Origin of the sequence: Microbacterium sp. 11MF (assembly GCF_000383475.1) — a bacterium.
GTDB classification, from domain to species: domain Bacteria; phylum Actinomycetota; class Actinomycetes; order Actinomycetales; family Microbacteriaceae; genus Microbacterium; species Microbacterium aquilitoris.
In genome coordinates, this window is record NZ_KB911460.1 from 337,865 (window position 1) to 453,207 (window position 115,343).

Annotated in this window: 100 protein-coding genes (2 of these 100 running past the window's edge); 58 read left to right on the forward strand and 42 right to left on the reverse strand. The window is 71.0% G+C overall.

The features are described 5' to 3' along the window. Both H286_RS0108600 and H286_RS0108605 read left to right on the forward strand, forming a co-directional pair. A protein-coding gene (locus H286_RS0108600; protein ID WP_020097821.1) for a 3' terminal RNA ribose 2'-O-methyltransferase Hen1 crosses the window boundary here: on the forward strand, window positions 1–443 show its end. The gene continues 910 nt to the left of window position 1, outside the view; only the last 443 of its 1,353 coding nucleotides appear in the window; its start codon lies beyond the left edge, outside the window; it ends in the stop codon at window positions 441–443. Further along, window positions 440–2,959 carry a polynucleotide kinase-phosphatase gene (locus H286_RS0108605; RefSeq protein ID WP_020097822.1) on the forward strand — a complete coding sequence of 840 codons (2,520 nt, stop codon included), beginning with the start codon at window positions 440–442 and terminating at the stop codon, window positions 2,957–2,959. Before H286_RS0108600 ends, H286_RS0108605 begins: the two co-directional genes overlap by 4 nt. Window positions 2,960–3,048: 89 nt before the next feature. On the opposite strand, the gene H286_RS0108610 is transcribed toward H286_RS0108605, so the two are convergent. Next, window positions 3,049–4,155 (reverse strand): NAD(P)-dependent alcohol dehydrogenase, encoded by a 1,107-nt coding sequence (locus H286_RS0108610; protein ID WP_018185707.1) that lies wholly within the window; start codon window positions 4,153–4,155, stop codon window positions 3,049–3,051. 196 nt (window positions 4,156–4,351) lie between these two features. On the opposite strand from H286_RS0108610, the gene treS reads away from it, so the two are divergent. Further along, window positions 4,352–6,640: a maltose alpha-D-glucosyltransferase gene (gene treS, locus H286_RS0108615; RefSeq protein ID WP_020097823.1), complete on the forward strand. Its 2,289-nt coding sequence runs from the start codon at window positions 4,352–4,354 to the stop codon at window positions 6,638–6,640. A 55-nt stretch (window positions 6,641–6,695) separates the two neighbouring features. After that, window positions 6,696–6,965: a DUF3072 domain-containing protein gene (locus tag H286_RS0108620; protein WP_018185705.1), complete on the forward strand. Its 270-nt coding sequence runs from the start codon at window positions 6,696–6,698 to the stop codon at window positions 6,963–6,965. Between the two features lie 24 nt (window positions 6,966–6,989). Here the strand turns inward: H286_RS0108620 and H286_RS0108625 are convergent, their stop codons facing one another. The 8 genes from H286_RS0108625 to H286_RS0108660 form a co-directional block, all read right to left on the reverse strand. After that, the gene (locus tag H286_RS0108625; RefSeq protein WP_020097824.1) at window positions 6,990–8,234 is read right to left on the reverse strand and encodes a phosphotransferase; all 1,245 of its coding nucleotides are present in this window, start codon (window positions 8,232–8,234) and stop codon (window positions 6,990–6,992) included. Window positions 8,235–8,311: 77 nt separating this feature from the next. Then, window positions 8,312–9,748: a sensor histidine kinase gene (locus H286_RS0108630; RefSeq protein WP_020097825.1), complete on the reverse strand. Its 1,437-nt coding sequence runs from the start codon at window positions 9,746–9,748 to the stop codon at window positions 8,312–8,314. Then, window positions 9,745–10,473 carry a response regulator transcription factor gene (locus H286_RS0108635; protein WP_020097826.1) on the reverse strand — a complete coding sequence of 243 codons (729 nt, stop codon included), beginning with the start codon at window positions 10,471–10,473 and terminating at the stop codon, window positions 9,745–9,747. The genes H286_RS0108630 and H286_RS0108635 overlap by 4 nt, the downstream gene beginning before the upstream one ends. 74 nt (window positions 10,474–10,547) lie before the next feature. Then, window positions 10,548–12,332, reverse strand: a complete 1,785-nt coding sequence (locus H286_RS0108640; RefSeq protein ID WP_020097827.1) for a carbohydrate-binding domain-containing protein — start codon at window positions 12,330–12,332, stop codon at window positions 10,548–10,550. Further along, window positions 12,317–13,132, reverse strand: coding sequence for a polyphosphate polymerase domain-containing protein (locus tag H286_RS0108645; protein WP_018185700.1), 816 nt, complete (start codon window positions 13,130–13,132; stop codon window positions 12,317–12,319). The genes H286_RS0108640 and H286_RS0108645 overlap by 16 nt, the downstream gene beginning before the upstream one ends. Next, the gene (locus tag H286_RS0108650; protein WP_018185699.1) at window positions 13,129–13,710 is read right to left on the reverse strand and encodes a DUF4956 domain-containing protein; all 582 of its coding nucleotides are present in this window, start codon (window positions 13,708–13,710) and stop codon (window positions 13,129–13,131) included. The genes H286_RS0108645 and H286_RS0108650 overlap by 4 nt, the downstream gene beginning before the upstream one ends. Next, a complete protein-coding gene (locus H286_RS0108655; protein ID WP_020097828.1) occupies window positions 13,707–14,846 on the reverse strand; it encodes a bifunctional glycosyltransferase family 2/GtrA family protein in 1,140 nt (379 codons plus the stop codon). Before H286_RS0108655 ends, H286_RS0108650 begins: the two co-directional genes overlap by 4 nt. 4 nt (window positions 14,847–14,850) lie before the next feature. Beyond that, entirely contained in the window at window positions 14,851–15,801 is a 951-nt protein-coding gene (locus H286_RS0108660; protein WP_020097829.1) for a phosphodiester glycosidase family protein, read from the reverse strand. Window positions 15,802–15,896: 95 nt separating this feature from the next. Between H286_RS0108660 and H286_RS15225 the strand changes: the two genes are divergently transcribed. The 4 genes from H286_RS15225 to H286_RS0108680 are packed head-to-tail and all read left to right on the forward strand — an operon-like array spanning window position 15,897 to window position 17,655. Beyond that, on the forward strand, window positions 15,897–16,028 hold the full coding sequence (locus tag H286_RS15225) for a hypothetical protein (RefSeq protein ID WP_020097830.1): 132 nt from the start codon (window positions 15,897–15,899) through the stop codon (window positions 16,026–16,028). A 27-nt stretch (window positions 16,029–16,055) separates the two neighbouring features. Continuing rightward, on the forward strand, window positions 16,056–16,595 hold the full coding sequence (locus H286_RS0108670; RefSeq protein ID WP_020097831.1) for a hypothetical protein: 540 nt from the start codon (window positions 16,056–16,058) through the stop codon (window positions 16,593–16,595). A gap of 35 nt (window positions 16,596–16,630) precedes the next feature. Then, window positions 16,631–17,077 (forward strand): GNAT family N-acetyltransferase, encoded by a 447-nt coding sequence (locus tag H286_RS0108675; protein ID WP_020097832.1) that lies wholly within the window; start codon window positions 16,631–16,633, stop codon window positions 17,075–17,077. A gap of 32 nt (window positions 17,078–17,109) precedes the next feature. Beyond that, window positions 17,110–17,655, forward strand: a complete 546-nt coding sequence (locus tag H286_RS0108680) for a dihydrofolate reductase family protein (RefSeq protein ID WP_020097833.1) — start codon at window positions 17,110–17,112, stop codon at window positions 17,653–17,655. A 16-nt stretch (window positions 17,656–17,671) separates the two neighbouring features. On the opposite strand, the gene H286_RS0108685 is transcribed toward H286_RS0108680, so the two are convergent. Genes H286_RS0108685 through H286_RS0108700 form a run of 4 tightly spaced genes read right to left on the reverse strand, consistent with a single transcriptional unit; the run spans window position 17,672 to window position 21,730 of the window. Then, window positions 17,672–18,505 carry a glycosyltransferase family 2 protein gene (locus tag H286_RS0108685; protein ID WP_020097834.1) on the reverse strand — a complete coding sequence of 278 codons (834 nt, stop codon included), beginning with the start codon at window positions 18,503–18,505 and terminating at the stop codon, window positions 17,672–17,674. After that, window positions 18,502–19,491 (reverse strand): glycosyltransferase, encoded by a 990-nt coding sequence (locus H286_RS0108690; RefSeq protein ID WP_020097835.1) that lies wholly within the window; start codon window positions 19,489–19,491, stop codon window positions 18,502–18,504. The genes H286_RS0108685 and H286_RS0108690 overlap by 4 nt, the downstream gene beginning before the upstream one ends. Then, on the reverse strand, window positions 19,488–20,594 hold the full coding sequence (locus H286_RS0108695) for a glycosyltransferase (protein ID WP_020097836.1): 1,107 nt from the start codon (window positions 20,592–20,594) through the stop codon (window positions 19,488–19,490). Before H286_RS0108695 ends, H286_RS0108690 begins: the two co-directional genes overlap by 4 nt. Further along, window positions 20,591–21,730: a hypothetical protein gene (locus H286_RS0108700; RefSeq protein ID WP_020097837.1), complete on the reverse strand. Its 1,140-nt coding sequence runs from the start codon at window positions 21,728–21,730 to the stop codon at window positions 20,591–20,593. Before H286_RS0108700 ends, H286_RS0108695 begins: the two co-directional genes overlap by 4 nt. 127 nt (window positions 21,731–21,857) lie before the next feature. Between H286_RS0108700 and H286_RS0108705 the strand changes: the two genes are divergently transcribed. The 4 genes from H286_RS0108705 (at window position 21,858) to H286_RS0108720 (ending at window position 26,979) form a co-directional block, all read left to right on the forward strand. Further along, window positions 21,858–22,895: a hypothetical protein gene (locus tag H286_RS0108705; RefSeq protein WP_020097838.1), complete on the forward strand. Its 1,038-nt coding sequence runs from the start codon at window positions 21,858–21,860 to the stop codon at window positions 22,893–22,895. Next, window positions 22,880–24,148: a glycosyltransferase family 2 protein gene (locus H286_RS0108710; protein WP_020097839.1), complete on the forward strand. Its 1,269-nt coding sequence runs from the start codon at window positions 22,880–22,882 to the stop codon at window positions 24,146–24,148. Before H286_RS0108705 ends, H286_RS0108710 begins: the two co-directional genes overlap by 16 nt. Window positions 24,149–24,672: 524 nt before the next feature. Then, window positions 24,673–25,737, forward strand: a complete 1,065-nt coding sequence (locus H286_RS14545) for a Gfo/Idh/MocA family protein (RefSeq protein ID WP_020097840.1) — start codon at window positions 24,673–24,675, stop codon at window positions 25,735–25,737. Window positions 25,738–25,800: 63 nt separating this feature from the next. Continuing rightward, on the forward strand, window positions 25,801–26,979 hold the full coding sequence (locus H286_RS0108720) for a DegT/DnrJ/EryC1/StrS family aminotransferase (RefSeq protein ID WP_020097841.1): 1,179 nt from the start codon (window positions 25,801–25,803) through the stop codon (window positions 26,977–26,979). A 156-nt stretch (window positions 26,980–27,135) separates the two neighbouring features. Here the strand turns inward: H286_RS0108720 and H286_RS0108725 are convergent, their stop codons facing one another. Further along, window positions 27,136–27,885: a WecB/TagA/CpsF family glycosyltransferase gene (locus H286_RS0108725; RefSeq protein WP_231370923.1), complete on the reverse strand. Its 750-nt coding sequence runs from the start codon at window positions 27,883–27,885 to the stop codon at window positions 27,136–27,138. A gap of 743 nt (window positions 27,886–28,628) precedes the next feature. Here H286_RS0108725 and H286_RS0108730 point away from each other — a divergent pair. Then, entirely contained in the window at window positions 28,629–29,300 is a 672-nt protein-coding gene (locus H286_RS0108730; RefSeq protein WP_020097843.1) for an LPXTG cell wall anchor domain-containing protein, read from the forward strand. Beyond that, window positions 29,297–31,045, forward strand: coding sequence for a DUF4012 domain-containing protein (locus tag H286_RS0108735; protein ID WP_020097844.1), 1,749 nt, complete (start codon window positions 29,297–29,299; stop codon window positions 31,043–31,045). Before H286_RS0108730 ends, H286_RS0108735 begins: the two co-directional genes overlap by 4 nt. Window positions 31,046–31,275: 230 nt before the next feature. Here H286_RS0108735 and H286_RS0108740 read toward each other — a convergent pair whose 3' ends face one another. Beyond that, window positions 31,276–33,738 (reverse strand): helix-turn-helix transcriptional regulator, encoded by a 2,463-nt coding sequence (locus tag H286_RS0108740; protein ID WP_020097845.1) that lies wholly within the window; start codon window positions 33,736–33,738, stop codon window positions 31,276–31,278. A 352-nt stretch (window positions 33,739–34,090) separates the two neighbouring features. Here H286_RS0108740 and H286_RS0108745 point away from each other — a divergent pair, with 352 nt between their 5' ends. After that, window positions 34,091–34,393 carry a DUF1540 domain-containing protein gene (locus H286_RS0108745; protein ID WP_018185675.1) on the forward strand — a complete coding sequence of 101 codons (303 nt, stop codon included), beginning with the start codon at window positions 34,091–34,093 and terminating at the stop codon, window positions 34,391–34,393. 122 nt (window positions 34,394–34,515) lie between these two features. Continuing rightward, entirely contained in the window at window positions 34,516–35,337 is an 822-nt protein-coding gene (locus H286_RS14550) for a methyltransferase family protein (RefSeq protein ID WP_081630852.1), read from the forward strand. On the opposite strand, the gene H286_RS0108755 is transcribed toward H286_RS14550, so the two are convergent. Next, the gene (locus H286_RS0108755; protein ID WP_020097848.1) at window positions 35,298–36,101 is read right to left on the reverse strand and encodes a hypothetical protein; all 804 of its coding nucleotides are present in this window, start codon (window positions 36,099–36,101) and stop codon (window positions 35,298–35,300) included. The genes H286_RS14550 and H286_RS0108755 overlap by 40 nt on opposite strands. Then, entirely contained in the window at window positions 36,101–36,472 is a 372-nt protein-coding gene (locus H286_RS0108760) for a hypothetical protein (RefSeq protein ID WP_020097849.1), read from the reverse strand. Before H286_RS0108760 ends, H286_RS0108755 begins: the two co-directional genes overlap by 1 nt. 86 nt (window positions 36,473–36,558) lie before the next feature. On the opposite strand from H286_RS0108760, the gene H286_RS0108765 reads away from it, so the two are divergent. Together H286_RS0108765 and H286_RS0108770 are read left to right on the forward strand one after the other, a co-directional pair. Beyond that, a complete protein-coding gene (locus tag H286_RS0108765; protein WP_020097850.1) occupies window positions 36,559–37,098 on the forward strand; it encodes a YaeQ family protein in 540 nt (179 codons plus the stop codon). 88 nt (window positions 37,099–37,186) lie between these two features. Beyond that, a complete protein-coding gene (locus tag H286_RS0108770) occupies window positions 37,187–38,389 on the forward strand; it encodes a fatty acid desaturase family protein (protein ID WP_020097851.1) in 1,203 nt (400 codons plus the stop codon). 3 nt (window positions 38,390–38,392) lie between these two features. On the opposite strand, the gene H286_RS0108775 is transcribed toward H286_RS0108770, so the two are convergent. Continuing rightward, the gene (locus H286_RS0108775) at window positions 38,393–38,983 is read right to left on the reverse strand and encodes a nitroreductase family protein (protein WP_020097852.1); all 591 of its coding nucleotides are present in this window, start codon (window positions 38,981–38,983) and stop codon (window positions 38,393–38,395) included. Window positions 38,984–39,041: 58 nt separating this feature from the next. On the opposite strand from H286_RS0108775, the gene H286_RS0108780 reads away from it, so the two are divergent. The 8 genes from H286_RS0108780 to H286_RS0108815 all read left to right on the forward strand — a co-directional run bounded on the left by H286_RS0108780 (window position 39,042) and on the right by H286_RS0108815 (window position 46,074). Continuing rightward, window positions 39,042–39,437: a hypothetical protein gene (locus H286_RS0108780; RefSeq protein ID WP_018185666.1), complete on the forward strand. Its 396-nt coding sequence runs from the start codon at window positions 39,042–39,044 to the stop codon at window positions 39,435–39,437. Between the two features lie 90 nt (window positions 39,438–39,527). Next, window positions 39,528–41,090 carry a carboxyl transferase domain-containing protein gene (locus tag H286_RS0108785; RefSeq protein WP_028497454.1) on the forward strand — a complete coding sequence of 521 codons (1,563 nt, stop codon included), beginning with the start codon at window positions 39,528–39,530 and terminating at the stop codon, window positions 41,088–41,090. Continuing rightward, on the forward strand, window positions 41,090–43,054 hold the full coding sequence (locus H286_RS0108790; protein WP_020097854.1) for an acetyl/propionyl/methylcrotonyl-CoA carboxylase subunit alpha: 1,965 nt from the start codon (window positions 41,090–41,092) through the stop codon (window positions 43,052–43,054). Before H286_RS0108785 ends, H286_RS0108790 begins: the two co-directional genes overlap by 1 nt. Further along, entirely contained in the window at window positions 43,051–43,542 is a 492-nt protein-coding gene (locus H286_RS0108795; protein ID WP_020097855.1) for a MaoC family dehydratase, read from the forward strand. Before H286_RS0108790 ends, H286_RS0108795 begins: the two co-directional genes overlap by 4 nt. Next, window positions 43,539–44,330 carry an HpcH/HpaI aldolase/citrate lyase family protein gene (locus H286_RS0108800; RefSeq protein ID WP_020097856.1) on the forward strand — a complete coding sequence of 264 codons (792 nt, stop codon included), beginning with the start codon at window positions 43,539–43,541 and terminating at the stop codon, window positions 44,328–44,330. Before H286_RS0108795 ends, H286_RS0108800 begins: the two co-directional genes overlap by 4 nt. Then, a complete protein-coding gene (locus tag H286_RS0108805) occupies window positions 44,327–44,902 on the forward strand; it encodes a TetR/AcrR family transcriptional regulator (protein ID WP_020097857.1) in 576 nt (191 codons plus the stop codon). The genes H286_RS0108800 and H286_RS0108805 overlap by 4 nt, the downstream gene beginning before the upstream one ends. A gap of 27 nt (window positions 44,903–44,929) precedes the next feature. Continuing rightward, the gene (locus tag H286_RS0108810; protein WP_020097858.1) at window positions 44,930–45,625 is read left to right on the forward strand and encodes an SDR family oxidoreductase; all 696 of its coding nucleotides are present in this window, start codon (window positions 44,930–44,932) and stop codon (window positions 45,623–45,625) included. Window positions 45,626–45,627: 2 nt separating this feature from the next. Next, window positions 45,628–46,074, forward strand: coding sequence for a GNAT family N-acetyltransferase (locus tag H286_RS0108815; RefSeq protein ID WP_020097859.1), 447 nt, complete (start codon window positions 45,628–45,630; stop codon window positions 46,072–46,074). Between the two features lie 252 nt (window positions 46,075–46,326). On the opposite strand, the gene H286_RS0108820 is transcribed toward H286_RS0108815, so the two are convergent. Then, on the reverse strand, window positions 46,327–47,508 hold the full coding sequence (locus H286_RS0108820) for an ROK family protein (RefSeq protein WP_020665436.1): 1,182 nt from the start codon (window positions 47,506–47,508) through the stop codon (window positions 46,327–46,329). Window positions 47,509–47,595: 87 nt separating this feature from the next. On the opposite strand from H286_RS0108820, the gene xylA reads away from it, so the two are divergent. The 7 genes from xylA (at window position 47,596) to H286_RS0108855 (ending at window position 55,891) form a co-directional block, all read left to right on the forward strand. After that, the gene (gene xylA, locus H286_RS0108825; protein ID WP_020097861.1) at window positions 47,596–48,783 is read left to right on the forward strand and encodes a xylose isomerase; all 1,188 of its coding nucleotides are present in this window, start codon (window positions 47,596–47,598) and stop codon (window positions 48,781–48,783) included. A 1-nt stretch (window position 48,784) separates the two neighbouring features. Beyond that, window positions 48,785–50,185: a xylulokinase gene (locus tag H286_RS0108830; protein WP_028497455.1), complete on the forward strand. Its 1,401-nt coding sequence runs from the start codon at window positions 48,785–48,787 to the stop codon at window positions 50,183–50,185. Continuing rightward, window positions 50,182–50,880, forward strand: coding sequence for a ThuA domain-containing protein (locus tag H286_RS0108835; protein ID WP_020097863.1), 699 nt, complete (start codon window positions 50,182–50,184; stop codon window positions 50,878–50,880). The genes H286_RS0108830 and H286_RS0108835 overlap by 4 nt, the downstream gene beginning before the upstream one ends. Next, window positions 50,859–51,962: a Gfo/Idh/MocA family protein gene (locus H286_RS0108840; protein WP_020097864.1), complete on the forward strand. Its 1,104-nt coding sequence runs from the start codon at window positions 50,859–50,861 to the stop codon at window positions 51,960–51,962. The genes H286_RS0108835 and H286_RS0108840 overlap by 22 nt, the downstream gene beginning before the upstream one ends. A gap of 203 nt (window positions 51,963–52,165) precedes the next feature. Beyond that, complete coding sequence (locus H286_RS0108845) at window positions 52,166–53,149, forward strand: ABC transporter permease (RefSeq protein WP_020097865.1); 984 nt, start codon at window positions 52,166–52,168, stop codon at window positions 53,147–53,149. A gap of 17 nt (window positions 53,150–53,166) precedes the next feature. Beyond that, entirely contained in the window at window positions 53,167–54,102 is a 936-nt protein-coding gene (locus H286_RS0108850; protein WP_020097866.1) for a carbohydrate ABC transporter permease, read from the forward strand. Between the two features lie 37 nt (window positions 54,103–54,139). Beyond that, on the forward strand, window positions 54,140–55,891 hold the full coding sequence (locus H286_RS0108855) for an extracellular solute-binding protein (protein ID WP_020097867.1): 1,752 nt from the start codon (window positions 54,140–54,142) through the stop codon (window positions 55,889–55,891). Between the two features lie 58 nt (window positions 55,892–55,949). On the opposite strand, the gene H286_RS0108860 is transcribed toward H286_RS0108855, so the two are convergent. Both H286_RS0108860 and H286_RS0108865 read right to left on the reverse strand, forming a co-directional pair. Next, window positions 55,950–56,564 carry a YesL family protein gene (locus tag H286_RS0108860; protein WP_018185650.1) on the reverse strand — a complete coding sequence of 205 codons (615 nt, stop codon included), beginning with the start codon at window positions 56,562–56,564 and terminating at the stop codon, window positions 55,950–55,952. 2 nt (window positions 56,565–56,566) lie between these two features. Next, window positions 56,567–57,559: a LacI family DNA-binding transcriptional regulator gene (locus H286_RS0108865; protein WP_018185649.1), complete on the reverse strand. Its 993-nt coding sequence runs from the start codon at window positions 57,557–57,559 to the stop codon at window positions 56,567–56,569. Window positions 57,560–57,740: 181 nt separating this feature from the next. Between H286_RS0108865 and H286_RS0108870 the strand changes: the two genes are divergently transcribed. The 3 genes from H286_RS0108870 to H286_RS0108880 are packed head-to-tail and all read left to right on the forward strand — an operon-like array spanning window position 57,741 to window position 64,485. After that, window positions 57,741–59,750, forward strand: a complete 2,010-nt coding sequence (locus tag H286_RS0108870; protein ID WP_020097868.1) for a beta-galactosidase — start codon at window positions 57,741–57,743, stop codon at window positions 59,748–59,750. Next, entirely contained in the window at window positions 59,747–62,035 is a 2,289-nt protein-coding gene (gene yicI / locus H286_RS0108875; RefSeq protein WP_020097869.1) for an alpha-xylosidase, read from the forward strand. The genes H286_RS0108870 and yicI overlap by 4 nt, the downstream gene beginning before the upstream one ends. Continuing rightward, entirely contained in the window at window positions 62,032–64,485 is a 2,454-nt protein-coding gene (locus tag H286_RS0108880) for a glycoside hydrolase family 3 C-terminal domain-containing protein (RefSeq protein ID WP_020097870.1), read from the forward strand. The genes yicI and H286_RS0108880 overlap by 4 nt, the downstream gene beginning before the upstream one ends. Here the strand turns inward: H286_RS0108880 and H286_RS0108885 are convergent. The 4 genes from H286_RS0108885 to H286_RS0108900 are packed head-to-tail and all read right to left on the reverse strand — an operon-like array spanning window position 64,469 to window position 69,945. Continuing rightward, complete coding sequence (locus tag H286_RS0108885) at window positions 64,469–66,772, reverse strand: glycoside hydrolase family 3 N-terminal domain-containing protein (protein ID WP_020097871.1); 2,304 nt, start codon at window positions 66,770–66,772, stop codon at window positions 64,469–64,471. The two genes, H286_RS0108880 and H286_RS0108885, sit on opposite strands and share 17 nt — an antisense overlap. Window position 66,773: 1 nt before the next feature. Beyond that, window positions 66,774–67,649, reverse strand: a complete 876-nt coding sequence (locus H286_RS0108890; RefSeq protein WP_020097872.1) for a carbohydrate ABC transporter permease — start codon at window positions 67,647–67,649, stop codon at window positions 66,774–66,776. An 8-nt stretch (window positions 67,650–67,657) separates the two neighbouring features. Then, window positions 67,658–68,671: a carbohydrate ABC transporter permease gene (locus tag H286_RS0108895; protein ID WP_020097873.1), complete on the reverse strand. Its 1,014-nt coding sequence runs from the start codon at window positions 68,669–68,671 to the stop codon at window positions 67,658–67,660. Between the two features lie 2 nt (window positions 68,672–68,673). Beyond that, window positions 68,674–69,945, reverse strand: coding sequence for an extracellular solute-binding protein (locus H286_RS0108900; RefSeq protein ID WP_020097874.1), 1,272 nt, complete (start codon window positions 69,943–69,945; stop codon window positions 68,674–68,676). A 116-nt stretch (window positions 69,946–70,061) separates the two neighbouring features. On the opposite strand from H286_RS0108900, the gene H286_RS0108905 reads away from it, so the two are divergent. The 6 genes from H286_RS0108905 (at window position 70,062) to treZ (ending at window position 78,670) form a co-directional block, all read left to right on the forward strand. Continuing rightward, on the forward strand, window positions 70,062–71,123 hold the full coding sequence (locus H286_RS0108905) for a LacI family DNA-binding transcriptional regulator (protein WP_269208870.1): 1,062 nt from the start codon (window positions 70,062–70,064) through the stop codon (window positions 71,121–71,123). A 47-nt stretch (window positions 71,124–71,170) separates the two neighbouring features. After that, on the forward strand, window positions 71,171–71,854 hold the full coding sequence (locus H286_RS0108910) for a GTP pyrophosphokinase (protein WP_020097876.1): 684 nt from the start codon (window positions 71,171–71,173) through the stop codon (window positions 71,852–71,854). A gap of 2 nt (window positions 71,855–71,856) precedes the next feature. Beyond that, window positions 71,857–72,330: a hypothetical protein gene (locus H286_RS0108915; protein ID WP_020097877.1), complete on the forward strand. Its 474-nt coding sequence runs from the start codon at window positions 71,857–71,859 to the stop codon at window positions 72,328–72,330. 69 nt (window positions 72,331–72,399) lie between these two features. Beyond that, window positions 72,400–74,610 carry a glycogen debranching protein GlgX gene (glgX, locus tag H286_RS0108920; protein ID WP_020097878.1) on the forward strand — a complete coding sequence of 737 codons (2,211 nt, stop codon included), beginning with the start codon at window positions 72,400–72,402 and terminating at the stop codon, window positions 74,608–74,610. Then, the gene (gene treY / locus H286_RS0108925) at window positions 74,607–76,955 is read left to right on the forward strand and encodes a malto-oligosyltrehalose synthase (protein WP_020097879.1); all 2,349 of its coding nucleotides are present in this window, start codon (window positions 74,607–74,609) and stop codon (window positions 76,953–76,955) included. The genes glgX and treY overlap by 4 nt, the downstream gene beginning before the upstream one ends. Beyond that, a complete protein-coding gene (gene treZ, locus H286_RS0108930; protein WP_020097880.1) occupies window positions 76,952–78,670 on the forward strand; it encodes a malto-oligosyltrehalose trehalohydrolase in 1,719 nt (572 codons plus the stop codon). The genes treY and treZ overlap by 4 nt, the downstream gene beginning before the upstream one ends. Before the next feature lie 153 nt (window positions 78,671–78,823). Here treZ and H286_RS0108935 read toward each other — a convergent pair whose 3' ends face one another. After that, window positions 78,824–80,140 carry an HNH endonuclease signature motif containing protein gene (locus H286_RS0108935; protein WP_028497458.1) on the reverse strand — a complete coding sequence of 439 codons (1,317 nt, stop codon included), beginning with the start codon at window positions 80,138–80,140 and terminating at the stop codon, window positions 78,824–78,826. Window positions 80,141–80,339: 199 nt separating this feature from the next. On the opposite strand from H286_RS0108935, the gene H286_RS0108940 reads away from it, so the two are divergent. Next, window positions 80,340–81,158, forward strand: coding sequence for a hypothetical protein (locus tag H286_RS0108940; protein ID WP_020097882.1), 819 nt, complete (start codon window positions 80,340–80,342; stop codon window positions 81,156–81,158). A 4-nt stretch (window positions 81,159–81,162) separates the two neighbouring features. Here the strand turns inward: H286_RS0108940 and H286_RS0108945 are convergent, their stop codons facing one another. The 4 genes from H286_RS0108945 to H286_RS0108960 all read right to left on the reverse strand — a co-directional run bounded on the left by H286_RS0108945 (window position 81,163) and on the right by H286_RS0108960 (window position 83,725). Beyond that, on the reverse strand, window positions 81,163–81,888 hold the full coding sequence (locus H286_RS0108945; protein WP_020097883.1) for a glutamine amidotransferase-related protein: 726 nt from the start codon (window positions 81,886–81,888) through the stop codon (window positions 81,163–81,165). Window positions 81,889–81,930: 42 nt separating this feature from the next. Continuing rightward, complete coding sequence (locus H286_RS0108950) at window positions 81,931–82,665, reverse strand: LysR family substrate-binding domain-containing protein (protein ID WP_020097884.1); 735 nt, start codon at window positions 82,663–82,665, stop codon at window positions 81,931–81,933. A gap of 59 nt (window positions 82,666–82,724) precedes the next feature. Next, the gene (locus H286_RS0108955) at window positions 82,725–83,237 is read right to left on the reverse strand and encodes a thermonuclease family protein (protein ID WP_020097885.1); all 513 of its coding nucleotides are present in this window, start codon (window positions 83,235–83,237) and stop codon (window positions 82,725–82,727) included. Window positions 83,238–83,317: 80 nt separating this feature from the next. Then, on the reverse strand, window positions 83,318–83,725 hold the full coding sequence (locus H286_RS0108960; RefSeq protein WP_018185630.1) for a UDP-3-O-(3-hydroxymyristoyl)glucosamine N-acyltransferase: 408 nt from the start codon (window positions 83,723–83,725) through the stop codon (window positions 83,318–83,320). A gap of 114 nt (window positions 83,726–83,839) precedes the next feature. On the opposite strand from H286_RS0108960, the gene H286_RS0108965 reads away from it, so the two are divergent. Both H286_RS0108965 and H286_RS0108970 read left to right on the forward strand, forming a co-directional pair. Then, a complete protein-coding gene (locus tag H286_RS0108965; RefSeq protein WP_018185629.1) occupies window positions 83,840–84,487 on the forward strand; it encodes a YitT family protein in 648 nt (215 codons plus the stop codon). Further along, the gene (locus tag H286_RS0108970) at window positions 84,487–84,786 is read left to right on the forward strand and encodes a putative quinol monooxygenase (protein WP_231370926.1); all 300 of its coding nucleotides are present in this window, start codon (window positions 84,487–84,489) and stop codon (window positions 84,784–84,786) included. Before H286_RS0108965 ends, H286_RS0108970 begins: the two co-directional genes overlap by 1 nt. A gap of 12 nt (window positions 84,787–84,798) precedes the next feature. Here the strand turns inward: H286_RS0108970 and H286_RS0108975 are convergent, their stop codons facing one another. The 4 genes from H286_RS0108975 to H286_RS0108990 form a co-directional block, all read right to left on the reverse strand. Further along, complete coding sequence (locus H286_RS0108975) at window positions 84,799–85,572, reverse strand: DNA-formamidopyrimidine glycosylase family protein (protein WP_020097886.1); 774 nt, start codon at window positions 85,570–85,572, stop codon at window positions 84,799–84,801. Then, entirely contained in the window at window positions 85,565–90,274 is a 4,710-nt protein-coding gene (locus tag H286_RS0108980) for an ATP-dependent helicase (protein WP_020097887.1), read from the reverse strand. Before H286_RS0108980 ends, H286_RS0108975 begins: the two co-directional genes overlap by 8 nt. Window positions 90,275–90,333: 59 nt before the next feature. Next, window positions 90,334–92,010, reverse strand: coding sequence for an ABC-F family ATP-binding cassette domain-containing protein (locus H286_RS0108985; protein ID WP_020097888.1), 1,677 nt, complete (start codon window positions 92,008–92,010; stop codon window positions 90,334–90,336). A 285-nt stretch (window positions 92,011–92,295) separates the two neighbouring features. Next, the gene (locus H286_RS0108990) at window positions 92,296–92,955 is read right to left on the reverse strand and encodes an alpha/beta hydrolase (protein WP_020097889.1); all 660 of its coding nucleotides are present in this window, start codon (window positions 92,953–92,955) and stop codon (window positions 92,296–92,298) included. Window positions 92,956–93,039: 84 nt separating this feature from the next. Between H286_RS0108990 and H286_RS0108995 the strand changes: the two genes are divergently transcribed. Further along, window positions 93,040–93,666 (forward strand): NUDIX hydrolase family protein, encoded by a 627-nt coding sequence (locus tag H286_RS0108995; RefSeq protein WP_020097890.1) that lies wholly within the window; start codon window positions 93,040–93,042, stop codon window positions 93,664–93,666. 18 nt (window positions 93,667–93,684) lie between these two features. Here the strand turns inward: H286_RS0108995 and H286_RS0109000 are convergent, their stop codons facing one another. Further along, window positions 93,685–94,752, reverse strand: coding sequence for a threonine aldolase family protein (locus H286_RS0109000; RefSeq protein WP_020097891.1), 1,068 nt, complete (start codon window positions 94,750–94,752; stop codon window positions 93,685–93,687). Between the two features lie 65 nt (window positions 94,753–94,817). Here H286_RS0109000 and H286_RS0109005 point away from each other — a divergent pair, with 65 nt between their 5' ends. Next, window positions 94,818–96,239 carry an MFS transporter gene (locus H286_RS0109005; RefSeq protein WP_020097892.1) on the forward strand — a complete coding sequence of 474 codons (1,422 nt, stop codon included), beginning with the start codon at window positions 94,818–94,820 and terminating at the stop codon, window positions 96,237–96,239. A gap of 68 nt (window positions 96,240–96,307) precedes the next feature. Here H286_RS0109005 and H286_RS0109010 read toward each other — a convergent pair whose 3' ends face one another. After that, window positions 96,308–97,720: a DUF6421 family protein gene (locus tag H286_RS0109010; RefSeq protein ID WP_020097893.1), complete on the reverse strand. Its 1,413-nt coding sequence runs from the start codon at window positions 97,718–97,720 to the stop codon at window positions 96,308–96,310. A gap of 129 nt (window positions 97,721–97,849) precedes the next feature. On the opposite strand from H286_RS0109010, the gene H286_RS0109015 reads away from it, so the two are divergent. The 6 genes from H286_RS0109015 (at window position 97,850) to H286_RS0109040 (ending at window position 103,542) form a co-directional block, all read left to right on the forward strand. Beyond that, window positions 97,850–98,308 carry an Lrp/AsnC family transcriptional regulator gene (locus tag H286_RS0109015; protein WP_020097894.1) on the forward strand — a complete coding sequence of 153 codons (459 nt, stop codon included), beginning with the start codon at window positions 97,850–97,852 and terminating at the stop codon, window positions 98,306–98,308. Window positions 98,309–98,390: 82 nt separating this feature from the next. Further along, complete coding sequence (locus H286_RS0109020; RefSeq protein WP_020097895.1) at window positions 98,391–99,332, forward strand: diacylglycerol/lipid kinase family protein; 942 nt, start codon at window positions 98,391–98,393, stop codon at window positions 99,330–99,332. Between the two features lie 58 nt (window positions 99,333–99,390). Then, window positions 99,391–100,590 (forward strand): sensor histidine kinase, encoded by a 1,200-nt coding sequence (locus tag H286_RS0109025; RefSeq protein ID WP_020097896.1) that lies wholly within the window; start codon window positions 99,391–99,393, stop codon window positions 100,588–100,590. After that, window positions 100,587–101,228 (forward strand): response regulator, encoded by a 642-nt coding sequence (locus tag H286_RS0109030; protein WP_018185613.1) that lies wholly within the window; start codon window positions 100,587–100,589, stop codon window positions 101,226–101,228. Before H286_RS0109025 ends, H286_RS0109030 begins: the two co-directional genes overlap by 4 nt. 89 nt (window positions 101,229–101,317) lie before the next feature. Continuing rightward, entirely contained in the window at window positions 101,318–102,079 is a 762-nt protein-coding gene (locus H286_RS0109035) for an ABC transporter ATP-binding protein (RefSeq protein WP_020097897.1), read from the forward strand. After that, window positions 102,076–103,542: an ABC transporter permease gene (locus tag H286_RS0109040; protein WP_020097898.1), complete on the forward strand. Its 1,467-nt coding sequence runs from the start codon at window positions 102,076–102,078 to the stop codon at window positions 103,540–103,542. Before H286_RS0109035 ends, H286_RS0109040 begins: the two co-directional genes overlap by 4 nt. A gap of 54 nt (window positions 103,543–103,596) precedes the next feature. Here H286_RS0109040 and H286_RS0109045 read toward each other — a convergent pair whose 3' ends face one another. After that, window positions 103,597–104,103, reverse strand: coding sequence for a hypothetical protein (locus tag H286_RS0109045; protein ID WP_020097899.1), 507 nt, complete (start codon window positions 104,101–104,103; stop codon window positions 103,597–103,599). A gap of 91 nt (window positions 104,104–104,194) precedes the next feature. Here H286_RS0109045 and H286_RS0109050 point away from each other — a divergent pair, with 91 nt between their 5' ends. Both H286_RS0109050 and H286_RS0109055 read left to right on the forward strand, forming a co-directional pair. Continuing rightward, a complete protein-coding gene (locus H286_RS0109050; protein WP_020097900.1) occupies window positions 104,195–106,654 on the forward strand; it encodes a glycoside hydrolase family 3 protein in 2,460 nt (819 codons plus the stop codon). Beyond that, the gene (locus H286_RS0109055) at window positions 106,651–107,310 is read left to right on the forward strand and encodes a 2-phosphosulfolactate phosphatase (protein ID WP_020097901.1); all 660 of its coding nucleotides are present in this window, start codon (window positions 106,651–106,653) and stop codon (window positions 107,308–107,310) included. The genes H286_RS0109050 and H286_RS0109055 overlap by 4 nt, the downstream gene beginning before the upstream one ends. Here the strand turns inward: H286_RS0109055 and H286_RS0109060 are convergent. From H286_RS0109060 to H286_RS0109070, 3 genes are all read right to left on the reverse strand, one after another. Continuing rightward, on the reverse strand, window positions 107,297–107,785 hold the full coding sequence (locus H286_RS0109060) for a SprT-like domain-containing protein (RefSeq protein WP_018185607.1): 489 nt from the start codon (window positions 107,783–107,785) through the stop codon (window positions 107,297–107,299). The two genes, H286_RS0109055 and H286_RS0109060, sit on opposite strands and share 14 nt — an antisense overlap. 43 nt (window positions 107,786–107,828) lie before the next feature. Next, entirely contained in the window at window positions 107,829–108,356 is a 528-nt protein-coding gene (locus tag H286_RS0109065; RefSeq protein WP_018185606.1) for a hypothetical protein, read from the reverse strand. Window positions 108,357–108,444: 88 nt separating this feature from the next. Continuing rightward, a complete protein-coding gene (locus H286_RS0109070) occupies window positions 108,445–109,308 on the reverse strand; it encodes a spermidine synthase (RefSeq protein ID WP_020097902.1) in 864 nt (287 codons plus the stop codon). A 148-nt stretch (window positions 109,309–109,456) separates the two neighbouring features. Here H286_RS0109070 and H286_RS0109075 point away from each other — a divergent pair, with 148 nt between their 5' ends. The 3 genes from H286_RS0109075 (at window position 109,457) to H286_RS0109085 (ending at window position 113,173) form a co-directional block, all read left to right on the forward strand. Then, window positions 109,457–111,127 carry an ABC transporter substrate-binding protein gene (locus H286_RS0109075; protein ID WP_028497460.1) on the forward strand — a complete coding sequence of 557 codons (1,671 nt, stop codon included), beginning with the start codon at window positions 109,457–109,459 and terminating at the stop codon, window positions 111,125–111,127. A gap of 85 nt (window positions 111,128–111,212) precedes the next feature. Continuing rightward, window positions 111,213–112,217: an ABC transporter permease gene (locus tag H286_RS0109080; RefSeq protein WP_018185603.1), complete on the forward strand. Its 1,005-nt coding sequence runs from the start codon at window positions 111,213–111,215 to the stop codon at window positions 112,215–112,217. Continuing rightward, on the forward strand, window positions 112,214–113,173 hold the full coding sequence (locus H286_RS0109085) for an ABC transporter permease (RefSeq protein ID WP_020097904.1): 960 nt from the start codon (window positions 112,214–112,216) through the stop codon (window positions 113,171–113,173). The genes H286_RS0109080 and H286_RS0109085 overlap by 4 nt, the downstream gene beginning before the upstream one ends. Window positions 113,174–113,423: 250 nt before the next feature. Here H286_RS0109085 and H286_RS0109095 read toward each other — a convergent pair whose 3' ends face one another. Both H286_RS0109095 and galK read right to left on the reverse strand, forming a co-directional pair. After that, window positions 113,424–115,085 carry an ABC transporter ATP-binding protein gene (locus H286_RS0109095; RefSeq protein WP_020097906.1) on the reverse strand — a complete coding sequence of 554 codons (1,662 nt, stop codon included), beginning with the start codon at window positions 115,083–115,085 and terminating at the stop codon, window positions 113,424–113,426. Window positions 115,086–115,165: 80 nt separating this feature from the next. After that, a protein-coding gene (gene galK, locus H286_RS0109100; RefSeq protein ID WP_020097907.1) for a galactokinase crosses the window boundary here: on the reverse strand, window positions 115,166–115,343 show its 3' end. The gene runs 1,001 nt beyond the window's last position; only the last 178 of its 1,179 coding nucleotides appear in the window; the start codon falls outside the window, past its right edge; the stop codon is at window positions 115,166–115,168.

Here is a 115,343-nt window from a genome sequence, read left to right on the forward strand (position 1 = left end):
ACCAGGCCGCACGGATGCTGCGGCTCGCCGAGGCATCCGATGCCGAGCGAGAGCGCATCGAGCTGCTCCACGGCTCGGTCGTCTACCGCGACGAGCGGCTGCGCGGTTTCGACGCGATGGTGCTCATGGAGGTCGTCGAACACGTCGACCCGTCGCGGCTCGGCGCGCTCGAGGACGCCGTCTTCGCCTCGGCCGCACCCGACGCGGTCGTCGTCACGACGCCCAACGCGGACTACAACGTCCTCTACCCAGACCTGCCCGCGGGCGCGTTCCGTCACGACGACCACCGCTTCGAGTGGACGCGCGACGAGTTCCGCGACTGGACCGAGGGGGTCGCCGCCCGTCACGGCTACACCGTTTCGTACCGTCCCGTCGGTGAGGCGGATGCCGACCACGGCGCCCCCACGCAGCTCGCCCTGTTCCGGAAGGAGGTCGCGGCATGACGGTCCTCGACATCCCCGCCCTGTCGCTCGTCGTCCTTGTCGGGGCATCCGGATCGGGCAAGTCGACGTTCGCGCGGGAGCACTTCGGCGCTTACGAGACGCTCTCGAGCGACGCCTTCCGCGGACTGGTCGGCAACGACGAGTCCGACCAGTCGGTGACCGCCGCCGCCTTCGACGCGCTGCAGTACGTCGCCGGCAAGCGTCTCGACGCGGGCCTGCTCACCGTCGTCGATGCGACGAGCGTGCAGCCCGAGGCGAGGCGCAAGCTCGTCGAACTCGCGAAGGCGCACGACGTGCTGCCGGTCGCGATCGTCTTCGACGTGCCCGAGGCGGTCTCGGTCGAACGCAACGCGGCACGCACCGATCGCCACATCCCCGCGGGCGTCGTGAAGCGGCAGAACGACCAGCTGCGCCGTGGGCTCCGCCACCTCGGGCGCGAGGGCTTCCGCAAGGTGCACGTGCTCCGCACCCCCGCTGAGGTCGCGGACGCCACCATCGAACGCACGCGCCTTCTCACCGACCGCACGGACGAGCGCGGCCCGTTCGACGTCATCGGCGACGTGCACGGATGCCGCAGCGAGCTCGAGACGCTGCTCGGGCGCCTCGGCTACGAGCTCGTGCGCGACGAGCAGGGCCGGGCGGTCGACGCGCGGCATCCCGAGCGGCGTCGCGTCGTCTTCGTCGGCGACCTCGTCGACCGCGGGCCCGACGTCGTCGGCGTGCTGCGCCTTGCGATGGGGATGGTCGCGTCGGGGAGCGCGCTCGCCGTGCCGGGAAACCACGAAGCCAAGCTCGTCCGAGCGCTCCGCGGCGCGAAGGTCACCGTCTCGCACGGTCTCGAGGAGACGCTCGCCCAGCTGGCCGGCGAGAGCGCGGAGTTCCGTGAGCAGGTGGAGGCGTTCTGCTACGGCCTCGTGTCGCACCTGATCCTCGACGAGGGGCGGCTCGTCGTCGCGCACGCCGGCCTCAAGGAGCAGTACCACGGGCGCGCGTCCGGGCGGGTGCGCGCGTTCGCCCTGTACGGCGAGACGACCGGCGAGACCGACGAGTACGGGCTGCCCGTGCGCCACCCCTGGGCGCAGGATTACCGCGGTAAGGCCGTCGTCCTCTACGGGCACACGCCGGTGCCGACGGTGGAGTGGGTCAACAACACCGCGTGCCTCGACACCGGGTGCGTCTTCGGCGGGGCGCTCTCGGCGATGCGCTACCCCGAGCGCGAGGTCGTCTCGGTGCCGGCCAAGCAGGTCTGGTACGAGCCGATCCGTCCGCTCGCGCCCGCCGCCCCCGTGCGCGCCCCCGGTGTGCTCGACCTCGCCGACGTGCAGGGCAGGCTCATCGTCCAGACGAGCCTGCACGGCCGCGTCGGCATCCAGGAGGAGCAGTCCGCCGGAGGTCTCGAGACGATCAGCCGGTGGGCGACCGATCCGCGCTGGCTCATCCACCTGCCGCCGACGATGTCGCCGCCGAACACGTCGGCACGCGACGGCTACCTCGAGCACCCCGACGAGGCCTTCGCGACGTACCGGGCGAACGGCGTCACCGATCTCATCGCCGAGGAGAAGCACATGGGCTCGCGCGCCCTCGTGCTCGTTGCGCGCGATCCCGCGCGGTTCTCGGCGCCCGAGGGATGGCGCGGCGCGATCCACACCCGGACCGGTCGCCCGTTCTTCTCGCCCGACGTCGAAGCTGACATGCTCGCGCGTCTCGATGCGGCGATCGAGCGCGCCGGCCTCTGGGACGAGCTCGACTCGTCGTGGATCCTCCTCGACGCCGAGATCCTGCCCTGGTCGCTGAAGGCCGGTGACCTCATCCGCGACCTCTACGCCTCGGTGGCCGCGGCGGCGGAGACCGCGACGGATGCCGCCGGTGCCGTCCTCGCCCGGGCCGCGGCATCCGGGATCGATGTCAGCGCCCTCGCCTCGAGGAACCGGGCACGCGGCGAGGGTGCGCGCGGATTCCGTGCGGCCTACCGCCGGTACGTCGGTGACGAGTCCACCGCGCGCGTCGCGCCGTTCCAGGTGCTGGCCGCAGGGGATGCCACGTTCGAGACACGCGACCACGGGTGGCACCTCGGGGTGGCCGACCGGCTCGTCGAAGCCGCGCCCGACCTCGTGGCGTCGACGCGGCGACGACGGATCGATCTCGGGGACGAGGCATCCGTCACCGCGGCGGTCGCGTGGTGGGAGGAGCTGACCGGCGCGGGCGGGGAGGGCATGGTCGTGAAGCCGTTCGCCAACCTCACGCGCACCGAGAAGGGTCTCGTGCAGCCGGGCATCAAGGTGCGTGGCCGTGAATACCTGCGGATCATCTACGGGCCCGACTACACCGACCCCGCGAATCTCTCGCGCCTGCGCGACCGCAACGTCGGGCACAAGCGCTCGCTCGCCGCCCGCGAGTACGCGCTGGGGATCGAGTCGCTCCACCGCTTCACCGCCGGAGAGCCGCTCTGGCGCGTGCACGAGGCGGTGTTCGGCGTCCTCGCCCTGGAGTCCGACCCGATCGACCCCCGCTTGTAATCCCCGTAACGACGTCGAGACGTCCCAGATGGTCGCCTTTCAGTGAGGAGAGCGACCATCTGCGACGTCTCGACGCAGGCACACGGGTGTCAGGGCATCACGAGGACCGCCTTGACGGCCTTACCGGACTGCGTGTCGGCGATCGCCTGCTCGATGTCGGCGAACGCGTATTTGGTGATGAGCTCGTCGAACGGGAAGCGACCCGCGGCGTGGAGGGCGAGCATCTCGGGGATGAAGGTCTGCGGCACGGCGTCGCCCTCGATGGCGCCGATGTAGCTCTTGCCCGCGCCCGAGATCGAGCCGAGCGGGATCGTGACACCCGGCTTCGGAACGCCGACGAGGGCGATCTTCGCGCCGAAGGCGGTCGCGGCGGCGAGCATCTCGACGACGGCCGGTACCGCGGTCGTGTCGACGGCGTAGTCCGCGCCGATGCCGCCGGTGATCTCGTGGATGCGGGCGACCGCGTCCTCGTCCTTGCTGTTGACCGTGTGGGTCGCGCCGAGCTTCTCTGCGAAGGCGAGACGCTCGGGCAGGATGTCGACCGCGATGATCGTGGTCGCGCCGGCGACCTTCGCGCCCATGATGGCCGAGAGGCCCACGGCACCCGTCCCGCTGACGATGATCGAGGCGCCGGCGGGGACGTCGAGCGAGTTCAGGACCGTGCCCGCACCGGTCTGGACGCCGCAGCCGAGGGGGCCGGCGATCTCGACGTCGGCGTCCTCGGGCAGCTTGACGGCGTTGCGAGCCTCGACGATGAGGTGGCTCGCGAAGGACGACTGTCCGAAGAACGAGCCGTGGACGGCCGAGCCGTCGGCTGCGGTGATCGTCGACGATCCGTCCTCGCGCGCACCGGCGAAGTTGAGGGCCATGAAGTTGCGGCAGTAGGCCTCCTGGCCGCTCACGCACTTGGCGCAGTGGCCGCACGAGGCGAAGGAGACGGCCACCTTGTCGCCGACGGCGTAACCGGTGACGGCGTCGCCGACCTGCTCGACGATCCCGGCGCCCTCGTGGCCGAGGACGTAGGGGAAGGGAGCGGGGATGTCGCCGTGCTGGACCGCGAGGTCGGTGTGGCAGAGGCCGGTCGCGGCGACCTTGACGAGCATCTCGCTCGGGCGGATGTCGTCGAGGGTGACGTCCTCGAAGGTGAACGGAGCGTCCTGGTCGTGGAGGACGGCGGCGTGGGCGGTCGTGGTCATGGGTGATGGTCCTTTCGATACGCGCCCGTGCGGCGATGTGGCCGTAGGGATGTCCCCAGCCTATGCACGTGAATCCATCCCGGGGCCGCGGGTTGACGCGCATCCGATGGCGTGGCAATGCGGCATCCCATAACGCTTTGAGAATCTGGGCACCACCCCTTCCTGCCGGGCGTGCGGAGTTCGTAGCGTGGACTCCATGGCGCGTGACGACGATCGACCCGAAGATCTCTACACCGGACCCATCGACCTCGCTGCGCTCGCCGCAGCCGAGGACGGGGACCTCGAGATGCCCGAGATCAGCTACGACGAGCAGCGCTACCCGGCACGTCCGCGGCGTCTGCGCCCGCGCGACAATCTGCGAGGCAGCAGCGTGCGCCGCATCCGCACCGACCCGCGCACCGCGAACGGCACGAACCCGTCGTACGTCGAGTGGCTGGTGCGGCAGTCGATGCTGAAGGATGCCGACGTGCTCGCCCGTCAGCTGTCGGGGCAGCCGACGATGTGGCGGAACGCGTACGCGCGTCCCGATGCGCGTCGCGCCATCGCGACCAGCGACGTGTGGTTCACCGCGTACCCGATCTCGCTCATCACGCGGCCGGGGCAGTCGTTCCTCTCAGCCCTCGGCGACGAGGAGCTGTGGTCGGTGTTCGAGCGCATCGGCATCACCGCCGTCCACACCGGCCCCGTCAAGCGGGCCGGCGGCATCGAAGGGTGGGGCGAGACCCCCAGCGTCGACGGTCACTTCGACCGCATCAGCACCGCGATCGATTCGACCTTCGGCACGGAGGACGAGTTCCGCGCCCTGTGCGACGTCGCCGATTCGCACGGCGGCAGCATCATCGACGACATCGTGCCCGGCCACACCGGCAAGGGAGCGGACTTCCGCCTCGCCGAGATGGGCTTCAAGGACTACCCCGGGATCTACCACATGGTGGCGATCCCGCCCGAGGACTGGCACCTGCTGCCCGACGTCCCCGAGGGCTACGACAGTGTCAACCTCGACCCGGCGACCGAGCACACCCTCGCTGAGCACGGCTACATCATCGGCGCCCTGCAGCGCGTCATCTTCTACACGCCGGGCGTGAAGGAGACGAACTGGAGCGCGACGGCGCCCTCGATCGGTCCCGACGGCGTGACCCGCCGCTGGGTGTACCTGCACTACTTCAAGCAGGGCCAGCCCTCGATCAACTGGCTCGACCCGACGTTCGCGGGCATGCGCCTCGTCATCGGCGACGCGCTGCACTCGCTCGGTGAGCTCGGCACGAGCGCGCTGCGCCTCGACGCGAACGGCTTCCTCGGGGTGGAGAAGAGCGCCGAGGGCCTGCCGGCGTGGTCGGAGGGGCATCCGCTCTCGCACGCGGCCAACCACATCATCGCCGGGATGGTGCGCAAGGTCGGTGGGTTCACGTTCCAGGAGCTGAACCTCACGATGGAGGACATCCGCGACACCGGTGCCGTCGGCGCCGACCTGTCGTACGACTTCATCGGGCGCCCCGGCTACCACCACGCCCTCGCCACTGGACAGACCGAGTTCCTGCGTCTCGCGCTCACGTCGTCCCTCGCGCTCGGGGTCGCGCCGGTACAGCTCGTGCACGGTCTGCAGAACCACGACGAGCTCACCTACGAGCTCGTCCACTGGGCGACCCGGCACGCCGACGAGGAGTACGGCTTCCGCGGTGACACCATCACGGGTGCTGAGCTCGCCGAGGTCGTCCGCGCGGAGCTGACCGAGAAGCTGGTGGATGCCGGTGACTACAACCGCGTCTTCACGCAGAACGGCATCGCCTGCACGACGACCTCGCTCATCGCGGCGACCCGCGGCATCCCGACCCTCGACGACATCACCGACGCCGAGATCCCGACGATCCGCGACGCGCACCTGCTGCTGTGCGCCTACAACGCCTGGCAGCCGGGGGTGTTCGCCCTCTCGGGGTGGGACCTCGTCGGCATGCTGACGCTCCCCGGTGACGAGGTGGCCGACCTCATCCGCGTCGGCGACACGCGCTGGATCGAGCGCGGCGCGCACGACCTGCTCGACGTCGACCCCGCCGCCACGCGCTCGATCTCGGGCATGCCGCGCGGCCGCGCCCTGTACGGTCCGCTCCCCGCCCAGCTCGACGACCCCGAGTCGTTCGCCTCGAGGCTGTCGGCGATCCTCGACCTCCGCCGCGAGTACGGGATCGCGACGGCGTCGGCGGTCGACATCCCCGAGGTCGCCCATGCGGGCATGCTCGTGCTCGTCCACCGCCTCGACGAGGGGATGCCGGAGGTCGACGCGCCGCTCCAGGTCACCGTCCTGAACTTCTCGGCCGAGCCGATCGAGGGCACGGTGCGCTCCGAGCACCTCACTCCGCAGAGCGACGTCTTCGACGCCGCTCAGGGCGAGGTCGTCGGCCGCGTCGACGACCTGCAGAGCTTCTCGGTGTCGCTGCCGGCCTACGGTGCGCGATTCCTCGTCCTGCAGCCGCAGGCCGAGGAGGACTGATCGGGGCGAACGCAAGCCCCCGCGCGATGTCGGGTGCCGCGCGTACGGTCCTGGCATGACCGATCAGAGCAACGTCCCCGAGAACGATTCCGCACCCGACACCGATGCGCCCGAGATGCTGGGCGGCCCGAGCGGCGACACGGCGGTGAAGGACCCGGAGCAGTGGGTCACCGGCGATGAGCCGATGACGGGCGCGCAGCGCAGCTACCTCGACACCCTCGCGCGCGAGGCCGGCGAGGAGATCCCCGCGAACATCACGAAGGCCGAGGCGTCCGAGCACATCGACCGCCTGCAGCAGGCGACGGGTCGGGGCGCCTCGAACTGACCGCGCAGACGCCGCGCTCGCCGGTCAGGCGAGGGCGGCGTCGATGCCGGCGAGCGGCACCGGCAGCCAGTCCGGACGGTTCCGCGCCTCGTAGATCGACTCGTAGACCGCCTTGTCGAGGACGAGGGCTCGCAGCAGGGCAGGATCCAGGTCGATCGCACCGGGAGCCGTCGCGTAGGCGTCGAGGAAAGCCGCCCGGCATGCCGCCGCCCAGGCCGCGGCATCCGGTCCCGCTCCCACGGCGCCCGCGTAGTCGAACGAGCGCAGCATGCCGGCCACGTCGCGCGGCGGCAGGTCGGGGATCGCGCGCTCGGCCATCGGCCGGAGCGGCTCGCCCTCGAAGTCGACGATGCGCCAGCCGCCGTTCGGCACGGCGAGCACCTGACCGAGGTGCAGGTCGCCATGGATCCGCTGCAGCCGCGGCCACGGGCGCTCGAGGGCTTGCGCATACACGGCGTCGATCGCGGCGAGCCGATCGGCGACGGCGGGGACCTCCGCCGAGGCGATCGCCAGTCGGCGGCGCCACGCGCGCCCCACGGCCTCGGCCTGGTCGGGCGTGGCATCGGCGGATTCGAGCGCGTCGCCGAGGGCGCCGTGCACGCCGGCGACCGCGACCCCGAGGTCGCGCGCCGCGTCGGTGAAGTCGCGGCCTTCGCGGGCGGCATCGAGCGCGATCGCCCAGCCGTCGCGGACACCGGGCAGGAACTCCTGCGCGAACCCGAGCGTCCCCTGCGCGGTGCCGGACTCGCGGCCGACGTCGGGCCACTCGGCATCCGCACTGCCGTAGAACGTCGGCACGTACGGGGACCCCGCGTCGCTGAGGACGCGCTGGACGGTCACGTCGGGGTTCTCGCCGTGGTGGAGCGTCCGGAAGAGCTTGAGGATGATCGTCGGCGACCCGTCGACGTCGTAGACGATCGAGGTGTTCGACTGCTCGCCGGTCAGCACGCGCGACCCGGTGACACGGCTCGTGTCGACGCCCATCTCGGCCAGGAGGCCGACCGTAAACCCGGGATGACGCGTCGCATCGACCAGGGGACGTCCGTCCTCGGTCGTGGTGACGACCTCCTCGGCCTGTGCGTCGGTCGCGTCGGCGAGGGGGACGTTGTAGAGCGTCGGCAGGGCGCCGGCGTCGTCCATGAGCAGGTAACGCGTGGCACCACCGGGCGCCGGTTCCGAGTCGAGGATGCGGAACCGCGGGTCGTGGCTCTTGCCCGCGTACCAGCGTTGTCGCGCCACCCAGGCGCCGAGGTCGTCGTCGAATCGCACACGATCACTGTGACGTGCCGGTACTCGATCGCGGAAGGGGTGGACGGGGATTCGTGCGGACGGTAGGGGCGTGCGATTCAGTTCGCGGGCAGGCGCACGGTGAACGCGGTGCGGCCGGGCTCGCTCCGAACGTCGATCGCACCGTCGTGGGCGACCACGATCGCCTGCGCGATCGAGAGCCCGAGGCCGGTGCTCCCGGCATCCCGGTTGCGTGACACATCACCGCGGGCGAAACGTTCGAAGAGTCGGTCGCGGATCTCGGGGACGATGCCGGGGCCGTCGTCGACGACCTCGATGACGGCGACGTCGCCCTCTCGCCGGAGCGTGAGGGTGACGGTGGTCGCCGCGGGCGTGTGGGTGCGCGCATTCCGCATCAGGTTGGCGACCACCTGTCGCAGGCGGTTCTCGTCGCCGAGCACGTCGACCGCGTTGTCCTCCTGCAGGTCGAGCAGCCACGTGCGCGAGGGGTCGGACGCATGCGCGTCGCTCACGGCGTCGATCGCGAGCATCGTCAGGTCGACGGGCTCACGCCGCAGCTGCTGGCCTGCGTCGAGGCGCGCGAGGAGCAGCAGGTCCTCGACGAGGTCGGCCATGCGCGTGGACTCCGACGCGATCCGGTCGAAGGCGCGCTCCTGCGTGGGCGTCATCGGGGCGTTCTCACCGAGGGAGAGCTGCGCGTAGCCGCGGATGGACGCGAGGGGCGTGCGGAGCTCGTGGCTCGCGTCGGCGATGAAGCGCCGCAGCTGGTCCTCGCTGTGCTGTCGGGATGACAACGCCGACTCGATGTGCGCGAGGAGGACGTTGAGCGAATGTCCGACGCGGCCGACCTCGGTCGTGGGATCGGTGTCGGAGGCGTCCACCCGCTCGGGGATCTCCACCTCCCCGGTGGAGAGGGGGCGCGCGGCGACGCGGTCGGCGACGACGGCGACGCGCTCGAGCGGGCGGAGCGACCGCCGCACGAAGAACGACAGTCCCAGCAGGACGAGGGCGAGGGCGGTGCCGGCGACGCTCACGAGGATGACCGTGAGGGCCGAGGTCGTGGCCGTCACCTCTTCGACGGACATCCCGGCGATGACTTTCTGACCGTTCTGCTCGCGTGCGGCGAGGCGGAACTCGCCGAGCCCGCCGCCGACGTCCACGGTGACGGGCGTCCGCGCCGACAGATCCGCCTGTGTCACCGCGGCGAGCTGCTTGGCGTCGAGGGACCGTTCCTCTCCGTCGTCGCCGGTGTAGCTCGAGACGACCGTGCCGTCGTCGAACAGGACGAACAGTGAACCGACCCGCGGCGCAGGACCGTCGCCCCGGTCGCCGTTCGCCGGATTCGGCGCGGTCTGCATGCCGTTGCCGAGACGGGCCATCTGCAACGACTCGACGACCTGCGCATCGAGGCGCTCGTACACGAAGGTGCGGAGGGCCAGCGACGTCGCGAGGCCCGTCACGAGCAGGGCGATCGCGACGAGGGCGCCGGTGCCGACGACGAGCGTCCGGCGCAGCGTCCAACGGCGGGCGGTCATTCTGCGGACTTGATCGTGTAGCCGACGCCGCGCACCGTGTGGATGAGGGGTTCGCCGAGACTGTCGATCTTCTTGCGGAGGTACGAGATATAGATCTCGACGACGCTCGATGTCCCGCCGAAGTCGTAGCTCCACACTTGGTCGAGGATCTGCGAGCGGGACAGCACGCGGCGCTGGTTCTGCATGAGGTAGCGCAGCAGGTCGAACTCCTTCGCGGTCAGCTTGATCGGGATGCCGCCCCGCACGACCTCGTACGTCTCCTCATCCAGCGTGAGATCGCCCACGCGCAGTCGCGTCTCGGCCGCTGCGGCCGCCGCGACGTGTCGACGGGCCATCCCGCGCAGCCGTACGACAACCTCCTCGAGGTTGAACGGCTTGGTGAGGTAGTCGTCACCGCCGGCGCTGATGCCGGCGATGCGATTCTCGACGGCGTCCTTCGCGGTCAGGAACAGCACGGGAACGTCGTTGCCTGTACTCCGGAGGCGCCGGAGGACCTCCATACCGTCGATCCCCGGCATCATGATGTCGAGCACGACGAGGTCGGGGGCGAACTCCCGCACCAGGTTCAAGGCTTCCTGCCCGTTTGCCGCTGTGCGTGCGTCCCACCCCTCGTTCTGCAGCGCCATCCGCAGCAGATCGCTCAGGTTCGCTTCGTCGTCGACGACGAGCACGCGGACGGGGGAACCGTCTACGCGGGTGAGGGGCGCGGGACGGGAAGGGTTCATGGTGTCAGCTTTCCTGGTTCGGAGAGGGAATGCGACCGTGCGGCGTCCACGGGGACGCCGCACGGTCGAGGGCGTCAGGAGTTCTCGCCGCCGTCGGACGGGGCGCCGCTCCGGTCGCCGGGCTGACCCATCTCACCGGGTCCGCCCATGCCGCCGCCGCCCATGCCCCCGGCGATGGCTTCGCCGGCGGTCACCTCGACCGACTCTCCCGCCACCGTCACGGTGTAGGTGCCGGCGGCGGCGACCTCGGAGGACGAGAACACGACCGTCTCGAACTGCTTCGCGGCCGTCGCCGAGGCGATGACGGTGCCGTCGGCATCTGTGATCTCGATCTCATCTCCCGCAGACCCGCTGATCGTCGCGGCGATCCACGCCTGCGCCGCGTCGGCGTCGGGCGTCTCGGCCATGCCGGCACTGCCCACGGCGAGCAGGGTGCCCCCGCTGACAGAGAAGCCGCCGTTGCTGTCGAGCGCGCCGTTGCCCTGCATGGTCGGACCCCAGACGACGATGTCGCCCCCGGTCACGGTGACCGATCCGTTCGAGTCGATGCCGTCACCACCGGCATCCACCGTCAGAGTGCCGCCCGAGATCGTGATCGTCTCGCCCGTGTCGGACATACCGCCGCCCCCGCCGCCGGCCGTCGAGCCCGAGCCCGCGTCGCCGCTGCCGTTGAGGCCGTCGTCGGATGACGTCACCACCGTCTCGCCGCCACGGATGAGGATGTCGGTGGCCTCGAGTCCTTCGGTGGATTCGGCGATCGTGAGGCTGCCGGCGGCGACGTCCAGGGTGTTCGCGGCGTGCGCGCCGTCTTCCCCCGCGGCGACGGTCACGGTGCCGCCGGTGATGCCGATCGACCCGTCGGAGTGCAGCCCGTCATCGGTCGCGGTGACGTCGACGGTCCCGCCGCCGATCGCGACCACGACGCCGGCGCTGATCCCCTTGGAGCCGGCATCCGCCGGACCCTGGGCGCGGAGCGTGACCGTCCCGCCGGTGACGACCGCATCGGTCGCCGCCGAGATCCCGTCGTCGCCGCTGGTCGCGGAGACCGTGCCGTCCGAGATCCAGACGTACCCGCGGGTGGCGTCCTCGTCGTCGTCGCTCTTGAGCGCGTCGCCGCCGGCCGTGAGATCGAGCGTGCCCCCCGAGATCACGAGCGCGTCCTTTCCGCGGAGCGCGTCGTCGGCGGCATCCACCGTGATCGTCCCCGACGTGATCGCGAGGTCGTCTGTGCTCGCGATGCCGTCGTTGCCGTTCCCCGTCACGTCGAGCGATCCCGAGCCGGTGAGGGTGAGGTCCGCGTCGGCGTAGATCGCGGCGTTGGCTGCAGCGGCGTCGTCGTACGACGAGGCATCCGACATCGTGTTCTGTGACCCGTCGGCGAGGGAGATGACGACGTCGTCGGCGGTCGTGACGGAGATCGCTGCCCCCGCGGTGTTCGCGATGTCGACACCGTCGAGGATGAGCACGACCTGCGCGTCGTCGGGGGCGGCGACGACGACCGCCCCGTCGAGGTCTCCACTCAGGCGGTACACGCCGGCTGCGCCGATCGTGACCGTGCTGCCCGAGACCTCGACGCCGTCGCCGGAGGCCTCGGCGGTCGAGCCCGAGAGAGTGATCTCGACCGCGTCGTCGGCCGTCCAGTCGTCGTCGGCGACGACGGTCGCCTCGTCGTCCGCGGCGAGCACAGCGGTCGCGTCGAGATCGGAGTCGACCGTCACCTGGGCCGCCGTCGAGGTCGCGTCGCCGCTCGACGACGAGGTGTCGCTGCCCGTCGTCGTCAGACCGGTGACGGCGCATCCGGTCAGCAACAGGCCGGCGAGAGCGAGCGGAATGGTGGGAAGGATCAGGCGGCGGCGCATGGCAGCTCCTCGGTGTGGAAGGTGATGGTGGGGGATGAGGCGGCGAAAGGGCCGCGGAGGAGTCGACCCCAGCGGTTGCGGGGGAGGTCGGGGCTGAGCGCGGCGAGCCCCGTGGCGTACTTGCTGACGGAGACCGGACGGTGTCCGGCGCGCCACAGCAGGCGATCGACCGCGGATGCCGACGAGGGCGACTTCGTCTCGAGGATCGCGAGGCCGGGGAGCGTGAATCCGCTTCCGTCGGGGCGATCCCACCGGAGATCGGTGTCGATCGTGGCGCGGGACGACCCGTCGGGGGCGAGGAGCGTCGCACGGGCGTACCGCGTGGTCAGGGTGGCGCCGAGCTCGTCCACGCGACGGGTGTCGACGCCGATCGCCTCGAATGCCGCGGCGACGTCGTCCTGTGCGTCGGGAGTCAGGACCGCTCGGTGGGCGATGTCGTACTCCGACCGCTCCTTGACGGTTGTCCCCCGCGCACCGCGTGTCTTGATCTCGAGGAACGCGGCGTCCGTGTCGATGTAGGTGCGGGTCCGCAGCTTGAACCGCCGGCGCCGGGGACGGGCCGCCATGTGGAAGCTCAGCAGATCGGGGGTGTCGAAGTAGACCGACTCGTAGGCGAAGCGGCGCGCTCCGCCGATCTCGAGGATCCGGGTGCGATCGTCGACGCGGGCGAGGAGGTCCTCCAGGGCCGGCTGCGGGATCACGTACTTGCGGTCCACCCGGGCGAGCAGGGCCGCCTCGGCGACCATCTCGTCGAGCTCGACCGCCTCGAAACGGGTGAGCGCGTCGGCTGCCGCGGTCATCGTGCGACTCCCGCGGTGAGGCGGACGTCGGCGCTCGCCCGGAAGCGCACGTCGACGAGCGTGGTGTCGTTCACGAAGTCGAGTTCCTGCACGGTGAGCGAGGTGACCTCGCCGCCGACGCGCTCCGCGATCATCGTCCGGAGGGTGGTCTCATCGGACTCGGCGCGGTCGAGGCGGACGATCTGGTGCCGGCTGCGCGAGAGGATGCGCGGGTGGTCGGCTGCCCACAGGACCGCGAGGATCAGGGCGATGAGCGCCGTGACGGGACGGATGTCGGTGGTCGGCAGCCCCGCCATGAGACCCATCGCGAGCGCGGCGAAGTAGTACGCCACTTCGCGCTGCGAGATCTCGGACGACCGCAGCCGGATGATCGACAGCACGCCGAACAGTCCGAGGCCGAGGCCGAGCGCGACTTCCGCCGTCCCCAGCACGCTCGCGACGGCCATGACGCCGACGTTGACGCCCAGGAACGCGACCACGAGGTCGCGGCGCCGGTGGCGTCGGTAGTAGAGCCCGAGGCTGAGGACGAGGGCGGCGGCGATGTCGATCGCGATGAGCAGGATCGAGGGGATGGTCATGGGTTCCTCCGAGGACGTGTGGTGACGATCTCCATCCGAGTCGCCGCACCTTCACCGTTCATAAGAGGCGCATTCACCGCCGATTCGAGCGGTGCGGGCGCCGGAGTGCGGGAGAAGACGACGCGGCGCTGGATCAGGTAGCCGAGGGCGAACAGGGCGGCCTCGGTCGCGACCTTGGCGGGCACGAGTCCGAGCCCGAGCGCGGTGAGGCCGCTCATCCACGCGACGTTCGTGGCGAGGAGCACGGCTGCGAGCGCGGCATAACGACCGGCTTGTCGCAGCAGCGGTCCCCGCGCCTCGCCTCGGAACACCACCCGCCGGTTGACGGCGAAGTTCACGCTCGCGCTCACGACGCGGGCCGCGATGATCGAGGGCACGAGTGCGCCGGTCACGGCGTGGAAGACCAGCAGGAGGACGGCGTCGAGGGCGAACGAGGCCAACGACGATGCGGCGAACAGCACCAGCGGCATCCCGACCCTCAGGGTGTCGATGATCGGGCGGAAGTGACTCGACGCGTTGCCGGCGAGATAGACGGTCTCGATAGGGACCTCGAGGGTCCGCCAGCCGTCCCGACGACAGCGCAGGAGGATGTTCTGCTCGTACTCGAAACGGTCTCCCCGCTGCGCGCGCAGCCACGGGAGCATGACGGCGGGGATGCCGCGCAGCCCCGTCTGCGTGTCGGAGAGGCTCCAGCCGGCCGACGCCCGGAACGCGGCGCGCGCGGCCCAATTGCCGATCCGGCTGCGGAGGGGGTTGCCGGGGCGATCGACCTCGCGGCATCCGAGGACCATCGCGGGGTCGCCGCCGGCTTCGGCAGCGACGGTCGCCTGACCGACGCGGACGATGTCGCGCGCGGTGTGCTGGCCGTCCGCGTCGGCGGTGACGACCGCGTCGCCGGGGAAGGCCTGCGCGGCATGGCCCAGGCCCGTGCGCAGGGCCGCTCCCTTGCCGCGGTTGCGGACGTGGCCGAGCACGGTCGCGCCGAGGGACGCCGCCTCGGCGAAGACGGCGTCGTACGCCGGCCCGCTGCCGTCGTCGACGAGGATTACCGGGGTGCCGGGTGCGGCGGACGCGAGATCGCGGAGGAGGTCGAGCAGGGCATCGCCGGGCTCGTATGCGGGGATGAGGACGACCACCGGCTCACTCCCCGATGTAGAGGATGTCGCTGGTGCCGCGTTCGCCGCCGTTGGAGGGCTGGTTCACGACGTCGCCGTCGAAGTACATCGTCGACGAGCCGCCCCCGTCGAGGTTGTATGCGGTCTCGGCGCCCAGTCCGGTCATGATGTCGGCGAGCTCGGTCAGGGTGGCGCCGCGGCTGTATCCGTCGGCGCGGCCGTCGACGACGACGAAGACGAGGTGGTTGTCGTCGATGACGCCGACGGCGGTGCGCGGCTGTTCGCCCTGGATGGAGTGGTTGCCGACGTTGGTGTCGACCTCGACGTCCTCGATGCCGTCCACGGTCGCGCCGTCCTCGACGATCGCAGGACCGAAACTGAGGGTGTTCCAGACGCCGTCGGCCAGGAGCTCGTCCGCGCTCGTCGTGGTCTCGTCGTACACCCGGACGGTGCCGTCGGCGTAGAAGGCGAGCCCGGTCCGGGCGGGGGAGTCGCGGTAGACGACGCCGTTGCGGATGACGATCCCCGTGTCGCGGAACCCGTAGTAGTCGCCGTTGATCGCGAACACGGCGTCGTTGTCCTCGGCGATGCCGCTCGTGGTCTCGGTGATGTTCTCGCCGAACTGGTCCTTCGCGAAGGCGGACCGCAGGCGGGTGGCATCCGCGAGGACGACGTCGGCGACGTAGTACGTCAGGGTGTCATCGCCCGAGCCGGTCACGACCTGCGAGACGGTGACGCTCGTCTCGCCGTCGGAGTAGGTGTCGCCGTCGACGGTCCCGGCGGTGGACGCTGACCCGGTGGTCGGGGTCGCGGTCGAGTTCTCGGCCTCGTAGGCCGAGACGTCTGAGATCTCGACGTGTTCGATGAGGAAGCGGTCTGCGGCCCACGCCGTCGCGCCGCCGACGGCGAGCGCGAGGGCGAGGCCGCCGGAGAGGAGGGCGGTGCGGACTCGGCGGGGTCTGGTGATGTGCGGCATCCCTCAGGGATACGGATGCGGCATCGGGCGGACGTTGACCGATCCTGAGAACGGCATTAACGGTGGCGGCGCCGGCCGACTGCCATGATCGAGCCGTGGGGGAGACGATGGTCGCGGAGCGACTCGAGCCGGTGCCGGAGAAGAAGCGACGGGAACCGCGTCGTCGGGCCCTGCTGATCGCCGCGATCGCGGTCGGGGCGATCGCCGTGGTGGTCGCCGGGTGGTAGATCGCCGCATGGACGGCGCTCGGCGCGGTGCGGATCGTCTACGACGCCCGTCCGGTCGCCTGCGAGGGTGCCGAGGTGACGCTCGACCCGCCGGGGGCGTCGGACGAGTTCCTGAGCGACGGCGGTTTCGCGGGGGACGAGACGTTCTACTCGCCCGTCGTGGGGGTCGAGCCCGGGATGACCTGCGGGGTCCGGTTCTTCGTCGTCAACGACGGCTGGAGCGAGGTCGATGCCCGGGCCGTCGCGCTCCCGGGGATGCAGGAGGAGTTCGTCTCCCTCATCCGGCCGACGATGGTGAATCCGAACGGCCAGATGAGGCTCGCCGACACCGACGACGCGGCGGTCTTCGCGATCGAGGGCATGCCCGTGCCCGCCGGGGATCAGCAGTCCTTCACGGTCATCCTCGAGGCGAACGCTGAGGATGCCGCCGGCTACGAACAGTGCTCCGGTTTCATGCCGAGGCCGCCCCGGGTGACCGTCTCGGCGCTCGGCGTGGAGCGCACCGTCGCATCGCCCGAGGATTCCGGCATCTGGTACTCCGACGGCGCGCGCAGCGACTGCGACTGAGGCCGCCGCGAGAGACGTTCGCGTAGCGTGGAGCGGTGACCGTCGGCATCCAGCTGTCCCCGCTCGCCGAGATCCCGGCGACCACCCTCTACCGCATCCTCTGGTTGCGGGTGAGCGTGTTCGTCGTCGAGCAGGGGGCCGCCTACCCCGAGCTCGACGGCCGCGACATCGAACCCGGCGCGATGATCGCCTGGGCCGAGGAGAACGGCGAGGTCCTCGGAACGCTGCGCCTGCTCGACGAGGCGCGCCGGTGGCGGATCGGCCGCGTCGTCACGAGCGCAGCTGCCCGCGGACGCGGCGTCGGTGCCGACCTCATGCGGCGAGCGATCGACCACGCCCTCGCGCAGGATGCGTCCCGCCCCTTCGTCCTCGACGCGCAGGAGCACCTGGCCGAGTGGTACGGCCGGTTCGGTTTCGTGGTGAGCGGCCCGTCGTTCGTGGAGGACCGGATCGCCCACGTGCCGATGACGCGCACCCCGTAGGCAGGGCCGTCGGCCGGGCGTAGTCTCGCGCCGTGCGCCCCCTCCGCTTCTCGACGAACGTGACCCTGGACGGTTGCATCGACCACCGCGCCGGGAATCCCGACGCCCAGACCCACGCGCACGCCGCGCAGCAGATCGCGCGGGCCGACGCCCTCGTGCTGGGTCGGGTCGTCTACCGGATGATGGAGGAGGCCTGGCGGCCACCCGCGTCCGAGGGGAGACCGGACTGGATGCAACCGTTCGCCCGGACCATCGACGCAGCGAAGAAGTACGTGGTGTCGTCGACGCTGCCGGCCGTCGACTGGAACGCCGAGCTCCTGGCGGGCGACCTGCGCACCGAGGTCGGGCGTCTCAAAGCGATACCCGGGAAGGGGCTGTACACGGCGGGTGCGACGCTCGCGACGACCCTCGCCGGGTGGGGTCTCATCGACGAATACACCTTCGTCGTCCACCCTCGGATCGCCGGTCACGGTCCGCGCCTCTTCGAGGGCGTGGCGGAGCCCCTCGACCTGGAGCTGGTCGATCGTCTCGCCTTCGATTCGGGCGTGGTGGCGGAGACCTACGTGCCGCGCCGCTGACTCAGCCTGAGCCCCATCACCTGTCGACCGTCGCCCTAGGGGCCGAGGCTCCGGCATCCGCGCGGCGCCAGCCGGCGGCATCCCTCACCACCGCCCCGCCCCGCTCGAACGCCTCGAGCCAGCCGGTCATCGGCCACTCGCCCCACCGGCGGTGGAACAGGGCGCCGTTGCGGAGGATGTCGTCGACGTGCTGCCACGGCGGCGAGGTCGTCGGGTGGTACTGGTGGTACGCGTGCGCGCCGCCCGTCCAGACGAGCGGGATGCCGCGCGATCGCATCCGGAACGCGAAGTCGGTGTCCTCGCCCCCGTATCCCTCGTACTCTTCGTCGAACCCGCCGACCCGACGCCACGTGTCCGGCGTCAGCGCGAACGAGAGCGACCAGAACAGCGCGTACTCCTCGGGCACCGCCGCGCGTTCCGCGTCGTCCGCGGGCATCGGCCGTGCCGCATGGGGAGAGGTGAAGGCGACGAGGTCGGCGGGGTCGGATGCCGCGACCCCCTCGGCGAGGTAGGTCACCGGTCCGCACAGCACAGCGCCCGCGTGGCGCGCGGCGGCATCCCGGTATCGGCGCAGCAGGTCGGGACCGGGGATGCAGTCCGCGTCGAGGAAGACGAGCAGGTCGGCGTCGCCGGCGGCGAGCGCCCCCGCGTTCCGGCCAGCGGCCAGCCGCAGCCCGTCCCGGCCGGGCGGCACCCGGACGATCACCTCGGCGTCGAGCTCGGGCGGTGCGTCGTCGCCGATCCAGACGACGACACGGCGGGCGCCGGGCGCCCCTTCGAGCGCCCGCAGCTGTGCGCGCAGGTGGTCGACGCGTCCCGCGGAGCACAGGCTCACCACCGCGACGCTCATCGCCGGCCTCGCACCGTGTCGCTGATCGCGGCTGCGGCGCGCTGGGGTGCGCCGGCGACCTCCCAGCGCTCCCACTCCGGGCGCGCCGTCGAGGCCCGGTCGATCAGCTCCGGCCACTGCGCGATCGTCGGCCACTCGTCGGCGACCTGTGCCAGGCCCGCGCGGCGCAGCGCCCGACCGGTCTCGCGCTGCTCCTCGAACGGTCGCTCCTGGGGAACGACGATCGCCGGCGCGTGTGCCGCAGCGAGGTCGGCGACCGCGTTCTGACCGGCCCACGAGACGACGACCGCCGCCGAGACGAGGGCCTCCCACGGGTCCTCCGCCCAGGCGCCGCCCTCGCCGAGCACCCGCCACCGCCGGCCGGTCGCCTTCTCGGCATCCCGGATCGCCGCCGGTCCCACGGCCGACCCGCCCGACCCGGCCAACAGGACGACCTCGTCGGTGCGGGTTCCGCCGGCCCCCCGTGCGGCGAAGCGGCTGATCCCGCCGGTGTGCACGACCTTCTCGCCGAGCGCCTCGAGGTGCGGTGGCGACAGGATGCCGCGGGCCCACGGCGCGAGGACGGTGTCGGCGGCCGCGAATCCGAGCATGTGCGGCCGGTCGACGCGGTGACCCGGCTGCGTCACGACGACGGTGCGAAGGCCGAGCAGGCGGGCGAGGAGCGTCACTTCCACAGAGGTGTCCACGACCATGCAGTCCCATCGGCGCTCCGCCGCGGCGGCCGCGATGGTCGCGAGCCGGCCGCGGTGGCCGACGTGCCCGATCGGAGCCCAGTGCAACATCCCGCCGACGGTCGGGTCGACCGGCTCGCCGCCGTCGTCGTCGCGGTCGAGCACCGTCCAGGTCCAGCCGGAGGGCAGAGCGCGGGGAGCGGGGAGGCTGCTGACGCAGTCGACCTCGGCCGCCAGGTGGGGGGCGATCGCGAGCAGGCGCGTGACATGCCCGCGTCCGTGGTGATGGACGTACCAGCCGAGGCGGGGGATCACGCGGCGCTCTCCGTCTCGAGCAGTCGCGCGAAGCTCGCCTCGAGCGCGTCGATGCGGATGTCGAGCGAGAAGCGGCGCTCGGCGGTCTCGCGGACTACGGCGCGGAACGCGGCATCCTTCCCGCTTGGGAGCATCGCCGCGGCGCGTTCCGTCATCGCGTCGACGTCGTCGGCGGCGACCAGCTGCATGCCCATCGTCGCCGCGGCGATCTCGGGCACGCCGCCGACGGCGAACCCGACGACGGGCGTCCCGCACATGAGCGCCTCGGGGCCGACGAGCCCGAACGGTTCGGCCCACGCCGGCGTCGCGAGGGCGAGTCCGCTGCGGCCTACGAGGTCCGCCAGCGGCTCAGGGGCGAGCTCGCCCGCATAGTCGATACAGCCGCCCAGCCGGGGGAACACGACATCGCGGGCGTACTCCTCGTCGCCGATCCGGCCCGCGATCACGAGGCGCCGCCCGAGACGGCGGGCCACCTCGACGGCCACGTGCGGGGCCTTCTCGGGCACAATCCGCCCGAACCAGACGAGATCGTCCCCGCCGGGTCCGAGCGCCCACGCTCGGGGGTCGACGCCGTTCGGCAACAGCGTCGAGGGGACACCGGCGGCGTCCCACTGCACCTTCGTGTGCGTGCTGACCGAGAGGAACTGCGACCCGTCGCCCGCCGCGGCGACGTGCGCCTCGACGGCGTCGAGGTCGACGGGCGTGTGGAGGGTCGTCACCATCGGGATCCCGAGCTGCGCGGCCCGTTGCAGCGGAAGGGGGTCGAGGCAGTGGTTCGAGACGACGTCGTAGCGCTCCGGGTGCGCCGCGACCGCGTCGAGGGCGAGGCCGAGGGCCGGCAGGCTCACGCGGCGGTAGCTCGAGGGCCAGGTCGTATCGGTCGGTCGAGCGCCCTCGGGCCACACCACCGGCGGCAGGCGGAACTCGCGCGCGTCGGGCAGGAAGTCCGACCCCTCCGGCGCGATGAAGGTCACCTCGTGGCCGCGACGACGGAGAGCGTCGACCTCGGCCCAGACGGCGGATTCGAGGCCGCCGGCGTGCGGGCGACGGATCGGGAACCGCAGCGGGGCGATCACGACGATGCGGAGCGGGCGGGCGCTCACGCGGTACGGCCTTCGAGCGGGTGCGTGCCGTCGAGCAGGCGCCGGTAGAGCTCGGCGTGATGCTCGGCGATCGCGGCATCCATCACAGACCGCACTCCGCGTCGCTGCTCGACGAGCGCGTCGCGCGCGGGACTCGCGGGGCGCGACGCGGGCGCACTCCACAGCGTCCCGAGCGCGGTGGCGAGCTCGGCCGGATCCGTCCGTGAGAACGAGGCGACCGTACCGTCGTCGTGCTGCTCGGCGAAGAACCCCACCCGCGGGGCCGCGACCGGGACGCCCAGATCCCAGCACAGCTCGAGCCACCCCGAGTGCGTTCCGTGCCGGTACGGCAGGACGCACGCGTCGAGCCGCGCGAGCGCGGCGAAGAGCTCATCGTCCGCGAGGCGCTCGTGCTCGACGAGGTCGAGGGCATCGGATGCCGCGCACAGCTCGCGGACCTCGGCGGCGGCATCCGCGTCGCGCACCCGGTGGTGCAGGCGCACCTCGCCGCGGACGTCGTGGCCCGCATCGCGCAGTGCCCGGAGCGCTGCGCCCAGGACTCGGACGGTGCCCGGCCCGTCCACACCCGGACGCAAGTCCTTCAGGTGCACGCCGACGACGCGTCCCGAGCCGACGGCCGGTTCTATCGCGGCCGACCGGGGGAGCACCGACGGGTGCGGGATGACGGTGGCACGACGCCCCCAGCGCTCCCGCACCGTGCGGGCGGCGCCCACCGTCAGCGTCGTGACGGCGTCCGCGCCGACCATCAGCTCGTCGAGCTGAGCGAGATATGCGGAGCTGTCGCCGAGCTGGGGGTGCTCGAGGTCGTGGAGCGTGAAGACGACCGGCCAGCCGACGGCGTGGGCGGCGTCCAGGCATGCGGTGAGGTGCCCGGGTGGGAACGACTCCGTGCCGAAGTGGATGTGGAGGAGCGACGCCTCGTCCGCGTACGCGCCGATCCACGCCGGGTCGAGAGCCGCCGGTGGCCACCAGACGGCAGGATCCGTCCCCGGAGCGACGGGATCGGCGAGCACGGTGACCCGGGGATCGGCCGTCGCACGCTGCACGTACGGATGCCCCGCCGGAATCGACACGATCGTGATCGAGGCGGCAGACTCCGCATCCGTCGTCGTGCCGATGCGCATGGTCGTGTCCACAGATCTCCTTCTGACGCCGTCGCGCCGACCAGGGGTGTGGGTGCGTCTTGACGCCCCGACCGTACGCAACGAATCGTCCCAGGCGAGGGGGCTTGACCCCGTGCTCACCGCCGGATATCCATGCGAGGTGATCTCTGCTCCTCCGCTCCTGCTCGTCCTCGGTCCCGAAGGGCACGGCGTCACCCGTTACGGCCGGGATGTCGCCGACGCGGTCCTCGCCCGCGACGCCGGTGCGAGGGTGGTGCAGGTCGCAGACGTCGCGGCCGGCGATCGGGTGCTCGCCGAGGTGGATGCCGGTGCACCCGTCCACCTCCACGCGACGGATCGGCTCTTCGGCACCACGCCCGAGGACGCCGCCGAGGTCGTCGAGCGCTGGGCGCGGCTCAGCCGCCTATCGCTGACGCTGCACGACGTGCCGCAGCCCTCCGACGGCACCATGTTCGAGCGTCGCCGCACCGCATACGCCCGCATGATCGCCGCCGCGGAGCGGGTCGCCGTCAACAGTCGCCACGAGCAGCTGCTCATGGCGGAATTCCTTCCCGGCACTGCTCCGGCCCACGCCGTCGCCCTGGGTACGCGCACGGGTGTCGCGCGCGTTTCGTCGGTCGGCGCCGACCGCGACCTCCGCGTCCTCATCGCCGGCTTCGTCTACCCCGGCAAGGGGCACCGACCCGCGGTGGTCGCCGCCGCACGCGCCGCCGAGACGCTGAGGTCCCGCGGGGAGGACGTGGGCGAGGTCGCCGTCCGCGCGATCGGGGCCCCCTCGCGCGGCCACGAGGACGACGTCCTCCGGCTCCGCAATGAAGCGGCCCGCCTCGGCGTCGCATTCGAGGTGACCGGGTTCCTGGACGACGCCGCGTTCGGCCGCGAACTGGTCGCCCCCGGCATCCCCCTCGCCGCGCATGAACACGTGTCGGCGTCCCGATCGATGCTCGACTGGGTCGAGGCCGGTCGCCGCCCGCTCGTCGTCGACTCCCGCTACGCCGCCGAGATGGACGAGCTGCGTGCCGGGACCATCGCGCGCTACACCGCCGATGCGCTCGCGCCGCGGCTCGCCGACGCGTGGCTCGATCCGGCCTCCACCCGACTGGCTGCGGGAACGTCGCTCGCCCCGACGCTCGACGACGTCGCGACGTCCTACCTCGCCTGGTGGGCGAGCGCGTGACGCCGCGGGGGATCGCCCTCCCCGGCAACCGCTGGGACCTTCTGGACGGACGTCGACCGGATGCCGCGCCCACCGTCTCGGTCGTCGTGGCGCACTACGAGCAGCCCGAGCAGCTCGCACGCTGCCTCGCCGCTCTCGGCGGCCAGGACCACCCCCGCGACCGTCTCGAGGTGATCGTCGCCGACGACGGCTCCACCGAGCCGCCCCGGGTGCCCGAGGGCGTCCGGCTGGTGCGCCAGGCCGACGAGGGCTTCCGCCTTGCGGCCGCCCGGAACCTGGGGGCATCCCACGCGACCGGTGACGTCCTCGTCTTCCTCGACGCCGACACGGTCCCCGAACCCGGTTTCATCCGGGAGCTGACACGGATGCCGGGGCTCGCCCCAGACGTGGTCGTCGTCGGCAGGCGGCGCCACGCCGATCTCACCGGTGCCGCCGTCGTCGCCGACATCCGTCCCGTCGTCGCTGGGCGCGAGCTGCCCGAACCGGCGTGGCTGACCGACGCCTATCGGCGTTCGCGCAACCTGCTCGAGGCGGACGACCGCAGCTATCGGCACACGATCGGCGCCGTCCTCGCGTGCAGCCGCATCATCTTCGACGCGACCGGCGGCTTCGACGAATCCTTCCGCTCCTACGGCGGTGAGGACTGGGAGTGGACCTACCGGGCCTGGCTGAAGGGTGCGCTCCTGGCCCATGTCCCGCAGGCGGTCGCCTGGCACGACGGCCCGGATGCCGGGGCCCGAGACGAGCACGACCGCGCCCGCCGTAACGCCGAGGCCGTCCTCCTCGCCGATCTCATCCCCGTGCCCGGGTCGCGGCCGCACGGTCGGCCGACCGACCGCGTCGACGTCGCAGTGACGGCACCGCCCGGAGCGTCCGAGGGCGCCGCGTTCGTGAGCGTCGACTCGGTCCTCGCGGCCGTCCCGGGGTCGGAGTGGGTGGACGCCGCCGCCCTCGCCGAGGCCCGAGGGCGCCTGGACCGCGTGCGTGTGCACGTCGAGATCGTCCGGCCCGTGCGCGTCGATCGGATTCTCGGCGACCTCGTCGACAGCATCGCCCGAGACGGGCTGGGCGTCGTCACCGTTCGCGCCGACGACGGCACTGTGCTCCTCCGCATCCGATCGTCGCGTGCCGCCGCCCGGGAGGAGAGGTGGGGCCGGGATGACCTGTTCCCCCGCGCGTCGGAGCGCGTCGACGGGGTCCGGCTCCTGGTCGGCGAGCCCGACGTCGCCGCCTACCTCGGCGGGTGGGGCTGAGTCGCCGAGGTCCTTCCGCGTCGCGTGTCGACGGGGTCTTCGGCATCCGTGTGACGGATCGTGTTGTGCCCACGGCCCGGGTCTGGTTTCATATCGACGGGGACACCGGTCGTGCCCGCCTGGGGAGGCGTGCACACCGGCGACGAATGGGATCGTCGCCGGCGCCGGTCTAACGCACACATCTCTCGCTCGGGGTGTGCGCGACTGGGGAAGAGCATGGGGACAGTGGGGACAGTCGTCGCATCGGCGACGAGCCGTGCGCGCATCGATGCGCCGATCGGCCGCGCTATCGCGCGCGCCCTCGTTCCCATCCGATGGGCGGACGGCTCCGAAAAGCAGCTGTCGGCGGCCGGACCTGATGCGACGCGCGCGCCGGCGCACGACTCCGCAGTGAGTGCCCGACGGCGCGCTGCGACACGACATCGAGATGGCACCGGCGACGGCGCCGTCCGGGCGGCGGCGTGACGCGCCGCGGGACGCTCTTGGGGAGCGTGTACGACATGGGGAAATGTGGGGGGACACACGTGAGCAGAAGACTGAACATCGCCGTCATCGGCGCGGGGTACTGGGGGCCGCAGCTGGCGCGCAATCTGCGCGCGAGCCGGGAGTGGAACCTTGCGGCCATCTGCGACGTCGACATCGACCGCGCCCGCCGGGTGGCTGATGCGGTGGGAGGGGCGCCGGTCACGGCGGAGATCGAGTCGGTGCTCGCCGACCCGCTCATCGACGCGATCGCCATCGCGACGCCGGCCGCCGCGCACCATGCCATCGCCATGGCGGCTCTCGACGCCGGCAAGCACGTCATGGTCGAGAAGCCCCTGGCCGACACGCAGAAACGGGGCACCGAGATGGTGCGCCGGGCATCCGAGCGAGGTCTCGTCCTCATGGTCGACCACACGCAGTGCTACACGCCGGCGGTGATGAAGATGCGTGAGCTGATCGCCGGAGGTGAGCTCGGCGACATCCTGTTCGTCGACAGCGTCCGCATCAACTTCGGCCTCACGCAGCCCGACGTCGACGTGTTCTGGGACCTCGCGCCTCACGAACTGTCGATCATGGACTTCATCCTGCCGGACGGCCTGCAGGCGACATCGGTGGCGGCGCACGGCTCCGACCCGATGAACACCGGCAAATCGTGCATCGGCCATCTCACGATGCCGCTCGACGGGGGAGCGATGGCGCACGTCCACGTCAACTGGCTGAGCCCCACCCGCACGCGTCGCATGGTGATCGGCGGAACGCGCCACACCCTCGTGTGGGACGACCTCGACCCGCAGCAGCGCCTCAGCGTCTACGACCCGGGTGTCGATGTCTCGTCGATCTCTCGAGCCACCGCGCAGGATCGTCGCGCCGCGACCAGCTTCCGCATCGGAGGCATCCGCGCACAGGCCGTCGAGGAGCGCGAGGCCCTCGGGACGGTGGTCTCGGAGTTCGCCGCCGCCATCCGCGAGAAGCGAACGCCGCGCACGAGCGGCGCGGCGGGGCTGCGGGTGCTGTCGATCCTCGACGCGGCCGCCGGCAGCCTCGCAGCGTACGGCGTCCCGCAGCCTCTGCGGCATGCGCGCCGCTCGGCCGGAGTCGCCGCGTGACGACCTCCCCGGCGCCCGGCATCCCTCTCGCCGACCGGGCTCGGGGAATGAGTCCGGTGCGGGATGCGGCCGACCGTGGCTGAGTCCCAGATCGAGGTCCTGGTCCCCTGCCTCGGCCCGCAAGAGGCCGAGGCGGTGGCCCGCGTCGTCGCCGCAGGGTGGATCGCGGAGGGACGGGTGGTCGCCCGGTTCGAGGAGGAGTTCGCCCGCGTCATGCGGGCGCCCTACGCTGCGGCCGTCTCGAGCGGGAGCGCCGCGCTGCAGCTGGCGCTGGTCGTGGCCGGCGTGCGGCCCGGCGATGACGTGGTCGTCCCGTCGCTGGCGTTCATCGCCACGGTGAACGCCGTCCGGCACGTCGGAGCGACCCCCGTGTTCGCCGATGTCAACCCGTACACCGGCACTGTCACGGGGGCCACGGTCGACCGCGCGCTCACCCCGACGACGACGGCGGTGGTCGTCGTCGACCATGCGGGCGTACCCGTCGACCTGGACGACATCCGCTCCGTGACGGATCCCTTCGGAATCGTCGTGATCGAGGACGCCGCGTGCGCGGCGGGCTCGACGTACCGCGCGCAGCCGGTCGGCGCGACGGCAGAGCTCACGGCGTGGTCGTTCAGCGACCGATCCATCCTCACCACCGGCGAGGGCGGCATGCTCACGACCACGCACGCCCGGTGGGCCGCGCGGGCGAAGCGCCTCCGCGAACACGCCGCCGACGCGGCGTCCGGGGGCGACGGTCTGCTGCTGCCGCGGGCCGAGGAGTATGCGGAGGTGGGCTGGGACTGTCGGATGACCGATCTGCAGGCCGCCGTGGGCCTCGTACAGCTCGCCAGGCTGCCCGAGATCCTCCGCCGGCGGCGCGAGATCGCCGACCGTTACCGGCGGGAGCTCGCGGGCGTCGCCGGACTTCGCCTCGTCGCCGATCCTGCGTGGGGCGAAGGCAACGCGCATGACCTCTGGGTCGAGGTCGGAGGAGAGTACCCGCTCGACCGCGACCGGGTGATCGAGGCGCTCCGTGAGGCGGGGGTGTCCGCTCGACGCGGCACCCGGGCCGCGCACCGTCAGGCGCCGTACCGATCGCTGACTCCTCCGGAGGGCCTGCCCGGAACGGCTCGGCTGACCGACGGCACGCTCGTCCTCCCCGTCCATCACGCGCTCACGGATGCCGAGCAGGGCCGCATCATCGCGACCCTGGTCCAGGCTCAGCGTGCGGTCGTGACGGCGGCGGAGATCGGTCGCTGACCGGCGGCATCCTCCGCTGAGGAGTCGAGCCCCGGCGTCGCGTGATCGCGACCGGGGTGCCGGCTCACGCCCGAGTCGGACGTATCGTCATCGATCCATCAGGCGGGCACGGACGGACGGGGGGAGGTCCGGCCGTGCCCGCGTGCGGGTGACGGTTCATGCATCGTGGTGAGCCGAGGATCGGCGGTCGGCCAGAGAGGCCTGCGGTCCCTCGATGAGGTCCCGCGTCGCTGATCGCTTCGGCTCGAGCATGAGCCGCCACATCTTTTCGAGTCCGGCTCGCCCGACCCACCGGGGGGCGTGCGCGGCTCGACCTGTCAGAAAATCCATCACGGTGTCGGCAGCCAGGAGCACACGCGCACCCGTGGCCTGCCCGTAGGTGTCGATCCACTCTTCCTGGGTGGCCCTGTCGACGCAGACGATCACGAGATCCGTGTCGGTGTACCGGAGCTGTTCCGCGATCTCCGCGGACGCGTCCGGTGACGAGACCTGTTCCCGCGTCGGCGTCCAGTGGCCGATGAGTGCGACGCCGGGCCATTCGGCCATCACTCGTCGGTGGAGCGTCTCGCGCTCGTCCGCCGACCCGCCCACCACTGCGACGCGCCACCGCTCGGCGCTCGCCCGGTTCAGGACGTCACCGATCAGATCACCGCCGGCCAGCCGCGGCCACTCCGCGCCGGTCACGCGCTTGGCCCGCGCGGCGACGCGTCCGTCCTCGATCAGGGTCAGATGTCGGATGCCGCCGGCGTCCGGCGCCTCGTGGTGCGGGTGGCCGAGCGTCGCCGGGACGACCGCGAGCGGCGAGAGCCGACGGTCATGGATGGTGTCGGCGATCACGTCGCACGCGCCCTGCGCATCGGTGAGGTGGACGTCGGTGCCCGCGATGCGGACAGTCGGTGGCCCCATCGGCGAGGGCCGCGGAACGACCTGCGGGGCGGCGAGCGGGCCGCGCAGGCGAAGGGTGCGTATCGGCGACGTCACCGCGCGCACGGCCATCAGGCGGCCCGCCGCGTGCGCCGCGCCGACACGCGTGTCGCGCAGTGCTGTCCTGCGTCGAGTGCGCGACGCAGTCGGCGCGCCCCCGTATTCCGTTCTGTCCCCATGAACGTTCCGTCCCCCCAACATCGACCAGGTCCCAGACCTGTGCCCCCAATGCGGATCCGATCCGCTGTCCCCGTTATTGACGCCGGTCCCCGTCGGCGTCTGCGCGGTGAGCCGAACCCCTCGGTCACCGCGCTCTCTCCCCCTGGTCGCTCAGCGACCGACCACGCGTCGCCCCTCACGATGCGTGGGATGAGGGCTCTTCGTACGTGTCCGTTGCGCGAACGAAGGCGTACGAAGAGCCCAGGCAGACATGGTTACGGCCCCCAAGCTCGCCCCCACTTCCTCTGCTGCCGCCTTGTGCCGTGTCAACTCCCCAAAGCCTCTACGGCGGCGATATCGGAACGCTACAGCCGAGTCGCCCGTCCACCAATAGGGGGACAAACCTAATCTGTTGTCCCCCAAACGGGGGACAACTAGGGGATCTGATTAGGGGTTCGTGGAGGCAAACACGGGAGGTCTGTCGACCGGATCGGAGATAACGTGACGGCTGTACATCGAGCGCGCCCACCTGAGGCGCGGGCTCGAATGCCTTTGGGGAGGCTGTTATGTGGGGGAACATCTGGCGTGCCACGATCGTGGTCGCCGTCATCGCAGGGGCCGGCTCGACGCCGGCGTTCGCCGCGGACGGATCGTACGTCCCGAGCAGTCCGCCGGACGGCGGGCTCGACGGATCGGTCGTGCAGGCGCTGTGCGTCGACGAGGCGCCCACGATCGACTACTCGATCGTGCGCGTCACGGCGACGGCGAGTGCGCGCAGCCTCTCGACCGCTGCGACCTCGACGCCGACCGCCGAACTCGTGATCCGGGGGGACGGGCAGGAGATCGCCGTCCCGCTGCCGGTGGATGCCGCGGGTGAAGGCTCCGGCAGCATCCTGTGGCCCGGCGTCGAGGTCTCTGGCGACGGCACCGTCGAGGCTCTACCCGGCTGGGTGCGTTCCGGCGACCAGTGGGAGCCCCGCAACGATGCCGCCGCGTGGACCACGGGCGACGTGACGGCTCAGCTGCGGGTCGGGGGCGAGCGTATCGATGTTCCGCTCGCCTACCCGGCCTACTCCGACGACTGTGCGACGCCGGTCGGCGTCGCGTCAGGAAGCGTCTCCCGCGGGCTGGCGCAGACGGGCGGACAGTGGCCCGTCGCCGCGGCCGTGGGCGGAGCCGCTGCCGTGGTCGCCGGTGTCCTCCTCGTCGCGCGTCGTCGCCGCCGGGTCGAGTCGTGAGAAGGCGCCGTCGACTGATCCTGGTCGCCGGCGCCCTCCTCCTCATCGGGACCGCTGCCGCGGCCGTGCACGTCGGTCGCTCGGCATGGGATCTCAAGGAGGCGCTTGATGTTGCAGGGGATGACGCCGCCATCGCGGTGAAGGCCGTCGGCTCGGGTGACATCGACGGCGCGGAGGCCGCGGCCGACCGGCTCGTCGACGGTATCTCGCACGAGATCCCGGACGACCCGGTCTGGTACGCGGCGGAGGCGCTCCCCGGAATCGGACCGAACCTCTCCGCGGCGCGACGCGCGGCGACCGCGATCGTCGATGTGGCGGACGACGTCGCTCCCGCCGTCCTCGACACGGCACGCGGCCTCGAGGGCGCCGACGCCGCGGGAGCGGTCCGCGTCCTGCGACACGCAGCTCCGGCCCTCACCCGCGCGGCGGCGGCGCGCGACGATGTCGCGGAGGATCTCGCCGACATCGACCGGAACGCCCTCTTCCCGCAGCTGGCGAACGGTGTCGGCCGTGTCGTCGACGCCCTCGACGACATCCAGCCGCTGACGGACGGTGCGGCGCAGGCGGCCGACCTGGTGCCGACGATCCTCGGTGCCGAGGGCGACCGGCGCATCCTGGTCGTCCTGCAGAACACCGCGGAACTGCGTACCGGGGGCGGAATCACGGGGACCTTCCTCGAGCTCCGAGCCCACGACGGCATCCTCACGCTCGGGGCGCAGCGCGACTCCTCGCAGTTCTCGCCGGCGGCATCCCCACTGACGGCGGTGCCCGCCGCGGAGGTGCGATCCCTGGGTGACGGGATCGGCCGCTACGTGCAGAACACGTCGATGACCGCGGACTTCCGGGTGACGGCTCAGCTCGCGTCGGCGTGGTGGCAGAAGTCGGGCGAGACGGCACCGGACGTCGTCGTCTCGATGGACCCCGTCGTCCTCTCCGCGATCCTCGGCGCCATCGGTCCGGTCGAGACGTCTGCCGGCGTCCTCGACCAGAAGAACGTCATCGACAGACTGCTCGTCGAGCCCTACCGGACGCTCGACCAGGACGCCCAGGGACGTCTGTTCTCGGACGCCGCGGCCGCCGTGTTCACGGCCCTCACCGAACGGGCCCGTCCCGCCGCGATGATCCCCGGCCTCGCGGGAGCGGTCGAGGAGGGGCGGATCTCGGTCTGGAGTCGTCACCCCGACGAGCAGAAGGTCCTCGCCCGAACCGCGCTGGCCGGCCCGCTCGCGCGACAGGACGCCGCCGGCCCGAACGCCTTCGCCGCCTACTTCAACGATGCGACGGGCGGCAAGCTCACCCCGTACCTGACGGTGGGACTCGCGACGCGCTCGGGGGTGTGTCGCGCCGACGGTCTCCGCGAGGTGGAGGTGGAGGTGTCCCTCGGCAGCACGCTGACGAAACGGGATGCCGAGACGTTGCCCGTCAGCGTCACCGGGGGCGGGTTCTACGGTGCCGCGGCAGGCGACATCGCCCCGACGGTCACGGTCGTCACGCCGCCGGGATGGTTCGCGGGTGGGGTGACGCTCGACGGCGCAGCCGCGGCATCCGTCGATGCCAGGGAGGACGGCCGTGTCCTCGTCACCCGTCGGGTCGACCTCGCACCGGGGGGATCGCACGTCCTGACGTTCCGATTCATCGCCGGACCGGACGTCCCGTCCGGCGCGGCGACACCCGAGCTCCTCCACACTCCGTTGCTGAAGCGGGTCGACGTCGCCTCGTCGGATATCGGGTGTCCCGCCGCTTGAGGTGAGGCCTCGCACCTCAAGATCTCGCGAATGTCTATTCGGGAAGAGCGCTTTCCTCTAGCATTGAAGCGCCATCCCCCTACGGTTGCCGGGCCGTTCCCCAAGCGGTCTTGACGCGCATTGTCCCCAAACGTGTCCGTCTCTGGCATCCCGGATGGCTTCGCGGACCCCCTCCCGCCGCAGTCCCCACTGAACTGGCCCGAGGGGGTCCGCCCTTTCACGGGCGTTCGTCAGCGGCCTTCGGTGTTGTCCGTGCCGCCGTCCTCGGCGCCGACGATCGCTTGGAGTTTGGCGATCAGGTCGGTACGCGAGGTGGCGCCGATCCGGCGCCGGATGCGTGCGATGTGGTGCTCGGCGGTGCGCGGCGAGATGAAGATGGCCTCGCCGATCTCGGCGTAGGTCATGCCGCGAAGGACGAGGCCCGCCACCTCACGCTCGCGCGCGCTCAGCAGGCCGCTGTCGCCGAGAGCCACGTCGTTGGTCGCGCTCCCTGGTGCCGCGCTCGGGTGGAGCGTCCGAGCGAACGCAGCGAGTCGGATCCCCGTTCGGCGATCGCGCGAGCGCTCCGACAGGGTGACGGCCAGGCGCGCGCCCTCCCACCCGAGGCCCATCTCCGCCATGCGCGACGCGACCTCTTCGATGCGTTCCGCGGCGCCCTCGTCGACCCGGTTGCGCGACCACTCGGTGGCTGCCGCCGACAGGGCCCCCGCAAGTCGCGACCCGCGCGCGACGGCGGAGAGCGTCCGCACCGTCTGCGCTTGCCCGTGCGGGTCCCGCGCGAGCATCGCTCGCTGGAAAGAGGACCACGTCAGGGGCACCGACCACATCAGCGGGTCCCCGAGGCCGTGGAGGATCCCGGTCAGCGTCTCGAGTGCGGGTGCCACCCGCTCGGAGTCGTCCAACACCGGAGCGGTCTCGATGAACTCGCGCAGGGGGTGGAGGAGGAAGAGGTCCGGTTCTACGTGACGGACGTCATCCCGCACCCGCATCCACAGGGCACGCAGCTCGTCGAGCGAACCGTACCGTCGCACGTGGGCGAGCATGACGGCGTCGCGGACGAGGATCTCGCGACTGCTCAAGGGGAGGAACGAGGCATCCACATCCGCCAACCGGGCGGCCGACTCCTCGGGATGCTGCCGGTGCACGGCGACCCACGCGGCCCAGAGCAGCAGCCGCGAGCGCGCCCACGGGCCGCCGTGGTCGTCCATGAGCGCATCGCCGAGGATGTTCGCAGCGGTCTGCAGTTCGCCGAGGTTGATGGCGCCGATCGCGGCGATCACGGCTGGCAGCTCGGGCACCGGGCCGCGCTCCCCGGAATCCCCGTAGGTCTCGCTCGCGCGGATGAGTTCGTCGAACGCGCCGCCAGCCGGCCAGGTGAGCGACGCGGCCAGGCCCCGCATCAGCTTGGCGTGCGCCACCCTCAGCGTCGTCGGGACGCCTCCGGTACCCGCGTTCAGTCGTTCGACCGCGTCGAGCAGCGGACCGGGGTCGCCTATGCCGAACGAAGCCAGGGCCCCGTGTGCGTAGAGAAGGAAGTCGTGACCGGGCTGGGCGCGGTAGGTCATGGCGCTCGCGCGAAGGAATCCGCGCGCACTCCACGCCGAGCCGAGGATGCGGAGCGCTTCGCTGTGATCGTCGCCCTCCGCCGACAGGGCGACGGCGTCGACGAGGGAGGCGGCCTCGTCGATGTCGCCTCGGTCCCACGCCATCCGCGCCTTCCTGAGCGCGATGCGGTTCGGATCCGCCCCAGCGGCGAGCGCCGCGTCGTAGAGTTCCGTGGCTCGGGCGAAGTCGTAGGTCGCGGCCTGGTCCGCGTGAGCCTGGAGGACCCGGGCCAGACGCGCGTCGACGTGGCCGCCGAGCGACGATGCCACCTCGGCATCCAGCGACGGGATCGACGACGTGTCGAGCAGGTCGATCAACTGGGCGACAGGCGTCGTCCGGGTGACGGTCGTCCGGACGATCGGCACGGGGCGACCTCCGCGAAGCAGGAGTCCTTCGGCATGTCCGACGGCGAGCGCGGCCGCCACTGCGTCGTCTGTCGCTGCTGGCAGATCTTCGTCGCCGCCGAGGCTCGCGCGGCGGACGACGGCGGCGACGGGTGGCTCGAGCGTGTCGAGGCGCAGCGCGATCACCTCTCCGACGGCGCGGATGACGCGCTCGTGCGAAGGGTCGCGGCAGTAGCCGTCACCGTGCGCGGCGAGTGCCTGCTTGACGAGCCAGGTCACGGATGCCGCCATCCGGACGATCGCTCCGATGCACCCCGGGTCGATCGACCGGCCGGCCTGCTCGACGGCGCGGACGACGTCTTCGGTGTCGACCTGCCCCACAGCCAGAGCCGGTCTGGACTGCTCGATGCGTCGGATCAGTGCCGTCAGCGCCGGTGTCCACGGCCACGGGCGGCAGCTGACGACGAGTCCCGCGCCCGGGTCGTCGAGGTGCCGGTCGAGGACACGGATCTGGTCATCGGTCAGGAGGTGCGCGTCGTCGACGAAGAGGGTGTCCTCGACGTGCGAGACCCGTCGGGATATCTCGTCGAGGAGGGGGCTCTTGTCGGAACCCGCGGGGCCGACCACCACGAGACGGGCGGGGCGGTTCTCCGAGCTCAGTTCCTCTTCGACGTGGGTCAAGGCGAGTTGCGGCCACAGCAGAAGGGAAGGCGGAAGACCGGCGGACATCGCAGCCAGTGCCATCGCGTTCCCCTTCCCCTGGACGGAACGAGCAGACACCCGTCGACGATGTTCCGGCGTCACACCGCTCACCCGTGCACCCGAGCCCAGATTCGGGTCCGACCCGGGGTTTCCCGCCTACGGCGAGGTTGTGCGAAATCTACCACCGCCCCCACTCCGCGCGGGGCGGAATGTGAAAACAGTGGAGTGTGTGGTATCGGGGTCGTCGAGTGGAAGGCTTGCGGCGCCGTGCGTAGGTCAGGCTCACCTAACCGATTTTTCCTCACCTGACCGGGGAGAAAAGGCGGAACTTAGGCTGTCCGAACCGCGGGGGTCAGCGCGTACTCTCGAGCCACGACCACTGAAGGAGGCTCTCATGAGCACCACTCTCGACGACCTGCCCCGCGTGTCCGAGTGCAATGCCCTCGGCTGCTCGTACAACGACCATTCGCACTGCCACGCCGCCGCGGTGACCATCGGCGGGACGCCCGGTGACGCCGAGTGCGCCACGTTCATCCCCCTCGGCACGAAGGGCGGCCTCGACAAGGTCGTCAGTCACGTCGGCGCCTGCCAGCGCGCCGAGTGCGTCTTCAACTCGTCGCTCGAGTGCACCGCCGCGACGGTGCGCGTGGGGCCCGGAGCGGAGTCGGCCGACTGCCTCACGTACCAGGCCGCCTGACACCCGCCCTCGCGCGAGCCTACTTCGCGATCCAGGCGGCTGCCGGCGCGCTGTGGTGGGTCGCCGTCTTCACGGTGCCGGTCGTCCGTGAGGCGACGCTCGGGAGCATCGATCCGTTCGTGATGGCGAGCCTCGATATCCCTTTCTTCGTGATCGCCTCGGCGATCGCGGCGGCGGGGATCCGCGCCGCCGCCGTCATCGCCATGGGCTGGACGCTGCTCGTCACCGTCTTCCTCGCTCTCTTCGCCGTGGTGACGACGGAGGCGGGATGGGGTGCCGTCCTCATGACCGCGGCGGCCGCGGCATCCGTTGTCGCCGCCACCGTCATCGTCCGCGGGTCCCTTCCGACGCACCGGCTCATGGTGGGCCCCTTCCGGATCCGCCCCGCGTCGCCGGGAGCGACGGTGCGTCGCCACGTCGGAGCGACGGCCCTGCAGATCGTCGTGTTCTGGGGCCTGGCGCTCGGGGTTGTTCCCGCGGTCATCGTCTGGATCGAGACGAGATGGATGCTGCACGTGCCGGTACCTGCCGGGGCGCGTGGCGCCGGTGTCGCCCTCTTCACCGTTGCGAGTGCCGTCGGGTTGTGGTCCGGCGCTGTGATGTCGACGCAGGGTGAGGGCACGCCGCTGCCGATCGCGACGGCGCGGCGCCTCGTGATCCGCGGCCCCTACCGTTTCGTCCGCAACCCGATGGCGGTCGCGGGCATCGCACAGGGCGTCGCGGTCGGGATGATGCTCTCGTCGTGGCTGGTGGTGCTCTACGCCGCCTGCGGCTCCGTCGTGTGGAACGCGGCGATCCGCCCGCATGAGGAGCGCGACCTCGAGGCGCGGTTCGGAGATGAGTTTCTGCGGTACCGGGAGCGGGTGCGGTGCTGGGTGCCGCGTCTGACACCGGTCGCGGTCGATCAGCCCGCGGCTTCTCCGGCGGGGGCCTCCGCCGAGTAGACCTCGACGGCGTCGTCGGCCAGCACGAACTGCAGACGGGTGCCGATGGCGAACTTCTCGCGCAGGGCGGCCGGCGTGGTGCTCGACACCACCAGGCTCGATGCCGGCGCGAAGGGCTCTGCTGCGCAGCTCGTGTACCAGGCTCCCGACCACCCGTCCTCGGGGGAGGCGCTCCAGGCTTCGTCCGGCAGGATCTGCAGGCACCGCGCCTTGACGCCGTCGCCGGTGTCGTAGTGGGCGACGATCGGTGTCATGCCCGCGAGTGCGCGGTAGATGCGGCCGTCCTCGGGTGGAGCGCTCAGGACCTCGGGCCAGGCCCGTTCCGCGTCGAGGGGGAGCGACGTGACGTGGGTGACCTCGACGCCGGCAGGGCTCGTGGCCCCCGCGGTCAGGGTGGGGGAGCTCGCCGCCGCGGTGATGCCGACCGAGAGGGTGGCGACCGCCGCAAGGGATCCCGCCCACGCGAGGCCCGCCAGCAGGCGTCGCCGACCCGCATCGGTGCCGGTAGTTGCTCGTGCGGCGCGGAGGTCGGCGGCGACGGCGGCCGGAACGGTCGGTGCGGGAGGCGCCGACGGTCGAGGTGTCTGCTGTCGGGGTGCTTCTGGAACTCCGTCGACCACGGGCGGGCGATGTCTCTCGTCGCGGGCGCGCGTCTCGAGCTCGGCGAGCCGGCGTCGCGCGGGGGGATCGTCGTCCAGGCCGCCGCCCGGCCCGTACGCTCTGGCCTGCAGCGCGCGCAGCTCTGCGCTCAGGCCGTCGTCCATCAGAGCCCGAGAGTCTCGGGGGCGACGGATCCCGCTTCGGCCTCGACCTCGGCCAGCGACTTGGTCTGCAGGAAGGTGCACAGCATCGAGACCATCGCGAGCTCGCCCGAGAGCTCCAGTGTCCGACTGGCGTTCAGCTTGAGGTCCACCTCGCGCGCCTCGAAGGTGATGCCCCAGTGGATCGACCCGAGAGGCTCGGGCTGGATGTAGGTGAGGGTCATCGAGTCGAGCAGGTTGAGCGCGATGAGACCCGTGTCGAGCCCGTCGGTCCCGTCCTGCGGGATGACCTTGACCCGGTCGCTGATGGGATACCCCAGCGCGGCGAACTCCCCGAGCCACTGCTCGAGCATCTCCTTGCTGTGGAACGGCATGAGCAGTCTCCTGGAGGAACGCCGGATGGGACGCGACCATTATCACCCGTGCGACCTGGGAAGGGCATCCCGCCTAGGCTCGACGGATGGCCATCGGATCCACGATGCACACGTTCACCGTGCACCTCGCCGACGTCGATCGCGGCGTCTACGACGAACTGTCGCTGCGCCTCGCGCGGCATCCGTCCGAGACGGCGGCGAACGTCCTCCTCCGCGTGCTCGCGTACGCCCTCGAGTACGAAGAGGGGATCGCCTTCAGCGAGGGCATCTCGGCGACCGCCGAGCCGGCGGTCCTGGTCCGCGATGCGACGGGTCGGATGACGGCCTGGATCGATGTCGGTGCTCCGGATGCCGCGCGTCTGCACTCGGCCAGTAAGGCGGCCGACCGGGTCGCGGTGTACACCCACCGCGAGCCGAACCGTCTGGCGCAGGCGTGGGCGGGGAAGACGATCCACCGCGCGGCCGACATCCCGGTCTTCAGCTTCGATCGCGACTTCGTGGACGATGCCGCTTCCGCTCTGGAGCGGCGCAGCACACTCACCGTGTCGGTCACCGAGCGGCAGCTCTATCTCGACGTCAACGGCCGGTCCACCTCGTCGGCCATCGCTGAGCAGCGGGTCGGCTGACACCTCCGGTCCGGCGGGATGCGGGACGCTCCAGCCTGTGCAGCCCCTGGCAGTCCCGTGGGGATCGCCGATGCATGCCGCAACGGCGATGCGCCTCCCCGTAGCGTGGCCCTCACGTGGTCGGCATCCGCTGATCGTTTCTCCCTCCGCCCCGGCGGACACCCGATCTCGAGCAGGTGCTTTCATCGCTTCAACCGCCACCGAGTCGCGTCTCGGTCCCGTCCGCCAGACATACGCCGGAACAGCGGAGTTCCCCCCGATGGCGAAAGCGTTCACCGACGTCTCGCGCATCGTCCGCGAAACGGGGTTGCTGCACCGGACCCACGCCTTCTACGTCATGGTCGGCATCGCGCTGACGCTCGCCTTCGGCGGGGCAGTGACCGGATTCATCCTGCTCGGTGACAGCTGGTTCCAGCTGCTCATCGCCGGGGCCCTCGGCATCATCTTCACTCAGGTGGCCTTCCTCGCCCACGAGGCGGCGCACCGGCAGATCCTGAGCTCCGGTCCCGCCAACGATCGTCTCGCGCGCATCCTCGCGGCCGGTGTCGTCGGCATCAGCTACGCCTGGTGGACCGGCAAGCACACGCGTCACCACGCGAACCCGAACCGCGTCGGCAAGGACCCCGACATCGAGATCGACACGCTCTCGTTCATCGAGACGGATGCCGCATCGGCTCGCGGCCTGCGCCGCGCGATCACGAAGCGTCAGGGCTGGCTGTTCTTCCCCCTCCTCACCCTCGAGGGCCTCAACCTGCACTTCCTCGGCCTGAAGTTCCTCTTCACCGAGAAGGACGTGAAGGCGCGCTGGCTGGAGATCGGCATGATCGTCCTGCGTCTGGCCGTCGTCCTCGTCCCGGTGTTCCTGCTCCTGCCCCTCGGCATGGCGTTCGCCTTCGTCGGTGTGCAGCTCGCCGTCTTCGGCGTGTACATGGGCGCGTCGTTCGCCCCGAACCACAAGGGGATGCCGGTCATCGCCCCCGACGCGAAGCTCGACTTCTTCAGCAAGCAGGTGCGCACCTCCCGCAACATCCGCGGCGGCTGGTGGGCCACCTGGCTCATGGGCGGTCTGAACTACCAGGTGGAGCACCACCTGTTCCCGAACATGCCCCGCCCGCACCTGTCGAAGGCTCGCGAGATCGTGCGCGAGCACTGCGCGACCCTCGGGGTTCCGTACACGGAGACGAGCCTCGGCCGGTCGTATGCGATCGTCATCGACTACCTGAACCGCGTGGGCCTCGCCGCCCGCGACCCGTTCGACTGCCCGATGACGGCGGAGTTCCGCCGGGGCTGAGGCTCAGACGGGACCCGCGTCAGCGGGAAGAGCGCCGAGGAACGGTTCGGGATCGAGCCGCTTCCTCGGCGCTTCGTCGATTCTGGCGCGGAGGTCGGCGTCGACACTCCCGACGTAGAGCCAGCCCATCAACAGCTCGTGGTCGGCGAGACCGTGGAGCGCGCGCACCTCGGGGGAGTTGACCGCGAGGCCTGTTCGCCACATGACGCCCCATCCGGCCCGCCAGAGCGCGAGCTCGAGCAGGTGCGCGGCGCCCGCGGCTGTGGCGTGCTGCTCCCAGACGGGCACGGCCGGGTGCGCCTTCGGGCTCGCGACGACCGCGATCAGCAGGTCGGCGCGGAACGGCTTCGTGTTCCGCTCCCCGGGCTCACGGGTGGTGCCGGCGGCGGTGTCGAGCGCGTCGCCGAGGCGGGCGCGGTCATCGCCGCGCAGCGCGAGCAGGCGCCAGGGGCGGAGGGCCTTGTGGTCCGCGACAGGGGTCACTGCGGCGAGCAGCTCGCGCAGCTCGTCGTCGGTCGGAGCACCCGGCCCCACTTTCGCGAGCGACCGCCGCGTCGCCATCGCCTCGAGGACCGGATCGTCGAACGTCGCCATCCCTCCATCCTCGTCGCTTCCGAGGCGGGTGTCGCCGAGGCGGGGTAGCGTCCCGGTCATGACCTGGCCCGCCCATCACCTCTCCCGCACGATCGAGCGCCCACCGCGCGAGGTGATCGCGTTCGCCGGTGACCCCGCGAACCTGCCGCGGTGGGCGGCGGGGCTGAGCTCCGGCATCCGGAACGATGGCGGCCACTGGCTCGCGGACTCGCCCCTGGGGGACATCGAGGTCGCGTTCGTCGGGCCGGTCGAGGCGGGCGTGCTCGATCATGACGTCCGTCTTCCGGACGGCACGGTCGTGCACAACCCGCTGCGGGTGCTGCGCAACGATGCCGGCAGCGAGGTGGTCTTCACGCTGTTCCGCCGTGACGGCGTCACGGATGCGGAGTTCGCTGAGGATGCCGCGGCGATCGAGGCCGACCTCGAGACGCTCCGGGCGGTGATGGAGAGCTGACCGGGCCTTCCCGTGCCGGGGCCGCGGTGTTATCGTTCGACTGAGTTATCAATCGATAACTGAAGCACTCTCCCGGAGGTGCCGTCGACGATGACAGCCCCCACGACGTATCCCGACCTGGTCGCCGAGCTCGAGCGGCGTCGCGCTGAGGCCGCCCGCGGCGGCCCCGAGCGGGCGCGCGAGCGGCACACCGCCCGCGGCAAGCTGCTCGCCCGCGACCGCATCGACACCCTGCTCGACGTCGGCAGCCCCTTCCTGGAGGTCGGTGCGCTCGCCGGTGTCGACCTGTACGACGACGAATGCCCCTCCGGAGGCGTCGTCGCCGGCGTCGGACTGATCCACGGCCGGCACATCATGGTCGTGGCGAACGACGCGACGGTGAAGGGCGGCACGTACTACCCGATCACCGTCAAGAAGCACCTGCGAGCACAGGAGATCGCCGCCGAGAACCGCCTGCCGTGCGTCTACCTCGTCGACTCCGGCGGCGCGTTCCTGCCCATGCAGGACGAGGTGTTCCCCGACCGCGACCACTTCGGGCGCATCTTCTACAACCAGGCGCGGATGTCGCGGGACGGCATCCCGCAGATCGCGGCGGTCCTCGGGTCGTCCACCGCCGGCGGCGCCTACGTGCCGGCGATGAGCGACGAGACGGTCATCGTCCGGAACCAGGGCACGATCTTCCTCGGCGGTCCGCCCCTCGTGAAGGCGGCGACGGGAGAGATCGTCTCGGCAGAGGACCTCGGCGGCGGCGACCTCCACACGAGGGTCTCGGGCGTCACCGACCACCTCGCCGAGAACGATGAGCACGCGCTGCAGATCGTCCGCGACATCGTCGCGACGCTCCCCGCCCCGGCACCGCTGCGCGAGCAGCCCGAGCCCGTGGTCCCTCCCGCCGCCGATCCGGCCACCCTCGTCGACGTCGTGCCGGTCGAACTCACCACGCCGTACGACGCCCGCGAGATCGTCCACCGCCTCATCGACGGCGGTACGTGGCACGAGTTCAAGCGCGAGTACGGCGAAACCCTCGTCACCGGCTTCGCCCGCCTGCACGGACACCGCGTCGGCATCCTCGCGAACAACGGTGTCCTCTTCGGGGAGTCGGCGCTGAAGGGCGCCCACTTCATCGAGCTGTGCGACCAGCGCGGCATCCCGCTCGTGTTCCTGCAGAACATCACCGGGTTCATGGTCGGCCGCGAGTACGAGTCGGCCGGCATCGCCAAGCACGGCGCGAAGATGGTGAACGCCGTCGCGTGCGCGTCGGTGCCCAAGCTCACCGTCGTCGTCGGCGGCTCGTTCGGCGCCGGCACCTATTCGATGTGCGGCCGCGCCTACTCGCCGCGGTTCCTGTGGCTCTGGCCCGGTGCGCGGGTGTCGGTCATGGGCGGGCCGCAGGCGGCATCCGTCCTCTCGACCGTCCGCCGCGAGCAGATCGAGGCGCGCGGCGAGGAGTGGTCGGCGGAGGACGAGGCGGCGTTCCAGGCGCCGATCCGTGCGCAGTACGAGGAGCAGGGGAGCCCGTACTACTCGACGGCCCGCCTGTGGGACGACGGCATCCTGGCCCCCGCCGAGACCCGCGACGCGCTCGGTCTCGCCCTCGACGTCTGCCTCCGAGCCCCCTTCGACGCGCCGGGCTACGGCGTCTTCCGGATGTGATGCGCATGTTCTCGACAGTCCTCATCGCGAACCGTGGCGAGATCGCGTGCCGTGTCATCCGCACGCTGCGGGAGCTCGGCATCCGCTCGGTCGCCGTCTACAGCGACGCGGATGCCGGCGCCCGCCACGTCGCACTGGCCGACGAGTCCGTGCGCCTCGGTCCCGCGCCCGCCGCGCTGAGCTACCTCGACATCGACGCGGTGATCGCCGCGGCCCGCGCCACGGGGGCGGAGGCGATCCACCCCGGGTACGGGTTCCTCTCCGAGAACACCGCGTTCGCCGCGGCGTGCGAGCAGGCGGGGATCGTCTTCATCGGGCCGAGCGCCGACGCCATCCGCACGATGGGCGACAAGATCGCCGCCAAGCACGCCGTCGACGCCCGCGGCGTGCCGACCGTGCCGGGCGTGGCGCGCGCCGGCATGACCGACGACGAGCTGATCGCGGCCGCTCCCGAGGTGGGCTATCCGCTGCTGATCAAGCCTTCCGCGGGCGGTGGCGGCAAGGGCATGCACGTCGTGACGGATGCCGGGGGCCTTCCCGCGGCGCTCGCCGCGGCGCGACGCGAGGCGGGCGCGAGCTTCGGCGACGACACGCTGTTCCTCGAGCGCTACGTCGACACCCCACGGCACATCGAGGTGCAGGTCCTCGCCGACGCGCACGGCACCGTCGTGCACCTGGGGGAGCGGGAGTGCTCGCTGCAGCGCCGACACCAGAAGGTCATCGAGGAGGCGCCGTCGCCGCTTCTCGACGAGACGACTCGGGCCCGGATCGGGCAGGCGGCGTGCGAGACGGCGCGGAGTGTCGACTACCGGGGCGCGGGGACGGTCGAGTTCATCGTCGCCGCCGACCGCCCCGACGAGTTCTTCTTCATGGAGATGAACACCCGCCTGCAGGTCGAGCACCCCGTCACCGAGCAAATCACCGGCATCGATCTCGTCGCCGCGCAGCTGCGGATCGCGGCGGGGGAGCCGCTCGGGTTCGCGCAGGTCGACGTGACACTCACGGGTCACAGCATCGAGGCGCGCGTCTACGCAGAGGATCCGGCCGCCGGCTTCCTGCCGACCGGCGGGCACGTGGTGGCCGTGCGACACCCGGCGGGCCCCGGCATCCGGGTCGACAGCGCCCTCGCCGACGGACTCGACGTCTCGGTCGACTACGACCCCATGCTCGCGAAGGTCATCGCGACGGGCGCCACCCGTGACGAGGCGCGGCGCCGGCTCGCCGCGGCGCTGGGCGACACGGCCGTGCTCGGCTTCGAGACGAACGTGCCGTTCCTCCGGGCGCTGCTCGAGCTGCCCGCCGTCGCCGCCGGCGACCTCGACACAGGGCTCATCGCGCGGGAGCTCGACGGGCTCCTCGCCTCGGACGATCCCGCCGACGTGCTCACCGAGGCGGCGCTGCTGATGGATGCCGCGGTCCCGCGCGCCGACGATCCGTGGCGGCGCGCGGACGGCTGGCGCCTGGGCTCGCCCGCACCGCGACGGTACCGGCTCGCGTCCGGCGGCGAGGAGCGGATCGTGGAGCTGGTCGGCGACGGGGTGATCGTCGACGGCGCGGCGGCCCCGGCATCCGTCCGTCCCCTCGGCGACCGAGTCGTCGTGCGCATCGGGGATCGGAGCGTCTCGCTCGTCGCGGCGGTCGACGGCGACGTCGTCTGGCTCTCGGCGGGCGGACGCGCGCACGAGGTGCGGCGCGTGCGGCTCGACCATCGCCGCGACGCGGATGCGTCGGCCGTGCCCGAACTCGTCTCGCCCATGCCGGGGGTGGTCGTGATGACCTCGGTCGCCGACGGGGCAGAGGTCGCCGCCGGCGACGCGGTGGTGGTCGTCGAAGCGATGAAGATGGAACATGTGGTGAGAGCGGAGGTCGCGGGCACCGTGGCGTTGCGCGTCGCGACCGGCGACAGCGTCGGCCGCGGGCAGACCCTGGCCGTCGTGACCCCGACCCCGGAGGAGGACGCATGAGCGAGGAGACCCCGCGGCGCATCGTGCAGCGCGGACTGTACTTCGACGAGCTCGAGGAGGGCGCCGTCTACGTCCACAGCCCCGGCCGCACCGTGACCGAGGCCGACAACGTGCTGTTCACGACCCTCACCATGAACACGCAGTCGCTGCACCTGGATGCCGCGTGGTCGGAGCAGACCGAGTTCGGCGACCGGCTGGTCAACAGCATGTTCACCCTCTCGACCCTCGTCGGGCTGTCGGTCGCGCAGCTCACGCAGGGGACGATCGTCGCGAACCTCGGGTTCTCGGAGGTGAGCTTCCCGGCGCCCGTCCGCCACGGCGACACGCTCTACGCCGAGACCGTCGTCGCCTCGAAGCGGGAGTCGCGCTCACGGCCGGGCCAGGGCGTCGTCGAGTTCGTGCACACGATGCGCAACCAGCACGACCAGGTCGTCGCGACCGCGCGTCGATCGACCCTCATGCGGATGTCGCCGGGGACGCCCGCATGAGCCTCGGTCCTGCGCTGCTGTTCTGTCCCGCCGACCGGCCGGAGCGGTACGCGAAGGCGCTCGCCGCGGCCGATGCCGTGATCCTCGACCTCGAGGACGCCGTCGCGCCGGCCGATAAAGCCGGCGCCCGTGAGGCGCTCGTGGCGGCGGACGTCGACGCCGCGCGCGTGATCGTGCGCGTGAACCCTTCCCCGACCCCCGAGCTGGCGCACGACCTCGACGCGTTGCGCGGCACTCCGTTCCGGCGGCTGATGCTCGCGAAGGCCGAGGAGACCGCCGAGGTCGACGCGCTCGACGGGTACCGCGTCATCGCCCTGTGCGAGACGCCGCGCGGGGTCGAGAACGCGGGCGCGCTCGCGCGGCATCCCCTCGTCGACGGGCTCATGTGGGGTGCCGAAGACCTCGTCGCGGGGATCGGCGGGCGCTCCAGCCGCACGGGTGACGGCGCGTACCGCGACGTCGCGCGGTACGCCCGTTCGCGCGTGCTGATCGCAGCGGCCGCTGCCGGGATCGATGCCATCGACGCGGTCCACCTCGAGATCGCCGACACCGCCGGGCTCGAGGACGAGGCGCGGGATGCCGCGGCCTCGGGGTTCGCGGCGACCGCCTGCATCCATCCGTCCCAGGTCGAGGTCATCCGGCGTGCCTACGCGGCGACCCCCGACGAGCTCGAGTGGGCCGAGACGGTGCTCGACGAGGCGACGCGGCAGCCCGGGGTGTTCCGGTTCCGCGGCCGGATGATCGACGAGCCGGTGCTGCGGCAGGCGCGTCGGGCGCTGTCGCGATGACCACCTGGCGGGCCACGCAGAAGGCGAACCGCCGCGCGGAGCTCATGACCTCGGCCGCGCGGCTGTTCGCCGAGCGGGGGTTCGCGGCGGTGTCGACCGGCGACCTCGGCGACGCCGTCGGTATGAGCGGGCCGGCCCTCTACCGCCACTTCGCGAGCAAGGAGGCGCTGCTGTGCGACCTGCTGCTCGATGCGAGTGAACGACTGCTCGAGGGCGGTCGCGCGCTGACGGCCTCGGGGGGTGAGGCGCGCGAGGTCTTCGAGGCGCTCATCGCCTTCCACCTCGACTTCGCCACGAGCGACGCGGACGTCATCCGGGTCCAGGATCGCGAGCTCGCGAACCTGCCGGTGGGCGTCAACCAGCGGGTGCGGCGGCTGCAGCGCGAGTATGTCCAGGAGTGGGATCGCCCGTTCGCCGCGCTCCGGCCGGACCTCGACGACGCCGAGCGCGAGACCAGGCTGCTCGCCGCGTTCGGACTGTTGAACTCGACCCCGCACTCGGCCGCGCCGAGCGGTGAGCGGGCGGGCGGCATCCTGGCCGGAATGGCCCGTCGCGCGCTACTCGACGACTGACGCGGGCGGCGATGACAGGATGAGGGGATGCCGCACACCATCGTCCTCACCGGTGCCGGATCGGGCATCGGACAGCTCCTGGCCGAGCGTCTGACCGAGCGCGGAGACCGGCTCGTCCTCGTCGCGCGCGACGCGTCGCGGGCCGCCGACCTGCAGTCCCGGTACCCGGGCGCCGGCGCGATCGTCGCCGACCTCGCGCGGCCCGAATCGCTCGCGGCGGCGGTCGCGGCATCCGATCTTCCCGAGGGGATCGACGCGATCGTGCACGCGGCGGGCGTCGTCGACCTCGGGCACGTCGCCGACCTCACGGTGTCGTCGTGGCAGGACCAGCTCGCCGTCAACCTCGTCGCGCCCGCCGAACTCACGCGGCTGCTGCTGCCGCGCGTGCGCGCCGCGCGCGGGCAGGTGCTGTTCGTCAACTCCGGTGCGGGACTGACCGCCCACCCGCAGTGGGCCGCGTACGCCGCGTCGAAGCATGGGCTCAAGGCCCTCGCCGATGCGCTCCGCGGCGAAGAGGCGGAGCACGGCGTGCGCGTCACGACCGTCTACCCCGGCCGGACGGCCACGCCCATGCAGGCGCAGGTCCACGCGCAGGAGGGCAAGGACTACGACGCGGATGCCTGGATCCAGCCGGCATCCGTCGTCACCGCCGTCCTCACCGCCCTCGACCTGCCCCGCGACGCCGTCATCACCGACCTGTCGGTCAAGCCCGGCCCGCGCTGACGATGCTTCGGGCGGCGACCGTCGAGGATGCCGCGGCGATCGCCGCGATCCACGTCGCCTCGCGCGCCGCGTACTACGGCGAGCACCTCGATCCGGCGGACGCGGCGCGCGATCGCGAGCCGATGTGGCGCCGACTCGTCGCTGAGGACGGGCGGGTCACCGTCGTCGCCGAGGACGAAGGGCTGACGGGGTTCCTGCACGTGCGGCTCGGGGAGACCCTCGAACTGGTGAGCCTGTACGTCCTGCCGGAGCTGTTCGGTCGCGGGGTCGGGTCGGCACTCCACGACCGGTTCGAGGAGATCCGCGGCGGTCGCCCGGCCGAGCTCGAGGTGTGGGACGGCAACGCACGGGCGAAGGCCTTCTACGCCGCGCGCGGCTGGCGGGCGACCGACCGCACGCGCGACGGCGTCACCGGCATCCCGTTCGTCACCTGGCGCCTCGGCGGCTGACGGCGCCCGCCCCCGGAGATCAGACCCGGACGACGTTCCGTATTCAGTCCGAGACGCAAGCTGCGGGCCACCCCGCGCCGTGGTTCCGGGAGTCCGGAGCCCGCAGCACCACTCGGGACTGAATATCGAACAGGCTCCGCCCGGCAGGCCGGTGATGTGCCGAGTGCAGGTCGAGTGCCCGATCCGGGTGGGGCGGTGACGCCTCCGCGGCCTCTCGTCCTGTGCTCGTCACGCGCGGCGAGAACCGGCGGGTCAGGAGACGGCCTGCGGGTTCGCCAGCACGCCTTCGAAGACCGCCTCGGCGGCGCCGATGAGCAGGCGGTGCTCGGCCAGGGCGGCCGGCAGGATCTGCAGATCCTCGCCGCAGGCCGGCATCGCCTGAGCGCGGACGGCGTGCAGGAGCGCATCGACGTCGAGGTCCGCGAGCACCGCGAGGAACCCGCCCAGCACGATCGCCGAGGGGTTCAGGACGTTGACCGCGTTCGCCAGCGCGGTGGCGAGGATGCGGCGCTGCCGGTCGACCTCTCCCGCGACCGACGGGGTGTCGATCCGCGCCGCGAGGGCCTCGCCGAGGTCGCGGTCGTCGCCGCGGCCGAGGCCCACGACCGACAGGAGGCGTGCGCGGCTGACCTCGTCCTCGAGCACCCCGTCGCGGGCGCGGCGGTCGGCGAGGGTCGCGATGCCGGGGCGGTTCTGTCCGATCTCGCCGGCGTAGCCGCCGGCGCCGACCACCGGCATCCCGTTCACGATGATCCCGCCGCCGATGCCGCTCGCACCGCCGTTGAGGTAGAACGCATGGTCGATGCCGCGCGCGGCGCCGAACAGATGCTCGGCGATGGTGCCGAGGGTCGCATCGTTGCCGACGACGACCGGGATGCCGGTGGCCGCCGCGACGAGGTCTCGTAGGGGCACGTCGACCCAGCCCAGGTGGGGCGCGTCGCGGACGAGCCCGTCCTCGATGCGGACGAGCCCCGGGACGGCGAGGCCGACGCCCAGGATGCGGGAGCCCGCGAGCTCGCCGCGGCGCCAGGTCGCGATCTGCTCCGCGACGAGGTCGGCGGTCGCCTGCGGGGTGAGGAGGTGGTCCTGCGGCAGGACGACGACGGCGCGGATGTCGCGGTCGAGGCCGACGGCGGCGATCTCGAGCGCATCGACCTCGGGGTTGACGGCGATCGCGACGACGGCGGGGTCCACCGCGACGACGGGGGAGGGCCGGCCGACCCGGCGCGACGGGTCGGGAGCGCGCTCGGCGACGAGGCCGAAGGACACGAGCGAGCCGACGAGATCGGCGACGGTCGACCGGTTGAGCCCGGTCGACTCGGTGAGGGCGGCGCGCGACTGCGGGCCCTCGCGGTGCACGATGCGGAGGATGCTGCCCAGGTTCGCGCGCCGCACGGATTCGACGGTTCGCCCCTGATCGGTCACGGACCCCACGATAGCCACCGGAAGGGGTTTGTCGCGGCGGCGCGCCTGGTATACGTTGCTGGCAACAACATTTTGTCCGGCTCGCGAAGGAGCGTCATGGTCACCCCCACCCCCGCAGACAAGTTCAGCTTCGGCCTGTGGACCGTCGGCTACAACGGCACCGACCCGTTCGGCGGCCCGACCCGTCACCCGCTCGACGTCGTCCACGCGGTCGAGAAGCTCGCCGAGCTCGGCGCGTACGGTCTCACCTTCCACGACGACGACCTGTTCGCCTTCGGATCGAGCGACGCCGAGCGCCAGCGTGAGATCGACCGCCTCAAGGGCGCCCTCGACTCGACCGGCATGATCGTCCCGATGGTCACGACCAACCTGTTCAGCGCGCCCGTCTTCAAAGACGGCGGCTTCACCGCGAACGACCGCGACGTGCGCCGGTTCGCCCTCCGCAAGGTGTTCCGTCAGCTCGACCTCGGTGCCGAGCTCGGCGCCAAGACCTTCGTCATGTGGGGCGGCCGCGAGGGCGCGGAGTACGACTCCGCCAAGGACGTCCGCCAGGCGCTCGAGCGCTATCGCGAGGCCGTGAACCTGCTCGGCGACTACGTCACCGACAAGGGCTACGACATCCGGTTCGCGATCGAGCCGAAGCCGAACGAGCCGCGCGGCGACATCCTGCTGCCCACGCTCGGTCACGCGATCGCGTTCATCGACTCGCTCGAGCGTTCCGAGCTGTTCGGCGTGAACCCCGAGGTCGGCCACGAGCAGATGGCGGGCCTGAACTTCACCGCCGGCATCGCCCAGGCGCTGTACCACGGCAAGCTCTTCCACATCGACCTCAACGGCCAGCGCGGCATCAAGTACGACCAGGACCTCGTGTTCGGCCACGGCGACCTGCACAACGCGTTCTCGCTCGTCGACCTGCTCGAGAACGGCGGCCCCGGCGGCATCCCGGCCTACGACGGCCCGCGTCACTTCGACTACAAGCCGAGCCGCACCGAGGACGAGACCGGCGTCTGGGAGTCGGCCGCCGCCAACATGCGCACCTACTTGCTCCTCAAGGAGCGCGCGCAGGCGTTCCGTGCCGACCCCGAGGTTCAGGAGGCGCTCGCCGCCGCGAAGGTCGACGACCTGTCGACCCCGACGCTGAACCCGGGGGAGAGCTACGACGACTTCCTCGCCGACCGTTCGGCCTACGAGGACTTCGACCCGAGCGTCTACCTCGGCGGCAAGGGCGCCGGCTTCGTCCGCCTGCAGCAGCTGGCGACCGAGCACCTGCTGGGCGCGCGCTGACGTGACCCTCGTGATGGGCGTCGACTCGTCGACGCAATCCTGCAAGGTCGTCATCGTCGACGTCACGACCGGAGCGATCGTCCGCTCCGGTCGTGCGTCGCACCCCGACGGCACCTCCGTCGATCCCGAGGCGTGGTGGTCGGCGCTGCAGAGCGCGATCGCGGATGCCGGGGGCCTCGACGACGTCGCGGCGTGGTCGATCGGGGGCCAGCAGCACGGCATGGTCGCGCTCGACGCCTCCGGCGCGGTGGTGCGCGACGCGCTGCTGTGGAACGACACGCGCTCGGGGCAGGCGGCATCCGATCTCACGATCGAGTTCGGCGCCGACGAGCTCGCCCAGCGCACGGGGCTCGTGCCGGTCGCGTCCTTCACGATCACCAAGCTGCGATGGCTGCGCGACGCGGAGCCCCACAACGCCGCCCGGGTCGCCGCGGTCGCGCTGCCGCACGACTGGCTGACGTGGCGCCTGCGCGGCTTCGGCCCGGGGGATCCGGGGCTCGACGAGCTCGTCACGGACCGCTCCGACGCGTCCGGTACCGGCTACTGGGACCCCGCGTCGGGTGAGTACGACCGCGAACTGCTGGCCGCGGCGCTCGGCCACGATGCGATCCTGCCGCGGGTGCTCGGTCCCCTCGAGTGGGTGACGGATCCGGGCGGACGTCGCGTCGGCCCCGGCGCCGGTGACAACGCGGGCGCCGCCCTCGGGGTCGGCGCGACGGCGGGCGACGTCGTCGTGTCGATCGGCACGTCGGGCACGGTCTTCGCCGTCAGCGACACCAGGACGATCGATCCGACCGGCACGGCCGCGGGCTTCGCGGACGCCACGGGACGGTTCCTGCCGCTCGTTGCGACCCTCAACGCCGCGCGGGTGCTCGATGCGACCGCGCGTCTGCTGGGGGTGGACCACGAGGGTCTCACCGAGCTCGCCGCGGCGGCCGAACCCGGCGCCGGCGGCGTCGTGCTCGTGCCGTGGTTCGAGGGGGAGCGCACGCCCAACCTGCCGACCGCGCGCGCGTCGATCGACGGGCTCTCGCTGGTCAACACGACGCGGGAGAACCTCGCCCGCGCTGCGATCGAGGGCATGCTCGCGGGTCTCGCGACTGGTCTCGATGCGATCCGGGGTCTCGGAGTCACCGCCGAGCGCGTGCTGCTCGTCGGCGGTGCGGCGCGGAACGCGGCGGTCGCCGCGGTCGCCGCGCAGGTGTTCGACGTCCCGGTGGCGGTCCCCGCGCCGGGTGAGTACGTCGCACAGGGCGCCGCGCGGCAGGCGGCGGCGGCGCTGACCGGTGCGTGGCCGGAGTGGGCCGTCGAGATGGACCGGGAGGCGGCATCCGACCCCCGTCCGGAGGTCCGCGAGCGCTACGACACCGTGGCCGCACGGCGGGCGGAGGAGGCCCGGTGACCCGTCGCGCGCTCATCGTCCGCGGCGGGTGGGACGGCCACCACCCGATCGCCGCGACGGACATGTTCGTCCCGTTCCTCGCGCAGAACGGCTTCGAGGTCGCGATCGAGGAGACGAACGAGGTCTACGCCGACGCCGAGCGGATGGCGGGGGTCGACCTCGTGGTGCAGGCGGTGACGATGTCGTCCATCTCGGACGACGCGCTCCGGGGGCTGCGAGCGGCCGTCGAGGCGGGGACGGGGCTGGCCGGCTGGCACGGCGGCATCGCGGATTCGTATCGCAGCAGCTCCGACTACCTGCAGCTCGTCGGAGGCCAGTTCGCGACCCACCCCGGGCGTCACCCCGACGACCGCCCGGGCGACGAGCGCGACAACTACCTCGATTACACGGTCGGGATCACCGAGCTGGGCCGCGGCCACGAGATCACGGCCGGCATCGACGACTTCACGCTGCACACCGAGCAGTACTGGGTGCTCCACGACGACCTGATCGACGTCCTCGCGACGACGACGCATCCGACGCAGGAGTACCACCCCTGGCACCGGCCGGTCGTCAGTCCCGCCGTCTGGACCCGGCTATGGGGCAGGGGTCGCGTCTTTGTCGCGACGCCCGGCCACACGCCCGAGACCCTCGCCGATCCGAACGTCCGCACCATCGTCGAAAGGGGACTGCTGTGGGCAGCCCGCACGCCGTAGGGATCGTCGGTCTCGGCGTCATTTCGACTCAGTACCTGGACCTTTTCGCACAGAGTCCCGCGATCCGGATCGCCGCGGTGGCCGACCTGCGGCCGGACCGTACGGCGGAGGTCGCCGCGGGCATCCCGGGCGCGCGGGCGCTGACGGTCGACGAGATGATGGCCGACCCCGAGGTGCAGACGGTCCTCAACCTCACCGTCCCCGCCGCGCACGCGGAGGTCGCGCACGCCGCGATCGCCGCCGGCAAGTCGGTCCACGGCGAGAAGCCGCTGGCGCTGACGGTCGCCGAGGGACGTGCGGTGATGGATGCCGCCGCCGCGGCCGGCGTGCACGTCTCGGCGGCGCCCGACACGGTGCTCGGCACAGGCATCCAGACCGCGCGCCGCCTCGTCGACGACGGGGCGATCGGGCGGCCGGTCGCGGCGAGCGCGACGTGGGTGTCGCCGGGTCACGAGCTGTGGCATCCCGCTCCCGGTTTCTACTACGCACCCGGCGGGGGACCACTGTTCGACATGGGGCCGTACTACCTGACGAGCCTCGTCCACCTGCTGGGGCCGGTCATCGCCGTCACCGGGGCCGCTCGCCGGGCTCGTGCGGAGCGCACGATCGCCACGGGCCCGCACGCCGGCGAGCGGATCGAGGTCGAGGTCGACACGCACGTGAGCGGGCTGCTCGAGCACGTGGGCGGGGCGGTGTCGACCGTCGTCACGAGCTTCGACGCCGTCCGGACGGCCGCCCCGCCGATCGAGGTGCACGGAGAGCGGGGGTCGCTGTCGGTGCCCGATCCGAACATGTTCGACGGCGAGGTCCGCCTCGCGGCGCTCGGTGAGGACGGCTGGCGGTCGGTCCCGGCGTCGGCCGGCTACGAGGGCTCCGGTCGGGGCATCGGGTTGATCGACGCCATCGCCTCCGGCGGGGCGGGTCGAGCCGGCGGAGCGCTCGCGCTGCACGTGCTCGACGTCATGGAGAGTCTGCTCCGCTCCTCCGCAGAGGGGCGACGGCTCGAGGTCGGCACGACGGTGGAGCGGCCGACCCTCGTCCCGCTCACCGCTGCCGCGGACTGGGCGCGCATCGCCGGCTGATCACCGCGCTGCGCCCTGACGACGCCGCCCCGCCTTCCGGCCGGGGCGGCGTCGTCGCGTGACCGGAACGTGATGTTTGACGGGTCCGCCGTCGAGCGTTATCTTCATATCGAAGCGGTTCGACGGCCATTCGCGGAAGCGCTTCGATCACGAAGGAGTGAGATGACCCGGCACATGTCCGAGCGCCCAGAGCGGCGCGACCGATGACGCAGCAGGCGATCGTCACCGAGGTCGCTGCCACGACGATCGAAGAGAAGACGCCGTCCCGCCCCGCGCGGCGGGTGTCGAAGAACCGTCGCTCGTTCCGGATGTTCCTGTGCATCGTCCCGTTCCTGGTGCTGGTCTTCCTCTTCTCGTACTTCCCGCTCTACGGCTGGATCTACGCGCTCTTCGACTACCGTCCCGCCCTCGGCCTCGCCGGCAGCGACTTCGTCGGGCTGCAGTGGTTCCAGCTGCTCGTGAGCTCGCCGACCCAGGTCGCGCAGGTCGGCCAGGTGCTCGCCAACACGCTCGCGATCAGCTTCCTCGGCATCGCGACCTCGGTTCTGCCGCTCGCGTTCGCGATCTTCCTTAACGAGATCCGCGCCCCCTGGTTCCGCAACGCCGTCCAGACGCTGACGACCCTCCCCAACTTCATCTCGTGGGTTCTCGTCTACATGATCGCCTTCTCGCTCTTCTCGAGCTCGGGACTCGTCAACGGCGTCCTGTCGGATGCCGGATTGATCACCACGCCGGTGAAGTTCCTCGACACCGACCAGAACGTCTGGCTGACGATGACCCTCTGGTCGGTCTGGAAGGGCCTCGGCTGGGGAGCGATCATCTACCTCGCCGCGATCGCCGGAATCGATCAGTCGCTGTACGAGTCGGCGGAGATCGATGGCGCAGGGCGATTCCAGAAGATGTGGTACATCACGGTGCCGCAGCTCATGCCGACCTACCTCGTCCTGCTGCTGCTGTCGATCGCGAACCTGCTCAACAACGGCATGGAGCAGTACTTCGTCTTCCAGAACGCCTTCAACAAGGAGTACATCCAGGTCCTCGACCTGTACGTCTACAACATCGGCATGACGGGCAACAACCTGTCGATGGCGACGGCGATCGGCATGTTGAAGAGCCTCATCTCCGTGATCCTCCTGTTCACCGTCAACGGCATCGCCAAGCGCGTGCGCGGCGAATCCATCGTCTGAGTCAGGAGCCCCCGATCATGGTCACCACGACTCCCACCCGCCGCCGCGTCGTCCGGCGCGACGCCGATCTCTCCGGCCGCGTCGTCTTCGCGATCGTCAACTACTCGGTGTTCCTGGCGCTCGCGTTCGTCTGCGCCTACCCGTTCTACTACCTGATCATCAACTCGGTCAGCTCGAACGACCTCGCCGCACTCGGCCAGGTCCGGTGGCTGCCCACCGGCATCCACCTCTCCAACTACGAGCAGGTCTTCCAGCTCGGCGGACTCACGCAGGCTGCGATCGTCTCTGTCGGCCGGACCGTCCTCGGTACGGTCGCCGCGGTGCTCGCCTCGGCCTTCCTCGGCTTCATGTTCACGCAGAGTCGCATGTGGGGACGCCGGTTCTGGTACCGCTTCGTCATCATCACGATGTACTTCAGCGCGGGCCTCATCCCGGTGTTCATCGTCATCCGGAACCTCGGGCTGACCAACAACTTCTGGGTCTACGTGCTGCCGTTCGTCGTGCAGCCGTTCTTCATCATCCTCGTGAAGACCTACGTCGAGGCGATGCCCACCGAACTGCAGGAAGCCGCCGAGATGGACGGCGCGAACATTCTGCAGGTCTTCTTCCGGGTGTACCTGCCGAACATGACGCCGATCCTCGCGACCGTGGCCATCTTCTCGGCCGTGGCGCAGTGGAACAGCTTCCAGGACACCTTGATCTACATCACCGACCAGAGCCTCTACACGCTGCAGTACCTGCTCTACATGTTCATCAACCAGGCCAACAGCCTGGCTCAGGCCATGCAGAACGGCGGCAACATCAGCTCGATCGTCGACGCGGCCACGAGTCAGACGCCGACCTCGATCCGGATGACGATCTCGGTCATCGTCATCCTGCCCATCATCTTCGTCTACCCGCTGTTCCAGCGCTTCTTCGTCAAGGGCATCATGCTCGGCGCGGTCAAGGGCTGAACCCGACCATCACGGTCACACCACCGAGAGGAAAGCAATGAAGCTATCACGCAAGGCCATCGGCGCCGTCGCCGCTCTGGCGACGGTCGGGCTGCTGAGCGCCTGCACCGGCCCCGCGCCCACCGAGAAACGCGAGGAGATCACCGCGTTCCCGACCTCGTGGGACGAGCCCATCACGATCGACGTCTTCGACGGCCTCGCCAACTACATGGGGATGCAGGAGGGGTGGTTCGGCGACCTCGTCGAGAAGAAGTTCAACATGAAGCTGAACATCATCGCCCCCAACGTCGCGGGCGGCGGCGACACCCTCTTCAACACCCGCGTCACGGCGGGCGACCTCGGCGACCTCATCATCACCGACAAGGGCCAGCGGCTCGAGGAGCTCCGCGAGGGCGGTCTGCTCCTCGACTCGGCGAGCTTCTACCCGGCCATGAAGAACGTCGGTCGGTTCGACGCCGCCGTCGACAAGATCAACGAGGGCGCCGACGGCACGTACGCCTTCCCGTCGCAGGTCTCCTCGCTGAAGCCCACCGAGCCCTCCGAGGGTCTCGACCCGACGTTCGGTCCCTACCTGCGCTGGGACCTCTACAAGCAGGCCGGCTACCCCGAGATCAGCACGCTCGAAGACCTCCTCCCGGTGCTGAAGAAGATGCAGGATGCCGAGCCCACCGCTCCCAACGGGCTGAAGACCTACGCGGTCTCGCTGTTCAAGGACTGGGACGGCAACATGCTGAACAACGCCAAGCAGCCGACCACCTACTACGGCTTCGACGAGGTCGGCTTCGCCCTCGCCAAGGGCGACGGGTCCGAGTTCCAGGGCATTCTCGACGAGGACGGGCAGTACGTGCGCGCGCTGCGTTTCTTCCACGAGGCGAACGAACTCGGCATCCTCGACCCCGACTCGACCACGCAGAACTACGACACCCTCTGGAACAAGTACCAGAACGGCCAGGTGCTCTTCTCGTTCTGGCCGTGGCTCGGACAGGCCGCCTACAACACCGACAAGAACGTCGATGCGGGCCGCGGCTTCATGATGGCCCCGATGGACGACATGGACATCTTCTCGTACGGCGCCGAGGCGTACGGCGGCAAGCAGGTGTTCGCGATCGGCTCGAAGGCCGAGGACCCCGAGCGCATCGCGGCGTTCGTCGACTGGCTCTTCTCGCCCGAGGGCGCTCTGGCCAACAACAGCCAGACGCAGGGTGCCGCCGGCCCCGAGGGGCTCACGTGGGAGCTCAACGCCGACAAGGAGCCCGCGCTCACCGAACTCGGTCACAAGATCTTCTTCGAGGGTGACGCCGAGGTCCCGGCCGAGTGGGGTGGCGGCAGCTACATCGACGGTGCATCGCAGCTGAACATCAGCGCCGTGCTGCCGATCGACACCGACCCGAACACCGGCTTCCCGTACAGCTACAAGATGTGGCCGAGCTACCAGGCCGAGACGAGCAATTCGCTCACCGACGACTGGACGGCCAAGATGGGCGCTCCGACGACGATGGACTACCTGCAGGGCAACGACCAGCTCATGGTCGGCGCCGGCGCCAGCTTCACCGCGCCGACCGACTCGTCCGAGATCGAGACGCTCCGCAACCAGGTCAAGGCGACGATCGTCCAGACCTCGTGGCAGATGGTCTTCGCCGAGAGCGATGCGCAGTTCGACTCGCTGCTGTCCTCGATGCAGGAGACCGCGAAGGGCCTCGGCTATGACAAGGTCCTCGAGGTCGACATGGCCAACGCCGAATCGCAGGATGCCGCCCGCAAGGCGGTCTCGGCGGAGTTCGGCGGCTGACCGCCCCGCACGCAGAAAAGGCCCCGTCGGTGATCCGGCGGGGCCTTTCCCTTGCGACTCAGGCGGCGGTTCCGGAGCGGCGGCGGTAGATGCTCCGGAAGAGGAACGCGCAGCCGTAGGCACCGACGGAGAATCCGATCGTGGCCACGAGGAACATCGTGGGAGGGAAGACGATGACGAGGCATACGACCGTCACGGGGATCACGAGGAGCGCGAGGGTCCGCAGCGGCTCCGCTGCCGGGAGGAGCACGGCGTTCTTGAGCGTCTGGCGGAAGGGGGCGCGGTACGCGGCGACGAGACCCATCGCGTGGACGAACGCGGCGACGGCGTAGGCCGCTCCGGCGAACGCCAGGGCGGCGAGGCCCGTGAGGAGCGGCTCGGGTGCCGACAGCCAGAACACGCCGCTGAAGGCGAGCGCGACGCTCGCCGTCAACAGGATGAGGCTGAGCCCGGTCGCGGGCAGGAAGTTCCGCGCCAGCGCGGGCAGGAAGTCGCGCAGCGGACGGCCGCCCTCCTCGTCGGCGTAGCGTCGGGTCACCTCCAGCAGGGCGCTCGTGGCCGCGCCGATCGTGACGAGGGGTGCGCAGCAGAGCAGGAACAGGATGTTGAGGGCGACGAACTCGAGGAACGACGACAGGCCCTGGACGGCGCGGTTCTCGGGGTCGATCTTCATGATCAGACCGTCGCGGGTTCCGCCGGCGAGTGGGCGAAGCGCGGGGCGAGGAGTTCCGGCCCGGGCGACCGTTCACCGCGGATCGCGGCGAGCAGCGTGCGGGCACCCGCCGCGCCGAGCTCTTCGGCGGGAAGGTCGATGACGTCCGACACGCCCGGAACATGGAGGGCGAGCTCGGCCGGGCTCAGGGCGACGATCTCGATGGGCGCCGCGGAGGCCGAGGCCAAGAGGCGGGCGGCGATGAAGGGAAGGGCTGCCTCGTTGTGGACGAAGAGCGCGGTGGTCTCGGGGGACCCGGCGAGCAGCGCATCGACGACCTCGGTCGCGCCGGGACCCGCGGGGCAGGGGAGCACGGTCGCGGTGAGTCCCACCTCACGGCTGCGGGAGAGGAACCCGCGGGTGAGGCGGTCCGAGTACGAGGTGTGTCGTGCCTGCACCTGAGGCGGGGCGCCGAGGAGGGTGACGGTGCGGTGGCCGCGCTCGGCGAGACGCTCGGCGGCGAGGCGTCCGGCGGCTTCGAAGTCGAAGTCGACGCAGATCAGCTGGTCGGCCGTGTCGGGGAGGCCGATGAGGACGCTCGGGATGCTGAGGTCGGCGAGCGAGCCCACGCGGGGGTCGCTCGTCTCGACGTCGAGGATCAGCACCCCGTCGACCATCCCCGCCCGCGCCGCGCGTTCGACACCGGCGGCGTCGTCGCTCGTGAGCAGCAGGATGTCGTGGTGGTGCAGGCGCGCCTCTTTGAGGGCTCCCGCGACGATCTGCATGACGACGTGGACGTCGACGCCGGCGCGGATGGGGGCTTGCAACCCCAGAATGCTCGTCGACCGCGAGGCGAGGGAGCGCGCGCTCGCCTGCGGGCTGTAGGAGAGGTCGGCCATCGCCTGCTCGACGCGTTCCCGCGTCTCCTGCGAGATGGTGCGTTTGCCGCTCATCACGTATGAGACCGTCGAGATCGAGACTCCCGCGGCCTGGGCCACGTCGGCGATCGTGGTCATGGACCCTCCTTCTCCGACGGCATCGGCTTCGACGCGCGGATGGATCGAGCGTATCGGCTCGTCTGACGCCTCGAACGCTGCCCTGCCGACCGATGGACACGGTCGTGATCGCTAGTATAGGTTGAGATCGTTGAAGCGCTTCGACACTGTCGTCCACATTCGCTGAAAGGCCCGTCCGGTCATGACCTCTGCCTCCTCCTCGGCCTTCGCGACGCTGTCGGCCGAGCGCGGCATCCTCTTCGGTGGGGACTACAACCCCGAGCAGTGGTCGCCCGAGGTCTGGCGCGAGGACATCGCCCTCATGCAGCGCGCGGGGGTGAACCTCGTCACCGTCGGCGTCTTCAGCTGGGCGGAGCTCGAGCCGACCCCCGGGGCGCGCGAGTTCGCGTGGCTCGACGAGGTCCTCGACCTGCTCCACGACGGCGGGATCGCCGTCGACCTCGCGACCCCGGTGGCCTCACCGCCGCCGTGGCTCGGGATCCGGCATCCCGAGACCCTGCCGGTCGACCGCGACGGCGTGCGCCTCGTCGCCGGATCGCGCAACCAGTTCTCACCGTCCTCGCGCGTCTACCGCGAGGCGGCGCGCGCGATCACGGCGGACCTCGCGGCGCGGTACGCGCGGCATCCCGCCGTCCGGATGTGGCACGTCGGCAACGAGTACGGCCAGATCGACCACGGCGACGAGGCGGCGCGCGCCTTCCGGGAGTGGCTGCTGCGCCGGTACGGATCCATAGACGAGATCAACCGGGCGTGGGGCACCGCGTTCTGGGCGCAGCGGTACTCGGACGTCGCCGAGATCCTGCCGCCCCGGCGCGCGCCGTACCTCATCAATCCGACGCAGTCGCTGGACTTCCGCCGGTTCACCTCCGACGAGCTGCGCGACTGCTACCGCGAGCTCCGCGACACCATCCGGGGCGCCGGCGCCACCCAGCCCATCACGACGAATTTCATGGGCGCCTTCGCGCACGTGGACTACTGGTCGTGGGCGGACGACGTCGACGTCGTGAGCGACGATCAGTACCCGGACCCCGCCGACCCCGACAGCCCGCTCGACATGGCCTTCGTGCAGGACCTCATGCGCGGACTCGGCGACGGCCGGCCGTGGGTGCTGATGGAGCAGGCGATCAGCGCCGTCCAGTGGCGTCCGCACAACCTCCCGAAGACGCCCGCGCGGGCGCGCCTCGACACGCTGCAGGCGGTCGCGCGCGGCGCCGACGGGATCTGCTTCTTCCAGTGGCGGCAGTCCACGGCCGGCGCCGAACGCTTCCACTCCGCGATGCTGCCTCACGCCGGTGCGGACACCGAGGTCTTCGAGGGCGTCTGCCGCCAGGGGCGCGAGCTGCAGCGACTCCGGCCCGTCGTGGGCGGCCGCGTCGCCGCGCGCACCGCGGTGCTCTTCGACTGGCCGTCGTGGTGGGCGTCGGACGAACCCGCGCGCCCGACGGCCCGCTTCGATGGTCTCGAGCAGATGCGTCGCTGGTACCGTCCGATGTGGCGGCGCGGCATCCCCGTCGACGTCGTGCCCTTCGGCGCCGATCTCAGCGCCTACGACGTCGTGCTCCTGCCGCACGGGTACGTCCTGCGACCGGACGACGCCGCGCGCCTGACCGACGCCGCCGCTCGCGGTGCGCAGGTCGTGGTCGGGCCGTTCAGCGGCGTCGCCGACGAGCGCGGGCACATCCTCACGGGCCGCTCGCCCGTGCTGCTCCGCGACATGCTCGGGGTCAGCGGCGAGGAATGGGTCGGGCTCCCCGACGACGGCGTCGCCGTCGCGTCGGCTGACGGGCGGTGGGCGGCATCCGTCGCCCACACCCTCGGCGAGAAGCTCCGCACCGACGGCGCCGAGGTCGTGGCGACGTTCGCGTCGGGCGACCTCGCGGGGCGCCCGGTCGTGACGCGGAACGGGACGGCCTGGTACGTCGGCGCCGTCCTCGCGGACGACCTGCTCGACGCGGTCCTCGGTGACGCGCTGGATGCCGCGGGCGTCGCCGGTGCCATCGACGTGCCGCCCGCGGAGGTCGAGGTCGTGCGGCGCGGCGACGCGCTCTTCCTGCTGAACCGCGGCGACGACGACGTGACGATCCCGCTCTCCGGAGCCTGGACCGACCTGCTGACAAATGACGAGATCGACGACCACGTGACGGTTCCGAGGGGGGACGCGCGAGTCGTGACAGAAAGGCGAAGGACATGAAGTTCACCGACGGCTACTGGCTCATGAGGCCGGGAGTGACCGGACTGTATGCGAGCGCCGTGGACGACATGCGTGCCGACGCCGAGGCCGGCAGCCTCACCGTCTTCGCGCCGACCGCCGCAATCCGCCACCGGGGCGACACGCTCAACCGGCCGATGATCACGACGACGTTCTCGGCGCCGGCCCCCGGGGTCATCAAGGTGCGGGTGCAGCGGCACGCCGGCGGGCGTCACCGCGGTCCCGACTTCGCCGTGACGGGGGAGGAGGGCTACACGCCGACCGTGACGGTCGACGACGCCGAGGGCGTGCTGGATGCCGGTGACCTCCGCGTCCGTGTGTCGCGCGACGGGGCGTGGCGCGTCGCGTTCGAGCAGGGCGACCGCGTGCTGACGACCTCGCTGCCTCGCTCGATCGGCCACATGACGGGCCCGGATGGCACGTGGGTGCACCAGCAGCTCTCGATCGAGCCGGGCGAGCGCGTCTACGGGTTCGGCGAACGCTTCGGCGCCTTCACGAAGAACGGCCAGTCGATCGACACGTGGAATGCGGACGGCGGCACGTCGAGCGAGCAGGCGTACAAGTCGGTGCCGTTCTACCTGACGAGTCGCGGGTACGGCGTCTTCGTCGACAGCCCCGACGCGGTGTCGTTCGAGGTCGGGTCCGAGATCAATTCGCGCGTGCAGTTCTCGGTGCCGGGCGAGACGCTCGACTACTACGTGATCGCCGGGCCCGAGCCCAAGGACGTGCTGCGGCGCTACACGGCGCTCACGGGGCGTCCTGCCCGCGTGCCGGCGTGGTCGTTCGGGCTGTGGCTGACGACGTCCTTCACCGCCGCGTACGACGAGGCCAGCGTGACCGAGTTCGTCGACGGGATGGCCGCGCGCGACCTGCCGCTGTCGGTGTTCCACTTCGACTGCTTCTGGATGCGGGAGTTCCAGTGGACCGACTTCACGTGGGATCCGCGCATGTTCCCCGACCCCGACGGCCAGCTCGCGAGGCTGCGCGAGCGCGGCCTCAGGGTCTCGCTGTGGATCAATCCCTACATCGCGCAGCGTTCCGCCATCTTCGCCGAGGCCGCGGAGCGCGGGTTCCTGCTGAAAACGACGGGCGGCGACGTCTGGCAGTGGGACATGTGGCAGGCCGGGATGGCGATCGTGGACTTCACCAACCCCGAGGCGGCCGAGTGGTACGCCGAGCACCTGCGCCGTCTCGTGCGGCAGGGCGCCGACAGCTTCAAGACCGACTTCGGCGAGCGGATCCCGGTCGACGGCGTCGTCTGGCACGACGGGTCCGACCCGCAGCGGATGCACAACTACTACCCGCAGCTCTACAACGAGATCGTCTTCCGGGTGCTCGAGGAGGAGCGCGGCGTCGGCGAGGCGGTCCTGTACGCCCGCTCGGCGACGGCGGGCGGCCAGCAGTTCCCCGTGCACTGGGGTGGCGACAACGACTCGACGCTCCTGTCGATGGCCGAGACCCTGCGCGGCGGCCTGTCGCTCGCGATGAGCGGGTTCGGATACTGGAGTCACGACATCGGCGGCTTCGAGGGAACACCGGATGCCGGTGTCTTCAAGCGCTGGCTCGCGTTCGGACTGCTCTCCTCGCACTCCCGCCTGCACGGTTCGGGCTCGGTGCGGGTGCCGTGGGCGTTCGACGACGAGGCGGTCGAGGTGACGCGCCGGTTCACGACGCTGAAGCTGCGCCTCATGCCGTACCTCGCCCGGATCGCGGAGGAGGCGCACACCGCCGGCATCCCGATGATGCGCCCGCTCGTGCTCGAGTTCCCCGGTGACCGGTCGACGCACGACGCCGACGTCCAGTACATGCTGGGCGACTCCCTCATGGTCGCCCCCGTCTTCACCGAGGACGGGAGCGTCGAGTACTACCTGCCCGAGGGACGGTGGACCTCGCTCCTGACCGGTGACGCGGTGGACGGCCGCACGTGGCAGACCGAGCGTCACGGCTACGAGTCCGTCCCGCTGCGGGTGCGACCGGGCACGGTGCTGCCGTGGGGAGCGCGCGAGGATCGGCCGGACTACGACTGGGCCGACGGCGTGACGCTGCGCTGCTTCGAGCTGCCCGACGGGTACGACGGCGAGACGGTCGTCCCGGGGCACGACGGGGCTGCCGCGACGGTGTTCCGGGTGCGTCGCGAGGGCGGGCGGATCACCGCCGAGTCGTCGGACGCGCGTGCGCCGTGGAGCCTGCAGGTCGGCGACCGGACGGCGTCGGTCGTCGGTGCCGGGGCGGTCTCGCTCGAGGCCGAGGTGGAGGTCGCCGGATGACGGTCGACGCCTTCCGCCGGATCGATGTGCCGCTGGCCGAGCGCTCCCGCGACCTGCTCGAGCGGCTGACCCCGGAGGAGCGCGTCGCGATGCTCCACCAGGCCATGCCGGCGGTGGAGCGCCTCGGCATCCGCCCGTTCCACACCGGATGCGAGGCCCTTCACGGGCTCGCGTGGGTGGGTGTGGCCACGGTCTTCCCGCAGCCCGTCGGCCTCGCGGCGACGTGGGATCCCGAGCTGGTGAGGCGCGTGGGCGACCTCGTCGCGACCGAGGTCCGCGCCAAGCGCGCGTCGGGGGCGGACGTCGACCTCAACGTGTGGGCGCCGGTCGTCAACACCCTCCGGCATCCGGCATGGGGGCGCAACGAGGAGGGGTACTCCGAGGACCCGCACTACACGGGCCAGCTCGGTGCGGCCTACAGCCGCGGGCTCCGCGGCGACCACCCGCGGGTCTGGAAGACGGTGCCCTCGCTCAAGCACTTCCTCGCCTACAGCAACGAGACCGACCGGTCCGCGACGTCGTCCGAGATGTCGCCGCGCACACTCCACGAAGAGGAGCTGCCGGCGTTCCGTCCGGCGATCGAGCAGAAGGTCGCCGGCAGCATGATGCTCGCCTACAACCGGGTGAACGGCGTCCCCGCGCACACGCAGCCCGAATTGGTGGCCGAGGCCCGCAGCTGGAGCGACGAGTCCATCGCGGTCGTGTCGGATGCCGGGGCGCCGAGCTTCCTCGTCTCGATCCAGCGCGCACAGCCCGACAAAGTGAACGCCGCCGCCGCTCTCGTGCGCAGCGGCATGGACTCGTTCACCGACGACGGCCCCGACCCGACGCCGAGCCTCGAGGCCGTCCGCGGCGCCCTGGCGCAGGGTCTGCTGACGGACGAGGACGTGGATGCCGCTGTCCTCCGACTCCTCGAGATGCGCCTCCGCACCGGCGAGTTCGACGGCGACGACGACCCGTACGCCGCGATCGGCGCGGACGAGATCGGCACCGCCGCCGCCCGCGAGCTCGCCCGCGAGGCGGTCGCCCGTCAGGTCGTCCTGCTGCGCAACGACGACGGGGTGCTGCCATTCGGCGAGCCCGCGTCGGTCTCCGTCGTCGGGCCGATGGCGGATGTCGTCCTCACCGACTGGTACTCCGGTACGCCGCCCTACACGGTCGGCATCGCGCAGGGCGTGCGCGACCGCTACCCGACGGCCGCGGTCGAGGTCGTGACCGGCGCCGACACCGTCGTCCTCCGTGCTCCGTCCGGCTACGTCGCCGCAGCGGCGGACGGTACCGTCGACGCGATCCTCGACGCTCGGACCGACGCGAGCCTGTTCGACGTCACGGACTGGGGCGACGGCATCCTCACCCTCCGTTCCCATGCGAGCGGGCGCCTGCTGACGGGTGGCGTCTGGCCGATGCGGGCCGATGCCGAGCGCGTCGGCGGCTGGGTCGTGCAGGAGAGCTTCCGCCGGCACGTGCACGAGGACGGCTCGTGGTCGCTGCTGCACCTCGGCTCGGGCCGGTGGGTGCGCGTCGTCCGCGACCTGGGTCTGCTCGTGGCCGAGGGCGTCACCCTCGACGACGCCGCGCGCTTCGAGGTCGAGACGGTGACGCGCGGTCTGGACGAGGTGGCGCGCGCGGCCGCGGCGGCCGACGTCGTCCTCGTCGCCGTCGGCAACGACCCCCACCTGTCGGGTCGCGAGACCGCCGACCGTCTCCACCTGCTGCTGCCGACCGCGGCGACGGACCTCTGGCGGGCCGCGCGCTCCGCCAACCCGCGCTCTGTGCTGACGATCGTCTCGAGCTTCCCGTACGTCCTCGCGGATGCCGCCGACGCGGCGACCGTCGTCTGGTCGAGCCACGCGGGGCAGGAGCTCGGCCACGGTCTGCTCGACGTCCTGAGCGGCGACCGCGAGCCCGTCGGGCGCCTCGCGCAGTCGTGGCCGGCGCACCCGGACCAGGCGGGCGACCTCTTCGACTACGACACCCGGCGTCAGCAGGCGACCTACCGGCACCAGCCCGCCCCGTACGCTTTCGCGTTCGGCCACGGGCTCGGCTACGGCGACGTCGTCTACGAGGCCGTCGAGGTGGATGCCGGAACGGTGTCGGCGCCCGCGCCCACCCGGCGGCATCCCGCCCTCGACCCTCGGGAGGACGAGCAGATCGTCACGGCGAGCGTCCGGGTCGCGAACCGGTCGGAGCGCGCGGTGGAGGAGCTCGTGCAGCTCTACGCCGTCGCCCCGGAGCTGCCGATCGCGGCGCCGCGCCGGCTGCTGCTCGGGTACACCCGCGTGCGGGTCGAGCCGGGCGAGGCGCGGACGGCAAAGGTGCGCTTCACGGTCGAGCGCCTCGCCGTCTGGGACGGCGAGGCGCTGCGGGTGCAATCGGGGGACTACCGCCTCGCGGCGGGACCGTCGGCCGACGCCCTCGACGTGAGCACGACCCTCACCGTCCGGGACTGACGAGCTCGGCGTCCGCCACGACGCGCACCGGGACGATCCGGGCGTCGTCGGGCGTGACGACGTGCTCGCCGGTCACCTCGATGGCGGTGACGCTCTCACGGTCCTCGCACGACGAGCCGACCCAGAGGTCGATCCGTCCCGGCTCGACGACACGGCGGCCGTCGCGCCCCGTGAACGCGAAGCGCGCCGTCGGCAGCGAGAACACGACGCGCGCGCTCTCACCCGGGCCGAGGTCGACCCGGTGGTAGGCCATCAGCTGTGCGACGGGGCGCGTGAGGCTCGCGACCGGGTCGTGCGCGTAGAGCTGGACGACATCGGCACCGGCGCGCTCGCCGGTGTTGCGGACGACGACCGAGACCTCGAGGGTGTCGCCCGCCGCGACCGACGCGGACGCCTGCAGGTGCTCGTGGGCGAACGTCGTGTAGGTCAGCCCGTGCCCGAACGGGCGCACCGGGGTCGGGTCGGCGCTCGTCACGTCGATCGGTCCGCCGAGCCGCGGGTGCAGGTAGCTGTAGGGCTGCGCGCCGGCCGACCGCGGCAGGGTCACGGGGAGCCTGCCCGAGGGCGAGAGTCGTCCCGAGACGATGCCGGCGATCGGGTCCGCGCCCTCTTCGCCGGGGAAGAACGACTGCAAAGCGGCGGCGACGCGGCGTTCGCCGTCGAGCGCCCACCCGATCGCGTACGGACGGCCCGAGAGGATCACGAGGACGACGGGAGTGCCCGTCGCGACGACGCGTTCGACGAGCTGCCGCTGCAGGCCGGGCAGTTCGAGATCGTCGACGTCGTTGCCCTCGCCGACGGTGCCGCGTCCGAAGAGGCCGGCGCGGTCTCCGACGACCACGACGGCGAGCTCGGCCGCCGCCGCCGCGTCCACGGCATCGCCGATAGCCGAGCCGTCGTCGTCCTCCACACCGCAACCGTGGGCGTAGGCGATCTCGGCGTCCGGGTACTCGGCGACGAAGGCGTCGCGGACGGTCGGCAGGTCGATCCCGTGCGGCGTCCCCGGGTGGTGCGCGAGCACGTGGTTGACGAACGAGTAGCAGCCCATGAGCGCCTCCGCCGAGTCGGCGTTCGGCCCGATGAGGGCGATGCGACGAGCGGATGCCGCCGGCAGCGTCCCGTCGTTGGTCAGCAGCACGACCGACTCGGCCGCGAGGCGACGGGCGAGGTCGCGGTGTCGTGGTCCGTCGAGGTCGACGTCGGTCGGGGGAGTCTCGAACGTCTCGTCGAGCAGGCCGAGGCGCTCCTTCTGCGCGAGGACGCGGAGGACGGCCACGTCGAGCAGCGAGGCATCCATCACCCCGGAGCGGATGCGCTCGAGCAGGGGAGCGGCGAACGCGTCGCCCGTCGGCAGTTCGACGTCGATGCCGGCACGGAGCGCCAGCTCCGCCGCTTCGCCGAGGTCGCCGGCGACGCCGTGGGTGGTCTGCAGGAACGCGACCGAGAAGTAGTCCGAGACGACCGGGCCGGTGAAACCGAGCCGGCCGCGCAGCACCTCGTCGAGGTAGTGCGAGCTGGCGCCGACGGGTTCGCCGTCGATTTCGGCGTACGAGTTCATGACGGATGCCGCGCCGCCGTCGCGGATCGCCATCTCGAACGGCGGCAGCAGGACGTCGGCGACCTCGCGGGGGCCGGCGTGCACGGGGGCGTGGTTGCGCGCCGCCTGTGATGCGGAGTACCCGACGAAGTGCTTGAGGGTGGCATCGACCCCCGCCGACTGGACGCCTCGCACATAGGCCGTCCCCACGGTCCCGACGAGGTACGGGTCTTCGCCGATGCACTCGTCGACGCGTCCCCAGCGGGGGTCGCGGATGACGTCGAGCACGGGGGCGAGCCCCTGGTGGATGCCCAGTTCGCGCATCGAGTCGCCGATCGCGGCGCCCATCTCGGCGACCAGTTCCGGATCGAACGACGCGCCCCACGCGAGCGGCGTCGGATACGTCGCCGCCTTCCACGCGGCGAGTCCGGTCAGGCACTCCTCGTGGACGATCGCGGGGATCCCGAGCCGGGTGTCGGCGCGCAGCCGCCGCTGCTCCTCCCAGAGCCAGGCCGCCCGCTCGACCGGGTCGACGGGACGCGTGCCGTAGACACGGGTGAGATGGCCGAGGCCGTGAGCCGTGGCATCCGCGTACTTCGTCGTCGTCACCATCTCGTCGGCCAGGGGAGCGACGACCTCGCCGCCCTGGTCGACCCAGTAGCCGACGAGCTGCGCGGCCTTCTCTTCGAGGGTCATCTGCGCGAGCAGATCGTGCACGCGGGCCGAGGCCTGCGGGTGGGGAACGGTCATGTCAGCCCTTCACGGCTCCGGTGAGACCGCCGACGATGCGCCGCTCGAACAGGCTGAAGAACAGCAGTGCGGGGAGCATCGACAGCGAGGTGAACGCGAGCACGCGCGCCGTGTCGACGGAGTACTGCGACGAGAACGCCTGCACGCCCAGCGGGAGGGTGAACTGCGACTCGTTGTTGAGGATGAACAGGGGCAGGAGGTACGCGTTCCAGCTGCCGATGAAGGCGAGGATGCCGACGGTGATCACACCCGGCACGGCGAGCGGCAGCACCATGCGCCAGAAGAACCCGAGGCGGCTGCAGCCGTCGATCGACGCGGCCTCCTGGATCTCGTCGGGGATCGCCCGCAGGAACGGGACGAGGATGATGATCGTCGTCGGCAGGGCGAACGCGATCTGCGGGAGGATGATGCCCGGCAGGGTGTTCATGAGCCCGAGCGAGCGGATCACGATGTACAGCGGCGTGATCGCGACGGTGATGGGGAACATGAGGCCCGAGGCGAACAGGGCGTAGAGGAACCCGCGTCCCTTGAAGCTGTACCGGGCGATCACGTAGCTGGCGGCGATGCCGAGGGCGACCGCGCCGATCGTGGTGGCGAGGGCCACGAAGGTCGAGTTGCCGACCTGGCCCCAGAACTGGCCGCTCGTGATGACGCCGACGTAGTTGTCGATGTTCCACGGGTCGGGGAACCCGGCCGGGTCGACCGTGATCGCGGAGTTCGAGCGGAACCCGCCGATGATGATGTAGATCACCGGGCCGAGCATGAGCGCGATGACCGCGAGGGCGACGAAGTAGACGACGGGCGAACCCCACGGCAGCTTCGGCTTGGGCGCGCGGCGCAGGCGCGGCTCGGCCGGCGGTGCCGTGACGAGGGTCATGGTGGCGCTCACTGCACGCCCCTCTCTGTGATGGCGCCCGCCGTGTCACGGCGGAGCACGAAGCGCTGGTAGAACAGCGCGACGATGAGCGAGATGACGAAGATGACGACGGCGACCGCATTGCCGTAGCCGAAGTTCCCGGCGTTGCGGCCGGTGACGACCATGTAGATCGCCATCGTGTTGGTGCCGGCGACCGACGAGACGTACTGGCCCCAGATGATGTAGACGAGGTCGAACAGCTGCAGGGCGCCGATGATCGACAGGAACGCCCAGATGCGCAGGGTCGGTGCGAGCAGCGGCAGGGCGATCTGACGCTGGATCTGCCAGTAGGACGCGCCGTCGATGGCGGCCGCCTCGTACAGCTCTTCGGGGATGCCCTGGAGTCCCGCGAGGAAGAGGATGACGGCGAAGCCGACGTACTTCCACGTGAGGATCGCCATGAGCGTCCAGATCGCGATCGACGGGTCGGCCAGCCAGTCCTGGGTCAGGCCGCCCAGGCCGAGCTTGTCCAGCATCCCGTTGGCGGCGCCGTTGGTCGACAGCAGCAGGCTGAACCCGGTGCCGACGACGACCTCGGCGATGACGTACGGCACGAAGATGAGGATGCGGATGACGGACTGCCCCCGCATCTTGCGGTTGAGCAGGAGCGCCAAGAGGATCGCGATGGGTCCCTGCAGCACCAGCGACATGACGACGATGAAGGCGTTGTGCAGCAGTGCGCTCTGGAAGTTGGGGTCGCTGAAGATCGTGATGTAGTTCTTCAGCCCGACGAAGTCGGTGGCGGGCCCGAAGCCCGACCAGCGGAAGAAGCCGTAATAGGCGGCCATCAGGACCGGCAGGATGACGAACCCGACGAAGAAGATCACGGCGGGTCCGGCGAGGAGGAGGACCTCCAGTCGCCCCGACCAGCCGAGGCCCCGCCGGCGGCGGGACCGCGGCCGAGCCGGGGGCGGCGTGTCGCCACCCCCGGCGTGCGCCGCGAGACCGGTGGCGTCCGAGACGGACATCTCGCGAACGGTCATGGTCAGCCCTGCGCGCCCGCGGCGTTGACGGCTGCGATGAACTTCTGCGGGTCGCTGCCACCGGCGAGCATGTCGACGACGGCGACGTTCAGCGCGTTGCCGACGTTCTGACCGAGGACGGTGTCGAGCCACTGCGAGACGAACGGGGCGCTGTTGTACGCCTCGAGGATCTGCTGCAGGTAGGGCTCGGTCACCGACTTCTGCGCGACCGAGTTGACCGGCGGCGACTGGAACGCCTCGTAGTACTTCGTCTGCTGCTCCGAGCCGGCGATGAAGTTGAGGAAGTCGGCGCACTCCTTCGGGGCCTGTGCGGAGCACGAGTAACCGTCGACGCCACCCATCATCGACCCGGGCTCACCGTCGCCGCCCGAGATCTCGGGGAAGGGGAACCAGGCCAGGTCGGGGAGGGGCTTCTCGTCCGGCGTCAGCGACGCGATCACACCCGGATCCCACGCGCCCATGAGCTCCATCGCGGCCTTGCGGTTCGCGACGAGGCCGGCCGAGCTGCCAGCGCCCTGCTGGGCGGCCGTGGTGAGGAAGCCTTCGTTGAAGGGCTTGATCGCGGCGAAGTCGGTGAGGTCCTCGGCGGCGCGGGTCCAGCACTCGTCGCTGAAGTCCTTCGAGTCGCCGGTCTCCTCGATCACCTTCGGGCTGCACTCGCGGATGGCGAAGAAGTAGTACCAGTGGGCGGCGGGCCAGGCGTCCTTCGCGCCGAGGGCGATGGGTGCGATGCCGGTGCCCTTCAGCGACTCGACGGAACTCTTGAGCTCGTCGATCGTCGCGGGGGTCTCGGAGATCCCCGCCTCGTCGAAGGCGTCCTGGCTGTAGAAGAAGCCCCCGGGGAGGACCGAGAGGGGCATCGCCCAGACCTTGTCCTGGTACGTCTCGGCGGCGAACGAGCCCTCGGAGATCTCGCCGCGGATGTCGTCCGAGATGCGGTCGGTCAGGTCCATCAGCTGGCCGGCGTTGACCATCGCGGTCATCTTGCCGCCGCCGCGCTGGAGGAAGATGTCGGGCGGGTCGCCCGCGTTGAGAGCGGTCTGCAGCTTGCCGTCCATGTCCTCGTTCTGGACGGACTGCATCTTGATCGTGACGCCGGTGTTCTCCTTTTCGAAGGCCGCGATCGCGTCCTTCCAGAACTGCTGACCGGGGCCGGTGGTCGAGTTCTGCCACAGCGTCATCTCGACGGTGCCGTCGCCGCTGCCGCCGCCGTTGTCGCCCGAACAGGCGCTGAGAGCGAGGGTCGCCGCGGCCACCGCCGCGAGCCCCGCCATGATCCTTCTGGTCCTCATGTGATCACCAATCTCCTCATTGAGTGCACTCTCGGTCCTCGAGGTGCGGGTGGTCCCGGCGGTGCGTGCCGGGGGTTCGGTCCCCAGTGTCGGAATTGTTGCCGCCCACGTCAAACGTTTTCGAAAATGTTTTCCATGGGGCTACGCTTCGACGCATGCGAAGCCGCGCCACGATCCACGACGTCGCCGCCGCGGCCGGTGTCTCGGTCGCGACGGTCTCCAAGGCGGTGAACGGACGGTACGGCGTCGCCCCCGCGACTGTGCAGCGCGTGCTCACCGCCGTCGAGCAGCTCGGCTACGAATCGAGCCTCGTCGCGAGCAGCATGCGCGCACGGCAGACCGGTGTCGTCGGCGTCCTCGTCGCGGACTTCGAGCCGTTCTCCGCCGAGGTGCTCAAAGGAGTCGGCGCGGCTCTGCGCGACTCGCGACTGGATCTCCTCGCCTACAGCGGATCGCGGGCCGTGTCGAGCGAAGGCTGGGAGCGGCGCTCGCTGAGCCGGTTGAGCGGCACGCTCGTCGACGGGGTGATCATGGTCACCCCCACGGTCGTGAACGTCACGGCGGAGGTCCCCGTTGTCGCGATCGACCCGCACACGGGGCCGGCCGACCTCCCCACCGTCGAGTCCGACAGCTTCGCCGGCGCCCGTCACGCCGTCGCCTACCTCATCTCGCTCGGACACCGCCGCATCGGCTTCGTCGCGGGTCGCCCCGACCTCCGGTCCTCAATGCTGCGCGAGGGCGGCTACCGGCGGGCGCTCGAAGACGCCCGCATCCCGTTCGACCGCGACCTCGTCGGTGTCGGGCGCTACGTGGAGGACATCGCGCGCGAAGCGGCCACCCGGCTGCTGCGCCGGGCCGACCGTCCCACGGCGGTGTTCGCCGCCAACGACATCTCGGCGCTGACCGTCATCCGCGTCGCGCACGAGCACGGCCTGTCCGTGCCCGACGACCTCTCGGTGATCGGGTTCGACGACGTCCCGGATGCCTCGCAGTCGGTGCCCGCGCTGTCGACCGTCCGCCAGCCGATGCAGCGCCTGGGCGCCGAGGCCGTGACGATGCTGCTGGAGTTCATGGGCGGCGGCATCCCCGCAGCGACGCACCTGCGCCTGCCGACGGCGCTCGTCCCCCGGGCGACCACGGCGCCGCCCCGAGCGGACTGAGGCATCCTTCCCAGCGCGCTCGGAGTGGTTCCCGATAGCGTCGCCTCATGTCCACTCCGCTCGATGAGCAGCAGATCACGGTGTCCGCCTCCTCTCTTCGGAGCATGCGCGATGAGTTCCAGCGCTTCCTCATGGAGTACCGGTTCGGCCTGCAGGAGATCGAGACGAAGATCTCGATCCTCCGCGAGGAGTTCCACGAGATGCACGACTACAACCCGATCGAGCACGTCTCGAGCCGCGTGAAGTCGCCCGACAGCATCGTCGAGAAGATCCAGCGCCGCAGCATCGACCCTGATTTCGAGTCCGTGCGCGCACACATCACCGACGTCGCCGGCATCCGCATCACCTGCAGTTTCGTGAGCGACGTGTATCGCCTGTTCGACCTGCTGACCGCGCAGGACGACATCACCGTCCGCGAGGTCGAGGACTACATCGCGACCCCGAAGGGAAACGGCTACAAGAGCCTGCACGCGATCCTCGAGGTGCCGGTCTACCTGTCGACGGGACGCGTGGACGTGCCCGTCGAGGTGCAGTTCCGGACGATCGCCATGGACTTCTGGGCGAGCCTCGAGCACAAGATCTACTACAAGTACGAACGCCAGGTGCCCGATCACCTGCTGGGGCAGTTGAAGGATGCCGCCGATGCCGCCGCCGAGCTGGACGCCCGCATGACGCGCCTCCACCAGCAGATCCGCGGCGCCGGATCCTCCGCACCGACGCACCTCGTCTGACGGTGGCGGCGCACACGACCGGCGGTCTGCTGCAGGCGGCGCGCGAGCGCCTCGAAGGGTCGCCGCGGGAGCGGCTGGGGGAGTGGGCGGCGAACCGCCGCATCCTGGGCATCGGACGGGCCCCGCGGATCGTCCCGGTGACGGATGCCTGGCACATCGGGGCGCTCCTGATCGGCGAGGACCGCGTCTTCGCGACCGGCGAGGTGCTGCGCGCGCGGCACGACGCGATCCGCGGGTACACCGCCGAGGCGCAGCGCGCGCGGTCGGAGCGGGCCGCGGCCGCGTTCCGGGGCGGGTTCGCCGAGGGCGAGGTACTCCACCTGGGGTGGACCGAGATGGATGCCGCCGCCGTCGACCGCGGCGAGGGCTCCGGCATCCTGTCGCTGCAGGGCGGCGTCCCGCACATCGCGTGGAGCCACACGGGTCCGCCGAGACCCCTCGCGGACTATCTCGATGACATGCTGTCCCTGCGCTGACCTGTCAAGGGCCCGGGGTCGGAAATACTGCCTGGGTACTGTGGCATTCCACCTATCACAGGAGTCCGCATGCAGGTTTGGCCCGGTTCCGCTTACCCTCTGGGAGCGACCTTCGACGGTAATGGGACGAACTTCGCCCTGTTCAGCGAGTGCGCCGAGAAGGTCGAGCTCTGCCTGTTCGACGAGAGCGGCGAGGAGACGCGCGTCGAACTCATCGACGTCGACGCGTTCGTCTGGCACGCCTACCTGCCGTCGGTGCAGCCGGGGCAGCGCTACGGCTACCGCGTGCACGGGCCCTACGACCCCGAGAACGGTCAGCGGTTCAACCCGAACAAGCTTCTCCTCGACCCGTACGCGAAGGCCGTGGACGGTCAGGTCGAATGGGACCAGTCCGTCTTCAGCTACACGTTCGGCGACCCCGATTCGACCAACGACGACGACTCCGCCGCGGCCATGATGAAGGGCGTCGTCGTCAACCCGTACTTCGACTGGCAGGGTGACCGCCAGCCGAAGACGCCGTACGCCGAGAGCGTCATCTACGAAGCCCATGTGAAGGGCCTCACGATGACGCACCCCGACATCCCCGAGGACATCCGCGGCACCTACAGTGCCATCGCGCATCCGGTGATCATCGAGCACCTCAAGAAGATCGGCGTCACGGCGCTCGAGCTCATGCCGGTGCACCAGTTCGTGAACGACTCGACGCTCCAGGAGAAGGACCTCTCCAACTACTGGGGTTACAACACGATCGCCTTCTTCGCGCCGCAGAACACCTACTCGGCTGCGGGCGGCGTCGGCCAGCAGGTGCAGGAGTTCAAGGCGATGGTGCGCGCGCTCCACGCCGCGGGCATCGAGGTCATCCTCGACGTCGTGTACAACCACACCGCCGAGGGCAACCACATGGGCCCGACGCTCTCGATGCGCGGCATCGACAACCTCGCCTACTACCGGCTCGAGGACGACGACAAGCGGTACTACACGGACTACACCGGCACGGGCAACAGCCTCAACGTCGGCAACCCGCACACGCTGCAGCTCATCATGGACTCGCTGCGCTACTGGGTGCTCGAGATGCACGTCGACGGCTTCCGCTTCGACCTCGCTTCGACCCTCGCCCGCGAGTTCTACGACGTCGACCGCCTGTCGGCCTTCTTCGAGCTCGTGCAGCAGGACCCGATCGTCAGCCAGGTGAAGCTGATCGCCGAGCCGTGGGATATCGGCCCCGGCGGGTACCAGGTCGGCAACTTCCCGCCCCAGTGGACCGAGTGGAACGGCAAGTACCGTGACACCGTCCGCGACTTCTGGCGCGGGGAGCCCTCCACGCTCGGAGAGTTCGCGCTGCGGCTCACCGGGTCCGCCGACCTCTACGAGCAGGACGGGCGGTGGCCGGTGGCATCCATCAACTTCGTCACCGCGCACGACGGGTTCACCCTGCGCGACCTCGTCTCGTACAACGAGAAGCACAACGAGGCCAACGGTGAGGACAACAACGACGGCGAATCGCACAACCGTTCGTATAACCACGGCGTCGAGGGACCGACGGATGATCCCGACGTCCTCCGGGTGCGAGCGCGCCAGCAGCGCAACTTCCTCGCGACGATGCTGCTGAGCCAGGGCGTGCCGATGATCTCCCATGGCGACGAGCTCGGTCGCTCGCAGCACGGCAACAACAACGGCTACGCGCAGGACAACGAGCTCACCTGGATCGACTGGACGGCGATCGACCAGCCCCTCATCGAGTTCACCTCGGTGCTCGCGCGACTGCGCCGCGACCACCCGACGTTCCGGCGGCGGCGGTTCTTCGACGGGCGTCCGGTGCGGCGCGAGGAGGGAGCACCGCTCCCCGACATCGCGTGGATCCGTCCGGACGGTTCGGCGATGCAGCCCGAGGATTGGGATTCTGGCTTCGGCCGCGCCGTGGGCGTCTTCCTCAACGGTGACGGCATCCGCGAGCGCGACCGCCGCGGCGAGGAGATCCACGACCGCCACTTCTTCGTGTTCTTCAACGCGAGCGACGAGGCGATCGACTTCACCATCCCCACGGCGACCGCCAGCCCGCGCTGGGAGGTCATCGTCGACACCGCCGGCGGCGTGGACGAGATCCCCATCGTCGACCCCGGCGGCACGGTCACGGTCGGAGGTCGGGCGCTCGTCGTCCTGCGCGACCACGAGCAGGAGACGGTCGAAGTCGATTCATCGGTGGCCGCGTCCCTTTCCGCGATGACCGGGGCGATCGACGTCCCCGCGCAGTCGCAGCAGAGCGAGCTTCCGCACTCATGACCGACGACCAGAAGGCTCCGCTGTCCACCTATCGGCTGCAGATCCGGGCCGGATTCGATCTGGATGCCGCAGCCGAGCTGACCGACTACCTGCGTGATCTGGGAGTGGACTGGGCCTACCTGTCGCCGATCCTGGCCGCGACGAGCGGATCGGACCACGGCTACGACGTCGTGGACCCGACGGTCGTCGACCCCGAGCGCGGCGGCCCCGAGGGGCTGTCGCGGTTCGCCGCCGCGGCGCGCGCGGCGGGCCTCGGCATCCTGATCGACATCGTGCCGAACCACCAGGGCGTCTCGGACCCGCGGCAGAACCCGTGGTGGTGGGACGTCCTGCGCCAGGGGCAGGCGTCGCCCCACGCGGCGGCCTTCGACGTGAACTGGGCGCTCGGCGGACGGCTGCGGCTGCCCGTGCTCGGGTCGGAGCTCGATGCCGCCGTCGAGGCGGGCGAGATCACGATCGATGCCGAGGCGGGCGTCGTCCGGTACTTCGACCACGAGTTCCCGCTCGCGGACGGCACCGGCGAGGGTGACGTCCGCGACGTCCTCGCGGCGCAGCACTACGAGCTGCTGTTCTGGCGCCGCGGCGACGCGGAACTCAACTACCGTCGCTTCTTCGCCGTGACGACGCTCGCGGGCGTCCGCGTCGAGGACCCGGCCGTGTTCGACGCGAGCCACGTCGAGATCGTGCGGTGGATCGACGAGGGTCTCGCCGACGGTCTGCGGGTCGACCACCCGGACGGCCTCGCCGACCCGGGCGGGTACCTCGACCTGCTGGCGGATGCCACGGATGGCGCGTACGTGCTGGTGGAGAAGATCCTCGAGCACGGCGAGGACCTGCCGTCGTGGTGGGCGACCGAGGGCACGACCGGATACGACGCGATGGCGGTCCTCGACCGCGTGCTCGTCGATCCGTCCGGCGAGCAGGGCCTCACCTTGCTCGACACGCAGCTGCGAGACGGTGCGGCAGCCGACTACGCCGACATGATGCACGAGGCCAAGCTCGCGTGGGCGACCGACGGCTTGCACGCCGAGGTGCTCCGGCTCGCGGCGCTCGTCCCCGCCGGTGAGCGGAACGGCGCGTCCGACGAGCAGTGGCTCGACGCGCTCGCCGAGCTGCTCGCGGCGTTCCCGGTGTACCGCGCCTACCTTCCCGCCGGTGTCGAAGAGGTCGATGAGGCGGTCGCGCTGGCGTCGTCGCGCCGTCCCGAGCTGGGCGACGCGTTCGAGACGATCGCGGCGCGCCTGACGGCCGGCCCCGACAGCGAGTTCACGAGGCGGTTCATGCAGTCGACCGGTCCCGTCATGGCGAAGGGCGTCGAGGACACGACGTTCTACCGCTGGACCCGGCTCGGCACGCTCACCGAGGTGGGCGGCGACCCGACCGAGTTCGCGGTCGACGTCGACGGGTTCCATGCGGCATCCGCTCGTCGTCAGGCTTCGTGGCCGGCGGCGATGACGTCGCTGTCGACGCACGACACGAAGCGCAGCGAGGACGTCCGGACGCGCCTGTCCGTGCTGGCCGAGCTGCCGGAGCGGTGGGCCGAGGTCCTCGGCGAGCTGCGCCAGGTCGCCTCGACCGGTGACGGCCCGTTCGACAACCTGCTGTGGCAGGCGATCGTCGGCGCGTGGCCCGCATCGCGAGAGCGCCTGCACGCGTACGCCGAGAAGGCGTCGCGCGAAGCGGGGAACAGCACGACCTGGTCGGACCCTGATGAGGCCTTCGAAGAGAAGATGCACGACCTCGTCGATGCCGCCTTCGGCGATGCGCGGGCGATCGTCGAGGGTTTCGTGGACGAGATCACGCCGCTCGGCCGGTCGAACTCGCTCTCGCTGAAGCTGCTGCAGTTGGCCGGCCCGGGCGTCCCGGACGTCTACCAGGGCACCGAGCTGTGGGACCACTCGCTCGTCGACCCCGACAACCGTCGCGAGGTCGACTTCGCGGAACGCCGGCGCCTGCTCGCACGTCTCGACGAGGGGTGGATGCCGCCGGTCGACGCGTCGGGCGCGGCGAAGCTGCTCGTGGTGTCGCGCGCCTTGCGGTTGAAGCGCGACCATCCGGAGCTGTTCACGCGGTACACGCCGATGACGGTCGCGGGGGAGGCCGCGGACCACGCGGTCGCCTTCGACCGCGGCGGCGTCGTGGCGGTGGCGACGCGGTTGCCGGCCGGGCTCGCCGCTCGCGGCGGCTGGGGCGACACCGAGGTGCTGACGCACGTCGGCCCGACGGTCGACGTGCTGACCGGGCGCCGGTTCGAGGGCGGTCGTCTGCGGCTCGCCGACCTGCTGGACACCTACCCCGTCGCGCTGCTCGCGCCGGCGGACGTCATCGAAGGGGACGCATCGTGATCGAGGTCTGGGCTCCGCGTGTCGAGCGGGTGCGGCTGCGCCGCCCCGATGCGGACGACGTCGCGCTGACCGCCGCCGGTGACGGCTGGTGGCGCACCGACGTCGCGCTGGCGGACGGCGACGAGTACGGCTTCGTCCTCGGTGACGGCGACGACCTTCGTCCCGACCCGCGGTCGCGGCGGCAGCCGCGAGGCGTCCACGACGCGTCGGCGTGGGTGGACCCGGCATCCTTCCCGTGGACGGATGAGGCGTGGACCGGCCGTCAGCTCGCTGGCGGGCTGATCTACGAGCTGCACCTCGGGACGTTCACGCACGAAGGGACGTTGGATGCCGCGATCGCCCGGTTCGACCACCTGATCGACATCGGCGTGACGCACATCGAGCTGCTGCCCGTGAATGCCTTCAACGGCACCCACAACTGGGGCTACGACGGCGTGCTGTGGTACGCCGTGCAGGAGACGTACGGCGGTCCGGCTGCGTATCAGCGCTTCGTGGATGCCGCGCACGCGGCGGGCCTCGCGGTGATCCAGGACGTCGTCTACAACCACCTGGGGCCGAGCGGGAACTACCTGCCCGAGTACGGTCCGTACCTGCGCGACGGGTCGCGGAATACATGGGGCGACAGCCTCAACCTCGACGAGGCGGCCGTGCGGTCGTTCATCGTCGACAACGCGCTGATGTGGATGCGGGACTTCCACGTCGACGGTCTGCGGCTGGACGCCGTGCACGCGCTGCACGAGTCCGGGGAGCAGCCGGTGCACATCCTGCAGGAGATCGCGGAGCGGACCGACGCGCTGAGCGCGCACGTCGGGCGGCCGCTCACGCTCATCGCCGAGAGCGACCTGAACGATCCGGTGATGTTCCTGCCGCGCGAGGCCGGCGGGTACGGCCTGACGGCGCAGTGGTCGGATGACTGGCATCACGCCGTGCACGTCGCACTGACCGGCGAGGCGGTCGGCTACTACGAGGACTTCGCCGACCCCGAGGCGCTGCCGAAGGTGTGGACGGAGGGCTTCTTCCACAACGGCACCTACTCGTCGTTCCGCGAGCGGGATCACGGCAAGCCCGTGCCCGACGACGCGGCATCCTGGCGACTGGTGACCTACGCGCAGGATCACGATCAGATCGGCAACCGCGCGGCGGGAGACCGGTTGACGGCGACGCTGTCGGCCGATCGGCTCGCGGTCGCCGCCGTGCTGACGCTGACCGCGCCCGGGACGCCGATGCTGTTCATGGGCGAAGAGTGGGGTGCGTCGACGCCGTGGCAGTTCTTCACCTCGCACCCCGAGCCGGAACTCGCCGAGGCGACGGCGAAGGGCCGGATCGCGGAGTTCGTGAAGATGGGCTGGGACGAGAGCATCGTGCCGCACCCCAACGACCCCGCGACGTTCGAGCGGTCGAAGCTGGACTGGTCCGAGGTGTCGCAGGGCGATCACGCGCGGCTGCTGGATCTCTACCGGCAGTTGGCCGATCTGCGGCGCTCGCGGCCCGAGCTGACCCACCCGGGTCCCGGTGGGCGGGATGCCGAGGTGCAGACCACCTCGACAGGTCCCCGGTACGTGCTGCACCGCGGCGCGGCGCGGGTTCTCGTGAACCTGTCGTCCGAGCCGTGGGAGGTCGCCGGCGGCGACGTCTGGATCGCGTCCGTCGAGCCGACGTCGGCCGGCGAGCGGCTTGTCGTGGCCCCGGAGTCCGCGGTCGTCGTCGGGGCGTAGTCCGCGTTCCCCTGTCGCGACGCGCCGTGCGCGCTCGCCGTCCGCGACAGGGGAAGTGGGATGCCGGGGGTCGCTCATCGGCTGTGGCTGTGGCGCGGTGTTCTGCGTGGCGCAGCGCGCGCAGGATCGGCCCCGGTTCAGGCCTGTGTCGGGTCAGAAGGGTGCCGGGTCTCCGGGGTGTGTGGTGGCAGGGGTGAAGGCGACGGCCGGGGTGGGTGCGTCTTCGCGGTAGATCCTGCCGAGGGGTGAGGTCCATTCCAGGACTCCACCCCTCAGTTGTCGGACCCGCCATGCGGTGAACTGCTTCATCGAATGGTGTCGTTGGCATAGGTGGGCGAGGTTGGAGAGTTCGGTTTTGCCGCCGAGGGTGTGGTCGTGGGTGTGGTCGACTTCGCACCGGATGGCGGCGACGCGGCAGCCGGGGAACCGGCAGTGCTGGTCGCGGGCTTGCAGGAACCGTCGCATCCCGGATGGGACACGGTACGAGTCGGTGGAGACGGTGACTCCGGTGGTGGGGTCGTGGAACAGGCGCTCCCACGTGTGCGTCGCACCGGCGAGAAGGCGGGCGGTCGCAGGGTCAATGGGGGAGCGGCCGGTCAGATCGCACGGTCCATCATCGGCACCGATCAGAGTCGCTGCGGGAATCAGTACCTGCACGCGCGCGCGGATCGCGCCCAGTGGCCCGGCGGTCGTGTCGCGCGTGTCATCAAGCGACGGCGTGCCGGCGAAGAGCAGGTCGGCGAGCACGTCGGCGCGGACCTGATCGGTCGATCTCCCGTCGGTCGCGATCACATCTAAGGGCGCCGAGCGCTCCTCGCGGGTGTCGACAATCGCCCGCGCCTGCTGTGTGAGCCGGTCGTGGATCCCCTCCGCAATCACGGTCGGCAGGGTCGCGATCAAATCCGACATCCCGTCCCGGCCCGGGATCAACCTGACGCACCGCCGCGCCGCAGCTTCCTCATGCCGCTCGGCGAACGATCGCGGATGCATCCGGTGCGCCAGGATCTCCAGCTCACCCCGCACTCGGTTCGGGGTCTCGCCTTCGCATCGCTCGATCGCAATGGCTTCGAACTCAGCCCATATCTCTGCGGGTAGGTTCAGCCCGGTCTCGACGATCGCCTTCACATGCCCGCGCACGATCCGCCCGGCTTCCCACGCGGCCACGGCCGCCGGGAATCCTTCGATCGTCACCCGAGCCTCCCCGATCCGACGCTGCACGGTGCGGTCGGTGGTCCGCATCGCTCCGCCGATCTCTGCGGCGGTCGACCGCAGCACCATGTCGTGCAGGGTCACTTTCGCGTTCGGGGGCGCGCCCTGTTCCTCCGCCAGTCGGCCCGCAGCAGCGAGCGTACGGAGCTGCGCGATCTGCACCGCGGCCATCCGCCGCTCCACGTCCTCGACGTCCGCAACGATGCCCGCAATGGCGGCGAGATACGCATCGCCACCAGGGGTTTCCATCGCTTCTGTCATACCTGAACTATCGCACCAGCCTCCGACATCGGGACCCTGAAAACTGCGGAACTCAGGCGCCGCGAACAGATCCAAAATGAGGAACCTCTCACTCGCGAATCGACACCCGACGCACCCGACCTTCACCCCCCTCAAGCCCCGCTCGAAGCCTGTCAAGAGGTCGCCGCCGCGCGCCACGGGGACGTACCGTGACGGCATGATGAGCTCCACCGCATCCCGTTCGTCGGACCTCACCCGCCAGATCGTCGTGATCTCGGCGGTGACGTTCATGCTGATCGCCGCCCTGTTCGGGGCCGGCGTCCTCGGCGGGACTCCGGTTCAGGACCTGCAGAACGGCGCGCTCTCGGCGACCTCCACGGTGCTCGCTCCCGCGGCCCAGGCCTTCTCGATCTGGAGCGTCATCTACCTGTTCATGATCGCGTACACGATCTGGCAGGCACTCCCGTCGCAGCGCGGCAGTGACCGCCAGCGCAAGGTCGGCTACCCGATCGCCCTCACGGCCGTCCTCAACGGGCTCTGGCTGCTGGCCGCCCAGTACACGACGCTCCTCGTCACCGTCCTGACGATCGTCGCCCTGCTCGTCGCGCTGGGCTGGACCATCCGCATCCTGGTGCTCAATCCGCCGCGCACGTTCGCCGAGACGTTCTCCACCGACGTCACCGTCGGACTGCACCTGGGCTGGGTCACGCTCGCCACCGTCGCGAACACGACCGCCTGGCTGACCGCTGAGGTCGCGCCGACGTCGTGGGGCGACGCCGCCACCGCGTGGGGGATCGCCGTCATCATCGTGGTCGTCCTGATCGCCGCCGCGAGCGCGATCCGCACCGGCGGACGCCTCGCACCGGCGCTCGCTTCGGCGTGGGGACTGCTGTGGATCGGCATCGGCCGGTTCGCGACCGAACCTCAGTCCACCCCGATCGCGATCACGGCGTGGATCGCCGCCGCGATCGTCGTGATCGTCCCTCTCGTGCTCTGGGCACGCGGACGTCGCGGGGAACTCTCGCTCGCGCGCAGCTGAGCGGTCAGAAGATCTCGGCGAATCGGCGCAGCAGCCGCTGCGGCTCGTCGAGATCGGCCGCGAGCACGACCGCGGCGACGGTGTCGTACTCGTCCGCGTCGAAGTAGCCGTGGTTGCGGTAGATCGTCATCCGCTCGGTGAACGCGACGCCGGTCGGCTCGGGGTGGAACTGCGTCGCGTACAGCCGGTCGCCGATCCGGAACGCCTGCACGGGGCACTCGTCGTTCGTCGCGAGGAGCACGGCGCCCTCGGGCAGCCGCTCGATGGCCTCCTTGTGCGCCGTCAGGGCGGTGAACTCGGCCTCCAGCCCGCCGAACAGGAGATCCTGCCGACCCGCATCAGTGAGACGGATGCCGGTGGGCCCCGTCCCCTCCGGGTACTCCCGCGTCACCTCGCCGCCGAGGGCGCGTGAGGCGACACCGATCCCGAAGCACGTGAACAGCGCGGTCGTCCGCCCCGCCACGGCAGCCTGTGCCACGGCCTGCAGCCCCGCCTCGATCCGCACCTGCTCCGCGGACTTGGTGGCGTCGGCATCCGTCGTGTTGAACGGGCTGCCGCCGACCACGAAGCCGCGCCAGCGTTCGAACGCGTCGGCGGGCAGGTCGTCGTCGACGAGGTTCCAGCGCTCGAGGCCGGACTCGCCGACGCTCATCGCCTGGTGGAACGACGCGTACTCGCCGTCCGCGGCATCCACCTGCGGGCGAACGCACAGATAGACGAGCGGAGCCATTCCTCGAGTCTAAATGCCCGGTCCGGGGCCGAACGCCGTGCGTCAGCGCGAGGAGTTCGAGGTGCGCCCCCGGACGATCCCCACGAACGTGTCGACCAGCTCGGTCGCCCCCTCGGCGGGCCAGGCGAGTGCGACGGCGGATGCCGGGGCCTCCGCGAGCGGCCGGAACGTCACGTCCTTGCGGTGGTGCAGTCGGGCGAGCGACATGGGCACGAGGACGATCCCGACGCCGGTGGCCACGATCTCGACCGCCTCGCCCGTCGTGGCCGGCGCCGCGAATCGCGGCTCCGAGGTCCCCGCGACATCGAAGGACAGGACGTCGTCGCCCGGCACGATCCGGACCTCGCCGAGAAGGTCTTCCGCGGTCAGCTCGTCCGCCGCCGTCAGAGCGGAGTCGGCAGCGCACACCACGACCGTCGTCTCCTCGTAGAGCGGGATGACGTTCAGACCGTCGCGGTCGATCGGCAGCCGGACGATCGCCGCATCCACGTCGCCCCGCGCGAACGCCGCGCGTTGATCCGCGACCGCGAGAGGGACGAGCTCGAGCGGGTTGCGCGGCATCCGGGTCTTCCAGATGTCGATCCACTTGCCCGGCGTCGCCCCCGGGATCGCGCCGAGGCGGAACGGGCCCGACGGCGGTGCGGGTACCGGCGCGGCCTGCGTGGGTGCCGGCTTCCGCTTCGCCGTGGGCTTCGGAGTCGGCTTGGCGCCCCCCGCGCGGCCTTTCCCCGGCGTTGGACGGCCGCCCTTGCGCTGGGGTCCGCCGCGTGTCGCCATGCCTGCCAGCGTAGCCGCGCGCCTCGGGACGCTTCGGGATGCCACGGGGATGCCGCGGCTCAGCAGGTGCCCCATCGTCCGGCGCCCTCGGCCCGAGCGGCGGACTCGGCAGCGGCGAACCGCTTCGCGTAGCGGGTGTTCGGTGCGATGCGGAGCGTCGCAGCGTGGCCCTCCGCCACGAGCGCCTCGTTGACGAACGTCCCGTCCGCGGTCCACAGGTAGCGGAGTTCGCGGTCGTACCGGTCGAGGTCCTCCCGGTCGGCGACGGCCCGGAGGCGGGCGCCCTCGGGCGCGAGCTCGCGCAGCCGGGCGGTCGCGGCATCCGCTCCGCATTCCGGTTCGGGATGCGCCTCGGGAGCGTCGATGCCGATCAGACGGACTCGAGTACCGTCCGCAGTCACGAGTGTGTCGCCGTCGACCACGCGCTGCACCGTGATCACGTCGGCTCCCGCCGGCATCCCCTCACCCGTCGACCCGCGCAGAGCGGATGCCGCGACCCAGATCCCCGCCAGCAGGAGCGCACCGACGAACCCCGCGACGACGGCGCGGGTCGAGCGGCGCGGGGTGGTCATGCGCCGAGGCTAACCCCAGCCACAGACGAAGGCCCGACCCCTGGAGAGGGATCGGGCCTTGCAGACGTGTGAGGGGGCGGTCAGGCCGCCAAGCGGAGGCCGCGACGGTCGGTCGCGACGCGCTCGCCTTCGGGGATGCTCTCGTCGTCGCCGATGAGGGACTCCGGTGCGACCCGCGCTCCGGCGCCGACGAAGCAGCGGACGCCGATCTTCGCGCCGGCACCGATGGCTGCTCCGGGTCCGATGTGCGCGTGGGGTGCGATCTCTGCGTTCGGGCCGATGACGGCCTCCGGTTCGATCCACACTCCGCGTCCGATGCGGGCGCCTGCGGCGATCTGCGCCCCGGGTTCGACGTAGCTTCCTGCTTCGACGATCGCACTCGGGTGCACCTTGGCTCCGTTCGCGATCAAGCCACGTCCGTTGGCGTGCTTGCGGTAGCGCAGCGTCTCGCCTCGGTCGTTCTCGATGTCGATGTAGTTCTTGCCCACGGGTCCTCCTTGACGGATACAACGTCCCACAGGGCATTTCATTCCCGAATGGCACCCGAAATCACGGGGTTGACCGCGGCTGGGTAACCTGATTCGGTGACAGCGCACGAAGAGATGGCCGACCCCGCCGCCCCCGAGACGGGCCCGTCGCTCGTCTTCGAGGAGAAGGCCGCTCCGCACACCTGGCTCGACGACATCGTCGGACTCGCGACCGGAACGTTCACCGTTTCCCTGGGATTGTTCCTGCTGCACATGAGCATGGCCGTCACCGGCGGCACCGCGGGCCTGTCCCTGCTGCTGAACTATGCGCTCGACTGGCCGTTCGCGGCACTGTTCGCCGTCGTCAACCTGCCCTTCGGCGTCCTGGCGGTCTGGAAGCGCGGGTGGAACTTCGCCCTCCGCACCCTGGTGTGCATCGGGGCGGTCTCCGGATTCTCCGTCCTCATCGAGCACCTGTTCCTCATCGAGAGGATCGACCCGGTCTTCGGGACCATCGCCGGCAACCTCCTCGCCGGGATCGGCCTGCTGATCGTCTTCCGGCACGGCGCGAGCCTCGGTGGGATCAACGTCGTCGCCCTCGTGATCCAGGATGCGACCGGAATCCGCGTGGGGTGGACCATGATGGTCTTCGATGTCCTCGTCATCCTGCTCGCCCTCCTGGTCGTCCCCTGGCAGTTCGTTCTGCTCAGCGCGGCGGGGGCCGTCGTGCTGAACCTCGTCCTCGCTCTGAACCACCGGCCCGGCCGGTACATCGGTCACTGATGGTCGACATCGGAGGAGTACGCCTGTCGGGCAGGATGATCTGCGCGACGAAGGACGAAGCGGATGCCGTGCGGCGCCACCTCGACGCGCACATCGAGCGCACGCGGGCCGAGGACGGCTGCCTGCTGTTCGAGATCACACCGCTCGGCGGCGGTCGTGCGTGGTCGGTCGAGGAGCTCTGGACCGATGCGTCCACGTTCCGGGAGCACCAGCGACGCGCCGCGGACAGCGAATGGGGTCGCGCGACGGCGGGGATCGAACGCCGTTACCGCGTCGAGGGACTCACGCCGGACGAATGACCGGTCGGCCGGTCACGGCTGGCAGACGGGGCACCAGAACACGATCCGCTCGCTCGTCGCACGCGCCCCGAGCTCCGATCCCTCGATGAGCGTGCCGCAGCGTCGGCACGGCTTGCCGCCGCGTCCGTAGACCCACGTCTGCTTCCCCGGGCGGTTGTCGCCCGTGAACGTGCGCCCCTGTCGATCCCGGTTCGCGCGGATCATCCGCACACCCGTGTCGATGAGACCCGCGACGTCGACCTCCTTCGCGAGTGCGGTGGGACGGATGCCGCGCACGAACAGCAGCTCGTTCGCGTACTCGTTGCCGAACCCGGCGACGTTCCGCTGATCGAGGAGCGCCACGTGGATCGCACGCTCGTCGGCTGCGACGTTCGCCACCGCCTGCGCCGCGTCCCAGTCGGCGGAGAGCGGATCGGGCCCGAGATGCCCGACCACGCGGTCCTCCTCGGCGGTCGGCAGGACCTCGACCATCGCGAGCTCGAAGCCGACGGCGTCCGCGGGTCTCGTGCCGACGATCGCGCGGGCCTGGAAGGCGGGGGCGCGCCACTTCTGGCCCGGCCTGTAGACGTGCCAGCGGCCCTCCATCTTGAGGTGGGAGTGCAGGGTCTGCGCCCCGATGCGCATGAGCAGGTGCTTGCCGCGCGGCACGACCTCGCGCACCGTCTCACCGCGCAGGTCGACCGTGGCGCTCCGCGGCACACGCACCTCGAATCGCGTGACCTCGTGGCCCGCGAGCGCCTCGTGCAGCTTCCGCGCGGCTCGGAAGACGGTGTCGCCCTCAGGCACGCTGAGGCTCCCGTGAGCCGCGCCGCAGGGTGAGGCCCTTGGGCGACTCGACGAAACCGGCGTCGCGGAGGGCGCGGCCGGCGGCGGTCGTGTAGACGAACGCACCGCTCACCTGCTCGATCGTGAGGGTGTCGAGGCCACGGGCGCGCGAGGTCTCGACGAGGCTGCGCGCGGCGGCGACCAGGACGTCCTCGTCGTCGGTGAAGGCGAGCGCGGTGCGCCCGCCGCGCTCGAGGTAGAGCACGAGGGTGCCGTCGACCAGCACGACCAGTCCGCCGGCTTTGCGGCCGGGGCGGTGGTTCACTCCCTCGATCGACGGCCAGTTCAGCGCCGCGCCGTAGGGGTTGGCGGGATCGGTGGCGGCGAGCGTCCGCGCGGTGAGCGGTGCGGGCTCGGGCACCGACGCGAACTCGCGGAGCCGGTCGACGGTCGCCGAGGTCGCGAACTGGGCGGCCCCCAGCTTCTCGACGAAGTAGCCGCGCCGGCAGTGCCCGGCATCCTCGAATCCCGCCAGGATCCGGTACACCTGCGCGAAGCCGCCCGGGACCCCCTCGGCCTGGACCGAGCCGCGGGTGACGACGCCGTAGCGCTCGAGGAGCATGCCCGCCGTCGCGGTCGCCCGCAGGGTCGCATCGTCATCGGGGACGGGCAGCAGCGACCAGCGGCCGCCGACCATGGCCGGGCGCTGCGGTGCGGGCCGCGCCGCGGCGGCGATCGGCGTCCCGCGGAACATGCGGGTGCGGGGTGTCCGCCGCGTCACCCGGTGCGCTTGCGATCCGCCGGCGAGGAGCCCTCGGACGGGCGCGAACGTGTCGTTCGTGACGCGCCCCGACCAGGTCAGGTTCCAGAGCGCGTCGATGACGGACTGCTCGTTCGGCGCCTCGACCATGCCGACCAGCTGACCGGCGAAGTAAGCGCCGCCGGCGCCGAGCGCGTCGAGGAGCGACTGCTCGAACGGCGTCACCTCGTCTTCGGGGATCTGCAGCGTGAGCGTCGCGGCATCCGCGGGGTGCAGTGCGATCCAGCCGTCGCGCCCGGGCAGAGAACCGTGACCCGACCAGAGCACCTCGCCGGTCGCTGTCAGTTCGTCGAGCAGGGCGGGGGAGTAGTTCCGCACGCGCGACGGCAGGATGAGCGATTCCCACGCGCTTGCGGGGAGCGGGACGCCGGCGAGCTGCTCGACCACGGCGAGCACCCCGTCGACCCCTTCGAGCGGACGCGTCAGGTGCTGCCAGACGGGCAGGAAACGCCCCAGCGCCTCGGGCTCGACGGGTTCGACGCTGCCGCGGATCGCGGCGAGCGAACGCATCCGGATGCGGCGCAGCACCTCGCTGTCGCACCACTCGAGGTCGTCCGGGTGTGCGGAGTCCGCGGGCAGGAAGAAACCGCTCGCGAGCCGGCCCTGCGCTTCGAGCCGCTGCAGTGTCTGACGGGCGACGGCGCCGCCCACGCCGAGGCGCGTCGCGACGTCGGAGGTCCGGAACGGTCCGTGCGTGCGGGCGTACCGCGCGACGAGGTCGGCGAGCGGATCGGCGACGGGTTCGAGGAAGGCCGTCGGGATGCCGACGGGCAGCGCCGCGCCGAGGGCGTCGCGCAGGCGGCCCGCATCCTCGATGCCGGCGACGCGGGGGGCGCCGCCGAACGTGACGCGGATGGCGCGGCGGGTGTCGACGAGTTCGTCGAGCAGAGCCGCGGAATCGGCTTCGGTCGCTGCCAGAGCGGGCGCGTCCGGGTCCGTCGCCGCGCCCTCGAGGCGTTCTGCCACCTCGGCGACCGAGAGCGGACCGAGCAGCCGCAGGAGGTCGGCGACACCCTCGACGCCGCGCACGCGCCTCGTCGGGTCGAGTCGCTGGAGTTCGCGTTCGTACTGTTCGATGACGCCGGGGTCGAGCAGCTCGCGCATCTCGATCTTGCCGAGCAGCTCGCTCAGCAGGGCAGGATCGACCGACAGCGCTGCCGCTCGGCGCTCGGCGAGGGGCGAGTCGCCCTCGTACATGAACGCGCCGACATATCCGAAGAGCAGGTCGCGCGCGTACGGCGACGGAGAGCTCGTCGTTGTCTCGACGAGACGGATGCGGCGGTCCGCGATGCTCCGTGCGATCCGCAGCAGGGCCGGGAGGTCGTAGACGTCCTGCAGGACCTCGCGGAGGGTCTCGAGGATGATCGGGAAGGTCGGGTGCTCCTTGGCGACCTCGAGCAGTTGCGCGGAACGCTGGCGCTGTTGCCACAGGGGCGATCGCTTGTTCGGGTTGAGGCGGGGGAGCAGGAGTGCCCGAGCCGCGCATTCGCGGAACCGCGAGGCGAACAGTGCGGACCCGCCGACCTCCGAGGTGACGAGTTGTTCGAGTTCGTCCGCGTCGAAGACGAACAGCTCGGCTCCGGGCGGCTCGGCATCCGTGTCGGGCACGCGGGCGATGATCCCGTCGTCGCTCGCGACCGCGGCACCCTCGACGCCGAGACGCTCGCGGATCCGCGCGTTGACGGCCAGCGCCCACGGTGCGTGCACATGCATGCCGTACGGGGAATGCAGGATGACGCGCCAGTCGCCCACCTCGTCGCGGGAGCGTTCGACGGTCAGGGTCTTGTCGGTCGGAAGGCTGCCCGTCGCCTCGCGCTGCTCGCCGATGTAGGCGAGCAGGTTGCCGATCGCGTTGTCGTCGAGGCCGGATTCCCGCAGCCGCGCGACCGCCTTCTCGGGCTTCGCCGTCGAGAGTTCGCGCGAGAACTTGCCGAGGGCCTCGCCGAGTTCCGCGGGTCTACCGAGACCGTCGCCGTGCCAGAACGGAAGCTTGCCGGGTTGCCCGTAGGCGGGGAGGACGTTCACCCGGTCGTGGGTGATCTCGACGATGCGCCAACTCGTCGTGCCGAGGGTGAACACGTCACCCACGCGGGACTCGTAGACCATCTCCTCGTCGAGCTCGCCGACACGGGCGTTGCGCGCCTCACCCGAGATGAAGACGCCGAACAGTCCCCGGTCGGGGATCGTGCCGCCGCTGGTGACCGCGATGCGCTGCGCACCCGGCCGGCCGGTGATGGTCCCGGCATCCCGATCCCAGACGACGCGGGGACGCAGTTCGGCGAAGGCATCGGACGGGTAGCGGCCGGCGAGCAGGTCGAGTGTCGCTTCGTAGGCCGAGCGGGGGAGGGAGCGGAACGGGGCCGAGCGTTTGACGGTCTCGAACCAGCCCTCGACATCGAGCACGGCCACGGCGGAGGCGGCGATCGTGTGCTGGGCGAGGATGTCGAGCGGATTCTGCGGTACCGAGATCGCCTCGATCTGCCCCGCGAGCATCCGCTCGGTCACGACGGCGGTGTGCAGCACGTCGCCGCGGTGCTTGGGGAAGAGTGCGGCGCGGCTGACCTCGCCGACCTGGTGACCGGCGCGACCGACGCGCTGCAGACCGGATGCCGCCGAGGGCGGCGCCTCGACCTGGATCACGAGGTCGACGGCGCCCATGTCGATGCCGAGCTCAAGGCTGCTCGTCGCGACGACGCAGCGGAGCGCCCCGGACTTCAGCTCGTCCTCGACCTGCGCGCGCTGCTCCTTCGACACCGAGCCGTGGTGCGCCTTCGCGAGGATCGCCTCGACCCCGGCTGACGCGCCCGCCTGCGCCATCATGGCGGCTGGCACGGTCGGATCCGGCACGTCGATGCCGACCCTCTCGGCGTAGATCTCGTTGAGCCGTCCCGTCAGACGCTCCGCGAGGCGACGCGAGTTCGAGAAGACGATGGTGGACCGGTGGGCGAGGATGCGGTCGACGATCGCCTCTTCGACGTGCGGCCAGACCGACCCGGTCATCTCCGACGACTGCGGCGGCGTGTACCAGTTGCCCCCGTCCCCATCCCCGTCGTCGTCCGGATCGACGGCGACCGGCTCCTCCTCCTCGGGGGCACCGGGAGGGGGCGGCGGGTTCGTGAGGTCGTCGATCGGCACGACGACGGACAGGTCGAACGCCTTCGTCGCCTTGGGCGCCACGATGTCGACCGGAGCCGCTCCGCCGAGGAACCGGGCCACCTCATCAATCGGGCGGACCGTCGCCGAGAGGCCGATGCGCTGCGCCGGGGTCTCGAGCAGGGCGTCGAGGCGTTCGAGGCTTACGGCCAGGTGGGCGCCGCGCTTGGTCGCCGCGACGGCGTGGACCTCGTCGACGATGACGGTGTGGATGCCGCGGAGCGTCTCGGCTGCCTGCGAGGTCAGCATCAGATACAGCGACTCGGGCGTCGTGATGAGGATGTCCGGCGGGTCGGCGAGCAGGCGCCGACGGTCCCCGGAAGGCGTGTCGCCGGAGCGGACACCCACGGTCACATCGGGCGCGGGCATTCCGAGACGACGGGCCGACTGCCCGATGCCCACCAGCGGGGAGCGGAGGTTGCGCTCGACGTCGACGCCGAGCGCCTTGAGCGGCGAGACGTAGAGGACGCGCGTGCGGGGAGGCGCGGCATCCGCCCGCTTCTTCCTCCCGCGGCCGGGCTTCTCGTCGTCGGCCGCGGGCTTCTCGGCCACACGGTCGCGGAAGATGCGGTCGAGCGCCCAGAGGAACGCCGACAGCGTCTTGCCCGAGCCGGTCGGGGCGACCACGAGCGCGTGCTTGCCGGCGGAGATCGCCTGCCAGGCGCCGGCCTGCGCAGCCGTGGGTGCGTGGAACGCGCTGCGGAACCAGTCCTGCGTCGCAGGGCTGAACCGCTCGAGGACGTCCGCCATGGTTCCATCATCGCGCGGACCACCGACACCGGGCCGGGGCTTGCGCCCCGGCCCGGTCGTCAGACCTCCGTCATCCGACCCTCCCGGAGTTCCAGGGTGAGGTCGGCGCCGACCCTGCTGAGGAACGCGCCGTCGTGGCTGACGACGAGGACCGCTCCCCGGTAGGCCGACAGAGCCTCGACGAGCTGGTCGACCGTGTCGAGGTCGAGGTTGTTCGTCGGCTCGTCGAGCACCAGGAGGTGCGGCGGCGGGTCGGCGAGCAGCAGACGAGCCAGAGCCACCCGGAACCGCTCGCCGCCCGAGAGCGCCGAGACGGGCCGGTGCACCGTATCGCCGCGGATGAGGAACCGAGCGAGGCGGTTCCTCAGCTCGACGTCACCGACCCCGGGTGCCGCGGCGCGGATGTTCGCCAGCACCGCGGCATCCTCCTCGAGCCCGTCCACCCGCTGCGACAGGTAGCCGATCCGGTCGGTGTGCGCCTCTGCGCGGGCGCCCGACGGTGCCGAGTGCAGGGCGGATGCGGCATCCGACCCCGGTTTCGGCCCACCGCCGTCGGCTGAACCTGCACGCGGCACGTGAGGCGCCGCCCCGGCCGACGCGACGAGCCGTTCGAGCAGCGTCGTCTTGCCCGCGCCGTTCGGTCCGATGAGCGCCACCCGCTCCGGTCCCTGGATGATCCAGGAGCGCTCGCCGTCGCCGATCGTCGCGATGCGGCGACCCGTGCCGACATCCGGATCGGGCAGGTCGATCCGGACCGTGTCGTCGTCGCGCACACGGCGCCCGGCGGTGTCGACCGCGGCACGCGCGGCATCCACCTTCTCGTTCGCCTCGACGCGGAGCTTGCCCGCCGTCACCTGCGCCGAGCGTTTCATGGTGCCTAGCACGATCTTCGGTGCCGCCTTCCGCGCGGCGAGCTTCTTGCCGTGCGCATCGCGCGTGGCAATCGTCGACTCGATCTGCTGCCTGTCTCGCTTCTCCCGCTTCAGTACCTGCCGGGCCGTCGTCTCGGCCTGGGCTGCGGCGGACTGCTCGGTGTCGAGCCACGCCTTCCAGGCCGAGTACGGTCCGCCGAACACCGACAGCTCCGAGCCGTAGAGCTCGGCGGTGTCGTCGAGCTCCTCGAGCAGCGCCGTGTCGTGGCTCACCACGATGAGCGTGCCGCGCCAGGTCCGAACGAGCTCGTGCACGCGGGCTCGCGCGTCGCGGTCGAGGTTGTTCGTCGGCTCGTCGAGCAGGGCGATCTCGGCCCCGCGGAGCCGGACGCCGACGAGGGCCGCCAGGACCGCCTCGCCGCCTGAGAGCTCGCCGACCGCTCGGTCGAGGGCGCCTTCCGGCAGCCCGACCTCGGCGAGGGCAGCGGTCGCCCGCGCCTCGACGTCCCAGTCGTCGCCGACCGTGTCGAAGTGGCGCTCGTCGACATCGCCGCGCTCGATCGCCCGCACGGCGCCCAGGACCTCGCCGATCCCGAGCAGGTCCGCGACGCGGCGTCCGGTGTCGAGCGTCAGCTGTTGCGGCAGCAGGTCGACCCGCCCCGCTGTGGTGATCGAGCCGGATGCCGGTGCGAGGGTCCCGGCGATCAGTTTCAGCAGCGTGGACTTGCCGGATCCGTTCCGGCCGACGAGGCCGGTGCGGCCGCCGCCGAAGGCTCCGGTGACCTCGCTGAGCAGGGCGGTGCCGTCGGGCCAGGCGAAGGTGACGCGGTCGAGGGTGACCGCGGAGGTGAGTGTGGTGGGCATGAGGCGCCTCCCTGTGAGGGGTGCGCGGACGTCTGCGTCGACGGGCCGGTCCGCAGCGCTCGGTGCGGCCGGGCAGCACGATGTGCTGCGGTCGAAGGATGACGGTCCGCGCCGGTCGGTGAATCGATCACCGGGCGGACCGTCGAATCGTCCTCGGGGAGGGTCGACGGGTCAGCGCGGGATCACAGCGCGATCGCGTCGACAACCTTCAACGGCTCTTCCTCACACTCGGGACAGGACATCGATCATCGTAGCCACGTCGGTGAGCGGATGCCAGAGGCCGACTCAGCTCTTCGGTGCGGCCAGCTGCTTTTCGAGGAACACCCGCACGTCGCCGAGCTCCTCTGCTGACACGCTGTGCGCGAGGTCGGGGTAGACGCGTCCGCTGAGGTCGACGTGCCCCGGCAGCCACTGCGCGGTGTGGTCGACGAAACGCGGCGGGATGACCTCGTCGCGCGCGCCGCGTCCCCAGAACACCGGCGGGCGCACCTCGGCCAGCTCGGCATCTCCGTCGGCGGGTTCGGGGAACGCGTAGCCGGCGAGGTTCACGGCGAATGCCGCACCCTGCGGTCGCATCCGCATCATCTGCAGCGCGATGACGCCGCCCTGCGAGAAGCCGAGAAGACCGACGGATGCCGCATCCCCCCGCACACCGTCGACCCAGTCCCAGACGGCACGGGTCGAGCCGACGACCTCGTCGTGGTCGCGGCTCTCGACGCCGTCGATCGTGAACCATGAGTACCCGGGCATCGGGAAGCGGGGGGCGAGCGGCGCGCGCACGGCGGCGACCACGAACTCCGCGGGCAGGTGCGGCGTGAGGCCGAAGAGGTCCGCCTCGTTCGACCCGTAGCCGTGCAGAAGCACCAGCAGCGGCCGATCGCCGCGCTCCTCGGCAGGCGCGGACCACAGGACGGCGTCGGGATCGAGCGGGGAGGCGGCCACCATGCGTCCATCCTGCCCCAGGCCCCCGACACGGGTGACACGTCCGACACGGGGCGCCGCGGCATCCGCTCGGGTATACATGGAGGCATGGCCGTCCGCACTCCCGACCCCGACCCGAACGAGCGTGACGACGAGGGAAGCGGGAGCGATCCGCTCCGCGGGCTCGGGTCGTCGATGGGCCGTCCGGGTTCCGCGGGCAACCCCGCGTGGCTGAGCGACGTCGAGCTCGCCGAGGCACGCCGCCGGCTGCCGATGCTCTACGTCGAGGCCGTCCCGGTGCGTCTGGACGGGATGGGCGCGGTGACCGAGGTCGGCATCCTGCTGCGGGCGACGCCGATGGGCGAGATCTCCCGCACCATCGTGTCGGGCCGCGTCCGCTACGGCGAGACCGTGCGCGATGCGCTGTTCCGCCACCTCGAGAACGACCTGGGGCCGATGGCGTTCCCGATGCTGCCGCCGCAGCCGGCGCCGTTCACCGTGGCCGAGTACTTCCCGATCCCCGGTGTCAGCGCCTTCCACGACGACCGGCAGCACGCCGTCTCGCTCGCGTTCGTCGTGCCCGTGACCGGAACGTGCGAGCCGCGTCAGGACGCGCTCGAGGTCACCTGGATGTCGCCCGAGGAGGCCTCGTCCGACGCGCTCGCGGCCGAGATGGAGGGCGGCCGCTCGACGCTCGTGCGGCAGGCCCTCGCCTCGGTCGGCGCGCTCCGCTGACCCGCGCTTCCCGCGACCTCAGCCGCGGGTCAGGCGCGACAGCGCTGCGACGAAGGCGTCGACGTCGGACTCCGTCGTGTCGAACGAGCACATCCAGCGGACCTCGTTCTTCGAGGCATCCCAGTCGTAGAAGCGGAACGACTCACGGAGCTTCTCGGCGACGCCGTCGGGAAGGATCGCGAAGACGCCGTTCGCCTGCGTCGGCTGGCTGAAGCGCACGCCGTCGATCGATCCGTCGGCCAGCCCCGCCTCGACGGCCGCGCGCAGTCGCGCCGCCATGGCATTGGCGTGGCGGGCGTTCCGCAGGTACAGGTCGCCTTCGTACAGCGCGATCAGCTGGGCCGAGACGAAGCGCATCTTCGACGAGAGCTGCATGTTGAGCTTGCGCAGGTAGGGGAGGCCCTGGGAGGCCGCCGGGTCGAGCACGACGATAGCTTCGGCCGCGAGCGCGCCGTTCTTCGTGCCGCCGGCGCTGACGAGGTCGACACCGGCATCCTTCGTGAAGGCGCGGATCGGCAGGTCGAGCGCCGCAGCGGCGTTCGACAGTCGTGCGCCGTCGAGGTGCAGACGCATGCCGCGCGAGTGGGCGTGGTCGGCGAGGGCGCGGATCTCGTCGGGCGTGTAGAGGGTGCCGAGCTCGGTGGACTGCGTGATCGAGACGACGAGCGGCTGCGCACGGTGCTCATCGCCCCAGCCCCAGGCCTCCATGTCGACGAGCTCGGGGGTCAGCTTGCCGTCGTCGGTCGGGACGTTCAGGATCTTGATGCCGGCGACCTTCTCGGGAGCGCCGCCCTCGTCGACGTTGATGTGGGCGGTGGATGCCGCGACCACAGCGCCCCAGCGGGGGAGCATCGACTGCAGTCCCGTCACGTTCGCGCCGGTGCCGTTGAAGACGGGGAACGCCTGCGACCCCTCGCCGAAGTGGTGCGCGAAGACCTCCTGCAGACGCGCGGTGTACACGTCCTCGCCGTAGGCGATCTGATGGCCGTCGTTGGCGGCGGCGATGGCCGCGAGAACCTCGGGGTGGACCCCCGAGTAGTTGTCGCTGGCGAAGGAGCGGATCATCGGGTCGTGGAGCGTCGTCACCTCTTAAGCCTAGGTCGCGCGGAGGTGCTCTTCCCCGTGTCCGACCCCGGCGATACCCTCACCGCATGAGTGAAGCGACGCCGTCGCCGCGCACCGTCCCTCCGGGCGGGATGCGCACGTTCCTGCACGTCCTGGTGAACACGGCCGTCGCGAACGTCACGACGAGCTTCCTGTGGTTCGCGCTCACCTTCTGGGTGTACCTCGAGACCGAGTCGGTGCTCGCCACGGGCATCATCGGCGGCGCCTACATGCTGCTGCTGGCGATCTTCGGCATGGTCTTCGGCACGCTCGTCGACCGCTTCCGCAAGCACGCCGTCATGGTCTTCTCGGGGGTGTTCACCCTCGTCGCGTTCCTCGCGGCCGGCGCGATCTACGTGTCGCAGCCCGAGTCGGCGATCCTCGACCTCCGCGGACCGTGGTTCTGGCTGTTCTCGGGCATCATCCTGGCCGGCGCCGTCGTCGAGAATCTGCGCAACATCGCCCTGTCGACGACGGTGACCCTGCTCGTCCCGACCGAGCGCCACGCGAATGCCAACGGCCTCGTGGGGACGGTGCAGGGCATCGCCTTCATCGTGACGAGCGCCCTCTCGGGGCTCGCGATCGGACTGGTCGGCATGGGGTGGACACTCGCCGTCGCGATCGCCTTCACCGCGGTGCCACTCATCCACCTGCTGTTCGTGCGCATCCCCGAGGACGCACCGACTCCCGATCCCGGGTCGAAGATCCTCGATATCCGCGGCGCGGCGGCCGCGATCCGCGCCGTCCCGGGACTCTTCGCCCTGATCCTCTTCTCGACCTTCAACAACCTCATCGGCGGCCTCTACATGGCGCTGATGGATCCCTACGGGCTCGAGCTCTTCGACGTGAAGATCTGGGGTGTCGTCCTCGCGGTCACGGCGACCGGCTTCCTCATCGGCGGTGGCATCGTCGCCGCGAAGGGGCTCGGCAAGAACCCCATCCGGACGCTCCTGCTCGCCGTGGCGGTGATGGGTCTGCTCGGTGCGGTCTTCACGCTGCGCGAATGGTGGTGGCTCTACGCGGTCGGCATCTGGGCCTACATGACTCTCGTGCCCGTGATCGAGTCCGCCGAACAGACGGTCATCCAGAAGGTCGTCCCCTTCGAGCGCCAGGGCCGCGTCTTCGGCGCGGCGACCGCGCTGGAGGTCTCGACCGGTCCGATCACCTCGTTCGCGATCGCCCCGATCGCGGAGTTCTGGATCATCCCGTATTTCCGCACCGACGAGGGTGAGCGGGCGTGGTCCTGGCTTCTCGGCGAGGGCGAGATGCGGGGCATCGCGCTCATCTTCCTCGTCGGCGGACTCATCATGGTCGCCGCCTCGCTCGCCGCGTTCCTCACCCGGTCGTACCGGACGCTGTCGGCCGAGTACCGCGAGGCGCCCGAGACGGCCGAAGCGGATGCGGCGCCCCCGGCACCCGGCATCCCGTCGTCGTCGCGCGAAGCGGCGGGAGGCGTCGCGGGCGACTGACGGCGCCGGAAACGGCTTCGGCGCCCGAGCCCCCCAGAGAGCCCAGGCGCCGAAGTGGCGTTCCGACGTCAGGCGTCGGTGGCGCGGATGCCGGCGACGCCGGCGATGACGGGGCGCATCTTCTTCTCGAGCGCCTCGAAGAACATCGACAGCGGGAACTCGTCGTCGAGGACCGCGTCGGTGTACCCCTTCGGCGGGCCGGCGAGGATCTCGTCGGACAGTCCGCGGGCCCACTGCGACGCGGGGTGGGGCGTGACGGTCTGACGGACCAGGTCGTAAGCGGCGAGCCAGTGCGCGACCTTGGGGCGGTCGATCGACTCCCAGTAGAGCCGGTCGATCGCGTCGCTCAGGGCGATGACGGCGTCGGCGACGCGGTCCCACTCGAACGCGAGCGATGTGTCGGTCCAGTGCAGGACGCCGCGCTGGTGCAGCCAGGCGAACAGCAGCTGCCCGCCCAGGCCGTCGTAGTTGCGGACCCGGGTGCCGGTGATCGCGAAGCGGAAGATGCGGTCGAACAGCACGGCGTACTGCACGAGGCCGGCGTGCTCGAGCATCTCGCCCTCGGCATCCGTCAGCTGTGCCTTCGCCGACAGGTCCTTCTCGATCGCCACGCACTCGCGGAAGGCGGTCAGGTCGCAGCGGAGCTCTTCGAGCGAGTACAGGAAGAACGGCATCCGCTGCTTGATCATGAACGGGTCGAACGGCAGGTCACCGCGCATGTGGGTGCGGTCGTGGATGAGGTCCCACATGACGAACGTCTTCTCGGCCAGACGCTGGTCGTCGAGCAGGCGAGCGGCGGCCTCGGGCAGGTCGAGACGGGTGATCTCGGATGCCGCGCGCACGACGCGCCGGTAGCGTGCGGCCTCGCGGTCCTGGAAGATCGCGCCCCACGTGAAGGTCGGGACTTCGCGCATGGCGACCGTCTCGGGGAAGAGGACAGCCGAGTTCGTGTCGTACCCGGGCGTGAAGTCCAGCAGGCGGAAGGAGACGAACAGACGGTTCGTGTAGGTCTGCTCGAGTTCGGCGATGAACTCCGGCCAGATCGTCTCGACGAGGACGGCCTCGACCTTGCGGTCGCGGGTGCCGTTCTGCGTGTACATCGGGAACACGACGAGGTGTCGGAGGCCGTCGATGCGGTTCTCCTGCGGCTGGAACGCCATGAGCGAATCGAGGAAGTCCGGGACGCCGAAGCCCTCCGAGACCCAGCGGTCGAAGTCCGCGACGCTCGCCTCGAGATAGGCGGCATCGTGCGGGAAGGCGGGGGAGAGGGCGCGGATGCCGGCCGTGATCGCCTCGACGTGCTCGCGGGCGGCATCGTGGTCGGTGGCGTCGGGCACAGACCCGTCGGTGATCTGCAGATCGTGGAGGGCGGTCGCGGCATCCCGCAGCATCGCCCAGGCGGCGGAGGTCTCGGCCCGGCGGGCGTCCTCGACGACCTCGGGCATTCCGATGATCGTCGACGCGGTGGTGACGGTGCTCATGGTGGACCTCCTATCGGTTCCTCACGGCTTCCTCGCGCCATGGCGGGAAGAATTCCTGTGTTTCCAGCCTAAGGCCGTAAGGATCGCGTGTGCAAGGCGGCTGCGGTACCGCTGCGGTACCGTCGAGGCGTGCCCGCAGACGAGACAGACCCCGCCGATTCCGCGATCATCGCCGCACTGTCGGGCAACGCCCGCGCGACGCTCGCGGAACTCTCCGCCGTCGCGGGGCTGTCGGTGTCGGCGACGCAGGCCCGCGTCCGCCGGCTCGAGGCACGCGGCCTGATCTCCGGCTACCGCGCGGTCATCGACCCTGAGGTCGCGGGCAAGCCGCTCGCCGCCTTCGTCGAGATCACGCCGCTCGATCCCGCTCAGCCCGACAACGCTCCCGAGCTCATCGCGCACCTCGACGAGATCGAGGCGTGCCACTCGATCGCGGGCGACGCGGCCTACATGCTGTTCGTGCGCGTCGCGACGCCGCGCGACCTCGAGCGGTTGATCCGCGACATCCGTGCCGCAGCCTCGGTGAACACCCGCACGACCGTCGTCCTGCAGACCTTCTTCGAGCACCGCCCGATCTCGCCCGCCTGAGCGCCGCACCCGAGGGGCGTGTCAGCCCGAGGTATGTGTCAAGGGGAGGCGGTCCCGCCCCGCCCTGCATAGCGTGGGAGGCATGACCGACACCCCCATCGGCGGCGAGGTCCTCGTCGTCGCGAACAGCCGCTCCGGCGCCTCGCTCGGCCGTCCCGACCGCGTCCCCGACGTCCGCAGGCGGATGCCGGGTGCGACCGTGCGCGAACTCGGCGAGAGCGAGACCCTCGACGACGTCGTGGCCGACGCGATGGTCGGCGAGAACCCGCCGAGCGTGCTGGCGATCCTCGGCGGTGACGGTTCGGTCTCTCGAGCGGCGCACCTCGCGCGCCGCCACGACCTGACCCTCCTCGTCCTCCCGAACGGCACCTTCAACCACTTCGCGCGGTCGGTCGGCATCCCCGACGTCGACGCCGGGCTCGACGCGTATGCCGCGGCGAACGTCCGACCCGTCGCCGTCGCCGAGGCCTCGGTGGACGACGGGGAACCGGTCACGGTGCTGAACGCCGTCTCACTCGGGGCGTACCCCGAGTTCCTGGCCGAGCGCGAACGCCGCACCAGCCTCGGCAAATGGTGGGGCGGTGCCGTCGCCGCCTGGCGCGAGATGCACGGCGCCCACGCGGTGGACGTCGTGAGGGGCGGCAGACGCGCCTCGGTCTGGTCGGTTTTCGCCGGCGTCGGCCCCAACGACCCCGACCGCATCGCCACGATGCAGCGCGCCACGCTCGACGAGCCGGTCATCGACGTCCGCGTGCACCACGCCCGCGGCACGCGCGCCCGCGCCATCGCCTCGCTCGCGTTCGGCGAGAAGACCGTCGCGGTCCTCCGTGCGCTCCGGGTGATGCCCCCGGCATCCGACATCGAACGGATCCTCGACGAGGACTTCGAGATCGAGGTCCGCGCCGGCAGCGCCCCTGACATCTGGGTGCACGACGGCGAGCTCGAAGAGGTCGGGGAGGACGGCTTCCGTCTGCGGGTGCGCGCCGTCGGCGACGGTCTCCGGGTCTACCTGCCCGCCCGGTAGGGCCGGATACATCGCGAGACGGATGCCCCGTCCCACCCCGACCGCGTAGCGTTCAAGGGTGTTCCGCCCGCTCCGCCCCTACCAGGTCGCCGTCGACGCGGCCGTCGCGGTGCTGTTCGCGCTGGTGTCCCTGCCCTATGAGCTGAACACATCGACCAGTTCGTCCTACGACATCGGCCCGGTGTCGGCGATCCCGGTCGTGCTGCTCATGGCCGGCGCGCTCGGACTCCGCCGCTACTCGCCCGGCCTCGCCCTGGGTGTCGCCTGGCTCGGGGCCATCGTGCAGATGGGCTTCGGTCGCGGTCCCGGGTTCGCCGACATCGCGATTTTCGCCGTCCTCTTCGCCACCGCGGCCTACGGGTCCCGGCTCGTGTTCTGGCTCGGTTTCACCTCGGTCATCGTCGGCTCCGGCACCATCACGATCTACCTCTTCCGGTGGGCGTTCGTCGGGAGCGGTGCGCTCTCCGACGTCCCGACGCTGATCTTCGTCCTGCTCGCGGCACTGTTCGCACTGGGGCTCTCGTGGACGGCCGGTGCGCTCGTCCGCACTGCGATGCGCGCCCGCGCCAACCGTGCCGCGCAGTCACGCGCCGAGGAGCAGACGGTCGCCGAGCAGGAGCGCACGCGCATCGCCCGCGACATGCACGACATCGTCGCCCACTCGCTCGCGGTCATCATCGCGCAGTCGGACGGCGCGCGGTACGCCGCGGCATCCGATCCCGAGGCCCAGGCCGCGGCGCTCGGCACGATCTCCTCGACGGCGCGCTCAGCCCTCTCGGACGTGCGCCTGCTCCTCACACAGCTCCGCCACTCCCAGGCGGAGGGCCCGCAGCCGACGCTCGCCGACCTCGAGCAGCTCTACGCCCAGGTGCGAGCGGCAGGCGTCGAGCTGAGCGTGGACGTCGACCCCGCGCCGCGCGGCGAGGTCGCGGCATCCGTGCAGCTGTCGGTCTACCGCATCCTGCAGGAGGCGCTCACGAACGCCCTCCGCCACGGCGCCCCCACCGGTGTGGACGTCTCGCTGGCGTGGCACCCCGACCGCGTCGACCTGCGCGTCCGCAACGACGTCGCTCCCGTCCCCGACGGAGCGGAACGCCGCACCGGCGGACACGGCCTGATCGGCATGCGCGAGCGCGCGCAGCTGATCGGCGGTCGATTGGATGCCGCGGCCGCAGACGGCGTCTTCACCGTCGAGGCGTCCCTGCCGACCGGAGCCGCGTCCGAGAACCCCGACCCCCTCGAGAGGAGCGCTCGGTGAGCGTTATCCGCGTCGTCCTCGTCGACGATCAGTCCCTGTTCCGCGCCGGCATCCGCATGGTCGTCGCCTCGCAACCCGACCTCGAGGTCGTGGGGGAGGCCTCCGACGGTGCGCAGGCGATCGAGGTCGTCCGCCAGACGCGCCCCGACGTCGTCCTCATGGACATCCGGATGCCGGTGATGGACGGGCTCGCCGCGACCGAGGCCCTGCTGGCCGACGCCGATCCGCCGAAGGTGGTCATGCTGACGACCTTCGACCTCGACGAGGCCGCGGCCCGCGCCATCCAGCGCGGAGCGAGCGGGTTCCTCCTGAAGGACGCCGATCCCGAGTTCCTGCTCGCCGCCATCCGCACGGTGCACGCGGGATCGTCGGTCATCGCGGCGGCCGCGACCCGGGAGCTCTTCGCCCAGCTGAACGAACCCGTCCGCGCCGTCCCGGCGACGTTCGGCGAGCTCACCGACCGCGAGCGCGAGATCTTCGCGCTCGCCGCCCGGGGGCTCTCGAACGCCGAGATCGCCGCGCGGGAGTTCCTCTCGGAGGCGACCGTGAAGACCCACGTCTCGCGCATCCTCGCGAAGCTGTCGCTCCGCGACCGCGTGCAGCTGGTGGTCTTCGCCTTCGAGCACGGCCTCGCCTGATCGGCGCGCGCACCGTCATCCTTCCGATGTAGACGGTCGCGACGAGCGGCCGACGCGGCGCCCCGGGGGTACTCCGTAGCGTCGGAGACATGCAAATCACGACCACCGAGATGGGCCTCGCCGCCCGCGTCCAGAACCTCACGAAGACCTACGGCGGCGGCGAGAACGCCGTCCGCGCGCTCGACGACGTCACCGTCGGCATCCGTCGTGGCGAGTTCACCGCCATCATGGGCCCGTCGGGCTCGGGCAAGTCGACGCTCATGCACATCATGGCCGGCCTCGATGCGCCGGCCTCCGGCTCGGTCTGGATCGGCGACACCGAGATCACCGGCCTCTCGGACGTCGAGCTGACCATCCTCCGCCGCCGGCGGGTCGGCTTCGTCTTCCAGTCGTTCAACCTCGTCCCGACCCTCGACGCGATCGGCAACATCCTGCTGCCCTTCGACCTCGACGGCCGGCGTCCCACGTCCCAGGAGAGGACGCGCATCGACGGCCTCGTCGCGACCCTCGGCCTCGGGCCGCGCCTGCGCCACCGTCCGCACCAACTGTCGGGCGGCCAGCAGCAGCGCGTCGCGATCGCCCGCGCCCTCGCGACGGCGCCCGACCTCGTCTTCGCCGACGAGCCCACGGGAAACCTCGACTCACGGTCGGGCCGCGAGGTGCTGTCCCTCCTCGCCGCCGCCAGTCGCGAACACGGTCAGTCGATCGCCATGGTCACCCACGACCCCGTGGCCGCGTCGTACGCCGACCGCGTGCTGTTCCTCGGCGACGGGCGCATCGTCGCCGACAAGCCCCGTCAGACCGCCGAGCAGATCTCCGCTCACATGCTCAGCACCGAGGTGTCCGCGTGACCGCCCTCGCCCCGTCCGCCGTGCACACGATCGTCCCCGAACCCGCACGGACGTCGCGGTTCGCGTGGCTGCGCGAGCGCGGCATGGGCGCGACGATCCTCGTCTCGGCCATCTCGACGGCCTTCGGTGTCGCGCTTTTGTCGGCGACGGGGTACCTCTCCGTGGTGCTCGCCGCGAACCCGATGTACGGCTCGTCCGACACCTTGACGATCGTCCTGATGCTGCTGAGCGGCATCCTGCTCGCCGTCGCGGTCTACGTCGCCGCGATCGTCACCGCGAATACGTTCTCGACGATCATCGCGGGGCGCACCCGCATGATCGCTCTCATGCGTCTGATCGGCGCGACCGCGCGGTCGCAGCGCAGCGAAGTCGCGACGCAGGGGCTCGTCGTCGGCGCGATCGGCGCGGTCCTCGGGCTGGTGGCGACGACGCTCGCCATGGTCGCGGCGGTGCCGCTGCTCGATCGCGCACTCGGGGTGGCCACGGACTGGTCTCCGGTCCAGGCCGCCCTCCTCCTGCCGGCGGTCGCGGTGGCGCTCACGACCTGGATCGCGGCATGGTCGGGGTCGCGTCGGGTTCTCGCGGTCACGCCGCTCGAGGCCCTCGGCGGCTCGGTAGAGCGATCCCGCGAGGAGATCGCCGGTAAGCGCGGCCGGCGGGCGGGCGCCGTGGTCCTCGGTGTGATCGGTGCCGTGCTGCTGGGCGGTGGACTCCTCCTCGGCCTCGTGAGCCCCGCCGGCGTGCTCGTCGCGTTCTTTGGCGGTCTCTTCTCCTTCACCGCCGTCTCGATCAGTGCGGTCTCGATCATGCCGCCGCTCCTGAAAGCCACCGGGCGGCTGTTCGGAAAGTCCGTGACCGCACGCCTGGCCGCAGAGAACGCGGTCCGCTACCCGGAGCGCTCGAGCCGCATGGCGATCGGCGTGGTCATGGGGGTCGCGCTCGTCGTGATGTTCGCGGTGGCCGCCGAGTCGGCCAAGTCCCTTGTGACCGCATCGAGCGGCGGCGAGCCCGACCCCGCATTCAATCAGATGATGGACAGCTTCTCGACGGTCATGATGTGTCTCGTCGCCGTGAGCGCCGTGATCGCCGCCGTCGGCCTCGTGAACCTCCTCACGATCGGCATCGTCCAGCGGAAGCGGGAGTTGGGTCTCCTGCGCGCTCTCGGCCTCACTGCCGCACAGATCCGTCGGATGGTCCTCATCGAGGCAGCGCACGTCACCGTCACCGCGTTGCTGTTCGGACTGACCCTCGGCGTCCTTTACGGCTGGGTCGCGGCGCAGTCCCTCCTCGGCTCCGTTGCGATGCCGCCGCTGTGGATGTCGCCGACGTTCGTCGCCCCCGCGATCCCGCTGCTCCCGGTGGTGATCGTGATCGTCGCGACCGCGGTGCTCACCCTCGGTGCGGCGGTCGCACCGACGCGGATCGCCACGCGATCGGCGCCCGTCGAGGCCCTGTCGGAGTAACGCCCTGCCGCCCCTTCACGCCCTCGATGGAGGGCGAAGGGGCGGTATCCGTCGTCAGTGGTCCTCGGCGGCGGGCGGCTCGTACGACCACGTCGGTGCGAGTGAGCGCAGGCGCATGCCGCGGTACTGCCACGCCGCCCACAGGACGGGCCACAGCGGCAGGGCCGCGGCTCCGCCGATCGTGAGGCGATCGCGCCAGAGCGTCCGCGCGGGATCACCCGGCAGCGGGCTCACCGCCATCTGGTGGTCCCAGACGTCGAGGGCGGCGAGTGCACCGGTCAGCGGGATGCCGCTGTCGCGGAAGATCCGCACCGGACCGTTCGTGTCCTCGGTGTACCGGTCGCTCGCGTGGATGAGCTGCTGGCCGGCGGGGATGATCCCGAGGGCGCGGATCTCGACCGGCACGTCGGTCCCCGGCTCGAACGAGGTCGGGAGCTCGCCGGCCATCGGCGCCATCGCGAGCAGCGGGCCGTAGAGCTCGGTGACCGCACGAGGCGAGTGAAGGGCTCGCCAGGCGGCATCCGCGGTGCAGTCGAGTTCGAGCTTCAAGAGGATCCGCATCGGACCACTCTCGCATTCCTCCGCGGCACTCGATACGTTGGGAGCGCTCCCACTCTCTCGGCGTCATCGTCGACCCCTCGGAAAGACCGCTATGCCTCTCGAACCCGCCATCGAATCCGGCGACCGCTCGCACACCCTGGCCCCCGTCGAGTCGGTCGCGCAGATCTCCTCGATGCTGCTCGACACCGATCCGACACTCGATCCGGCCCTCGCCGAGAAGGCCCGGGTCGCCGCCGCCGAAGGCGTCGTCCTCCTGACGAACGATGGCACGCTTCCGCTGGGGAAGCGCCCGGTCGCCGTCTTCGGCCGTGTTCAGATCGACTGGTTCGCCGTCGGCTACGGCTCGGGTGGCGACGTGAAGGTGCCCTACATCTGGAACCTGCTGGCCGGTCTCCGCGACGCCGGTGTCCGCGTCGACGACGAGCTCGCGACGCGGTACTCGACGTGGTCCGCCGCGAATCGCCCCGCCTTCGCCGCCACGTGGGGCGAGTGGCCGCACCACTTCCCCGAGATGGCGATCGACGCGGCGGATGTCGCAGCCGCGGCATCCCGGGCGGACACGGCCGTCGTCGCGATCGGTCGCGCCGCCGGCGAAGCGCGCGACAGCATCCTCGAGCCCGGCAGCTACTACCTCACCGCCGACGAGAGGACGCTCCTCGACACCGTCACGGCGCACTTCTCGCGGACCGTCGTCGTCGTCGACGCGGGCAACGTCATGGACCTGTCGTGGGTCGCCGACTACGGCGACCGGATAGGCGCCGTCCTGTTCGCGTGGCAGGGCGGCATGGAGGGCGCTCGAGCCGTCGCCGGTGTGCTCGCGGGCGAGCAGGCGCCGAGCGGCAAGCTCACCGACACGATCGCACGGAGCTACGAGGACTATCCGAGCGCACCCAACTTCGGCCATCTCGACGTCAACGTCTACGCCGAGGACGTCTTCGTCGGCTACCGGTACTTCGAGACCTTCGCCCCCGACCGGGTGCTGTTCCCCTTCGGGCACGGGCTGTCCTACACGACGTTCGAGCTGACGACCGAGGCGACGACGGATGCCGCGGCCCTCCGCCTCGAGGTCGTCGTCACCAACACCGGCGCCCGAGCCGGCAAGGAGGTCGTGCAGGTCTACACCGGGGCGCCCGACGGTGCCCTCGGCAAGCCGGCACGTCACCTCGCGGCCTTCGCCAAGACGCGTCTGCTCGCCCCCGGCGAGAGCGAGACGGTGCGCCTCGACGTGCACCTCGACGACCTCGCGTCGTACGACGACGGCGGGGCGACAGGGCACCGGAGCGCGTGGGTCCTGGAGGCCGGTGCGTATCCCGTCTTCGTCGGGACCGACGTGCGCCGTGCGGCGGAGGTCGCCGCGTTCGAGGTGCCCGAGACTCAGGTCGTGCGGCACGCCACCGAGGTCGCCGCGCCCGCCCACGCGTTCGATCGGCTCGTCCAGCGTCGCGGCGACGACGGTTCCGCCGTCGCCTCGCGCGAGCCCGTCCCCACGCGCACCGTCGCGCGCGCCGAGCGGGTGCTCGGATCGCTGCCGGCCGAGCTCGCGCCGACCGGGGACCGGGGCATCGACCTCGCCGACGTCGCACGCGGCGCGGCATCCCTCGACGACTTCGTCGCCCAGCTCACCGACGAGGAGCTGTCGCTCCTCGCCCGCGGGGACGTCACGATGGACAGCCCGCTGGGTGCTCCCGGCAATGCGGGCGTGCTCGGCGGGGTCTCGGCGTCGCTGCGCGCGAAGGGCGTGTCGCCCGTCACGACGACCGACGGGCCGAGCGGCATCCGTCTGTCGGCGTACGCGTCGCTGCTCCCCTCGGGAACGGCGCTCGCGTCGACGTGGAACACGGCCCTCATCGAGGAGCTTGCCGCACTGCACGGGCAGGAGATGATCCGGAAGGGCTCCGACGTCCTGCTGAGCCCGGGCATGAACATCCACCGCGACCCGCTGTGCGGCCGCAACTTCGAGTACTTCAGCGAGGACCCGGTCGTCACCGGACGGATCGCCGCGGCGGTCGTGCGCGGGGTGCAGAGCACGGGACTGTCGGCATGCCCCAAGCACTTCGCCGCGAACAACCAGGAGACCAACCGCACCCGCAACGACTCGCGCGTCTCCGAGCGGGCGCTCCGCGAGATCTATCTGCGCGGGTTCGAGATCTGCGTCCGCGAGGCCGCTCCCCGCACGATCATGACGTCCTACAACCAGATCAACGGCGTGTGGGCGCACTACCACCACGACCTCGCCACCGTCGTCCTCCGGGACGAGTGGGGCTACGAGGGGGTCGTCATCACCGACTGGTGGATCGAGAATGCCGTCGACCCGGACTTCCCCGCCCTCGAGGACAACGCCTACCGCGTCCGTGCGCAGGTCGACGTCCTCATGCCGGGCGGTGTGAAACGGGATGCCGCGCCTCAAGCGCAGGCCGACACGACGATCCTCGACTCCCTCGCCCGTGAAGGCGGGATCACCCGCAGCGAACTCCAGCGGACGGCCCGGAACGTCCTCGGTCTCGTCATCTCGCTGAAGCCGATCGTCGACGCTCGTACGCTGGAGGGATGACCGCGAGCCCGTTCGATCAGTCCCGCTACCAGCTGCGCTTCGACTGGGGGCGGGACGGCCTGACCCGTCTCGCGCCCGCGGACGTCGTCGTCGTCGTCGACGTGTTGAGGTTCTCGTCGACGGTGTCGGCGCGGGTTGCGGGCGGCGAGACGGTGGCCCACGACGAGGCCGCCCACGCCGTGTCGCGCAACGGCGCGGCCGTCGCCTCGGCTGCCGCGGCGACGGGCGCCGTCGTGTTCCTCGGGAGCCTGCGCAATGCCACCGCCGTCGCGCAGGCGGTGCTCGCCGAGCAGAACCGCCGCGCGGCCCGCACGAGCGTGAGCATCATCGCCGCCGGCGAGCTGAACGGGCCGGGGGATGCCGCGGTCCTGCGCTTCTCCGTCGAGGATCAGCTCGGTGCCGGGGCGGTCTTCGCGGCGCTCGAGGCGATCGGCCTCGACCACTCCTCGCCGGAGGCCGCAGCGGCATCCGAGGCGTTCCGGGGTCTGCGATCCGCGGTCCGCCACCTCCTCACGGCGAGCGGCTCGGGACAGGAGCTCCTCGACGCCGGTCGTCGCGACGAGGTGCTCGCCGCCGCGGTCCATGACGCCGATGAGACGGTCCCCGTCCTCCGCGACGGCGTGTGGCGCGCCTACGAGGCGATCAACGCGGAGTGAGGGCCTCGCGCCGGGTCGCGGCGGTGATCTCGCGCCGTCGCCAGGTGATCAGGTGGCGCTCATCGAACGTCGGCGCGCACCGCGCGCACGAGGTCGCCCGTGTCGCCTTGCGGTGACGGTACGCGACGTGTCCGGCGGGACACACGCCGACCCAGGGCGCGAGCTCCGTGGCCGTCTCGCCGCGGTGGGTGACGCCGCCCGTGTAGCCGAGCGACCGCGCGACGCGCTTCCACTCCGCGCCGTGCCCCGCGGCCGAGCCCGCGATCGCGTGCGCGATCTCGTGCAGGATCGTCTGGCGGTTGGTCTCGGCGTCGTACCGGGCGGCGAGATAGCGCGAGAGCGTGATGCGCTTGCGCAGATAGTCGCACGCGCCGGCACGGCGTTTGGCGTTGTCGTACGCGAAGCTCCACGAGTCGTCGAGCAGCTGCCGCAGCAGTGACTCCGCCTCGCGGCGCACGTCGATGAGGTCGCTCATGCCAGCACGATAGGACGCAGGTACGACACTCGGGCCGATGGCCTCAGCCGGCGACCGTCGTGCTGTTGCGACGTCGGTCGACGGCGTCGATGGCGAGCAGCGTCGACTCGAGCTGATCCTCGGGAGCACCCGCCTCCTGCCGCAGGAACAGCGCCTTCTTGAAGTCGGCGCGCGCCGCGGCGTCGTCGTGCGCGTCGAAGTGGACCTTGCCGCGGTGCTGGCAGCCGAAAGCGGCGACCGCCGACCACCCCTGCCCCTCGGCCTCCTCGACGCACGTATTCAGCTCGTGGATCGCGGCGGCGTATGCGCCGCGGAACTGCTGGACGGTGGCGTGCAGCATCCGGGCGCGCAGCAGGTCCTTGCGGGTGCCCGCCATCCGGGCGAGGCGCACCGACTCCTCCGAGACGACGAGCGCCTCGTCGAGGCGGCCCAGCACCTTCAGCAGCCAGACCTTCTCGAGCATGGCGGCCAGACTCCGCTGGTCGCCGAGCTCGGTGAGCCGGGTCTGGCATTCGTCGAGGTCGACGATCTCTCGGAGAGTCTCCGGGTCGTATCCCTTGATGAAGCCCACAGCTGTTCCTTCCGACCCCACGACGTGTGTCTCCAGTGTCGCCGCGCCTGGCCCGGAATGGGCTGAGGGCGCGCCGCGCGTCGTGCGCTCAGCGATCGAAGACGGATGCCGCGGGCGCCGGCGACGGGGTCGAATCGGCATCCGTCATGATCCGCGCATCGCGCGCGAACGCCTCGAGCTCGGCGCCGTGGGCGACCTTCGCGGGGTGGGGACCGGCCGCCATCAGACGCGGCAGCCACTCCATCGGCAGCTCGGAGGGCGACGCCGCGATGACGATGTTCCCGAACCGGCCACTCTTGAGCGTTCCCACCTCGGCGAGGATCACGACGTGCTCGAGGACCGAGCGCACGGTCGCGACCTGACGGCGGGCGAAGGCGAGGCCGCTGCCGTCGGCGATGTTGACGAGCAGGATGCCGGTCGGCGCGAGCAGCCCGGCGAGGATCCGGTAGTACTCGACGCTCGTGATGTGGGCGGGCGTCTGCGCCCCCGCGAACACGTCCGAGACGACGAGGTCCGCCTTGCCGACGATGCCCGGGGGGAGGCGTCCCGCGACGTCGCGCGCGTCGCCGATCCGCACGCGCAGCTGGCCCGTGCGCGGCAGCGGCAGGTGCTCGCGCACGAGGTCGACGAGCGCCTGCTCGAGTTCGATGACCTGCTGCCGCGACCCCGGTCGGGTGTGCTCGACGTAGCGGGGGAGGGTCATGGCGCCCGCGCCCAGGTGCACCGCGGTGAGGGGTTCCCCCGGCATCCCGATCTGGTCGATCACGGCGCCCATGCGGGCGACGTACTCGAAGTGGAGGTGCGACGGATCGTTGAGATCGACGTGCGACTGCGGGGTGGTCTCGACGACGAGCTCCCAGCCGCCCGCGAACCGGCCGGGGATGATGCGCGCCTGCCTCCCGTCGGACAGTCTGGCGACAGGCGGGTCGAGGGGGGCGCGGGAACGGGCCATCCGACTACGGTAGCCCGCAGGAAGAAACACGATCGAGATACAGCTGTAACCGCTTACCGGCAGTGTGGACGGTAGCGTCAGCCGCATCCCTTCGGCAGCGCCGCCTCCTCGCGCGCCGCCGACGAGCCCCATCGGAAGGTGCACAGCAATGCTCCCCATTTCCCGGAAGCGGGTGTTCGCGGCCGCCGCGACGCTCGCCATCGGTGCGCTCGCGCTCAGCGCGTGCGCCAGTCAGCGCGGCGGCGACGACAACGCGGAAGGATCCGCGGACGTAGACGGCACGTTCGTCTTCGCGGCGTCGTCGGATCCCGCGAGCCTCGACCCCGCCTTCGCCCAGGACGGCGAGACGTTCCGCGTCTCGCGCCAGATCTTCGAGGGCCTCGTGGGCACCAAGCCCGGCACGGCCGACCCCGCCCCGCTCCTCGCCGAGTCGTGGGAGACGTCGGACGACGCGCTGAGCTACACGTTCGCGCTCAAGAAGGACGTCACGTTCCAGGACGGCACCCCGTTCAACGCCGAGGCCGTCTGCTACAACTTCGACCGCTGGTACAACTGGGAGGGCCTGGCCGCCAGCGAGGCGCTCGGCTACTACTACAACAAGCTCTTCAAGGGCTACGCCTCGAGCCCCGACTCGGCCGTGTACGACTCGTGCGCCCCCGATGGTGACTCCTCGGTCACCGTGAAGCTCAAGAAGCCCTTCGCCGGGTTCGTCGCCGCGCTGTCGCTTCCCGCGTTCGGGATGCAGTCGCCGAAGGCGCTCGCGGACTTCAAGGCCGACGAGGTCGGCGGTACCGCCGAGGCTCCGACCCTGAGCGAGTACGCCACCGGACACCCGGTCGGCACCGGCCCCTACAAGTTCGACGAGTGGTCGCGCGGCGAGCAGGTCACCCTGAGCTCCTACGCCGACTACTGGGGCGACAAGGGCCAGATCGACAAGATCATCTTCCGCACGATCGACGACCCGACCGCACGCCGTCAGGCTCTCGAGTCCGGCTCGATCGACGGCTACGACCTCGTCGGTCCCGCCGACACCGGCGCGCTCGATGACGCCGGCTTCACGATGGTCTCGCGCCCGCCCTTCACGATCCTGTACCTCGCCTTCAACCAGGCGGTCAAGGAACTGCAGGACCCCAAGGTCCGCGAGGCCCTCTCGTACGCCGTCGACAAGGACGCGCTCATCTCGCAGGTCCTCCCCGAGGGCACCGAGAAGGCGACGCAGTTCATGCCGCCGAGTGTGAACGGCTGGAACGCCGACGTCACGACGTACGACTACGACCCCGAGAAGGCCAAGGCGCTCCTCGCCGAAGCCGGCTACACCGAGGCCAACCCGCTGAAGCTCACCTTCAACTACCCGGTCAACGTCTCGCGTCCCTACATGCCGGACCCCGAGCAGATCTTCACGGTCCTGTCGTCGCAGCTGAAGGCCGTCGGAGTCGAGGCCACGCCGAAGTCGAACGAGTGGGGCGAGTACCTCGACCTCATCACGGGCGGCACGGATCACGGCATCCACCTGCTCGGCTGGACCGGTGACTACAACGACACCGACAACTTCCTGGGCGTCTTCTTCGGTCAGAAGTCGGCGGAGTGGGGCTTCGACAACCCCCAGCTCTTCAAGGACCTCACCGATGCCCGCGGCATCGCGGACCTCGACGAGCAGACGAAGCTCTACTCGGAGATCAACGAAGAGGTCGCGAAGTTCATCCCCGGCGTCCCGCTGGCCCACCCGGCTCCCACGCTGGCCTTCGACCCGCGCGTCGAGAGCTACCCGGCGAGCCCCGTGAACGACGAGGTGTTCAACCAGATCGTCCTCACGAAGTAAGCCGATCGAGGCGGCTCCGGCCGTCTGACCGGTGCGGGGCGGGATGACCTCCCGCCCCGCACCGACCTCCACGAAAGCGACACCCGTGCTGCGAACCATCGGCAAAAGGCTCCTGCTGCTGATCCCCACCCTCCTCGGTCTGAGCATCCTGCTCTTCTGGTGGGTCCGAACACTTCCCGGCGGTCCCGCCCAGGCACTCCTGGGCGAGAAGGCCACCCCCGAAGCCGTCGCTCGGATCAACGAGCTCTACGGCTTCAACCGTCCTCTGATCGAGCAGTACTTCACCTGGATCGGGCGACTGCTCTCGGGCGACTTCGGCACCTCGCTGCGCACCAGCCAGCCGGTGCTCGACGAGTTCCTCCGCCGGTTCCCGGCGACGATCGAACTCTCGGTCGCGGCGCTCATCATCGCCGTCGGCGTCGGTGTGCCCCTCGGCTACTGGGCCGCGCGGCGTCACGGCAAGGCCGCCGACAGCACCGCCGTCGTCTTCAGCCTTCTGGGGATCGTCGTCCCGGTGTTCTTCCTGGCCTTCATCCTCAAGTACGTGTTCGCGGTCCAGCTCGGCTGGCTCCCGTCCGACGGCCGCCAGGACCCCCGCATCGAAGCCACCCACTACACGAACTTCTACGTGCTCGACGGGCTGATCACCGGCGAATTCGACGCCGCGTGGGACGCGATCCTGCACCTGATCCTGCCGGCCATCGCGCTCGGCACGATCCCTCTCGCGATCATCGTGCGCATCACCCGGGCATCCGTCCTCGAAGTGCAGAACGCCGACTACGTCCGCACCGGAAAAGCGAAGGGCGTGCCGGGGTCGCTGCTGCGCAACCGGTTCATCCTGCGGAACGCCATGCTCCCCGTCATCACGACGATCGGCCTGCAGGCGGGCCTGCTGCTCTCGGGCGCGATCCTCACCGAGACCGTGTTCGCGTTCCCGGGGATCGGATCGTTCCTCTCCGGCGCGATCTTCAACCGCGACTTCGCCGTCCTGCAGGGCTTCATCATCTTCATCGCGATCGTCTACGCGCTCATCAACCTGCTCGTCGATGTCTCGTACAGCCTGATCGACCCGAGAGTGAGGGTCTCATGAGCACCGTCCTTCCCCCCGCAGCCGGCGGCAGCGCCGCTGATGACTCCACCGTCGCCGTGCTCACCGCGGGCACCGGCGGCGCCCCGCGCGGCGGTTTCTGGCACGACGTCTTCCGCCGCCTGCGACGAAGCCCCACCGCGTGGGTGGGCCTGGCGATCGTTCTGCTGTTCGTCGTGGTCGCCCTCCTCGCTCCCGTGCTCGCGCCGTACCCCGAGACGGACCTCCCCGGTGCTCGGGACATCACCCCGACGTACATCCCCGGGCCCGGTGAGATCGCCGCGTTCCCGCTCGGCCTCGACCGCTTCGGCGGCGACGTGGTGTCGAAGCTCATCTGGGGAGCCCAGGCATCCCTCCTCATCGGCGTCGTGTCGACGGCCTACGGCCTCATCGGCGGCATGCTGCTGGGCCTCGTCGCCGGCACGTTCGGCGGCTGGGTCGACAACGTCATCATGCGCCTCGTCGACATCCTGCTGTCGGTGCCGAGCCTGCTGCTGGCGGTCTCGATCGCCGCGATCCTCGGCCAGAACCAGAACTCGGTCATGATCGCCATCGGTGTCGCGCAGGTGCCGATCTTCGCGCGCCTGCTGCGCGCCTCGATGCTGCAGCAGCGCTCGGCCGATTACGTCCTCTCGGCGCAGACCCTCGGCCTCGGCCGCGGACGCATCACCATGACTCACGTCCTCCCGAACGCGGTCGGGCCGGTCATCGTTCAGGGCACGCTGTCGCTCGCGACGGCCGTCATCGACGCGGCGGCGCTGTCGTTCCTCGGCCTCGGCGGCGGGCGCCCCGAGACAGCGGAGTGGGGACGCATGCTCACCTACGCGCAGGCCGAACTCGCCATCGCGCCGTGGCTCGCGTTCCTGCCCGGCATCTGCATCGCCATCACCGCGCTCGGGTTCACGCTGTTCGGCGAGGCGCTGCGCGAGGCCATGGACCCGCGGACCCGCGGGCGCTGACCATGAGCCGGCGGGTGCTCCTCGTCGTGATCGTGCTGCTCGTCGTCGTGGTCGTCGCGCTGGTCGCGGGATACGGTGCGGGCTGGTTGGGCAACGCCGCCGTTCCGTGAGCGGGGTGGGTGGGACGGTGTGCCGTATTCAGTCCCTACGACGAGCCACCGGGGCGCCCACTGCACGATTCCGGGCCTGCGGCTGGCGCGCGATGGTGCGGGGACTGAATACGGAACGTGGACGGGCCCCGGCGCGCGGGTCAGACGGCGATGTCGAGCTCGTTGCCGGGGATCGAAGAGAGCAGGTTGCGCGTGTACGGGTCGCGCGGGTTGGTGAAGATCTCCTCGCTCGAGGCGGCCTCGACGAGCGCACCGTCCTTCATGACGCAGACGTAGTCGCTGATCAGCCGCACGACGGCGAGGTCGTGCGAGATGAAGAGGTAGCTGAGGCCGTACTCGGTCTGCAGGTCGCGGAGCAGGGTCAGGATCTGGTCCTGCACGAGCACGTCGAGCGCCGACACCGGCTCGTCGCAGACGATGAGCTCGGGCGAGAGCGCGAGGGCGCGCGCGATCGCGACGCGCTGACGCTGACCGCCCGAGAGCTCCGACGGGTACCGACGCAGCGCCGACTCGGGCAGGGCGACGTCATCGAGGAGCTTCCGCACCCGGGCCGCACGGTCCTTCGCCGACCCCCGGTGGTAGAAGTCGAGCGGCTCCTGGACGATGCGCTCGATCGTGAACATGGGGTTCAGTGACGAGTACGGGTCCTGGAAGATCGGCTGAACCTTCTGGCGGAACTCGCGCAGCTGACGTCCCTTGAGGGATGCCACGTCCGTGCCGTCGTAGCGGATGACACCCTCCGTGGGGTCCACGACCTTCAGCAGCATCCGCGCGGTCGTCGTCTTGCCCGAGCCCGATTCGCCGACGATCGCGACGGTCTCGCCGCGCGGGATCGAGAACGACACGTCTTTGACCGCGGCGAAGTCCTCTTTCTGGCCGCGGACGTTGTAGAGCTTGGTGAGCCCCTCGACCTCGACGATGTTGTCGACCGGCTTCGGTGCGGCATCCGGAGTCGGCGCGCTGAAGGCCTCGGGGCGCAACCGCGCGACGGCGACCGAGGGCGCCGCCTGGACGAGGGACTGCGTGTAGGGATGCTGCGGGTCCTCGAGGATCTGTCGTGCCGGACCCTGCTCGACGATGCGTCCGCGGTGCATGACGACGACGCGCGCGGCGCGCTCTGCGGCGAGCCCCAGGTCGTGCGTGATGAGGAGGACCGAGGTGCCGAGCTCGGTGGTCATACGCCCGAGTTGGTCGAGGATCGTCTTCTGGACCGTCACATCGAGCGCGCTCGTGGGCTCGTCGGCGATGAGCAGGCGCGGGTTGCAGGCGAGGCCGATCGCGATGAGTGCGCGCTGGCGCATGCCGCCCGAGAACTCGTGCGGGTACTGCTTCGCGCGGTCCTCGGCGTTCGGGAGGCCCGCGGCGGCGAGGGTCTCGACGACCTTGCGGTCGACGTCCTTCTTGGTGGCCAGACCGTGGGCGAGCAGCGTCTCGGCGACCTGCGTGCCGATCCTCGACGTCGGGTTGAGGTTCGACATCGGGTCCTGCGGGACGAGCCCGATCTGGGCGCCGCGGACGCCGCGCATCGTCGACTCGGAAGCGCCGACGAGCTCCTGGCCGTCGAGACGGATGCTGCCCTGCGCGACGCGGCCGTTGCCGGCGAGCAGCCCGATCACGGCCATCGCCGTCGTCGACTTGCCCGAGCCGGACTCGCCGACGATCGCGACGGTCTCACCGGCGGCGAGGTCGAGGTCGACGCCCTCGACCGCCCGCACGGAACCGTCGATGGTCTGGAACTCGACGGCGAGGTCGCGGACCTGCAGGAGGGGCGCGCCGGCGGCGGGGGAGGTCTGGAAGGGCATTCCCCCATCCTGCCCTCCGCCCGCCGCCTGCGCACGGGTGGATCGCCCGGCTTTACCCAGCCGTAACGACCCGGGGGTGTTCAGCCGTCGTGGCGTGCGCCCTCGGAGGGCCGGACCGTGAAGACGTGCGGCTCGATGTGGCCCGCGGCGGCGAAGGCCGCCAGCATCGCCTCGCGCACCGCGGGCACGGCATCACGGTCGATGAGGGCGATCGCCGAGCCGCCGAATCCACCGCCGGTCATGCGGGCGCCGACGGCA

Bases quoted from the DNA above. Each gene is read 5' to 3' on its own strand.
- H286_RS0108605 (WP_020097822.1), top strand. From the start codon at position 440: ATGACGGTCCTCGACATCCCCGCCCTGTCGCTCGTCGTCCTTGTCGGG.
- H286_RS0108610 (WP_018185707.1), bottom strand. From the start codon at position 4,155: ATGACCACGACCGCCCACGCCGCCGTCCTCCACGACCAGGACGCTCCG.
- treS (WP_020097823.1), top strand. From the start codon at position 4,352: ATGGCGCGTGACGACGATCGACCCGAAGATCTCTACACCGGACCCATC.
- H286_RS0108620 (WP_018185705.1), top strand. From the start codon at position 6,696: ATGACCGATCAGAGCAACGTCCCCGAGAACGATTCCGCACCCGACACC.
- H286_RS0108630 (WP_020097825.1), bottom strand. From the start codon at position 9,748: ATGACCGCCCGCCGTTGGACGCTGCGCCGGACGCTCGTCGTCGGCACC.
- H286_RS0108635 (WP_020097826.1), bottom strand. From the start codon at position 10,473: ATGAACCCTTCCCGTCCCGCGCCCCTCACCCGCGTAGACGGTTCCCCC.
- H286_RS0108640 (WP_020097827.1), bottom strand. From the start codon at position 12,332: ATGCGCCGCCGCCTGATCCTTCCCACCATTCCGCTCGCTCTCGCCGGC.
- H286_RS0108645 (WP_018185700.1), bottom strand. From the start codon at position 13,132: ATGACCGCGGCAGCCGACGCGCTCACCCGTTTCGAGGCGGTCGAGCTC.
- H286_RS0108650 (WP_018185699.1), bottom strand. From the start codon at position 13,710: ATGACCATCCCCTCGATCCTGCTCATCGCGATCGACATCGCCGCCGCC.
- H286_RS0108660 (WP_020097829.1), bottom strand. From the start codon at position 15,801: ATGCCGCACATCACCAGACCCCGCCGAGTCCGCACCGCCCTCCTCTCC.
- H286_RS0108685 (WP_020097834.1), bottom strand. From the start codon at position 18,505: ATGAGCGTCGCGGTGGTGAGCCTGTGCTCCGCGGGACGCGTCGACCAC.
- H286_RS0108720 (WP_020097841.1), top strand. From the start codon at position 25,801: ATGCGGCCGACCGTGGCTGAGTCCCAGATCGAGGTCCTGGTCCCCTGC.
- H286_RS0108725 (WP_231370923.1), bottom strand. From the start codon at position 27,885: ATGGGGCCACCGACTGTCCGCATCGCGGGCACCGACGTCCACCTCACC.
- H286_RS0108730 (WP_020097843.1), top strand. From the start codon at position 28,629: ATGTGGGGGAACATCTGGCGTGCCACGATCGTGGTCGCCGTCATCGCA.
- H286_RS0108740 (WP_020097845.1), bottom strand. From the start codon at position 33,738: ATGGCACTGGCTGCGATGTCCGCCGGTCTTCCGCCTTCCCTTCTGCTG.
- H286_RS0108745 (WP_018185675.1), top strand. From the start codon at position 34,091: ATGAGCACCACTCTCGACGACCTGCCCCGCGTGTCCGAGTGCAATGCC.
- H286_RS14550 (WP_081630852.1), top strand. From the start codon at position 34,516: ATGGCGAGCCTCGATATCCCTTTCTTCGTGATCGCCTCGGCGATCGCG.
- H286_RS0108755 (WP_020097848.1), bottom strand. From the start codon at position 36,101: ATGGACGACGGCCTGAGCGCAGAGCTGCGCGCGCTGCAGGCCAGAGCG.
- H286_RS0108760 (WP_020097849.1), bottom strand. From the start codon at position 36,472: ATGCCGTTCCACAGCAAGGAGATGCTCGAGCAGTGGCTCGGGGAGTTC.
- H286_RS0108765 (WP_020097850.1), top strand. From the start codon at position 36,559: ATGGCCATCGGATCCACGATGCACACGTTCACCGTGCACCTCGCCGAC.
- H286_RS0108770 (WP_020097851.1), top strand. From the start codon at position 37,187: ATGCGCCTCCCCGTAGCGTGGCCCTCACGTGGTCGGCATCCGCTGATC.
- H286_RS0108775 (WP_020097852.1), bottom strand. From the start codon at position 38,983: ATGGCGACGTTCGACGATCCGGTCCTCGAGGCGATGGCGACGCGGCGG.
- H286_RS0108780 (WP_018185666.1), top strand. From the start codon at position 39,042: ATGACCTGGCCCGCCCATCACCTCTCCCGCACGATCGAGCGCCCACCG.
- H286_RS0108785 (WP_028497454.1), top strand. From the start codon at position 39,528: ATGACAGCCCCCACGACGTATCCCGACCTGGTCGCCGAGCTCGAGCGG.
- H286_RS0108790 (WP_020097854.1), top strand. From the start codon at position 41,090: ATGCGCATGTTCTCGACAGTCCTCATCGCGAACCGTGGCGAGATCGCG.
- H286_RS0108795 (WP_020097855.1), top strand. From the start codon at position 43,051: ATGAGCGAGGAGACCCCGCGGCGCATCGTGCAGCGCGGACTGTACTTC.
- H286_RS0108800 (WP_020097856.1), top strand. From the start codon at position 43,539: ATGAGCCTCGGTCCTGCGCTGCTGTTCTGTCCCGCCGACCGGCCGGAG.
- H286_RS0108805 (WP_020097857.1), top strand. From the start codon at position 44,327: ATGACCACCTGGCGGGCCACGCAGAAGGCGAACCGCCGCGCGGAGCTC.
- H286_RS0108810 (WP_020097858.1), top strand. From the start codon at position 44,930: ATGCCGCACACCATCGTCCTCACCGGTGCCGGATCGGGCATCGGACAG.
- H286_RS0108815 (WP_020097859.1), top strand. From the start codon at position 45,628: ATGCTTCGGGCGGCGACCGTCGAGGATGCCGCGGCGATCGCCGCGATC.
- xylA (WP_020097861.1), top strand. From the start codon at position 47,596: ATGGTCACCCCCACCCCCGCAGACAAGTTCAGCTTCGGCCTGTGGACC.
- H286_RS0108845 (WP_020097865.1), top strand. From the start codon at position 52,166: ATGACGCAGCAGGCGATCGTCACCGAGGTCGCTGCCACGACGATCGAA.
- H286_RS0108850 (WP_020097866.1), top strand. From the start codon at position 53,167: ATGGTCACCACGACTCCCACCCGCCGCCGCGTCGTCCGGCGCGACGCC.
- H286_RS0108855 (WP_020097867.1), top strand. From the start codon at position 54,140: ATGAAGCTATCACGCAAGGCCATCGGCGCCGTCGCCGCTCTGGCGACG.
- H286_RS0108860 (WP_018185650.1), bottom strand. From the start codon at position 56,564: ATGAAGATCGACCCCGAGAACCGCGCCGTCCAGGGCCTGTCGTCGTTC.
- H286_RS0108865 (WP_018185649.1), bottom strand. From the start codon at position 57,559: ATGACCACGATCGCCGACGTGGCCCAGGCCGCGGGAGTCTCGATCTCG.
- H286_RS0108870 (WP_020097868.1), top strand. From the start codon at position 57,741: ATGACCTCTGCCTCCTCCTCGGCCTTCGCGACGCTGTCGGCCGAGCGC.
- yicI (WP_020097869.1), top strand. From the start codon at position 59,747: ATGAAGTTCACCGACGGCTACTGGCTCATGAGGCCGGGAGTGACCGGA.
- H286_RS0108880 (WP_020097870.1), top strand. From the start codon at position 62,032: ATGACGGTCGACGCCTTCCGCCGGATCGATGTGCCGCTGGCCGAGCGC.
- H286_RS0108885 (WP_020097871.1), bottom strand. From the start codon at position 66,772: ATGACCGTTCCCCACCCGCAGGCCTCGGCCCGCGTGCACGATCTGCTC.
- H286_RS0108890 (WP_020097872.1), bottom strand. From the start codon at position 67,649: ATGACCCTCGTCACGGCACCGCCGGCCGAGCCGCGCCTGCGCCGCGCG.
- H286_RS0108895 (WP_020097873.1), bottom strand. From the start codon at position 68,671: ATGACCGTTCGCGAGATGTCCGTCTCGGACGCCACCGGTCTCGCGGCG.
- H286_RS0108900 (WP_020097874.1), bottom strand. From the start codon at position 69,945: ATGGCGGGGCTCGCGGCGGTGGCCGCGGCGACCCTCGCTCTCAGCGCC.
- H286_RS0108910 (WP_020097876.1), top strand. From the start codon at position 71,171: ATGTCCACTCCGCTCGATGAGCAGCAGATCACGGTGTCCGCCTCCTCT.
- glgX (WP_020097878.1), top strand. From the start codon at position 72,400: ATGCAGGTTTGGCCCGGTTCCGCTTACCCTCTGGGAGCGACCTTCGAC.
- treY (WP_020097879.1), top strand. From the start codon at position 74,607: ATGACCGACGACCAGAAGGCTCCGCTGTCCACCTATCGGCTGCAGATC.
- H286_RS0108935 (WP_028497458.1), bottom strand. From the start codon at position 80,140: ATGACAGAAGCGATGGAAACCCCTGGTGGCGATGCGTATCTCGCCGCC.
- H286_RS0108940 (WP_020097882.1), top strand. From the start codon at position 80,340: ATGAGCTCCACCGCATCCCGTTCGTCGGACCTCACCCGCCAGATCGTC.
- H286_RS0108945 (WP_020097883.1), bottom strand. From the start codon at position 81,888: ATGGCTCCGCTCGTCTATCTGTGCGTTCGCCCGCAGGTGGATGCCGCG.
- H286_RS0108950 (WP_020097884.1), bottom strand. From the start codon at position 82,665: ATGGCGACACGCGGCGGACCCCAGCGCAAGGGCGGCCGTCCAACGCCG.
- H286_RS0108955 (WP_020097885.1), bottom strand. From the start codon at position 83,237: ATGACCACCCCGCGCCGCTCGACCCGCGCCGTCGTCGCGGGGTTCGTC.
- H286_RS0108965 (WP_018185629.1), top strand. From the start codon at position 83,840: ATGGCCGACCCCGCCGCCCCCGAGACGGGCCCGTCGCTCGTCTTCGAG.
- H286_RS0108970 (WP_231370926.1), top strand. From the start codon at position 84,487: ATGGTCGACATCGGAGGAGTACGCCTGTCGGGCAGGATGATCTGCGCG.
- H286_RS0108980 (WP_020097887.1), bottom strand. From the start codon at position 90,274: ATGGCGGACGTCCTCGAGCGGTTCAGCCCTGCGACGCAGGACTGGTTC.
- H286_RS0108985 (WP_020097888.1), bottom strand. From the start codon at position 92,010: ATGCCCACCACACTCACCTCCGCGGTCACCCTCGACCGCGTCACCTTC.
- H286_RS0108990 (WP_020097889.1), bottom strand. From the start codon at position 92,955: ATGGTGGCCGCCTCCCCGCTCGATCCCGACGCCGTCCTGTGGTCCGCG.
- H286_RS0108995 (WP_020097890.1), top strand. From the start codon at position 93,040: ATGGCCGTCCGCACTCCCGACCCCGACCCGAACGAGCGTGACGACGAG.
- H286_RS0109005 (WP_020097892.1), top strand. From the start codon at position 94,818: ATGAGTGAAGCGACGCCGTCGCCGCGCACCGTCCCTCCGGGCGGGATG.
- H286_RS0109010 (WP_020097893.1), bottom strand. From the start codon at position 97,720: ATGAGCACCGTCACCACCGCGTCGACGATCATCGGAATGCCCGAGGTC.
- H286_RS0109020 (WP_020097895.1), top strand. From the start codon at position 98,391: ATGACCGACACCCCCATCGGCGGCGAGGTCCTCGTCGTCGCGAACAGC.
- H286_RS0109035 (WP_020097897.1), top strand. From the start codon at position 101,318: ATGCAAATCACGACCACCGAGATGGGCCTCGCCGCCCGCGTCCAGAAC.
- H286_RS0109045 (WP_020097899.1), bottom strand. From the start codon at position 104,103: ATGCGGATCCTCTTGAAGCTCGAACTCGACTGCACCGCGGATGCCGCC.
- H286_RS0109050 (WP_020097900.1), top strand. From the start codon at position 104,195: ATGCCTCTCGAACCCGCCATCGAATCCGGCGACCGCTCGCACACCCTG.
- H286_RS0109055 (WP_020097901.1), top strand. From the start codon at position 106,651: ATGACCGCGAGCCCGTTCGATCAGTCCCGCTACCAGCTGCGCTTCGAC.
- H286_RS0109060 (WP_018185607.1), bottom strand. From the start codon at position 107,785: ATGAGCGACCTCATCGACGTGCGCCGCGAGGCGGAGTCACTGCTGCGG.
- H286_RS0109070 (WP_020097902.1), bottom strand. From the start codon at position 109,308: ATGGCCCGTTCCCGCGCCCCCCTCGACCCGCCTGTCGCCAGACTGTCC.
- H286_RS0109075 (WP_028497460.1), top strand. From the start codon at position 109,457: ATGCTCCCCATTTCCCGGAAGCGGGTGTTCGCGGCCGCCGCGACGCTC.
- H286_RS0109085 (WP_020097904.1), top strand. From the start codon at position 112,214: ATGAGCACCGTCCTTCCCCCCGCAGCCGGCGGCAGCGCCGCTGATGAC.
- H286_RS0109095 (WP_020097906.1), bottom strand. From the start codon at position 115,085: ATGCCCTTCCAGACCTCCCCCGCCGCCGGCGCGCCCCTCCTGCAGGTC.